96 protein-coding genes and 1 tRNA gene (2 of these 97 running past the window's edge) are annotated in these 113,289 nt (G+C 64.3%); 51 read left to right on the top strand and 46 right to left on the bottom strand.

Going from position 1 to position 113,289, the window contains the following annotated elements; all coding sequences use genetic code 11:
• Positions 1-196 carry the beginning of a methylated-DNA--[protein]-cysteine S-methyltransferase gene (locus tag C8C98_RS20230; RefSeq protein WP_121456420.1) on the bottom strand. It extends 260 nt beyond the left edge of the window, so the window shows 196 of its 456 coding nt (coding positions 1-196); the start codon lies at positions 194-196; its stop codon lies beyond the left edge, outside the window.
• A 269-nt stretch (positions 197-465) separates the two neighbouring features.
• Positions 466-2,079, bottom strand: coding sequence for a DNA-3-methyladenine glycosylase 2 family protein (locus C8C98_RS20220; RefSeq protein WP_121455732.1), 1,614 nt, complete (start codon positions 2,077-2,079; stop codon positions 466-468).
• 268 nt (positions 2,080-2,347) lie between these two features.
• Between C8C98_RS20220 and C8C98_RS20215 the strand changes: the two genes are divergently transcribed.
• The 3 genes from C8C98_RS20215 to C8C98_RS20205 all read left to right on the top strand — a co-directional run bounded on the left by C8C98_RS20215 (position 2,348) and on the right by C8C98_RS20205 (position 6,041).
• Positions 2,348-3,736 (top strand): phosphomannomutase/phosphoglucomutase, encoded by a 1,389-nt coding sequence (locus tag C8C98_RS20215; protein ID WP_121455731.1) that lies wholly within the window; start codon positions 2,348-2,350, stop codon positions 3,734-3,736.
• A 71-nt stretch (positions 3,737-3,807) separates the two neighbouring features.
• On the top strand, positions 3,808-4,620 hold the full coding sequence (locus C8C98_RS20210) for a carbon-nitrogen hydrolase family protein (protein ID WP_121455730.1): 813 nt from the start codon (positions 3,808-3,810) through the stop codon (positions 4,618-4,620).
• Entirely contained in the window at positions 4,617-6,041 is a 1,425-nt protein-coding gene (locus C8C98_RS20205) for a 3-deoxy-D-manno-octulosonic acid transferase (protein WP_121455729.1), read from the top strand. Before C8C98_RS20210 ends, C8C98_RS20205 begins: the two co-directional genes overlap by 4 nt.
• A 64-nt stretch (positions 6,042-6,105) precedes the next feature.
• Here the strand turns inward: C8C98_RS20205 and C8C98_RS20200 are convergent, their stop codons facing one another.
• The 7 genes from C8C98_RS20200 to C8C98_RS20170 all read right to left on the bottom strand — a co-directional run bounded on the left by C8C98_RS20200 (position 6,106) and on the right by C8C98_RS20170 (position 15,843).
• Positions 6,106-7,698 (bottom strand): BLUF domain-containing protein, encoded by a 1,593-nt coding sequence (locus tag C8C98_RS20200; protein WP_121455728.1) that lies wholly within the window; start codon positions 7,696-7,698, stop codon positions 6,106-6,108.
• Positions 7,699-8,123: 425 nt separating this feature from the next.
• Positions 8,124-9,503 (bottom strand): TolC family outer membrane protein, encoded by a 1,380-nt coding sequence (locus tag C8C98_RS20195; protein ID WP_121455727.1) that lies wholly within the window; start codon positions 9,501-9,503, stop codon positions 8,124-8,126.
• Between the two features lie 57 nt (positions 9,504-9,560).
• Positions 9,561-9,902: a rhodanese-like domain-containing protein gene (locus C8C98_RS20190; protein WP_099655707.1), complete on the bottom strand. Its 342-nt coding sequence runs from the start codon at positions 9,900-9,902 to the stop codon at positions 9,561-9,563.
• A 25-nt stretch (positions 9,903-9,927) separates the two neighbouring features.
• The gene (locus tag C8C98_RS20185; protein WP_121455726.1) at positions 9,928-10,641 is read right to left on the bottom strand and encodes a protein-L-isoaspartate O-methyltransferase; all 714 of its coding nucleotides are present in this window, start codon (positions 10,639-10,641) and stop codon (positions 9,928-9,930) included.
• A 25-nt stretch (positions 10,642-10,666) separates the two neighbouring features.
• Positions 10,667-13,906 (bottom strand): efflux RND transporter permease subunit, encoded by a 3,240-nt coding sequence (locus tag C8C98_RS20180; protein WP_121455725.1) that lies wholly within the window; start codon positions 13,904-13,906, stop codon positions 10,667-10,669.
• Between the two features lie 17 nt (positions 13,907-13,923).
• Entirely contained in the window at positions 13,924-15,144 is a 1,221-nt protein-coding gene (locus C8C98_RS20175) for an efflux RND transporter periplasmic adaptor subunit (protein WP_121455724.1), read from the bottom strand.
• 6 nt (positions 15,145-15,150) lie between these two features.
• The gene (locus C8C98_RS20170) at positions 15,151-15,843 is read right to left on the bottom strand and encodes a TetR/AcrR family transcriptional regulator (protein ID WP_121455723.1); all 693 of its coding nucleotides are present in this window, start codon (positions 15,841-15,843) and stop codon (positions 15,151-15,153) included.
• 134 nt (positions 15,844-15,977) lie between these two features.
• On the opposite strand from C8C98_RS20170, the gene msrA reads away from it, so the two are divergent.
• From msrA to C8C98_RS20130, 8 genes are all read left to right on the top strand, one after another.
• Complete coding sequence (gene msrA, locus C8C98_RS20165; RefSeq protein WP_121455722.1) at positions 15,978-16,514, top strand: peptide-methionine (S)-S-oxide reductase MsrA; 537 nt, start codon at positions 15,978-15,980, stop codon at positions 16,512-16,514.
• Positions 16,515-16,705: 191 nt separating this feature from the next.
• Positions 16,706-17,131, top strand: a complete 426-nt coding sequence (locus C8C98_RS20160; protein WP_121455721.1) for a Fur family transcriptional regulator — start codon at positions 16,706-16,708, stop codon at positions 17,129-17,131.
• Complete coding sequence (locus C8C98_RS20155) at positions 17,128-17,844, top strand: ABC transporter ATP-binding protein (protein WP_121455720.1); 717 nt, start codon at positions 17,128-17,130, stop codon at positions 17,842-17,844. Before C8C98_RS20160 ends, C8C98_RS20155 begins: the two co-directional genes overlap by 4 nt.
• Before the next feature lie 5 nt (positions 17,845-17,849).
• Positions 17,850-19,085, top strand: a complete 1,236-nt coding sequence (locus C8C98_RS20150) for an FtsX-like permease family protein (RefSeq protein WP_121455719.1) — start codon at positions 17,850-17,852, stop codon at positions 19,083-19,085.
• A 69-nt stretch (positions 19,086-19,154) separates the two neighbouring features.
• Complete coding sequence (locus C8C98_RS20145) at positions 19,155-19,406, top strand: hypothetical protein (RefSeq protein WP_121455718.1); 252 nt, start codon at positions 19,155-19,157, stop codon at positions 19,404-19,406.
• Between the two features lie 229 nt (positions 19,407-19,635).
• Positions 19,636-20,277: a DUF3299 domain-containing protein gene (locus C8C98_RS20140; RefSeq protein ID WP_233574622.1), complete on the top strand. Its 642-nt coding sequence runs from the start codon at positions 19,636-19,638 to the stop codon at positions 20,275-20,277.
• Between the two features lie 192 nt (positions 20,278-20,469).
• Positions 20,470-20,961 (top strand): hypothetical protein, encoded by a 492-nt coding sequence (locus C8C98_RS20135; protein ID WP_121455716.1) that lies wholly within the window; start codon positions 20,470-20,472, stop codon positions 20,959-20,961.
• A gap of 358 nt (positions 20,962-21,319) precedes the next feature.
• On the top strand, positions 21,320-23,425 hold the full coding sequence (locus C8C98_RS20130; RefSeq protein WP_233574621.1) for a TonB-dependent receptor: 2,106 nt from the start codon (positions 21,320-21,322) through the stop codon (positions 23,423-23,425).
• 171 nt (positions 23,426-23,596) lie between these two features.
• On the opposite strand, the gene C8C98_RS20125 is transcribed toward C8C98_RS20130, so the two are convergent.
• The 6 genes from C8C98_RS20125 to C8C98_RS20100 all read right to left on the bottom strand — a co-directional run bounded on the left by C8C98_RS20125 (position 23,597) and on the right by C8C98_RS20100 (position 30,500).
• Positions 23,597-24,298 (bottom strand): hypothetical protein, encoded by a 702-nt coding sequence (locus tag C8C98_RS20125; RefSeq protein WP_233574620.1) that lies wholly within the window; start codon positions 24,296-24,298, stop codon positions 23,597-23,599.
• Between the two features lie 196 nt (positions 24,299-24,494).
• A complete protein-coding gene (locus C8C98_RS20120) occupies positions 24,495-25,769 on the bottom strand; it encodes an acyl-CoA dehydrogenase family protein (RefSeq protein ID WP_121455715.1) in 1,275 nt (424 codons plus the stop codon).
• A gap of 47 nt (positions 25,770-25,816) precedes the next feature.
• Complete coding sequence (locus tag C8C98_RS20115) at positions 25,817-26,902, bottom strand: phosphotransferase (RefSeq protein WP_121455714.1); 1,086 nt, start codon at positions 26,900-26,902, stop codon at positions 25,817-25,819.
• A 363-nt stretch (positions 26,903-27,265) separates the two neighbouring features.
• Complete coding sequence (locus C8C98_RS20110; protein WP_121455713.1) at positions 27,266-27,985, bottom strand: Crp/Fnr family transcriptional regulator; 720 nt, start codon at positions 27,983-27,985, stop codon at positions 27,266-27,268.
• 207 nt (positions 27,986-28,192) lie between these two features.
• Complete coding sequence (locus tag C8C98_RS20105) at positions 28,193-28,972, bottom strand: oxepin-CoA hydrolase, alternative type (RefSeq protein WP_121455712.1); 780 nt, start codon at positions 28,970-28,972, stop codon at positions 28,193-28,195.
• 4 nt (positions 28,973-28,976) lie between these two features.
• Entirely contained in the window at positions 28,977-30,500 is a 1,524-nt protein-coding gene (locus C8C98_RS20100; RefSeq protein ID WP_121455711.1) for a 3-hydroxyacyl-CoA dehydrogenase, read from the bottom strand.
• A gap of 166 nt (positions 30,501-30,666) precedes the next feature.
• On the opposite strand from C8C98_RS20100, the gene C8C98_RS20095 reads away from it, so the two are divergent.
• Positions 30,667-32,805, top strand: a complete 2,139-nt coding sequence (locus C8C98_RS20095) for a hypothetical protein (protein ID WP_233574619.1) — start codon at positions 30,667-30,669, stop codon at positions 32,803-32,805.
• Between the two features lie 62 nt (positions 32,806-32,867).
• On the opposite strand, the gene C8C98_RS20090 is transcribed toward C8C98_RS20095, so the two are convergent.
• Genes C8C98_RS20090 through thiO form a run of 4 tightly spaced genes read right to left on the bottom strand, consistent with a single transcriptional unit; the run spans position 32,868 to position 35,920 of the window.
• A complete protein-coding gene (locus C8C98_RS20090; protein ID WP_121455710.1) occupies positions 32,868-33,776 on the bottom strand; it encodes a thiamine phosphate synthase in 909 nt (302 codons plus the stop codon).
• Positions 33,769-34,581, bottom strand: coding sequence for a thiazole synthase (locus C8C98_RS20085; protein ID WP_121455709.1), 813 nt, complete (start codon positions 34,579-34,581; stop codon positions 33,769-33,771). The genes C8C98_RS20090 and C8C98_RS20085 overlap by 8 nt, the downstream gene beginning before the upstream one ends.
• A 14-nt stretch (positions 34,582-34,595) precedes the next feature.
• The gene (gene thiS / locus C8C98_RS20080) at positions 34,596-34,793 is read right to left on the bottom strand and encodes a sulfur carrier protein ThiS (RefSeq protein WP_121455708.1); all 198 of its coding nucleotides are present in this window, start codon (positions 34,791-34,793) and stop codon (positions 34,596-34,598) included.
• Positions 34,790-35,920: a glycine oxidase ThiO gene (gene thiO, locus C8C98_RS20075; RefSeq protein ID WP_121455707.1), complete on the bottom strand. Its 1,131-nt coding sequence runs from the start codon at positions 35,918-35,920 to the stop codon at positions 34,790-34,792. The genes thiS and thiO overlap by 4 nt, the downstream gene beginning before the upstream one ends.
• Before the next feature lie 261 nt (positions 35,921-36,181).
• Here thiO and thiD point away from each other — a divergent pair, with 261 nt between their 5' ends.
• The gene (gene thiD / locus C8C98_RS20070; protein WP_121455706.1) at positions 36,182-37,042 is read left to right on the top strand and encodes a bifunctional hydroxymethylpyrimidine kinase/phosphomethylpyrimidine kinase; all 861 of its coding nucleotides are present in this window, start codon (positions 36,182-36,184) and stop codon (positions 37,040-37,042) included.
• Positions 37,043-37,100: 58 nt separating this feature from the next.
• On the opposite strand, the gene C8C98_RS20065 is transcribed toward thiD, so the two are convergent.
• The gene (locus tag C8C98_RS20065; protein ID WP_121455705.1) at positions 37,101-38,405 is read right to left on the bottom strand and encodes a cytosine permease; all 1,305 of its coding nucleotides are present in this window, start codon (positions 38,403-38,405) and stop codon (positions 37,101-37,103) included.
• Between the two features lie 252 nt (positions 38,406-38,657).
• Positions 38,658-39,566 carry a pseudouridine synthase gene (locus C8C98_RS20060; RefSeq protein ID WP_121456416.1) on the bottom strand — a complete coding sequence of 303 codons (909 nt, stop codon included), beginning with the start codon at positions 39,564-39,566 and terminating at the stop codon, positions 38,658-38,660.
• Positions 39,567-39,877: 311 nt separating this feature from the next.
• On the opposite strand from C8C98_RS20060, the gene C8C98_RS20055 reads away from it, so the two are divergent.
• Complete coding sequence (locus tag C8C98_RS20055) at positions 39,878-41,857, top strand: Cache 3/Cache 2 fusion domain-containing protein (protein WP_121455704.1); 1,980 nt, start codon at positions 39,878-39,880, stop codon at positions 41,855-41,857.
• A gap of 74 nt (positions 41,858-41,931) precedes the next feature.
• Here the strand turns inward: C8C98_RS20055 and C8C98_RS20050 are convergent, their stop codons facing one another.
• Complete coding sequence (locus C8C98_RS20050) at positions 41,932-43,035, bottom strand: DUF72 domain-containing protein (protein ID WP_121455703.1); 1,104 nt, start codon at positions 43,033-43,035, stop codon at positions 41,932-41,934.
• 209 nt (positions 43,036-43,244) lie between these two features.
• On the opposite strand from C8C98_RS20050, the gene C8C98_RS20045 reads away from it, so the two are divergent.
• From C8C98_RS20045 to C8C98_RS20035, 3 genes are all read left to right on the top strand, one after another.
• Positions 43,245-45,614 carry a Tex family protein gene (locus C8C98_RS20045; RefSeq protein ID WP_121455702.1) on the top strand — a complete coding sequence of 790 codons (2,370 nt, stop codon included), beginning with the start codon at positions 43,245-43,247 and terminating at the stop codon, positions 45,612-45,614.
• An 84-nt stretch (positions 45,615-45,698) separates the two neighbouring features.
• On the top strand, positions 45,699-46,526 hold the full coding sequence (locus C8C98_RS20040) for an HDOD domain-containing protein (protein WP_099655680.1): 828 nt from the start codon (positions 45,699-45,701) through the stop codon (positions 46,524-46,526).
• 99 nt (positions 46,527-46,625) lie between these two features.
• Positions 46,626-47,831 carry a patatin-like phospholipase family protein gene (locus C8C98_RS20035; protein ID WP_121455701.1) on the top strand — a complete coding sequence of 402 codons (1,206 nt, stop codon included), beginning with the start codon at positions 46,626-46,628 and terminating at the stop codon, positions 47,829-47,831.
• 75 nt (positions 47,832-47,906) lie between these two features.
• Here the strand turns inward: C8C98_RS20035 and C8C98_RS20030 are convergent, their stop codons facing one another.
• Both C8C98_RS20030 and C8C98_RS20025 read right to left on the bottom strand, forming a co-directional pair.
• Positions 47,907-50,681 carry a bifunctional diguanylate cyclase/phosphodiesterase gene (locus C8C98_RS20030; protein ID WP_147436435.1) on the bottom strand — a complete coding sequence of 925 codons (2,775 nt, stop codon included), beginning with the start codon at positions 50,679-50,681 and terminating at the stop codon, positions 47,907-47,909.
• A gap of 133 nt (positions 50,682-50,814) precedes the next feature.
• Positions 50,815-51,951, bottom strand: coding sequence for an iron-containing alcohol dehydrogenase (locus tag C8C98_RS20025; RefSeq protein WP_121455699.1), 1,137 nt, complete (start codon positions 51,949-51,951; stop codon positions 50,815-50,817).
• A gap of 113 nt (positions 51,952-52,064) precedes the next feature.
• Here C8C98_RS20025 and C8C98_RS20020 point away from each other — a divergent pair, with 113 nt between their 5' ends.
• From C8C98_RS20020 to C8C98_RS20010, 3 genes are read left to right on the top strand one after another with little or no spacing between them, the layout of a single operon-like run.
• Positions 52,065-52,934 carry a 2-keto-4-pentenoate hydratase gene (locus C8C98_RS20020; RefSeq protein WP_121455698.1) on the top strand — a complete coding sequence of 290 codons (870 nt, stop codon included), beginning with the start codon at positions 52,065-52,067 and terminating at the stop codon, positions 52,932-52,934.
• Positions 52,935-52,989: 55 nt separating this feature from the next.
• Positions 52,990-53,958: an alpha/beta hydrolase gene (locus C8C98_RS20015; protein ID WP_370450428.1), complete on the top strand. Its 969-nt coding sequence runs from the start codon at positions 52,990-52,992 to the stop codon at positions 53,956-53,958.
• 5 nt (positions 53,959-53,963) lie between these two features.
• Complete coding sequence (locus C8C98_RS20010; protein ID WP_121455697.1) at positions 53,964-54,821, top strand: YbgC/FadM family acyl-CoA thioesterase; 858 nt, start codon at positions 53,964-53,966, stop codon at positions 54,819-54,821.
• 61 nt (positions 54,822-54,882) lie between these two features.
• Here C8C98_RS20010 and C8C98_RS20005 read toward each other — a convergent pair whose 3' ends face one another.
• Positions 54,883-55,821, bottom strand: coding sequence for a folate-binding protein YgfZ (locus C8C98_RS20005; RefSeq protein WP_121455696.1), 939 nt, complete (start codon positions 55,819-55,821; stop codon positions 54,883-54,885).
• Between the two features lie 45 nt (positions 55,822-55,866).
• On the opposite strand from C8C98_RS20005, the gene mltG reads away from it, so the two are divergent.
• The 6 genes from mltG (at position 55,867) to C8C98_RS19975 (ending at position 60,501) form a co-directional block, all read left to right on the top strand.
• Entirely contained in the window at positions 55,867-56,856 is a 990-nt protein-coding gene (gene mltG / locus C8C98_RS20000) for an endolytic transglycosylase MltG (RefSeq protein WP_233574618.1), read from the top strand.
• Between the two features lie 28 nt (positions 56,857-56,884).
• Positions 56,885-57,562: a dTMP kinase gene (gene tmk, locus C8C98_RS19995; RefSeq protein WP_121455694.1), complete on the top strand. Its 678-nt coding sequence runs from the start codon at positions 56,885-56,887 to the stop codon at positions 57,560-57,562.
• Positions 57,559-58,587: a DNA polymerase III subunit delta' gene (locus tag C8C98_RS19990; RefSeq protein WP_121455693.1), complete on the top strand. Its 1,029-nt coding sequence runs from the start codon at positions 57,559-57,561 to the stop codon at positions 58,585-58,587. The genes tmk and C8C98_RS19990 overlap by 4 nt, the downstream gene beginning before the upstream one ends.
• Before the next feature lie 5 nt (positions 58,588-58,592).
• On the top strand, positions 58,593-58,952 hold the full coding sequence (locus C8C98_RS19985; protein WP_099655670.1) for a PilZ domain-containing protein: 360 nt from the start codon (positions 58,593-58,595) through the stop codon (positions 58,950-58,952).
• A gap of 62 nt (positions 58,953-59,014) precedes the next feature.
• Positions 59,015-59,836, top strand: a complete 822-nt coding sequence (locus C8C98_RS19980) for a TatD family hydrolase (protein ID WP_121455692.1) — start codon at positions 59,015-59,017, stop codon at positions 59,834-59,836.
• The gene (locus C8C98_RS19975; RefSeq protein WP_121455691.1) at positions 59,830-60,501 is read left to right on the top strand and encodes an ankyrin repeat domain-containing protein; all 672 of its coding nucleotides are present in this window, start codon (positions 59,830-59,832) and stop codon (positions 60,499-60,501) included. Before C8C98_RS19980 ends, C8C98_RS19975 begins: the two co-directional genes overlap by 7 nt.
• A gap of 90 nt (positions 60,502-60,591) precedes the next feature.
• On the opposite strand, the gene msbA is transcribed toward C8C98_RS19975, so the two are convergent.
• Positions 60,592-62,379, bottom strand: coding sequence for a lipid A export permease/ATP-binding protein MsbA (gene msbA / locus C8C98_RS19970; RefSeq protein ID WP_121455690.1), 1,788 nt, complete (start codon positions 62,377-62,379; stop codon positions 60,592-60,594).
• 336 nt (positions 62,380-62,715) lie between these two features.
• On the opposite strand from msbA, the gene tolB reads away from it, so the two are divergent.
• The 5 genes from tolB to C8C98_RS19945 all read left to right on the top strand — a co-directional run bounded on the left by tolB (position 62,716) and on the right by C8C98_RS19945 (position 66,358).
• Entirely contained in the window at positions 62,716-64,041 is a 1,326-nt protein-coding gene (gene tolB / locus C8C98_RS19965; protein WP_121455689.1) for a Tol-Pal system beta propeller repeat protein TolB, read from the top strand.
• 45 nt (positions 64,042-64,086) lie between these two features.
• On the top strand, positions 64,087-64,623 hold the full coding sequence (pal, locus tag C8C98_RS19960) for a peptidoglycan-associated lipoprotein Pal (protein ID WP_099741308.1): 537 nt from the start codon (positions 64,087-64,089) through the stop codon (positions 64,621-64,623).
• A complete protein-coding gene (ybgF, locus tag C8C98_RS19955) occupies positions 64,623-65,405 on the top strand; it encodes a tol-pal system protein YbgF (RefSeq protein ID WP_121455688.1) in 783 nt (260 codons plus the stop codon). Before pal ends, ybgF begins: the two co-directional genes overlap by 1 nt.
• A 19-nt stretch (positions 65,406-65,424) precedes the next feature.
• Positions 65,425-66,234, top strand: a complete 810-nt coding sequence (locus C8C98_RS19950) for a ThiF family adenylyltransferase (RefSeq protein ID WP_233574716.1) — start codon at positions 65,425-65,427, stop codon at positions 66,232-66,234.
• A gap of 48 nt (positions 66,235-66,282) precedes the next feature.
• Positions 66,283-66,358, top strand: a tRNA-Lys gene (locus tag C8C98_RS19945).
• 144 nt (positions 66,359-66,502) lie between these two features.
• Here C8C98_RS19945 and C8C98_RS21695 read toward each other — a convergent pair.
• Positions 66,503-66,700: a hypothetical protein gene (locus C8C98_RS21695; RefSeq protein WP_143225950.1), complete on the bottom strand. Its 198-nt coding sequence runs from the start codon at positions 66,698-66,700 to the stop codon at positions 66,503-66,505.
• 324 nt (positions 66,701-67,024) lie between these two features.
• Here C8C98_RS21695 and C8C98_RS19935 point away from each other — a divergent pair, with 324 nt between their 5' ends.
• The 10 genes from C8C98_RS19935 (at position 67,025) to C8C98_RS19890 (ending at position 78,694) form a co-directional block, all read left to right on the top strand.
• The gene (locus tag C8C98_RS19935) at positions 67,025-67,738 is read left to right on the top strand and encodes a YebC/PmpR family DNA-binding transcriptional regulator (RefSeq protein WP_099655662.1); all 714 of its coding nucleotides are present in this window, start codon (positions 67,025-67,027) and stop codon (positions 67,736-67,738) included.
• A gap of 151 nt (positions 67,739-67,889) precedes the next feature.
• Positions 67,890-68,171 carry a DnaJ domain-containing protein gene (locus C8C98_RS19930; RefSeq protein ID WP_121455685.1) on the top strand — a complete coding sequence of 94 codons (282 nt, stop codon included), beginning with the start codon at positions 67,890-67,892 and terminating at the stop codon, positions 68,169-68,171.
• On the top strand, positions 68,168-68,743 hold the full coding sequence (locus C8C98_RS19925) for a hypothetical protein (protein ID WP_121455684.1): 576 nt from the start codon (positions 68,168-68,170) through the stop codon (positions 68,741-68,743). The genes C8C98_RS19930 and C8C98_RS19925 overlap by 4 nt, the downstream gene beginning before the upstream one ends.
• Positions 68,744-68,775: 32 nt before the next feature.
• Positions 68,776-69,528 (top strand): hypothetical protein, encoded by a 753-nt coding sequence (locus C8C98_RS19920; protein WP_121455683.1) that lies wholly within the window; start codon positions 68,776-68,778, stop codon positions 69,526-69,528.
• A 167-nt stretch (positions 69,529-69,695) separates the two neighbouring features.
• The gene (locus tag C8C98_RS19915; RefSeq protein WP_121456414.1) at positions 69,696-70,988 is read left to right on the top strand and encodes a hypothetical protein; all 1,293 of its coding nucleotides are present in this window, start codon (positions 69,696-69,698) and stop codon (positions 70,986-70,988) included.
• Positions 70,989-71,378: 390 nt separating this feature from the next.
• Positions 71,379-72,599: a GGDEF domain-containing protein gene (locus tag C8C98_RS19910; protein WP_121455682.1), complete on the top strand. Its 1,221-nt coding sequence runs from the start codon at positions 71,379-71,381 to the stop codon at positions 72,597-72,599.
• 165 nt (positions 72,600-72,764) lie between these two features.
• Complete coding sequence (locus tag C8C98_RS19905) at positions 72,765-73,373, top strand: DUF1569 domain-containing protein (protein ID WP_121455681.1); 609 nt, start codon at positions 72,765-72,767, stop codon at positions 73,371-73,373.
• A gap of 278 nt (positions 73,374-73,651) precedes the next feature.
• Positions 73,652-74,749, top strand: a complete 1,098-nt coding sequence (locus C8C98_RS19900; RefSeq protein WP_121455680.1) for an HlyD family secretion protein — start codon at positions 73,652-73,654, stop codon at positions 74,747-74,749.
• The gene (gene rbbA, locus C8C98_RS19895; protein ID WP_121455679.1) at positions 74,686-77,502 is read left to right on the top strand and encodes a ribosome-associated ATPase/putative transporter RbbA; all 2,817 of its coding nucleotides are present in this window, start codon (positions 74,686-74,688) and stop codon (positions 77,500-77,502) included. Before C8C98_RS19900 ends, rbbA begins: the two co-directional genes overlap by 64 nt.
• Before the next feature lies 1 nt (position 77,503).
• The gene (locus C8C98_RS19890) at positions 77,504-78,694 is read left to right on the top strand and encodes an ABC transporter permease (protein ID WP_121455678.1); all 1,191 of its coding nucleotides are present in this window, start codon (positions 77,504-77,506) and stop codon (positions 78,692-78,694) included.
• 183 nt (positions 78,695-78,877) lie between these two features.
• On the opposite strand, the gene C8C98_RS19885 is transcribed toward C8C98_RS19890, so the two are convergent.
• From C8C98_RS19885 to C8C98_RS19855, 7 genes are all read right to left on the bottom strand, one after another.
• Positions 78,878-80,146: an amidohydrolase family protein gene (locus C8C98_RS19885; RefSeq protein ID WP_121456413.1), complete on the bottom strand. Its 1,269-nt coding sequence runs from the start codon at positions 80,144-80,146 to the stop codon at positions 78,878-78,880.
• Between the two features lie 62 nt (positions 80,147-80,208).
• Entirely contained in the window at positions 80,209-80,754 is a 546-nt protein-coding gene (locus C8C98_RS19880) for a hypothetical protein (RefSeq protein ID WP_199726622.1), read from the bottom strand.
• Positions 80,751-81,674, bottom strand: coding sequence for an ABC transporter permease (locus tag C8C98_RS19875; protein WP_121455677.1), 924 nt, complete (start codon positions 81,672-81,674; stop codon positions 80,751-80,753). The genes C8C98_RS19880 and C8C98_RS19875 overlap by 4 nt, the downstream gene beginning before the upstream one ends.
• 255 nt (positions 81,675-81,929) lie before the next feature.
• Positions 81,930-82,991: an ABC transporter permease gene (locus C8C98_RS19870; protein WP_121455676.1), complete on the bottom strand. Its 1,062-nt coding sequence runs from the start codon at positions 82,989-82,991 to the stop codon at positions 81,930-81,932.
• 55 nt (positions 82,992-83,046) lie between these two features.
• A complete protein-coding gene (locus C8C98_RS19865; RefSeq protein WP_121455675.1) occupies positions 83,047-84,645 on the bottom strand; it encodes an ABC transporter ATP-binding protein in 1,599 nt (532 codons plus the stop codon).
• A gap of 201 nt (positions 84,646-84,846) precedes the next feature.
• On the bottom strand, positions 84,847-85,812 hold the full coding sequence (locus C8C98_RS19860) for a 5'-methylthioadenosine/S-adenosylhomocysteine nucleosidase (protein WP_121455674.1): 966 nt from the start codon (positions 85,810-85,812) through the stop codon (positions 84,847-84,849).
• 114 nt (positions 85,813-85,926) lie between these two features.
• Positions 85,927-86,937, bottom strand: a complete 1,011-nt coding sequence (locus C8C98_RS19855) for a BMP family protein (RefSeq protein ID WP_121455673.1) — start codon at positions 86,935-86,937, stop codon at positions 85,927-85,929.
• Between the two features lie 397 nt (positions 86,938-87,334).
• On the opposite strand from C8C98_RS19855, the gene C8C98_RS19850 reads away from it, so the two are divergent.
• On the top strand, positions 87,335-89,068 hold the full coding sequence (locus tag C8C98_RS19850; RefSeq protein WP_121455672.1) for a nitrite reductase: 1,734 nt from the start codon (positions 87,335-87,337) through the stop codon (positions 89,066-89,068).
• A 161-nt stretch (positions 89,069-89,229) separates the two neighbouring features.
• On the opposite strand, the gene upp is transcribed toward C8C98_RS19850, so the two are convergent.
• The gene (gene upp / locus C8C98_RS19845) at positions 89,230-89,859 is read right to left on the bottom strand and encodes a uracil phosphoribosyltransferase (protein WP_099741291.1); all 630 of its coding nucleotides are present in this window, start codon (positions 89,857-89,859) and stop codon (positions 89,230-89,232) included.
• Positions 89,860-89,950: 91 nt separating this feature from the next.
• Positions 89,951-90,925 (bottom strand): threo-3-hydroxy-L-aspartate ammonia-lyase, encoded by a 975-nt coding sequence (locus C8C98_RS19840; RefSeq protein WP_121455671.1) that lies wholly within the window; start codon positions 90,923-90,925, stop codon positions 89,951-89,953.
• Between the two features lie 204 nt (positions 90,926-91,129).
• Here C8C98_RS19840 and C8C98_RS19835 point away from each other — a divergent pair, with 204 nt between their 5' ends.
• Positions 91,130-91,906, top strand: coding sequence for a basic amino acid ABC transporter substrate-binding protein (locus tag C8C98_RS19835; protein WP_121455670.1), 777 nt, complete (start codon positions 91,130-91,132; stop codon positions 91,904-91,906).
• A gap of 114 nt (positions 91,907-92,020) precedes the next feature.
• The gene (locus tag C8C98_RS19830) at positions 92,021-92,788 is read left to right on the top strand and encodes an amino acid ABC transporter permease (RefSeq protein WP_162995947.1); all 768 of its coding nucleotides are present in this window, start codon (positions 92,021-92,023) and stop codon (positions 92,786-92,788) included.
• A 121-nt stretch (positions 92,789-92,909) separates the two neighbouring features.
• Here the strand turns inward: C8C98_RS19830 and C8C98_RS19825 are convergent, their stop codons facing one another.
• The 3 genes from C8C98_RS19825 to C8C98_RS19815 form a co-directional block, all read right to left on the bottom strand.
• Positions 92,910-93,770, bottom strand: a complete 861-nt coding sequence (locus C8C98_RS19825) for an enoyl-CoA hydratase-related protein (protein ID WP_121455669.1) — start codon at positions 93,768-93,770, stop codon at positions 92,910-92,912.
• A 170-nt stretch (positions 93,771-93,940) separates the two neighbouring features.
• Positions 93,941-94,768 (bottom strand): hypothetical protein, encoded by an 828-nt coding sequence (locus C8C98_RS19820; protein ID WP_121455668.1) that lies wholly within the window; start codon positions 94,766-94,768, stop codon positions 93,941-93,943.
• 201 nt (positions 94,769-94,969) lie between these two features.
• On the bottom strand, positions 94,970-96,502 hold the full coding sequence (locus C8C98_RS19815) for a helicase HerA-like domain-containing protein (RefSeq protein ID WP_121455667.1): 1,533 nt from the start codon (positions 96,500-96,502) through the stop codon (positions 94,970-94,972).
• Positions 96,503-96,576: 74 nt separating this feature from the next.
• On the opposite strand from C8C98_RS19815, the gene C8C98_RS19810 reads away from it, so the two are divergent.
• The 7 genes from C8C98_RS19810 (at position 96,577) to rng (ending at position 103,972) form a co-directional block, all read left to right on the top strand.
• Positions 96,577-97,296, top strand: a complete 720-nt coding sequence (locus tag C8C98_RS19810; RefSeq protein ID WP_099655640.1) for a YebC/PmpR family DNA-binding transcriptional regulator — start codon at positions 96,577-96,579, stop codon at positions 97,294-97,296.
• Between the two features lie 219 nt (positions 97,297-97,515).
• The gene (purD, locus tag C8C98_RS19800; protein WP_121455666.1) at positions 97,516-98,811 is read left to right on the top strand and encodes a phosphoribosylamine--glycine ligase; all 1,296 of its coding nucleotides are present in this window, start codon (positions 97,516-97,518) and stop codon (positions 98,809-98,811) included.
• A 133-nt stretch (positions 98,812-98,944) separates the two neighbouring features.
• Positions 98,945-99,889, top strand: a complete 945-nt coding sequence (gene hemF / locus C8C98_RS19795; protein WP_121455665.1) for an oxygen-dependent coproporphyrinogen oxidase — start codon at positions 98,945-98,947, stop codon at positions 99,887-99,889.
• Positions 99,890-100,116: 227 nt separating this feature from the next.
• Entirely contained in the window at positions 100,117-101,010 is an 894-nt protein-coding gene (gene rsfS, locus C8C98_RS19790) for a ribosome silencing factor (protein ID WP_121455664.1), read from the top strand.
• A gap of 80 nt (positions 101,011-101,090) precedes the next feature.
• On the top strand, positions 101,091-101,558 hold the full coding sequence (gene rlmH, locus C8C98_RS19785) for a 23S rRNA (pseudouridine(1915)-N(3))-methyltransferase RlmH (protein WP_066690244.1): 468 nt from the start codon (positions 101,091-101,093) through the stop codon (positions 101,556-101,558).
• A 266-nt stretch (positions 101,559-101,824) separates the two neighbouring features.
• Positions 101,825-102,451, top strand: coding sequence for a nucleoside triphosphate pyrophosphatase (locus C8C98_RS19780; protein WP_121455663.1), 627 nt, complete (start codon positions 101,825-101,827; stop codon positions 102,449-102,451).
• A 30-nt stretch (positions 102,452-102,481) separates the two neighbouring features.
• The gene (gene rng, locus C8C98_RS19775; protein ID WP_121456412.1) at positions 102,482-103,972 is read left to right on the top strand and encodes a ribonuclease G; all 1,491 of its coding nucleotides are present in this window, start codon (positions 102,482-102,484) and stop codon (positions 103,970-103,972) included.
• Positions 103,973-104,088: 116 nt separating this feature from the next.
• Here rng and C8C98_RS19770 read toward each other — a convergent pair whose 3' ends face one another.
• From C8C98_RS19770 to kdpB, 7 genes are all read right to left on the bottom strand, one after another.
• Positions 104,089-105,108, bottom strand: coding sequence for a fatty acid desaturase (locus tag C8C98_RS19770; RefSeq protein WP_121455662.1), 1,020 nt, complete (start codon positions 105,106-105,108; stop codon positions 104,089-104,091).
• A 112-nt stretch (positions 105,109-105,220) separates the two neighbouring features.
• Positions 105,221-106,804 carry an FAD-binding oxidoreductase gene (locus tag C8C98_RS19765; RefSeq protein WP_121455661.1) on the bottom strand — a complete coding sequence of 528 codons (1,584 nt, stop codon included), beginning with the start codon at positions 106,802-106,804 and terminating at the stop codon, positions 105,221-105,223.
• 43 nt (positions 106,805-106,847) lie between these two features.
• Positions 106,848-108,209 carry a hypothetical protein gene (locus C8C98_RS19760; protein WP_199726621.1) on the bottom strand — a complete coding sequence of 454 codons (1,362 nt, stop codon included), beginning with the start codon at positions 108,207-108,209 and terminating at the stop codon, positions 106,848-106,850.
• Between the two features lie 376 nt (positions 108,210-108,585).
• Positions 108,586-109,302, bottom strand: a complete 717-nt coding sequence (locus C8C98_RS19755) for a response regulator (RefSeq protein ID WP_121455660.1) — start codon at positions 109,300-109,302, stop codon at positions 108,586-108,588.
• Between the two features lie 120 nt (positions 109,303-109,422).
• A complete protein-coding gene (locus C8C98_RS19750) occupies positions 109,423-112,137 on the bottom strand; it encodes a DUF4118 domain-containing protein (RefSeq protein WP_121455659.1) in 2,715 nt (904 codons plus the stop codon).
• A gap of 70 nt (positions 112,138-112,207) precedes the next feature.
• Entirely contained in the window at positions 112,208-112,822 is a 615-nt protein-coding gene (kdpC, locus tag C8C98_RS19745) for a potassium-transporting ATPase subunit KdpC (protein ID WP_121455658.1), read from the bottom strand.
• A gap of 51 nt (positions 112,823-112,873) precedes the next feature.
• Positions 112,874-113,289, bottom strand: partial view of a potassium-transporting ATPase subunit KdpB gene (gene kdpB / locus C8C98_RS19740; RefSeq protein WP_121455657.1) — the 3' portion only. It continues 1,651 nt past the right edge of the window; 416 of the gene's 2,067 nt are visible here — the last part of the coding sequence; its start codon lies beyond the right edge, outside the window; its stop codon occupies positions 112,874-112,876.

The raw sequence follows: 113,289 nt of genomic DNA, 5'->3' as shown, positions 1-113,289 counted from the left end.
TCGACAAATCCAGCGGCAGATCAAACACCTTGCGCTGGCCTTGCAGGTATTGCTGCAACTGGACTGCGGCCTGCAGCAAAGTGGGGTGCTGCGGCGCGGGCGTCCAGGCGGTTGTGTCTAGGAGCCTGCCGGGCTTGGAAATCGTCGGCTGTAAATCGGCCGCAGCGGTCCATTTTTTACCGTCTTCTTGCCCCATAGCCTGGCTATGGGGCTGCAAATCCGGCAAAAACTGTCCTCGCTGGGGCCGATTTTCGCTTTCGACGCTCCAAGTCCGACAGGCTCCCCGCAGCGCGGGCGGAAAGTGCTTTTGCCCGTCAAACCACAGCCCGGCCAACCCTTGCGCAGTGGCGGCCAGCCACACGGTGCCCTGGTCGGTGGGTATGCGGGTGTACACGGTATCGGCGGGGTAGTGCATGGTATTTTGATGAAAATGGCCTCTAGCGCTTGATAAATAAGCGCTAGTAGCTATGGATTTGATAGTGATTTGGACGTGGATGCGGTGGGTGCGGTGGGTGCGATGGGCGGGGTGGGGGCTGCTGACCCGGCGCTCGCCTCCAGGCTGGCCCAGGCGCGCACCACGGCGTAGCTGCGCCAGGGCTGCCAGGCGGCAGAGGCCTCGGTGGCCGCCCGGGCGGGTTGCTTTTGGCCCTGCACGCCCAGCGCCTTGTGCAGCGCCACATCGCCCGCCACAAAGGCATCGGGCCAGCGCAGCACGCGCATGGCGATGTACTGCGCCGTCCAGTCGCCAATGCCGGGCAGGGCACACAGGGCGCGGGTGGTGGCGGGCACATCGGCGGTGCTGTCCAGCGTGATCTGCCCGGCATCCACCGCCCGCGCCAGGGCCACGATGGCTGCCTGCCGCTGGCGCACGATGCCCAAATGGCCCAGCGCGTCCCCCTCGGCATGCGCCAGCACGGCGGCGGTGGGGAACAGGCGGCAGAGCTGCGGCCAGGGGGTGGCGATGGGTTCGCCAAAACGCTCGACCAGCCGCTGCCCCAGCGTGCGCGCCGCCGCCACGGTGATCTGCTGGCCCAGCACGGCACGCACGGCCAGCTCTAGCCCATCCCACGCGCCCGGCACCCGCAGGCCGTCGCCTTGCGGAAAGTCGGCGTGCAGCAGCGCGTTGATGGGGGCGGGGTCGGCGTCCAGGTCCAGCAGGGCGCGCACGCGCCGCAGCACGGCGGGCAGCACGGGGTACAGGCTGTCGCTGGTTTGCAGCAGCACCTGGTGGCGGGCGGTATCAAACTGCGCTTGTATCCAACCGGTGATGGGTTGTGCCCCCGAGCTGGGCCGCAGGCGCACGGTGCGCCGCAGGCTGGGCGCCGCACCCTCGGGCTGGGCCCACTCCACGCCATGGAACTGGCGCTTGGCAAAAAATGCCAGCAGCGCTGGGGCGTCCAGCGGCGGGCGGTAGGCCAGGCGCAGCGTGCCCGTGGCCCCTTCGCCCGCCACGGTACCGCTGCGCCGCAGGGCGGTGGGGTTCAAGCCGTAGTGCTGGGCAAACGCGGCATTGAAGCGGCGCACGCTGCCAAAGCCACTGGCCAGCGCCACTTCGGTCACGGGCAGCGGGGTGTCGGTCAGCAACTGCTTGGCCGTCAGCAGCCGCCGGGTTTGCAGGTATTGCAGGGGCGACAGGCCCAGTTGCGCTTCAAACAGGCGGCGCAGGTGCCGGTCGCTCACGCCCAGGCGCTCTGCCAGTGCCTGGGCGCTGCGTGGGTCACTTTGCAAGGCATCGGGTGCATCCAGCAGGCGCAGCGCGTGGTGCACCAGCAGGTGGCTGGCGTCCTGGGTGGACCACACCAGCGATGCGGGCGACACCTCGGGGCGGCAACGCAGGCAGGGCCGAAAGCCTGCCCGCTCGGCCTGGGCTGCCAGGTCAAAAAAACGGCAGTTCTCGCGCTTGGGCGTGCGCACCGAGCACACTGGGCGGCAATAGATGCCGGTAGAGGTCACGCCCGTGAAAAACCGCCCGTCAAAGCGCGCATCCCGGGTGCGCAGCGCCAGGTAGCGGCCCTCGTCTGGGTCGTGCGATGGGGGCTCCTGTGGCTCGTTTGCGGGACGGATGGGCTGGGGGGGCATGGTTTTGCATGATAGGCCGGTGCCCGCGAAAGACTGGCCGTTTTCGGACCTGTGCCCATTGGGGCCTGATTGCCAGGGGCAGGCGCGGTAGGCACCTACAATGCGGCGGTTAGCGACCGTGTGCCCTGGCCCTTCACCTTTGTGGGCCATCGTGGCAGGGGTTACCCCCGGTCCGAGCTGCGTCCCCCTTGTGGGGCGGCGCCCCCAAAGCCCGCGAGCCCAGCCATGGTTTTCGCAGCCCCCACCCATTTTCAGAAAGGCCTCTTACGTGCAACTCTCGCCCGCCATCTTCAAAGCCTACGACATTCGTGGCATCGTGCCTTCGACCCTGAACGAATCCGTGGCCTTGGGCCTGGGCCGGGCGTTTGGCACGGCCGCCCGTGCCCAGGGGCAGACGGTGGTGGCCGTGGGGCGCGATGGGCGCCTATCGGGCCCCGCGCTGGCGGGCGCGCTGATCCAGGGTCTGGTCGAGGCGGGCATCGAGGTCATCGACGTGGGCATGGTCACCACGCCCATCCTGTACTTTGCGGCCCACACGCTGTGCGCCAGCGGCATCCAGGTCACCGGCAGCCACAACCCCAAGGACTACAACGGCTTCAAGATGGTGCTGGGTGGTCGCGCCATTTATGGCGAAGAGATTCAGGCCCTGCGCCGCACCATGGAGGCCGATGCCTGGCATCTGGTGCCCGGCGGCAGCGTGCGCCAGGCCGATGTGCTGAGCGCCTACCGCGAACGCATCGTGGGCGATGTGAAGCTGGCCCGCCCCATGAAGGTGGTGGTGGACAGTGGCAACGGCATTGCCGGTGCATCAGCGCCCGGCATCTTCCGTGCCCTGGGCTGTGAGGTGATTGAGCTGTTCTCTGAGGTGGACGGCAATTTCCCCAACCACCACCCCGACCCGAGCAAGCCCGAGAACCTGCGCGACCTGATCGCTGCGCTGCACAGCAGCGACGCCGAGCTGGGCCTGGCTTTTGACGGCGACGGCGACCGTCTGGGCATCGTCACCAAGGACGGCACCAACATCTTCCCCGACCGCCAGATGATGCTGTTTGCGCAAGACGTGCTCTCGCGCGTGCCCGGTGGTGAGATCGTTTTTGACGTGAAATGCACCCAGCGCCTGGCCCCGGCCATCGTGGCCGCCGGCGGTGTGCCGGTGATGTTCAAGACCGGGCATTCACTCATCAAGGCCCGCATGAAGGAAACCGATTCACCGCTGGGCGGCGAGATGAGCGGGCACATCTTCTTCAAAGAGCGCTGGTTTGGCTTTGACGATGGCACCTACGCAGGCTGCCGCCTGCTGGAAATTTTGAGCCGCAGCAGCGACCCCAGCGCCGTGCTCAATGCCTTGCCCACCAGTTATTCCACGCCCGAGTTGAACGTGGCTTGCGCCGAGGGCGAGCCGCACCGCCTCACGGCAGAGCTGCAGGCCCTGGCGGCCAGCGCCTTTGCCGCCCCCGCGCAGATCAACACCATCGATGGCCTGCGCGTGGACTGGCCCGATGGCTTTGGCCTGATCCGCGCCAGCAACACCACGCCCGTGCTGGTGCTCAGGTTCGAGGGGCACACCCCCGAAGCGCTGCATCGCATTGAGGCCGCCATGCTGGCCTTGCTGGAAAAGGTCAAGCCCGGCGCCACCGTGGGCAGTGCCGCCCACTGACGGGCTGAGCCTTTGCCGCCTTGCCCACCCACAGCCCAGCCCCCGCGTTTTCCTCTCAGGCGATCGATTCCATGACCTCTTTCTCGGTGCCCGGCAGGCTTACGGTGGCCGCAGCGCAAACCCTGGTGTGGCCCGGTGACGTGGCTGCCAACGTGCAGCAGCATGTGTTGTTTGTGCAAGCCGCTGCCAGCGCGGGCGTGCAGTTGCTGGTGTTTCCGGAGCTGTCGCTCATGGGCTATGAGCCCACGCTGATGGCCCGCAACGTGCTGGCGCCCGACGCCCCGCAGCTGGCCCCGCTGCGCGATGCGGCCGCCCGGCACGGCATGGCGCTGGTGGTGGGCACGGCGGTGGCGGCGGAGGCCGACCAGGCCAACCCGGGCATTGGCTCGGTGGTGCTGCACCCCGATGGCCGCACCGAGCTGTACCGCAAACACCATTTGCATGACGGTGAGCAGCAGTTCGCCAGCCCGGGCGCTGCACCCGCCCACGTGACCGAGCTGGGCGGCGAGCCCGTGGGCTTGGCCGTGTGCGCCGATATCACCCACCCGGAACATGCGCAGGCAGCCCGACAGGGCGGCGCTGCGCTGTACGCGTGCAGCATGGTGCTCTCACCCAATGGTTACCCCGCAGAAAGCGCCATGCTGCAAGGCTATGCCCGCAGCCACGGCATGGCTGTGCTGATGGCCAACTATGGCGCGCCCACCGGCGGCTACCTGTGCGTGGGGCGCAGTGCGTTGTGGGCGCCGGGGGGCGACCTGGTGGTGGCGGCCCCTGGTGTGGGCGCCTGCCTGGTGGTGGGGCGGCGCAGCGAAGGCGGCGGGGCAGGAGCTGTGGCAGGTGCATGGACGGGCGCTGTACTGCCCGTGCCGGGGCTGGCACCATGAGCCTGGCCCGCGCGCTCTACACCGCCGTCACCTGGTGCGCCCAGCCGCTGCTCAAGCGCAAGCTGCGTCGGCGCGCGCGTGCCGAGCCGGGCTATGCCGTGGCCGTGCCTGAGCGGTTTGGCCGCTACGCCCAGCCCATGGACAGCCTCGTGGCCCACAGCAGCGTGGACCTGATGGGGCGCTTTGTCTGGATCCATTCCGTCTCGCTGGGCGAGACCCGGGCCGCAGCCATCTTGCTGCGCGAGTTGCGCGCGCAACTGCCCGGTATGCGCCTGCTGCTCACCCACGGCACTGCCACGGGGCGTGCCGAGGGTGAAAAGCTGCTGCAGCCCGGCGATGTGCAGGTCTGGTTGCCGTGGGATACCCCGGGGGCCGTAGCCCGCTTTTTGCGCCAGTTTCGCCCAGCCGTTGGTGTACTGATGGAAACCGAGGTCTGGCCCAACCTGATTGCAGGCTGCCAGCAGCGCGGCGTGCCGTTGGTCCTGGCCAATGCGCGCCTGAACCTCAAGTCCTGGCGCGGCGCACGCCGTCTGGGGCCCCTTGCGCGCCCCGCCTACCGGGGGTTGACGGCCGTATGGGCCCAGTCCAAAGCCGATGCGCAGCGCCTGGAAGACCTGGGTGCGCCCGTGCGGGGTGTGTTGGGCAACCTCAAGTTTGATGTGGTGCCCGATGCCGCCCAGATGGAGCGTGGACGGGGCTGGCGTCTGCTCACTGGCCGCCCTGTGGTCATGCTGGCCAGCAGCCGCGAGGGGGAGGAAACCCAGTGGCTGGAATTTATTCGGTCAAAACAGCTTGCAGTCCAAGCAGATCAAGCGCAAGAAGCTCCTGAAAATATAGCAAAAGACACGTCCCACCACCCTGCGCAAAGCCCTGTGCCGCAGACAGTGCAGTGGCTGATCGTGCCGCGCCACCCGCACCGCTTTGAGGAAGTGCTGCAACTGCTGCAGGGGGCTGGGTTGAGCGTGTCGCGGCGCAGCGCCTGGGTGGGTGATGCACCGGCGCCTGCCGATGTGTGGCTGGGCGATTCGGTGGGCGAAATGGCGGCTTACTACGCCATGGCCGATGTGGTGCTGTTGGGGGGCAGTTTTGCCCCGTTCGGGGGACAGAACCTGATCGAAGCGGCGGCCTGTGGCTGCCCTGTGGTGGTGGGGCCGCACACCTTTAATTTTGCCGAAGCCACCGAGCTGGCGTGCGGGGTAGGGGCTGCCTGGCGCACGCCGGGAATGCAGGCTGCCGCGCAGATGGCCTGTGCCCTCGTGCAAGACCCTGACCGTCTGAGAGCCGCTCGCGCCGCAGCCCGCTCGTTTGCCCAGGCCCACCGCGGTGCGGCGCGCGCCACGGCCCGTCAGGTGGCCAGCTTGCTGGGTATCTCGCCGTCGTATCTGGCGGCGTATGCCGAAGGGGATGCCCGGCCAGCCTGATGATCGGGAACGGTCCTGGTTTGGGGCCGCCTGGACAGGTTCTCAGTCCTGGACCGACCTGTGCTCAGGTGGGCGGCTGGGTGGCGTCTTGCATTGGCTCACCCAGCGCGCTTTGTACCTTTTGCAATGCCATGCGCAGCAGCAGCCGGGTGCGGGCCAGGTTGGTACCCTCGCGGTGCATCCACAGCCACAGCACCTGCGTGGGCCAATGCGGCAGCACCAGGGTGAACTGGTAGTGCCAGCCATAGGTGGTGATCAGCTCTTCGGTGGTCCACTCACCATCCGCCTCTGCGGTGCGGTGCAGGCGCAGCAGCACCTCATCGCACGCGGCGGAATGGGCGGCTGCGGCAGCCGCTTCGGCCTCGGGCACCGCCCCCGAGGTGCTCAGCCACTGGCCTTGTGCCACGTCCAGCCAGCCACCCCAGGCCCCCTCGGGCAGGATGGCCACAGCGTCTTCCAACGCCTGTTGCAGCACCTGCTGGTCTTTGGAGCGAGGGGGCGTGCTGGTGGTCTCCGTGGCGGCCAAGTCCGCTGGGGCCACCGCAGGTGTGCTGGTCTGGAGCAACGGGGCCGGGGCCGTCACCGCAACGGCCGCGGGCTGGGGCAATGCGGCTTGGGGAGTCTGTTGCCAGGACACTGCAGGGGCCGCCGTGTCGGCCGGATCGTGGGCCTGCTCGGGCAGTGGCTCGGGCGGAAACTCCAGCATGCGCGCGATGGCGGTCCAGATGGGCTCACCCGACAGCACCGAGGCCACGAGATCGGTGGTGGGCAGATGGGCCTGCGTTGCCATTTCAGAAAACGACTGCGACAGATCGGTGTCACGCCCCGACGTGACGAACAGCACCTGGGGGCGGGAATGCAGCATGGCCGGGTGGCGCAGGGCCTGCTCCACCAATTGCACATCTTTGCCCGTGGCGTTGTTGCGGGTCAGGAAGACGGCGATCTCCACCTTGCTGAGCAGCGGCTGCGACAGGGTGGAGCCGAGCAGATCCAGGCTGATGCCCACCATGCGCACGGCACCCAGCGGGCCCGCCAGCACGTCCACGTAGTCGATGGGGAAGGTGTCTGCATCCAGCCCCGTGCTGGAGGCCTTGAGCGTGTGGGGGTAGCCGCGAAAGCGCGTGGCCACGTGGCTGAAGATGGGGTTGAACCACAGCAGCGAGCTGCTGAACACCGCCACTTGCCGCACCCTGCCACGCGGCTGGTCGGCAGGCGCCAGGGGGGGCGGCGCTGTGGGGGTGCTGGGCATGAGGAAATACCGAAACAGGTCCGGGATGGCCGCCATAGAGTCTTGCGCAATGAACTTGCGCATGTGCGCCAGGCGCAGGTCCATGTTGGTCACTTTGGCGGGGCGCTCGACCAGGTTGGCGCTCCACTGGGCAAAGCGCTGCTTGGTCACCGCCAGCGACAGCAGCACCGTGGGGGGCGTGTTGCCCCAAAAGCCATTGATGCGGTGCACCAGCCCCTGCACAGCCTCGCGTTCGCCTTCCACCAGGTGCAGGTAGTACCCATCAGCCACGGCCAGCAGCCCGGTGAGGTGGTTGCGCCGGGCAAATTCCGCCGAGGTTGCGATCAGGCTGCTCAGAGAGCTTGACCGGTCTGAGGGGCCCTGCGTCTGGCCGTAGTAGCACACCAGATACAGCGGGTTCTTCTTCATGGCGTCACAAGGGGGCGGGAGGTGGCGGTGGGGGCCATCAACCCAGGGCGTTGCTTGAACCCATGCAAGGCCCCCGCGTCCATGCCGCAGGGGCAGGCGACTGGGGGCGGGGAGGGGCGTTGCGCTTCGGTCGATGGGGTAAACACCGAATCATTGTCACCGTAAATTTGTGACTCTTGTACGAAGGAATGCGCCAGCCATCGTGCGCGCGAGCGGTGCCCAGGGTTGGGGTGGTGCGGCTTCGCAAGGGCGCCGCCGTGCCCCGCAGGATGGAGAGGCCGCAGGGCCTCTGTGTTTTGTTACAAATGCACGGCACCGGGTGCAGCTTTCACGCTACAGCCAGGGCAATGGGGCCACAAAGGTCCAGTGCAGGGGAGCTAGGCAGGCGCTGTCGCCCTGCCGATCATCCCTGCTTCACGGCTGCGTCAAGGCTGCTTAACGCCCGTGCCCGCGGACCCTGTGGCGGCTGGCTGGGCCAGCAGGCCGTTGATGCGGCCCACGTCTTCCTGTGTCAGGGTGCCAGCAGCCTGGCGCAGCTTCAGCGTGCCCAGCAGCACGTTGTAGCGGGCCTGGGCCAGGTCGCGCTTGGTTTGGTAGAGCTGGCTTTGGGCGTTGAGCACGTCGATGTTGATGCGCACGCCCACCTGGTAGCCCAGCTTGTTGGCGTCCAGAGCGCTTTGGCTGGAGGCCTCGGCCGCTTCCAGCGCCTGCACCTGCCCTTGGCCCGACTGCACGCCAAAGAAGGCCGCACGGGTGGCCTGCGCCACGTTGCGACGGTTGGTTTCCAGGTCGGCCTCGGCCTTGGTTTCCAGGGCCAAGGTTTCCTTGACGCGGTTTTGCACCGAGAAGCCTGCAAACAATGGCAGGTTGAAGGCCAAGCCCACGCTGGCCACGTTGGTGCGGCTGTTCACGCCGGGGCTGGTGAGGGTGCCTGTGGGGTTGCGGGTGATGTTGTAGCCCGCTTGCAAGTCCAGGGTGGGGCGGTGGCCGGTTTCGGCTTTCTTGGTTTCCAGCCGGGCAATGTCCAGCGCAATGGCCGCCTGGCGCACGCCGGGTTGCTGGTCGCGGGCCAGGTCCACCCAGTGGTTGACGTTGGTGGGCTCCACGTTGGGCAATTGCACGGGTTGGGCCAGCGGCACGGGCTGGGCGTTGGTCACGCCCACCAGTTGGTCGAGTGCCAGCTTCTTCACGCGCAGGTCGTTTTCAGCCGCAATTTCCTGGGCGATCACCAGGTCGTAGCGGGCCTGGGCTTCGCGCGAATCGGTGACGGTGGAGGTGCCGACTTCAAAGTTGCGCTTGGCAGATGCCAATTGCTCAGACACGGCTGTCTTTTGCGCCTGCACAAAGGCCAGCGTGTCTTGCGCTGCCAGCACGTCGAAATAGGCCTGGCTCACGCGCACCAGCAGGTCTTGCGTGGCTGCGTCCAGTTGGGCTTGGGCCACATCCACGCCGCGCTGGCCTTGCTCCAGAGTAATGCGGTTGGCGGGGCGGTACAGCGGCTGCGAGGCGTTCACGCCCAGCGTCTGGGTGTTGGCCGTGCGTTCAATGTCGGGGCGGCTCACATCGGTCTGTGCCCGGGTTACCCCCGACGTGAGAGCTGCGCTGGGCAGCAGGCCTGCCTGGGCCTGGTCGGCACGGCGTGCGGCGGCGTCAAGCTGTGCGCGGGCGGCTTGCCAGGTGGTGTCGTAGGTGCGGGCTGATTCCACCAGCTCCGTCAGGCTCTGGGCATGCACCGGGGCGCACAGGGCTGCACTCAAGGCGGCGCCAAGCGCCAGTGTCAGGGAGGTAGGCCGAAAAGCTGTCATGAAAGTCCTCAGAGTGTCTGCACAAAAGGGATGGAAACGGCTTACCGCAGGGCGGAATCAGTAGCGGGGCACAGCGGGGTCGACTTCATGCGACCAGGCGTCAATGCCCCCTGAAATATTGGCCAGGTGTTCAAACCCGTGCTGCTCCAAAAATGCAGCCACATTCATGCTGCGCATGCCGTGGTGGCACAGGCAGGCGATGGGCTGGTCTTTGGGCAGCTCGCTCAGGCGCCCGGGGATTTCGCCCATCGGGATGGCCCGCAGCTCGAACCCCTCGGCCCGCACGCTGGCGGTTTGCAGCTCCCAGGGCTCGCGCACGTCCAGTACCAAGGGCTGGGTGCCCGCTGGGTTGGCGGCAAACCATTGCGCCAGTTGGGCAGGGCGAACGCGAGTGATCATGCAGAACTCCGAAGACGAGGGGGGGTTAGAACGAGAAGCTGGAAGGCTCAGGGAAGTTGACCAGGCGGGGGGCCGTGGTGTCCCAGGGGGAGGTGGTCACAAACCGGTCACCTTCGCGGCGAACCAGGGTGAACCGCATCACGGGGTCGGTGCCCACTACGGCGCCCAGGCGGCCACCGTCGCGCAGCAGGGCCAACAGGTTTTGTGGGACCTGGGCCACCGAGCCGCTGAGCAAAATCACGTCAAAAGGGCCGTCTGGCACGGCGTCACGGGCACCGTCACCTTGGCGCACGTCGGCGTTGTGCACACCAGCGTTGCGCAGGTTGTCTTGCGCCATGTTGACCAGGGTGGGGTTGATTTCGAGTGACACGACGCGCTCTGCGCGGTGGGCTAGCAGGGCGGCCATGTAGCCCGAGCCCGCGCCAATCTCCAACACGCGGTCGGTAGGCTGAATGCGCAGGTCTTGCAGAATGCGTGCTTCCAGCCGGGGTTGCAGCATGCTGTGGCCCTGGCGCACGGCTTCTTCGGCGTCATCGCCCAGCAGGGGCACTTCAATGTCCATGAAAGCCAGGCTGCGGTGGGCTGCGGGCACAAAGTCTTCACGGCGCACGGCAGACAGCAGTTCCAGCACGTCGGCATCCAGCACGTTCCAGGGCCGGATCTGTTGCTCGATCATGTTGTAGCGGGCCTGGGCGACGGGGTCGCTGATGTTGGCGGACGTGTTCAGTGGCAAATTCATCGAAGGTCTCCAGTGGGAGTGCGGGTCAGGACAAACCCTGAATTTTAGATGGCCCGGAGGCCGTTTGGCCGCGTCCCATCTTGCCAAGGGCCCAACGGGCCAGATCGTCCATATAGCAATACACCACAGGCACCACCACCAGCGTCAAAAGCGATGAGGTGATCACCCCGCCAATCACCGCCTGGCCCATGGGTGCGCGCTGCTCAGCTCCTTCAGACAAGGCAAACGCCAGCGGCACCATGCCAAAAATCATGGCCAGGGTGGTCATCAGGATGGGGCGAAGGCGCACGCGGGCGGCCAGAAGCAGAGCTTCGGCGCGGGGCAGGCCGGGCACGGCCTCGCCTGCGTCGTTCACATGTTCTTCGCGGGCGCGGATGGCAAAGTCCACCAGCAAGATAGCGTTTTTGGTGACCAGGCCCATGAGCATCACCACCCCGATGATGGAAAACATGGACAGGGTGGAGCGGAACATCAAGAGCGCTAGCACCACGCCGATGAGCGTGAGCGGCAGTGACGTCATGAGCGCCAGCGGCTGCAAAAAGCTCTTGAACTGGCTCGCCAGAATCATGTAAATGAAGATGATGGCCATGGCCAGCGCCGAGATGGCGTATCCAAACGACTCGGCCATGTTCTTGGTGGAACCCCCGAATTGGTAGCGGTAGCCGGGCGGGAAGGCCAAGGTCTCCAGTGCCTTCTTGATGTCGTTCGACACCTCGCCCGCCGAGCGCTGGGCTACGTTGGCGTTGATGGCCACCTCGCGCGTCAGATCGCGCCGGTTGATCTGGTTGGCGCCGGTGGATTCGGTCACCCGGGCCACCTGGTTGAGCCGCACGATGCGGGTGCTGCCGTCGGCCGCTGTCAGCGCAAAGGGCAGGCGTTCCAAGTCTTGCGGGGTGGTGCGTGCCTCGGGGGCCAGACGAACGTTCACGTCGTAGGTCTGGTCGTCGGGGGCGCGCCAATTGCCCACCGTGGTGCCCGCCACCAGCGTACGCAGCGAGGCGGCCATGGGCGCCACAGACAGGCCCAGGTCGGAGGCCGCATCGCGCTTGATCTCCAGCGCCACCACGGGCTTGTCGGGCTTGGCGCTGCTGTCCAGGTCCACCAGGCCAGGAATGCCCTGGATTTTGGCCGTTACCACCTGGGTCAGCCGCTCCAGCTCCTTGAGGTCAGGGCCTTGCAGTGAAAACTCCACCTGCTTGTTGCCCCCCACAGCATCCAGCAAACCCACGTGCGTGACGGTGATGCCGGGCACCTTGGCCAGTTGCTCGCGCAGCACGTCGGACATCTGGTCCACGCTGCGGCTGCGGTCTTTGCGGTCCACCAGGCGCACATAGAGGCTGGCGTACATCTTGCCCTGTGCGTTGCCGGTGTTGATGGTGGCCAGGGTATAACGCACTTCGGGCATCTGGCGCAGGATGCCTTCGACCTGGCGCGCCTTGGCCTCGGTGGCCTCCAGCGACGAGCCCACGGGCGTGTAGAAGTTGACGGTGGTTTCCGAAAAATCGGCCTTGGGCACAAATTCAGTGCCCAGCAGCGGCACCATGAAGATGCTCAGCACGAAGATGCCCAGCGCAATGAACAGCGTGGCCAGCTTGTGCACCAGCGACCAGCGCAGCAGGTGCTGGTAGCCCTGGGCCAGCGCGTCGGTGGCTCGGTCAAACCAGCTTGTGACGCGGCCAATGGTCTTGTCGTAGAACGTGACGGGCGCATGCTGCTTGCCATGCGTATGGATGCTCGGGTCGTGCCAGATGCTCGACAGCATGGGGTCGAGCGTGAAGCTGACAAACATTGAAATCATCACTGCCGCGACGATGGTGATGCCGAACTCGTGGAAGAACTTGCCGATGATGCCGCCCATGAAGCCGATGGGCATGAACACCGCCACGATGGACAGCGTGGTGGCCAGCACGGCCAGGCCAATTTCCTGCGTGCCGTCCATGGCTGCGGCATACGCCCCTTTGCCCATCTGCACGTGGCGCACGATGTTTTCGCGCACCACGATGGCGTCGTCGATCAACAGGCCCACGCACAGGCTCAGAGCCATCAGCGTGATCATGTTGATGGTGAAACCAAACATGTTCATGAACAAAAACGTGCCGATCAGCGCAATCGGCAACGTCAGCCCCGTGATGACGGTAGAGCGCCACGAGTTCAGGAACAAAAATACGATGAGCACCGTGAGTGCAGCGCCTTCGATCAGCGTCTGGCGCACGTTGTTCACCGCCACGCGGATGGGGCGCGCGCTGTCGCCAATCACCTCCAGGCGCACGCCAGGGGGCAACTGCTTGCGGATGTCCAGCACTGCGGCGTTCAGCCCCTCGACCACCTCAATGGTGTTGTCGCCCTGCGCCTTTTGCACCGACAGCAGCAGGGTGCGCTGGCCGTTATACAGCGCCAGGCTCTCCACTTCTTGCGCACCATCGTTCACACGGGCGACCTGCTCGAGCCGGATGGGGGCGCCTGCGCTGGCCTGGCCCGTGGCTGCCGCGCCTTTGCGGGCGACGATGATGCGGCCGAAGTCTTCGGGGCGCTGCATGCGCGCGTCGATTTGCACCACGCGCTCTTGGGCAAGCGAGCGGATGGAGCCCACGGGCAAGTCCTGGTTTTCGTTGCGCACGGCGGCCACGACCTGGTCGGGCGTTACGCCAAACGTTTCCAGCGCTTGCGGGTTCAGGTAGATGTTGATTTCGCGCTTGGTGGCGCCCACCAGGTTCACTGCGCCCACGCCGCGCACGTTTTCCAGGCGCTTTTTCAGCACTTGCTCGGCCCAGGTGGTCAGCTCGACGGCAGACGGCGCCGCAGCACCGGCCGTGGCCCCGGCTGTGTCGTCGGGCAGCACGGCCAGCGACCACACGGCGCGGCTGGCCGGGTCAAAGCGCAGCACGCGGGGCTCTTTGACCTCGGTGCGCAGGTTGGGGCGCACGGTGGCTACTTTCTCGCGCACGTCTTCGGCGGCCTTGCGCCCGTCAATGTGCAGCTGGAACTCGATGATCACCACCGCCGTGCCCTCATAGCTGCGGGAGGTGAGGGCGTTGATGCCCGCAATCGAATTGACGCCTTCCTCAATCTTCTTGGTGACCTCGCTCTCCACAATCTCGGGGGATGCGCCGGGGTAGTCCACCGTCACCACCACCACCGGGAAGTCGATGTTGGGAAACTGGTCCACCTTCAGGCGCTGGTAAGAGAACAGGCCCAGCACCACGATGGCAAGCATCACCATGGTGGCGAACACGGGGTTTTTGAGGCTGACTTGGGTGAACCACATGGCGATGGACCTGCGGGTTACCGAGCCGTGGTGGACGCCGTGCTGGCTGGCGCCGCCGCCGGGGCTGCGCTGGCGGCAGTGCCTGGGGCGGTGGTCACCGCAGTGCCTTCGCGCAGCTGTCCAATGCGCCCGGCAACCACAGGGGTGCCCGCAGGCACGCCTTCAATCGCCACCAGGGTTTGGCCCTGTACCACGGCACGCAGGCCGGGCGTGACGGGGCGGTGCACCACGCGCCCGTTTTCCAGCGCCTGGACATAGGGGCGGGGTTTGTCGGTGCGCACGGCGTCCAGCTCTACCGCCAGCACCTGGGCCTGGCCGGTGGCCAGCAGGCCTTGCACAAACAGGCCCTGGCGCAGGGCCGTGGCTGCGTTGCCGGGGGCGCCGGACGTGGGCGTGTTGCCGGTGTCCACCCGCAGGTACACCGGCACCGTGCGGTTGCCCGCTTGCGCGCTGGGGTTGATACGCACCACGGTAGCCGTGACGCCTTGCTTGGAGCCTTCCAGCTCCAGTTGGGCTTTTTGGCCCACGCGCACGGCCAGTGAATCGGCGGGGCTCAACAGAGCTTCAAGCTCCAAGCGGCTGGAATCGACCACCTCCAGCACCCGCCCATCCAGCGCCATGCGCTCGCCCGGCTGGGCCAGGCGCTGGGCCACCTGCCCGGCAATGGGGCTGCGCAGCACCGTGTCATCCAGCGCCTTGCGGGCCACATCGGCCGCTGCACGGGCGGCTTCGTAGGTGGCTTGGGCCGACTGTAGGCTGGCCTGCGAGTTGACCAGCGCAGTCGAGGAGATGAAGCCCTGGTCCACCAGGGCCTTGTTGTTGTCGAGCTGGCGCTGGTTGATGTCCACCTGGGCCTTGGCGGCGTCGGCCTGTTGCTGGGCCTGGCGCAGGCGGGCTTGCGATTCGGTCGGATCAATGCGCGCCACCACTTGGCCTGCGCGCACGCTGTCGCCTTCGCGCAGGGTCAGCCCTTGCAACTCGCCCGCAACCCTGGCCTTGATCATGGCCGAGTCCACCGCCCGCAGTGCGCCCGACACGGGCACCCCCAGCGCCAGGCTGTGGGCTTGCACGGTGATCACTTCGCCTGCTGCCAGTTGCAGCGGTGCCGCTTCACGCTGGGTGCTGGCTTCGGCCAGTGCTTTTTGCTGAGCTTGCCGCGCCGCCATGGTGCGCCATACGCCCAGGCCCAGCAGCACAACAACCAGGCCAGCGGCCGTCCAGGTGATCCAGCGTTTCATGGGGCGTCAGGTGTGGGTGGGGGAAGGGCCTGCGGCAGGGCGCACGCACAGGCCATGCAGGATGTTGTCGATCTGCGTGCGGATGTACTGCTCGGGGGTGAAGATTTCGTCGGGCAAAGAGCAAGGGCCCATGGAGTTGTTCCACAGCATCAGGAACATCATGGGCGCCAGCACGATGTAGGTGCCGTAGTCCAGGTCCATCTCGCGGAACTCGCCGCGCTCCATGCCGCGCTGCAAAATGCGCCGAATGAGCGCACGGCCGGGCAAGATCACTTCTTGTTGGTAGAACTGCGCAATCTCCGGGAAGTTTTGGGCCTCGCTGAACATCAGCTTGGTGATGCCCGATGCCTTGGTGGCGCCAATGCGCTCCCACCACACTTGGTAGCAGTAGGTCAGCACCTCGCTGGTGGTGCCGACAAAGGTCTCCAGCTCGGTGTTCCACTCGGTAAAGCGGCCTGCAATGTTTTCACGCACCACGGCTTTGAACAGTTCTTCCTTGCTGGGGAAGTACAAAAACAGCGTGCCCTTGGACACCCCGGCGCGGGCCGCCACTTCGTCCACGCGGGTGGCTGCAAAGCCTTTTTCGACGAACAAATCCAGCGCCGCCTCCAGCAATTCGCCAGGGCGCGCTTCTTTACGTCGGCTGCGTTTGGGGGCAGCGTCGCTGGCGGTGGGGTCGTTCAAAGGGTTGCGGGGCATTTTTTACTGACTGACTGGTTAGTAATGTAGCGATGCTCCCTGGTGCCGTCAATCGGGTTGCGCAGAGATCGTTGCAGGCCCCAGGGGTTATCGAGAGCGATAAATAATGGGCCTGACTACCGAGGAAACAAGCCATGACTTTGCAAACCATTACCCTGGGCGGGGGCTGCTTTTGGTGCACCGAAGCGGTGTTTGACCGTGTGCGCGGCATCACCGATGTGGAAAGCGGCTACACCAACGGCCACACCGTGAGCCCCAGCTACGAGCAAATTTGCGAAGGCGACACTGGCCACGCCGAGGTGGTGCGCCTGACCTTCGATGCTGACGAGATCAGCCTTGAAGAGATTCTGGAAATCTTCTTCCACACCCACGACCCGACCACCCTCAATCGCCAGGGCAACGATGTGGGCACGCAGTACCGCAGCGGCATCTATTACGAGAGCCCGGCGCACGCAGAGATTGCCAACGCCATGCTCCGCCAGATGACCCAGGACAAGGTGTTTGCAGCCCCCATCACCACCGAGGTGATGCCACTGGACAACTACAGCATGGCCGAGGCGTACCACCAGGACTACTTTGCCAACCACCCCAACGCGGGCTACTGCGCCTTTGTGGTGGGGCCCAAGGTGGAGAAATTTCGCAAGACGTTTGTGCGCTACCTGAAGGGGTGATCGCCAAGAGGCGATGGCCACGGGAGTGATTTCTCCCGTTCAGGCCGTGGCTTTTGGTGGCAGCTGTGTCGGTGCATAATGCAATCCAATTGCGTTAATGGGGCGCTGCATTGCCCCCAGCCTTGTCCCCCATGCCCGCCTCATCGTCCCCATCGCTGACTCAGCCCACGGCCTGGGCCCTTCCTCCTGGCATGCGCGCCACCCGCGCGACGCGGGCCTTGGCGCAGCTGTATGCGGACCAGCCCCAAGCTGCCTGGTCTGAAGCCGAAGTGGAGGCCGCACTGGCCGCAGCGGGTGCCCCGGTGAACCGGGTCACCGTCTACCGCATGCTCGACCGCTTTGCCGCCGCTGGCCTGCTGCTCAAGCAAGTGGATGCCGCCCGCGTGACGCGTTATGCGCTGGCGCCGCAGGGGGAAGAGGGCGCCGCCCCCCGGTTTGAATGTGACGATTGCCACCGCCAGTTCCGCCTGTCGCAAGGCGCGGCCCCGGTGCAGTCGGCCTTGCAAGAGGTGCTGCAGGCGCTGGCGTCTGCCGGGCACGAGGGGCTGGCGGTGGACATTGCCGTGCGCGGGCGCTGCGCGGGCTGCGCGCACCCCGGTGCAGGGGCCGCCGCATGATCCGCACCCGGGGCTTGGCCTACCGCTATGGCGCGGGGCCGCAGTTGCAGTTTGCCGATGTGGACCTGCCGCAGGGCGGCACCTTGCTGCTGCAGGGGCGGTCGGGCACCGGCAAATCCACCTGGCTGGCCCTGGTGGCTGGGCTGCGGGGGGCCACGGGCGGTGATTTGTTTGTGGCCGGGATCCAGTTGGGCACGCAGCGCGGGGCCGAGCTGGACGCCTGGCGCGCGCGCAGCATTGGCTTTTTGCCACAAAAGCTGCACTTGAGCAGCGCCCTCACGGTGGCCGACAACCTGGCCCTGGCTTACTTTGCGGCGGGCCGCCCGCGCGATGATGCGGCCATAGCCCAGGCGCTGGCCCTGGTGGGTTTGGCCGATCTGGCGGGGCGCAAGCCGCACCAGCTCTCGGGCGGGCAGGCGCAGCGCGTGGCCCTGGCCCGCGCCGTGCTGCTGCAGCCCGAGTTGCTGCTGGCCGACGAGCCCACGGCCAGCCTGGACGACGAAGCCGCCGCCGATGCCCTGGCCCTGCTGCAAAGCAGCGCCGCCACCTGCGGCGCCAGCCTGGTGATTGCCACCCACGACCAGCGCGTGGTGCAGGCCCTGGCCGGTGTGCCGCGCTCGCAGCGGCTGGACCTGAATGCAGGCCCCGCCGCTGCCACACAGGGCCAGGGTTTGAATGAAATGGGCATCCAGCGCCCGCTGGATAAGCGGTAAAAGCTATGAAAAATATAGCAAAGACGGCCGCTTTGGCTTGGCGCTACCTGTGGTCGCGGCCGCTGGCTGCGGCGCTCAACCTGTTGCTGCTCACCCTGGGCCTGGCCGCCATCACGCTGGTGCTGCTGGTGTCCACCCAACTCGACCAGGCTTTTGAGCGCGACCTGAACGGTATTGACCTCGTGGTGGGCGCCAAGGGCAGCCCGCTGCAGCTCATCCTGGCAGGGGTGTTTCACATCGACGTGCCCACGGGCAACATCCCGCTGCAAGAGGTGCAGGACCTGGCGCAGAACCCGCTGGTGTCCCAGGTGATACCGCTGAGCCTGGGCGACAGCTACCAGGGCTTTCGCATCGTGGGCACCACGCCCGACTACACCGCCCACTACCGCGCCGAGCTGGCCCAGGGCGGGCTGTGGCAGCAGCCCATGGACGCCGTGCTGGGCGCCACCGTGGCACGCAGCATCGTCGCGCCCAGCCACACGGGTGCACCGCTGGTCGGGGCCACCTTCATCGGCACCCACGGCCTGGGCGCTGGTGGGCATGCCCATGGCGACCATCCCTACCGCGTCAGCGGCGTGCTGGCGCCCTGCGGCTGCGTGCTCGATCGGCTCATCCTCACTAGCACCGAATCGGTGTGGCTGGTGCACGAAACCGCCACCGCCGATGACCCCGACGACCTGGAAATCCTGAAGCAAGAGCGCGAAGTGACCGTGGCCTTGGTGCGCTACCGCACGCCGCTGGCCGCCGTGTCGCTGCCGCGCGCCATCAACGCCAACACCTCCATGCAGGCTGCGGCACCGGCCATTGAAGTGACGCGCCTGCTGCGCCTGCTGGGCGTGGGGGCCGATGTGCTGCGCGCCTTTGGTGGCGTGCTGCTGGCTGTGGCGGCGCTGAGCGTATTCATTGCGCTGTGGAACGCCGTGCGCGAGCGCCGCTTTGACCTGGCCATGCTGCGCATGCTGGGCGCCCCCCCGGGCCGCGTGGCCGGGCTGGTGCTGTGCGAAGCGCTGTGGCTGGCGGCTTTGGCCTGCGCCCTGGGCCTGCTGCTGGGCCATGGCCTGGCGCACGCGCTGGGCTGGACGCTGCAGGCGCAGGGGCTGTTGCCGGTCAGCGGTGCCCTGTGGCTGCCTGAAGAGGCTGGGGTGCCCCTGCTGGCGGGGCTGGTGGCCGCGCTGGCAGCACTGTTGCCGGCCATGCAGGCTTACCGTACCGATGTGGCCGACTTGCTGGTGCAGCCTTGAGCGGCTCGCTTCGCTGGGGAATTTTTGTGTGTTTTTGTTGTCCGTCGATCTCACCTGAAAGGAATCACCATGAAAAAACTGTGGACTGCTTTGTGCCTGGCCCCCTTGCTGCTGGCCAGCGCTGCAGCCTTGGCCCAGGGCCACTCTGACAAGGAAACCAAGGAAGACATCGAGCGCCACCGCGCCATGGCCGCAGCGCACGAGGCTGCTGCCAAATGCCTGGAGGCTGGTAAAGGCGAAGCCCCGTGCATGAAAGACCTGCAAGCGGCGTGTAAAAACCTGGCTATCGGAAAATACTGCGGTATGAAGCACGCGCACTGATGGTTTGGGATGTCCTGCATAACTCCCTGCGGTCCGTGATAGCGCGGCCTCGGGCAGTCCGCTGCGTTGCTTTTCTTGCCAATAGTCCGGCTATTGGCTGCGAAAAGACGCCTTGCGGCCTATCCCGATCCGCACTACCACCGACTCGCGAGGGTTATGCAAGACATCCCTAGCAGCCCGATGTGCATCGCACCGTTTCGGTTTTGCGTTGATTGAAAGAACCCTGCCCATGGTCCGCCGAACTTCCCGCACTTCCCGCACTGTTGTCCCCACGGGCGCCCTCAACCGCATGGATGCGCATAGCCCTGGTTGTGCGCTGGCCTGGCTGGTGGCGGCGGGTGTGCTGCTGGGCGGGGTGTTGCCGGGGGCGGCGCAGGCGCAAGCCCCCGGTGCAGTGGGCGCGTCCGTGCTCAGCTCGCCTTTGCCAGCAGGCGCCAACGGGCAGCCAGCGGTGGCGGGCTCGGGGCCGGGCTACCACAGCCCCAATAGCCCGATTGCACCGCTGCCCGTGCGGGGCGATGTAGTGCCCTGGTCCGTGTTGAGTGACCTGAAGAAAAACACCACCAAGACCGCCGTGCTGCCTGTCTTCAACGCCCAGCAGCAGGCCATGCACCAGACGGTGCAGCGCATCCAGGGCTTCATGGTGCCCATGGACGCCAAGCCCACGCAAAAGCACTTTTTGCTCACCTCTGTGCCGTTGACTTGCTCGTTCTGCATCCCGGGCGGGCCCGAGAGCATGGTTGAAGTCAAGGCCAAGACACCTGTGCGATATTCGCTGGAGCCCGTGGTAGTGGAAGGTAAATTCAACGTGCTGTCCAACGACCCCTATGGGCTGTTCTACCGCATGGTCGAGGCGGAGCCCGTGAAGTGAGGGCGGGGGGCCTGTGCACGCACTGCCCCTACCCACACTGTTTTGATGCTGTCTGTTTTTTGAGTTTGCCGACTCAGCAGGCAGTCCGACTGGGAGCGTCTACAGCGAAAATAGACCGCTGCGGTCCATTTGTAGCCGACGATTTCCAAGTCCGATAGTCTCCTCAATCCGCTGCCGATTTCGCCCTTGCCCATGTCCAAGTCCCTGTTGCACCACCGCCCACCTGCGCGCACCCCACCGCGCACGCGGGCCGGGGTGCGCGCCTGGAACGCAGCTTGGCTGGCCGGGTTGTTGTTGGCCCTGGTGCTGGTACCTGCCCTGGGCCGGGTGCACCAGGCCTTGCACTCCACCGTCCACCTCACCGCCCATCTCACTGTGCCGGTGGGCAAGGTGGCACCTGCGGTTGGTACAACCTCCCAGGCGCACGCCCATGCCAGTGCGCAGGGCCTACCCGCGCCCGTGGCATCCAAGGCCTTGGCGGCTCTGGTGCCCACCCACGCCAGCGGGGCAGACTGCCTGCTGCTGGACCAACTGGCCCTGGCCGACGTGCTGCTCGCCCTCGCATGGGGCGTGCCAGCCAGCCATGGCACCCACTCCGCCCCGGTGGGCTGGACGCAGCATGCGTTCGCGCGGCACCGGGCGCTGTTCCAGGCCCGCGCACCGCCTGCAGCCCTGCGGGCTTGACATACGCAGGCCCCGGTGGCGCGCTTGAGCCGCCGACTGTTGCGATCTGACCCGGTGGCCTAGGGCTGCCAGTGCGCGGGTGGCTTCTGTTGTGCGCGTTCGCTCCGCACATTCCCTCTGGCCTGTTGCTTCCCATCCCGTGCTGCGCCCTGCGTGGCGGCTTCGCTTTGGGTTAAATGCTCTTTTTTTGATAGCTGCTTGCGCTTGATTGGTAGGCGCTGGCGTGCATTTTGTTCTATATCCCGCAGAGCGGACTGGCCTGTGCCTGTCTGCCATGGCGCGCTGTGTGTTACGTGTGCTGCGCTGTGCGTGCTGCGGGGTGGCTGCGTCCGATTTTTCTGATTCCCAAGGTTTCCTCATGATTCACTCCACACTTGCCCCCCATCGCCTGGCCCTGCGCCCTGTGGCCCTGGCCGTTGCCATGTTGGCCCTGGCTGGCACCGGGCTGGCCCAGGCCCAGGCCCAGGCCCAGGCCCAGGCCCAGGCCCAGGCCCAGGCCGTGGCGCCCGCTGCTGCGGCCGAAGCCAGCCTGCCGTCCGTTACCGTATCTGCCAGCGGCCTGCAACTGGGCGCCAACGAAATGACCACGCCGGTGACGGTGCTCGAAGGTGACGAGCTGGTGCGCCGCCGCGAGGCCACGCTGGGCGAGACGCTCAACAGCGAGCCCGGCATTACCAGCAGTCACTTTGGCGCGGGTGCCAGCCGCCCCATCATTCGCGGCATGGACGGCCCGCGTGTGCGCGTGCTCAGCGACGGTGCCGAGCTGCACGACGCCTCCACCATCAGCCCTGACCACGCCGTGGTGTCCGAGCCCATGCTGGCCACGCAGATCGAAGTGCTGCGCGGCCCATCGGCCCTGGTGTATGGCGCGGGTGCAGTCGGCGGCGTGGTCAACGTGCTGGACGGCAAGATCCCCACCGCCATTCCACAAAAGGGCTACGAAGGCAGCGCCGAGCTGCGCGCCAACACCGGCGCGCGCGAAGGGGCGGGGGCTGTGTCGCTGACGGGCGGCGCTGGCAACCTGGCCGTGCATGTGGAGGGCGTGGCCCGCGATGCCGATGACTACCGCGTAGGCAAGGGCTGGGCGGGGGGCAACAAGGTGCAGGGCAGCTTCAACCGCACCGACACGGGCAGCGTGGGCCTGTCGTGGGTGGGCGAGCAGGGCTACCTGGGCGCGGCCTACACCCGCCAGACCGCCAAGTACGGCCTGCCGGGGCACAACCACAGCTTTGAAGATTGCGGAGCCGATGGCAACCGGCTGGCGTGCGAGGCCCCCACCGGCCCGGCCGAGGTGCACGACCCCGCCGACGTGCCAGTGGTGGACCTGCGCAGCGAGCGCTTTGATGTGCGCGGCGAACTGCGCAACCCGTTCGCGGGCGTGTCGGCCCTGCGCCTGCGCGCTGGCGTGACCGACTATGTGCACGACGAGGTCGAAGACGGTGCCATCAGCACCACCTTCAAAAATAAGGCCTACGACACGCGCATTGAGCTGCAGCACGAGCCCATCGCCGGCTTCAAGGGCCTGGTGGGTGTGCAGACCTCGCAGCGCAAGTTCAGCGCCGAAGGCGAAGAGGCTTACGTCGAGCCCACCGTGACGCGCAAGACCGGCCTGTTCATGCTGGAGGAATACCGCCTGGGCGACTGGCGCTTTGAAGGTGCACTGCGCCACGACCGCCAGACAGCCGAGGCGCAGACCACGGGCATCGAGCGCAGCCACAACGGCACCTCGGCATCGGTGGGTGCGGTGTGGAAGTTCATGCCCGGCTACCAGGTGGGCAGCTCGTTCACACGCGCCAGCCGCGCGCCGTCTGCCGAAGAGCTGTATGCGCGGGGCCTGCACATGGCCACCAGCACCTACGAGCGCGGTGATTCCAGCCTGCGCTCCGAAACCTCGCAAAACATCGATGTGAGCCTGAAGAAGACCAGTGGCGACACCACCTTTGGCGTGAGCGTGTTCCACAACAAGATCGACAACTACATCTATGGCCGCACGCTCGATGCGCTCGATGGCCTGCAGTTGCTGCAATACAGCCAGGCCGACGCCACCTTCACCGGCATTGAAGGCCAGGTGCGCCAGCTCCTGACGCGCAACCTGGGCATCACCTTCTTTGGTGACACCGTGCGCGCCAAGCTCGACGACGGCGGCAACCTGCCACGCATTCCGGCCACCCGTGCCGGTTTGCGGCTCGACGCCAACTGGGCGGCCTGGGAAGGCCAGGTGGAATGGGTGCAGGTGGCCCGCCAAAGCCGCGTGACCGCGTTTGAAACCGCCACCCCCGGCTATGGCATGCTGAACCTGGGCGCCGCCTACAACGGCAAGCTGGCCAATGGCTCGCCCTGGCAGCTGTACGTCAAGGGCACTAACCTGACCGACCGCCTGGCCTATGCCCACACCTCGTTCATCAAGACCGCTGCGCCGCTGATGGGGCGCAATATCACGGTCGGGTTGAAGGTGGCGTTCTGAGGCGGTGCGGAGGCTTTTTTGCCAAATAGTCTGACACCTGCCCCAGCCGTTCGGGCTGAGCTTGTCGAAGCCATGGCGCTCCTTTGAAAGGCCCTTCGACAGGCTCAGGGCGAACGGGGCGGGACCTCAGGCATGTACAAAATCTATGAAAAATAGCCTGCTAGCGCTTATTTAATAAGCGCTAGCAGCTATAAAAAACGTAGCAAATGCTTCGGTGTCGGGCAGCACATAGGCCACGCCCGGCACCTGCCCCAAGTAGGGGGCGATGTGCTGGCTGTAGAACGCATCGGGCGCGTTGATGCAGCCGTAGCTGATGCGCCGGTCCCGCGCACGCGGGCTGGCCAGGCGCTGCAGGCGCCGCTCGATGGCCGTGGCACTGCGCACGCGGTGCAGCGATACAGCCGCGTCGTAGTCAATCCACACAATGTCTTCGCCCTGCAGGTTTTGGCCGGGCTCGGTCACAAACCGGCCTGCGGGCGTGGTGCGCTCGTGCGGGCGCACCTGGGCCACGGGGCGCTGCCCAATGCCGGGCACGCTGCGGTCGCCTGCCGCCAGCCCCAGCAGCACGGGCGCGCTGCCCAGCCACTGCGCCCGGCCTGAAAACACATGCGCGCAGGCCTCAGGCTTGTCGATCACTACAAAGGGCATGCCCTGGTTGTCTGCTGTGGCGGCCACCCAGCGCAGCAGCTGCCGTGCGGTGGCTGAGGCCTGCCATTCGCCACTGCCATCCTCTCCTGCTGCGCCCACCGCTGCATTGGCCCAGGCGCCAGGAGCCGCCCATGCCATGGCACCCGCGGCCCAGCAGGCCCATTGGCGGCGGGTGAGTTGGGCAGGGTGGGCAGGGCTGGGGGTGGTGCGGTCAGCGGTGGTCACGGTGTCTGGTGGTGGCTGGCAGGTTCAGGCAGGGCTGTCAGGGTCAGGCGGGGGCGGGCGAAGAGGCTCAGTGCCGTGATTTTGCCGCGCCTGACGAAAGTGCCGACCATAAAAAAGCCCACGGCCTTTGCGGGCCATGGGCTTGTTGTGGGCTATCCGTTGTGCGCCGGAGAGTGCTCGGCGCCAGCGTGCTGCATCAGGAGCCGCGTGTGATGGGCACGCCCGCATCGCGGCCATAGCTGCCGTACTTGCCCAGCTCCCACTTGGCAATGGCGTTGCGATGCACTTCGTCCGGGCCGTCGGCAAAGCGCAGGGTGCGCGCACCGGCGTAGGCATAGGCCAGGGGGAAGTCGTCGCTCATGCCGCCGCCGCCGTGGGCCTGCATGGCCCAGTCGATCACCTGGCAGGCCATGCTGGGGGCGACGACCTTGATCATGGCGATCTCGGTCTTGGCCACCTTGTTGCCGGCCACGTCCATCAGCCAGGCAGCTTTGAGGGTCAGCAGGCGGGCCATGTCGATCTTGCAGCGGGCTTCGGCAATGCGCTCTTGCGTCACGGTTTGCTGCGCCACGGTCTTGCCAAAGGCCACGCGGCTGCTTGCGCGCTTGCACATCAGCTCCAGCGCCCGTTCGGCCAGGCCAATGAGGCGCATGCAGTGGTGAATGCGCCCAGGGCCCAGGCGGCCTTGGGCAATTTCAAAGCCCCTGCCTTCGCCCAGCAGGATGTTGGAGACAGGCACGCGCACGTTTTCAAACGTCATCTCCACGTGGCCGTGGGGTGCGTCGTCGTAGCCGAACACGTTGAGTGGGCGAATGACGGTGATGCCCTTGGCGTCAGCGGGCACCAGCACCATGCTTTGCTGTGAGTGCCGGGGCGCCTCGGGGTCGGTCTTGCCCATGGTGATGTAGACGGCGCAGCGCGGATCGGCTGCGCCCGAAATCCACCATTTGCGGCCGTTGATGACGTATTCATCGCCCTGGCGCTCGATGCGCGTTTCGATGTTGGTGGCATCGCTCGATGCCACGTCGGGCTCGGTCATCGCAAAGGCCGAGCGGATCTTGCCTTCGAGCAGCGGCTTGAGCCAGCGCGCCTTGTTGGTTTCGTCGCCATACCGGGCAATGGTTTCCATGTTGCCGGTATCGGGCGCAGAGCAGTTGAACACCTCGCTTGACCACTGCACCCGCCCCATGATTTCTGCCAGCGGTGCGTATTCCTGGTTGGTGAGGCCCGCGCCGTCGTAGCCTGAGGCTGCAGCGCTGTCCACCGGCAAAAACAGGTTCCACAGGCCTGCGGCCTGGGCCTTGGGCTTGAGGTTTTCGATGGTGCTCAGGGCCGACCAGCGTTTGCCTGCTGCGGTGTTGGCCAGCAATTCGGCTTTGTAGGCCTGCTCGTTGGGGTAGATGTGCTCGTCCATGAACTGGAGCAGCTTGGACTGCAGTTCCTTGGTCTTGGGGGAGTAGTCAAAGTCCATGGGGTTCTCCGTGAAAAATCGGGGGTGTTGTTCTGTGGGGTGTGGGGTCAGCCGCGCTGGGCAAACGACCAGGCCAGCTGCGCCATGGGGCGGGCCGTGTCGCCCGAGGCCTTGGCCTGCGCGCTGGAGGCGGTGCCCGCCTCGACCCGCTTGGCAATGCCCTGCAGGATGGCCGCGATGCGGAACATGTTGTAGGCCATGTAGAAGTTCCAGTCGGCTCGCAGCGCGTCGGGCGTGGCAATGCCGGTGCGCTCGCAGTAGCTGCGGATGTAGCTGTCTTCATCCGGTATGCCCAGCGCAGCCAGGTCTTGCCCCGCAATGCCGCGCCCCAGCGATGCAGGGATGTGCCAGCTCATGCAGTGGTAGCTGAAGTCGGCCAGCGGGTGGCCCAGGGTGGACAGTTCCCAGTCCAGCACGGCCACCACGCGGGGCTCGGTGGGGTGGAACATGAGGTTGTCTAGCCGGAAGTCGCCATGCACGATGGAGACTTGGCTCTCATCTCGTGCGCTGGCAGGCATGTGCGCGGGCAGCCATTCCATCAGCCGGTCCATCTCTTCAATGGGCTGGGTGATGGAGGCGATGTACTGCTTGCTCCAGCGGCCAATCTGGCGGTCGAAGTAGTTGCCTGGCTTGCCGTAGCTGGCCAGGCCCCGGTCAGCAAACTTCACGGTGTGCAGCGCGGCGATCACGCGGTTCATCTCGTTGTAGATGGCGCCGCGCTCAGAAGGTGTCATGCCGGGCAAGGACTGGTCCCACAACACGCGGCCCTGCATGCACTCCATCACGTAGAAGGCGCGGCCGATCACGGATTCGTCTTCGCACAGCACATGCATGCGGGGCACGGGCACATCGGTGCCCTGCAGGCCGCTCATCACCGCAAATTCGCGCTCCACGGCGTGGGCCGAAGGCAGCAGCTTGGCCACGGGCCCGGGTTTGGCGCGCATCACGTAGCTGGCGCTGGGGGTGATGAGCTTGTAGGTGGGGTTGGACTGCCCGCCCTTGAACATCTCCACCGTGAGCGGCCCCGCAAAGCCCGGCATGTGGCGGCCGAGCCAGTCGGTGAGCGCGGCTGTGTCAAAAGCGTGCTGGTCAGACACGGGGCGCGTGCCCACGAAATGGTCAAAGTTGCTCATGGGGGATGAGGGATGGAATGGGTTTGGGCATGGCTGCGCCTGCGCAGGGCTGTGCTTGCTGCGCGCTGGGGCGGCTGTTGCCGGGGTGTTTGTGGGTGGCTGTGCGCGCCAATGTGGCGCACGGCCCAGGAGCCTGTCGGACTTGGAGCGTCGATAGCGAAAACCAACGGTTTCGCCAAAATCGGCCCCAGCGAGGACAGTTTTTGCCGAATTTGCAGCCCCATAGCCGAGCTATGGGGCAAAAAGGCGGTGAAAAATGGACCGCTGCGGTCGATTTGCAGCCGACGATTTCCAAGCCCGACAGGCTCCTAGCTGCTGCAGCCCAGGCATTGCGGGGGCTGCGTGCAAGAGGAGTGGTGGGGCTCAGGTGTCGGTTTCCGCAATGCGCATGAGTGCTTCGCGGTCGCGCACCACCAAGCCACCGGGCTCGATGCGAATGGCATCCTCGCGCTCCATGGACTTGAGCTCCTGGTTCACGCGCTGGCGCGATGCGCCCAGCAGCTGTGCCAATTCTTCCTGTGCCAGTTGCAGTCCAATGCGCATCTCGCTGCCATCCGACAGGCTGGGAATGCCATAGCTGCGCACCAGATGCAACAGCTGTTTGGCCAGTCGCGCACGCAGAGGCAGGGTATTGAGGTCTTCCACCAGGCCGTACAGCTGGCGAATGCGGCGCGCATGCAGGCGCAGCATGGCCTCGTAGAACTCGGTGTGCGCTGCCAGGATTTTCTTGAAGTCGGCCTTGGCCACGCACAGCACGGTGGTGTCGCCGTGTGCATAGGCATCGTGCGTGCGCCGGTCCCCATCGAAAATCGCCACATCGCCAAACCAGATGCCGGGCTCCACATAGGTCAGCGTGATCTGCTTGCCCGAGATGGACGTGGAACTGACCCGCACCGCCCCGCGCGCGCAGGCAATCCACTCCTCGGGCGGATCGCCCCGGGCGGCTATGAGGCCGCCGTCCTTGAAGCGTTTGACATAGGCGCATCGGAGGATGTCGTGTCGCAGTGAGGGGGAAAGGGATGAGAACCAGCGACCTGAATTGATCGCTTCACGTTCTTCGATAGTAAGAATCGGGTCGTCCATGGTCTGTCTTTTGGGTGACTGGAAACAGCTTCATTGTCGCGTGAGGGACCCGGGCATTTGCCTGGGGTTGTCACCTGTGCGTCTGTGCCTGCAGGCACGGGTGTCGGTGTGGCGCGCGGGCGTTGGGCTTGGGCCCTGATGGAAACAAAAATGCCCTGGTCCGCAAGGACGCAGGGCATGAATGGTGTCACGGTGGGGATAGGGCGCTCACTCGTAGCGCGGGCTGCGTTTTTCAAGAAAGGCCGCAATGCCTTCACCCGCGTTGGCGTGGTGCAGGTTTTTGACAAAGTGATCACGCTCGCTGTTGAGGTGCGTGCTCAGCGGCTGGAGGGGGGCATCGCTGACCAGCTCCTTGATGCTGGCAAGCACATTGGGCGCCCGTTGGTTCAGCCGCTCGGCCAGCTGCAAGGCGGCGCCCAGGGCGTCGCCGGGGTTGCTCAGGCGGTTGACCAGGCCCAGCGCGTGCAGCCGCTCTGCAGCGATCTTGTCGCCGCACATCAGCAGTTCTGTCGCCAGGGCGCGGGGCAGTGCGTGGGCCAGGCTCCAGCTGGCTCCGCCGTCGGGCGACAGGGCCACGTTGCTGTAGGCCATCAAAAACACCGCATCGCGTGCGGCCACCACCATGTCGCAGGCCAGGGCCAGCGAAAAGCCCGCGCCGGCCGCCGCGCCTTCCACTGCCGCAATGATGGGCTTGGGGTAGGTGCGGATGGTCTCAATCCACTGGTGCAGGCCTTCAATGCTCTGGGCTTGTACCTCGGGGGGCTGTTGGCGGTTGGCTTGCAGGCGCTGCAGGTTGCCGCCCGAGCAGAACATGCCGCCCGCGCCGGTGATGACCACGCTGCGCACATCGGGGCTGCGCTCGGCCACATTCAGGGCCTCGATGCCCGCGGCATACATGGCGGGCTCAATGGCGTTGCGCAGCTCGGGGTTGCTCAGGGTCAGGACCAGCGTCTGGCCTTCGCTAGTGCTCAGCAGTTGGGCGGGCATGGGCTCAGCTTTCTTCGACGTGGGTCAGGCTCAGGCCAATGGCGCCCCGGCGGCGCAGCCAGGGGCTGGGGCGGTAGCGGGTGTCGCCGTACACGGTCTGCATATTGAACAGCACCTCCAGAATATTGGTGGGGCCCCAGCGGTCGCCCATGGCCAATGGGCCCAGCGGGTAGCCCAGGCCTAGGGTCACGGCGGTTTCCAGATCTTTGGGCGAGCAAATGCCCTGCTGGCAGATGTCAGCCGCAATGTTGACGATGGTGGCCACGACGCGCTGGGTGACAAAACCGCCGCTGTCGCGGATCACGCTCACGGGCTTGCCGTCACGGGCAAACAGGGCGTGCGCGGCGTTGCGGATGTCCACGCGCGTGGCTGGGTTGGTGGCCAGCACGCGCCGCTTGGTGGCGGCTTCCTCCACCAGCATGTCGATGCCAATGGTGCGGGCCGGATCCAGTCGTTCGACCACGGCCACCGTGGTCACATCAAACCCCAGCGGGGCGACCAAGGTGATGGCATGGGGCGAGGGCGATGCACCGGTCTCGATGGTGGCGCCCAGGTCCTTGAGCAACTGGTACAGCTCCATGCGCCGCGAGGCCCGTGGCGATACCCACACCGGCGGAATGTCTTGCACCACCGGCACAGGGGGCTCTGCGGGCACCTGGGCCGCGCCATCTACATAGCGGTAAAAACCATCGCCCACCTTCTTGCCCAGCACGCCGCCCGCCAGCCGCTGCGCGGTGATGACGCTGGGGCGAAAACGTGGCTCCTCGTAGTACTGGTGGTAGATGGACTCCATGACGGGGTGCGACACGTCCAGCGCCGTCAGGTCCATCAGCTCAAAAGGCCCGAGCTTGAAGCCCACCTGGTCGCGCAGGATGCGGTCGATGGTGGCGAAGTCGGCCACGCCCTCGCTGACGATGCGCAGTGCTTCGGTGCCAAAGCCGCGCCCGGCGTGGTTGACGATGAAGCCGGGCGTATCTTGGGCCTGCACAGGGGTGTGCCCCATTTCGCGGGCGTAGGCCGTGAGGGCCTGGCACAGGGCCGGGTCGGTCTTGAGCCCGGCCACGACCTCCACCACTTTCATCAGTGGCACGGGGTTAAAGAAGTGGAAACCGGCCAGCCGCTCAGGCTGCTGCAGGCCAGCGGCAATGGCCGTGACCGACAGAGAAGAGGTATTGGTGGCCCACACGGCGTGCGCGGGCAGTGTGCGTTCCAGCTCTGCGAACAGGGCTTGCTTGACGTCAAGGCGTTCCACCACGGCTTCGATGACCAGCCCGCAGGCGGTCAGATCGGCCACGGTGTTGGCTATTTGCAACTGGTTGCCCCAGGCCTGGGCTTGGTCTGGTGTGATGCGGTCTTTGGCCACCAGCTTGCCCCATTGTTCTTGCAGGGCTTGCTTGGCTTTTTCGGCGGCGCCGGGTTGCGTGTCGAGCAACCAGACTTGGCTGCCGGCTTGGGCAGCGATTTGTGCGATGCCCCGGCCCATGGCCCCCGTACCCACAATGGCGATGGTGGAAAATTGAATTTTCATAGCGCCATTATGGCTGTGGCCCTAGGCGCGCACTTATGTGCAAGAATGGTCTGCACCAAAAACAGAAATTATTGTGAAAATCCGTAACACCATTTTGGGGGCCGGTCTGTGGGTGGTTGCCGCCGGCGCCTCCGCGCTCTCGCTGGGCGCGAGCAGGGGCACTGTGGTGCTTGGTAACACATTGGATTTGGCCTTTGATGTCAAGCCGGATGAGGGCTCAGACATCTCCACTTCGTGCGTGGTGGTCAGTGTCAAATCCGGTGACTCGCTGGTCAGCGAGTCCAAAGTGCTGGTGAGTCCCCTGGCCTCCGGTGTGCGGGTGCAGGCGTTCACCGCCATTGATGAACCTGTGGTTCAGGTCACACTGACGGCTGGCTGCGCAGGCCGCACCACGCGCACCTATACTTTTTTGGCCGATCCGCCCAAGGCCGCGCAGCGCATCATGGCTGCGCCGGGGGCTGCGGCTGGCGCTACGGCCCCATTGCGGGATCGCACCCTATCCCCGCAAGACGCAGCCGTGTTGGCTGCGCGCGCCCCGGAAGTGGGTGGCTTGGAGCAAGGTGTTGCAGGCCGCCCGGCCGCTGCTCCCACTGCGGTGCCGCGTTCTTCGCAACGCAACGCGCAGGCAGCGCGAAAAGAGCCTCGCACAACCCCTGCGGCAACCGCTACTGCCAAGCCTGCTGCAGCTGCCGCTAAAGAAACCGCTCGTTCCCGTCTGGTCATGGAGCCGCTCGACACCTGGCTTGATTTGCCTGTGGCCTTGCGTTCTACGCCTGAGTTGCCTCAGGCCCCGGCGTCCGAGACTACGCCGCAAAGAGAGCAGGCCGCAGCGTTGTGGCGCAGCTTAAACCCAGACCCGCAAAGCCAGGAGCAAGGCCAGGCCTCACAGCGCCAACTGGAGTCGGAGCTGACCCAGCTGCGCGCTAAGGCCACGCGCGACCAGGCCGCTTCGGCTGAATTGCAGCGCCAGTTACAAGAGTTGGAGACGGATCGTTTTCCCGCGTGGGTGGTGTATGCCCTTGGGGCTGCCTTGGCGGCCGCGCTGGGCTTGGGGGGCTGGTTGTGGCGCCGCCACGAGCGCACGGCAACCAAGGCAGCGCGTTCGTGGCGCGAGTCGGTGGCCGTGAGCAACCGCAAATCGGACACCCATGAAGTGGTGGACCTGGACCCGTTGGAGCGGGTACAGGAGCACCCTGCAGACCGCTGGGGGCGGCCTATTCCTGGTGCGGAAGGCATGGCAGCCGCAGCCCCGGCTGCAGTCGATATTTTGCTGGAGCCTGAAGAAATTTCAGCGGAAGCGGCAGGGTTTGCCCCCAAGCCTGTCGTTGCTGTCCAGGCTTCCTCAGAGCCCGTCCTGCAGCACATCATCAACCCGGAACAGCTGTTCGACATTCAGCAACAGGCCGAGTTCTTTGTGTCCGTGGGCGAGCACGACCAGGCGGTGGAGGTGCTGCGCCAGCACATTGCCGAGCATGAACAAACCTCTCCGGTGGCCTACTTGGAGTTGCTGCGCCTGTACCGCACGCTGAGCCGGGCGGCAGACTTCAATGTGCTGCGCCAGAAGTTCATGCAGCACTTCAATGCCCAGGTGCCAGAGTTCGCCGCGTTTGACCGGGCCGGAAAATCGCTGGAGCAGTACCACGAGGCGTTGGCCGAGGTGGAGGCTGAGTGGAGTTCTGCGGCGGTACTGAGTGTGCTGGAAAAGCACATGTTCTATAAGTCTGGCGACAAGCGCAAAGCGCCGTTTGATTTGGCGGCGTTTGACGATTTGCTTTTGCTGCTGGCCATTGCGCAGACCACGCCCCCTAGCGTGCGGGGTGCTCCGCCGCCGCGCAAGCGCACTACGCCCAAGGCACAGTCTTTTGAGGCGGCCGCAGCCCATGCATTGAGCGCCCTGACGCCACTGAGCCCGCTGGACACAACACCCGATTTCCCCCTGGACTCGTTGGCTGCGGCACTGGAGTTTGGTTTTGAGCCGCCGACACAGCCTGCGGCAGCGGGCGCTGAGGCGCCCGATGGTCCGGCCACGATGCCTACGCAAACGCAGGGCTTGGCCGATGAGTTTTTGGACAGTGTGCCTGTGCCAGCGCCTGCCGCTACCCGGGCAGCTGCCACCCCATTGGCATCGACCTTCACGTTGGACATTGACCTGTCCGAGCCGGTGCCCATCACCATCAGTGATCTGCCCCCGGTGCCTGTGACGCCACCGCCCCCTCCGGGTCAGCCGGTGGGTTTCGGCTCTTCCAACGACCTGATGGAGTTGAGCCTGGAACTGGAACCGCTGAATCCGCCCGGTAAAAAATAAGCAAACCCCGGCGCGCCGCGGGCCGCCGGGTTGCAGTGAGCAAAGGCTTTACAGCCTCGCCTTCATCGCACGCGCAGTGCCGCCATCAGCGCAGTGGCCGCTTCTTCAGGCTGCGCCGCATTCACCAGCGCACGCACCACCGCGATGGAGCCCACGCCCGTGGCGCGCACGGCCCCAAACTGCTCCTGGCCAATGCCCCCAATGGCAACCTGCGGGTAATGCCGCAGCAGCCGGGCATAAGCCTGCAACCGCCCCAGGCCCTGCGGGGCGGTGGCCATTTTCTTCAGCGTGGTGGGGAACACAGCGCCCATGGCGATGTAGCTGGGGCCTACGGCATCGGCGCGCACCATCTCGGCATAGCCGTGTGTGCTGACGCCCAGGCGCACGCCTGAATCGCGCAGGGTGCGCAGCTCTTGCGGGGTCAGTGCGTCCAGGTCTTCCTGGCCCAGGTGCACGCCATAAGCACCTGCGGCAATCGCCTCTTGCCAATGGTCGTTGATGAACAGCAGCGCCTGGGTGCCCGCCGCTGCAGCGACGGCGTTGCGCACCTCGCGGGCAATGGCGTGGGCATCTTCAGATTTGTAGCGCAGTTGCACGGTGGGCACGCCTGCGCGGGCCATGCGGCCCACCCAATCGGCATCGGGCAGCACGGCGTATAAACCCAGCGCTTGCGGGCAGGCGGCAAAGGCCTGGGCGCGCGGCAGGGGCTGCAAGCCAAAGTCCTGCGGCTCGCAGGGCCAGCTGGGGGCGTCAAACTGGCCTGTGCGCTCGGTTTGTGCCTGCCAGGCGCGGGCCAGGCATTCGGCATCGTGGGCGATAAAGCCCAATTGGCTGCAGGCCTGCAGCGCCGCCAGGTAGGCCGGTGCGGTGCTGGTGGGTGCAGGGGGCTGCAAGGGCTCGAAGCCCGCAAAGGTAGCTGCGTGGTGGCTGGCGATGGCCTGCGCCATGCCCATGGTGTGGGGCTCAAGCATGGGTTGCGTGGTGCCAGAAGGGCGTGCCCAGCACAGGGGTGCTGGGCTGGGCAGAGTCTTGCGCCGTCATCGCGCCTGCGCGGTGGGCTGTGCGGCCTGCCTGCACGGCATCGGCAAAAGCACCGGCCATGGCCACAGGGTCCTGCGCCAGGGCCACGGCCGTGTTCAGCAGCACGCCGTCGTAACCCCATTCCATGACCTGGCACGCGTGCGAGGGCAGGCCCAGGCCTGCGTCCACCAGCAGCGGCACGCTCAGCCGCTCGCGCAGGGTTTGCAGCGCATATGGATTGACGGGCCCCCGCCCCGTGCCGATGGGGGCTGCCCATGGCATCACTGCCTGGCAGCCGACATCGACCAGGCGCTGGCACAGCACCAGGTCTTCGGTGCAGTACGGCAGCACCTGAAAGCCTTCCTTTATGAGGTGCTCTGCCGTGCCCACCAAGTTCAGCGTGTCGGGCTGCAGGGTGTAGTCGTCGCCAATCAGCTCCAGTTTGATCCAGGGGGTGTTGAACACCTCGCGGGCCATCTGGGCGGTGGTGATGGCCTCCTGGGCGCTGTGGCAGCCAGCGGTGTTGGGCAGCACGGGCACGCCCAGTTTGCGCAGCAGCTCCCAGAAGCTGGCACCGCTTTCGGCCGGGTTGCTGCCTTGGCGGCGCAGCGAGGCCGTGACCATAGCGGGCTGGGCGCGCTCGACGGCAGCCTCCAGCACCGCAGGTGAGGGGTAGCGCGATGTGCCCAGCAGCAAGCGGCTGGTGAAGGTGTGGCCGTACAGAACCAGAGGGTCTTGGGAGGTGAGAGCTGTCATGGCTTGGTGGGGCGTCAGCCGCCCGTCACTGGGGAGATGATTTCCACGCGGTCGCCCGGTTGCAGTGGGTGGGCGGCGTAGCGTGTGTTGGGGACAAAGGTGGTGTTGACGGCGACCGCAAACGGCGGGCGGGCCGCGATGGTGGCCACCGCGTCGGCCACGGTGGCTCCGTCGGGCAGTTCATGCGGGTGGTTGTTGATGGAAATCTTCATGCCAATGCGCTGGCAGCCTGACCGGCCGGGGCAGATGGCCCTAGCAGTTCAAGCCGCAAATCAAAACGTTTTGAAAGCGCTGATTGTCCTGTGTTCAGGATCTCCATGGTCACATCCAGCATGGCTGGCGAAATCATGAAGCCGTGGCGGTACAAGCCGTTGACTTCCAGCACCCGTGGCTGGGGCTGGCGGATGGCGGGCAGGTTGTCCGGCAGGGTGGGGCGGCACTGGGTGCACATCTCCAGCACGCGGGCCTCGGCAAAGCCGGGGTGCACGGCATAGGCGGCGCTCAGCAGCTCCAGGGTGGAGCGCACGCTGGCGGGCGAGAGGTCGTCTGATTCGATCTCGGTGGCACCGATCACGAACACATGGTCTTGCTTGGGGGCGATGTAGATGGGGTAGCGCGGGTGCACCAGCCGGGTGGGGCGTTGCAACGTCACGCCAGGGGCGTGCAGACGCACTACCTCGCCACGCACGCCGCGCAGGGCCTTCCAGTCCTGCCGCGCACCCAGGCCTCGGCAGTCCAGCAGCCAGTCGGGCTGGCCTGGGGTGCCGGGGGCAAAGGCCTCAGGCTCGCGGGGGGCGTTCCAGTGCATTTGTACGCCAAGGCGTGTCATCTCCGTCAGCACCGCGGTCAGCAGTTGTCGGTTGTCGAGCTGCCCTTCGCCCGGCAGGTACAGGCCTTGGGCAAATCGATCGGCCAAGCTGGGCTCGGATTGGGCCAGCGCAGCGCTGTCGAGCTTTTGCATGACAGGCAGTTCTGTCATGGTCTGTTGGTTGCGCTCCAGCATGCGTGTAAAGCGCTGGGCTTCGGCCGCATCTTGCCGGTGCCACACGATCAACGTGCCTGCCTGTTGAAAGAAAACGGGCTCGGGCAGCGATGCAATCAGCTGCTGCCAGCGCGGCAACGCATAGTGGCCCATGCGCACCACACCGGGCTCAGTGATGGCCGATTCGGCCAGCGGGGCCAGCATGGCGGCGGCCACCTTGGCGGCCGACTGTTCTGCCTGCGGGCTGCCTGCGTCGTAGATTTCAACCCGGTGACCCTGGCGCGCCAGCTCTACGGCGAGCAAGCGGCCCATGAGGCCAGCGCCCAAAATTGCGAAGGATGAAGGGGAAAGTGACATAGAGGTCCGTCTGGCGTCCGTCTGTAGAAAGGCAACAGTGGACAAAACGGAGGGCGCAGCGCCGTTGGTGGAAACTCCCCACGCCAGCATGACCTGGATCGGGTAGCGGGGCGCGGTGCAGCGTGGCTGCGGGCCCCAGGGTATTTCTCAGTCACACACCGCGCATGGCGGCAGGACACCCCTGTTTCGTCCGGAAAAAACAATTACAGCACATCCGCTTTTGCAGCGGCTTGACCTGGCGCATAGGCCATAATTTTTGCTATGACTTCCTCTTCTTCAGGGCTCCACGCGGGCCGTCGTTATGCGCGCGTGTTGTCCATTGCCGGCTCAGACAGCGGCGGCGGCGCAGGCATCCAGGCCGATCTCAAAACCTTCAGCGCCCTGGGCTGCTACGGCATGACGGCCATCACCGCCATCACCGCACAAAACACCTGCGGCGTCACGGGCATCCATGGTGTGCCGCCCGACATGCTCAAGGCCCAGATCGATGCCGTGGTGCAGGACATTGGCGTGAATGCGGTCAAGATCGGCATGCTGCATTCGCCCGACGTGGTGCGCGTGGTGGCCGATGCCATTCGCACCTATAAGCTGCCCCATGTGGTGCTGGACCCCGTGATGGTGGCCACCAGTGGCGACCGCCTGATTGCGCAGGAGACCGTGGGCGTGCTGGTGAGTGAGCTGTTCCCGCTGGCCGATGTGATCACGCCCAACCTGGACGAAGCAGGCTGGCTGCTGGGCCGCAGCCTGCAAGACGCCGACGCACTGGAAGCCGCAGCGCAAGACCTGCGTGCGCTGGGCGCCCAGGCGGTGCTGCTCAAAGGCGGGCACTTGCCGGGCGATTGGGTGGTGGATGTGCTGTCGATGCCCGGTGCGCCGCAGGTGCACAAGCTGCAGTCGCAGCGCATCGCCACGCACAACGGGCATGGCACGGGGTGCACGCTGTCGTCGGCCATTGCGGCCCACCTGGCGCTGGGGCTGCCACTTCAGCAAGCGGTGGAGCAAGCCCGGGCCTACATCCTGGGTGCGATCGCCGCAGGGGCCGATGTGACCACGGGGCGTGGCCATGGGCCGCTGAACCATGGCTATGCACCGGTGGCGCAGCGGGTGTTTGAGGATTCTTAATAATTTTGGCCGCTAGAGCTTATCTATAAAGCGCTGGCAGCTCATATTTTGATAGCAATCAGCGCGCCTTGGGTCGGGTGGCCCAGGCCAACGCAAAGCTGAATGCCAGTGCTGGCAAGGCCGACCCTGCACCCGGCAACACCTTGGGCGCCAGGTGGTACACCGCAATGCCCGTCAGCCACAGGGCCACGGGCAAGGCGTTGACCACCCGGGCCTGCGCCAGCAGGGTGGGGGTGTGGGTGCCGAATGTCAGGCGCCCCAGGATGACGCCGAACAGTGGCACGAACACCGAGCTGAGCAGCAGCAAGAACGGCTCCAGGCTGTGCATGGGCAGCACCAGGGCCAAGCCTGTGCACACGGCCGCCACGGCCAGGCCCCAGCGGCGCACGCTCCAGCGTGGCAGCAGGCTGTGGGCAGACACGGCGCCCGAGTAGGTATCGCCATAGGCGTTGTCCACCTCGTCGATCAGGATCAGCGACAGCGCAATGAGTCCGCCCTGGGCCAGCAGCAGCGCCTGCACCAGGTCAGTGGAGGGCAACGTCAACGCCACCAGCACGCCCAGGCTGTAGCACCACATGTTGGCCAGTGCATAGCCCAGCCAGGTGCCGCGCAGGGCCGCGCCTCCGCTCTTGCCGTGGCGGGCATAGTCGGCCACCAGCGGCAGCCACGAGATGGGCATGGCGATGACCAGATCGATTGCAGGCAGCACACCCATGCCGCCTGCGCCTTGGCGGTTCCACAGCGCGCTCAAGCCCTGGGCTTGCGCCAGCGACACAAACTGCCAGCTCAGCCACAGCAGCGACAGCACCACCAGAGGCAGTGCGACCCGGGCAATCACCTTGCGCACCAGCTGCACCATCGATCCGCTGATGAGCAACATCACCACGCCGCCCCACAGCAGCGTGGCCAGCACGGGCCACAGGGTGCCTGTCGTGGCACCCGCCAGGCCGCCGGCCTGCTGCCCAATGGCCACGGTGGCGTCGCGCATCACCACCAGTTCAAACGTACCCCAGCCCACCAGTTGCACAATGTTCAGCACGATGGGCAGGCTGGCAAAGCCCCGGCCATACACAGCGTGCATCAGCCCCGCGCTGGCCAGGCCGCTGTCGCAGCCTAGCTTGGCCACCCAGCCCAGCAGGCCCGCGCCCAGCAAAGAGCCCGCCACAATCGCCCACAAGGCCTCCTGGGTGCCTAGCGCAGGCATCAGGTAGGCGCCGACCTGCATCACCAGCAGGCCCACGCCCAGACTGAACCACAGCGAGGCATGGTCGTGCCACTGGAAGACGCGGCGCTCTGCAGGCACGGGCACCAGGGCCTCGTTGACTGCCGATGAGGTGGGGGCAGGGTGGTGGGATGACGTCATGCAAAAGCTCCGCAGCGGTCTGTTCAGTCGGGTAACAACAGCGCAAGGGGGCAACGCCCGCCCTGGCGTTGCCCGGTGCGGGGCATGGCTGCGGCGTAACGGCTTCCCTGCGCGAGGATGATCTCGGGCCCACCTCTGGCAGGTGAGCACAATCAGGTTCAAAGGGACTCTCTCAGCCTGCAGCTTGCGTTGCAGACACCCCCAGCAGACATTGGCGGCCGGGTGGCATCCAATGCGGGTTGGATTGTAGGTCTATGCCGCCACTGGTGTGGTTGCGGCGTCGGTCACCGGCCACTGCAGGCGCAGCCGGGTTTCAAAGCTGCGCTCCTGCCTGTTCAGGGGGTCGGTAAAACGCAGCGACCGGGCCAGCAACTGCAAGGGGCGCGAATAGTCGCCCTCGGGCGGGTCGTTGACTTCGGGGTAGAACGGGTCGTTGCGCAGCGGCAGGCCCAGCGCGGCCATGTGCACCCGCAGTTGGTGGCGTTTGCCGCTGATGGGCTCCAGCCGGTACAGGGCCCAGGGGCCTTGCACGGCTTGCACGGCCATGTGCGTGTGGCTGTTGGGCTCGCCGGGCACTTCCTGCATGCGGAAGAACTGCGGAGATTCCTCCATGCGGCTGCGGTGTTCACGCGGAAACGGGATGCGGGCATCCCAGGGGGCCACGGCGTCGTAAGCCTTGGCCATGTTGCGCTCTCTGAACAAGGCCTGGTAAGCGCCCCGCGTGCGTGGCTGCGCCGAGAACAGCACCAACCCCGCCGTGTCGCGGTCGATGCGGTGCAGGGGAGACAGATCGGGCAGGCAAAGTTGCCGCTTCAGGCGCACCAGCAGCGATTGCTGCACATAGCGCCCCGTGGGCGTGACGGGCATGAAATGCGGCTTGTCTGCCACCAGCAGGTGCTCGTCCTGATATAGCACCTGGTGTTCAAAAGGCAGTTCGGGCTCGCCCGGCAGGTGGCGGTAATAGAACAGGCGGACGCAGCCTTTCACCGCTTGCTCAGGGTGCACAGGCTGGCCCTTGGCATCCACCACATCCCCGGCAAGCATGCGCGCACGCCATTCATCGTAGCCCACCCCAGGCAAGTGGGCGGCCAGCCTGTCGAGCAGGCTGCCCTGGCCTTGCTGGGGCAGCACCACGCAGCTGGGGCTCACGCCATCGCGCATGGGCAGGAGGCTTTCAGAGATGTGGGGGCGGTTCACGGCTTCAGAGGGCAGGGGCTTGCCGGGCTGGATGGGGGCTCGAAAAGCATAGCACCGTGGCTTGCGTGCTGTGGTGCGTTGCCCGTCGGTGTTGCTGCCGCTTTTCATTTCTAAATCAAGGGTTAACACCAATGGTGTCTGTTGTAAAAAAGCACATTCATGTAGAAAATTGACATGGATCAACGCTAGTTTTGTAACTAATATGTAAGCAATTCTTGCAAAATGATGAATTAAATAATAAATTTGATAAAGCAGTAAATTTATCAAGGACCGCCATGCCGCAATCATCCCAGCGCTCCGTCGCATTCAAGCTCTCACTGACAGCTCTGGTGAGCTTGTTGTTGGTCTTGCTCAGTACCATGACCTTGGTGAGCCTGTTCATCTGGCAAGACTTTGGGGGGGTGTCGCGCAACGATGCTCGCCAATATGCGGCCCAGGTACGCACGTTGGTCCAGAGCTTTGACGAAACCGCCCAAGACCAGGCCAAGCGCGACTTTGTATTGTTCAAGTCCCGCTTCACGGGCGACTTCAGCGTGGAAGAGCAGCCCGGTGCGGATGGCAAGAAGGAAGCCGTGTTGAGCTTCCAGGGGGCGCCGCTGAACGGTAACTTTGAGGGGGTGGACCGCTTCACCAAAGACAGCGCAGGCGCCATCGCCACGATTTTTGTTCGCTCCGGTGACGACTTCATGCGCGTGACCACGTCCCTCAAAAAGCAGGATGGCGAGCGCGCCTACAAAACCCTGTTGGACCGCAACCACCCCGCCTACCCCCTCATGCAAGAGGGCAAAACCTACATTGGCCGCGCCAGTCTGTTTGGCAAGGAATACATGACGGTGTACGAGCCCATCCGCCAGGGCAACCGCACGATTGGTATTCTGTTCATCGGCTCCGACATGGGGGGCATCCTGGGCAAGCTGGCCCAGGTCATGGGCTCGCAAAAACTGTTTGAGAGCGGCGCGGTGTACGCGGTGAATGTGTCCTCGGGCCCGGCGCGCGGCCGTACAGCGGGCTTGGCCGATGCCCTGGTGGTGGACGAAAAGACCGAAGACGGCAAAGCCTGGCTGGCCCGGCTGACCGAAAAAGACCAGGCCAGTGAATTTGAGACGCTGTGGTCGCCCCGTCTGGGGGCTGGCAAACAGCAGGCCCAGTTTGTGGCCACTGAGCGCTACAAGCCCTGGAATTGGGCCATCGTTGCCGAAGCTCCCATGTCCGAGATGATGGAAGACGCCCGCGGGGTGCTGATCTGGCTGTGGGTGGGCGTGTTGGCGGCACTTGCCATCCTGACGGTGGTGCTGGTCTATGCCACGCGCCGGCTGGTGGGCAAGCCCGTGCAACAACTCAGCACAGCGCTGGGGCATTTGTCGCAAGGCGATTTGACGCACGCGGTGGACATCCGATCGAACGACGAGATTGGCGCGCTGGGCCAGGCCATGGAAGGCTTTCGCCAGCGCTTGGTGCAAAGCCTGGGCACGGTGCGCCGCAGTGCCGAAAGCGTGTCGTCTGCCAGCAGTGAAATCGCCCAGGGCAACCACGATTTGTCGGCCCGCACCGAGACGCAGGCCAGCTCGCTCGAAGAAACGGCGGCCAGCATGGAAGAGCTGGGCTCCACCATCCGCCACAACGCAGACAACGCCTCGCAAGCCAGCCGTCTGGCGGCCAGCGCCAGCGAGGTGGCCGCGCAGGGCGGGCAGGTGGTGGCGCAGGTGGTCAGCACCATGCACAACATCAATGGCAGCAGCCAGAAGATTGCCGACATCATTGGTGTGATTGACGGCATTGCCTTCCAAACCAACATCCTGGCCCTGAACGCGGCCGTGGAAGCCGCCCGTGCGGGCGAACAAGGGCGGGGTTTTGCAGTGGTGGCCAGTGAGGTGCGCAACCTGGCACAGCGCACCGCGGCCGAGGCCAAGGCCATCAAGGAGCTGATCGGCGCCAGCAGCGCCATGGTGCAAGAAGGCTCGGTGCTAGCCGACAAGGCGGGCACCACCATGGGCGAGGTGGTCAGCTCCATCCAGCGGGTGGCAGACATCGTCTCTGAAATCAGCGCGGCCACGGGCGAGCAAAGCGCCGGGGTGGGGCAGGTGGGCCAGGCGGTGACGCAGCTCGATCAGGCCACCCAGCAAAACGCGGCCCTGGTCGAAGAAATGGCCGCCGCCGCCAGCAGCTTGCGCAGCCAGGCGGAGCAGATGGTGGAGGCCGTGGCCCAGTTCCAACTGGGGCAGGAGCCTGGGCAGCACCGGCAACTGGGGCGCTGAGTTACCCCCAATTTTGCTATTGAATTGATAGCTTATAGCGCTTATTCATAAAGCGCTAGAAGCCAAAAAGGCTCTCAGTCAGCAGCAGGCGGTGCGCTCTTGGCCGCAAGTGGGGGCAATGTCCGCACTTGCTCGGCCAGCCGCTGCACGGTCAAGGGCGCACAGCCCTCGGCATGGTTGCTGATGGTGACGTAGGCGTTCTGCCCTGCGGCCGTGATGCCTGCGATCACCTGGGCCAGCGCCGCGTGGGTGTCCGGGTCCAGGTCGTGCAACCGGTCGTAAGGTGCGTATCGCCGCTGGGCGTCTTCATAGCCATAGGGGCCGTGCAATGCATTCAGGTTCCAGCGGCACACCAGTGGCGTGGGCCACAGGGCACGCAGCACCGGCAATTGCTGTGCCAGCGGTGGCAGCTTGGGGTGCAGGCCCAGGCAGTAGGTGGCACCGGCATCGCGCAGCACGGCGGCAAATTCAGGGGTCAGCCACTCTGGGTCTCGCACCTCCACGGCGATCACGCCGTCGCTGGCCTGGGGCTTGAGCGCTGGCAGCGCGTGCAGCAAATCCCGCAGCTTGCCTAGCAGCAGGGGCATGCGGTCCAGCCACGCCATGGGCAGGGGGCTGAGCTGGAACACCAGCGCGCCCAGCTTGTCGCCCAGCCCGGCCAGGGCAGGCTCTACAAACTCGGAGCAGGCCAGGGCGGGGTCCAGAAACGCCGGGTTGGGCTCGCGGCCCCGGCCATCTTCGGTGCGCACCAGTGCGTCGGTGACCAGGCTGGGCGCCTTGACGACAAAGCGAAAGTCCGCCGGTACCTGCTCGGCATAGCGCTGGTACTGGCTGACGGTGAGCGGGCGGTAGAAGTTGCGGTCCAGGCTTACGGTGCGCAGCAGCGGGTGGGCGGCATAGGCGGCCAGCCCTTGTTTGGACAGCTGCGTTTCAGCGTACTCCGCATCCCACACCAGCCCGGCCCAGGCGGGGTAGGTCCACGACGAGGTGCCCAAGCGCAGCCGCTGGGGCAGGGCGCCCGCCAGCGTGCGCAAGGTCTCGTCTACTGCCACCGGACGCACGCCCAGTCCCTTGGCCCTTGGTGTGGGGCGGGTGGTGGCTGCGCCGGGCTGCTCATCGCTGGCCTGGCGGTTGGTGGGCGTGGGCACGGCTGGTGTGCCAAACAGGTCTTCTTGCATCCGCAGGGGGCTTTGATAGTTGTAACAACCGTGGTCGGGTGGCGATGTTAGCCCGCTGTGCGCTGTGGCAAACTCGCGCGCTTCGCGTTTCGTTTGTTTGACGTGGCTTACGCAAACCGGTTTTCATGCAAGCGTTCGCCCCTGGGCGAGGCTGGTATGGCAAGCCGATGGCGTAAGTCCCCTTTGAGTCTCAGAGAGTTTTCCCACACATGCAGCAGATCATTCGGCAACTGGCCGCAGAAATCAAAGTAGGGGAGCAGCAGGTACGCGCCGCCGTCGAGCTGCTGGACGGTGGGGCCACGGTGCCCTTCATCGCGCGTTACCGCAAGGAAGTCACCGGTGGGCTGGACGATATCCAGCTGCGTGAGCTGGAGGCCCGTCTGTCTTACCTGCGCGAGTTGGACGACCGCCGCGCTGCGGTGCTCAAGAGCATTGATGAGCAAGGCAAGCTGACCGACGCTTTGCGCGTTGCCATTGCCGCAGCTCCAACGAAGCAGGAACTCGAAGACATCTATCTGCCCTTCAAACAAAAGCGCCGCACCAAGGGCCAGATGGCCCGCGAATTTGGCATCGAACCTCTGGCCGACAAGCTGTTTGCCGACCCCACCCTTGACCCCGCCGTTGAGGCCGCTGCCTTCACCAAGCCGCCCGAGGTGCTGGACGATGGCAAGACGGGCGCTGACTTTTCGACCGTGCCCGCCGTGCTCGATGGCGTGCGCGACATCTTGAGCGAGCGCTGGGCCGAGGACGCCGTGCTGGTGCAAGGCCTGCGCGAGTGGCTGTGGGCTGAGGGCCTGCTGCGCAGCAAAAAGGTCGAAGGCAAGAACGAGAACGACCCCGAGGTTTCCAAGTTCCGCGATTATTTTGAATACGACGAGCCCATTGGCCGCGTGCCCTCGCATCGCGCGCTGGCCGTGTTCCGTGGCCGTGCGTTGGAGATTCTGGAAGCCAAGCTGGTGTTGCCGGTGGAGCCTGAGCCTGGCAAGCCCAGCCTGGCCGAAGGCAAGATTGCCCTGCACCTGGGCTGGAGCCATGCGGGGCGCAAGGCCGACGACCTGATCCGCAAGAGCGTGGCCTGGACCTGGCGCGTCAAGCTGAGCCTCTCGACCGAGCGCGACCTGTTCGCCCGCCTGCGCGACGATGCCGAGAAGGTGGCCATCAAGGTGTTTGCCGACAACCTGCGCGACCTGCTGCTGGCCGCCCCCGCTGGCCCGCGCGTGGTGATGGGGCTGGACCCCGGCATCCGCACCGGCGTGAAGGTGGCTGTGGTGGACGACACCGGCAAGCTGGTGGAGACAGCCACCGTGTTCCCTCACGAGCCGCGCCGCGACTGGGAAGGCTCGCTGCACACCCTGGCCAAACTGGCGGAGAAGCATGGCGTGAACCTGATTGCGATTGGCAACGGCACAGCCAGCCGCGAAACCGACAAGCTGGCGGCCGACCTCATCAAGCTGGCCGCCAAGGCGGACCGCGCGATTGAAAAGGTGGTGGTGAGCGAGGCCGGCGCGTCGGTCTACTCCGCCAGCGAATACGCCAGTCAAGAGATGCCCGATGTGGACGTGAGCCTGCGTGGTGCCGCATCGATTGCCCGCCGCTTGCAAGACCCATTGGCCGAGCTGGTCAAGATCGACCCCAAGAGCATTGGCGTGGGCCAGTACCAGCACGACGTGAACCAAAGCGAGCTGGCCCGCACCCTGGGCACCGTGGTGGAAGACTGCGTGAACTCGGTCGGCGTGGACCTGAACACGGCCAGCGTGCCGCTGCTCTCCCGCGTGTCCGGGCTGTCGGGCAGCGTGGCCAAGGCCGTGGTGCGCTGGCGCGAGGCCAATGGCGCCTTCAAGAGCCGCAAGCAGCTGATGGACGTGGCGGGCTTGGGCGCCAAGACGTTTGAGCAAAGCGCGGGCTTCTTGCGCATTCGCGGTGGCGACAACCCGCTGGACATGACTGGCGTGCACCCCGAGACCTACCCCGTGGTCGAGCAGATCATGGAAAAGACGGGTAAGCCCGTGGCCGAGATCATGGGCCGCTCCGACATGCTCAAAACGCTCAAGCCCGAGCTGTTTGCCAACGAGAAGTTCGGTGTCATCACCGTCAAGGACATCTTGGCCGAGCTGGAAAAGCCCGGCCGCGACCCGCGCCCGGACTTCAAGGTGGCGCGCTTCAACGATGGCGTGGAAGACATCAAGGATTTGAAGGAAGGCATGATTTTGGAGGGCACCGTGAGCAACGTGGCCCAGTTCGGCGCCTTCATCGATCTCGGTGTGCACCAGGACGGTTTGGTGCACGTCAGCCAGTTGGCGCACAAGTTTGTGAACGACGCGCGCGAAGTGGTCAAGACCGGCGACATCGTCAAGGTCAAGGTCATGGAGGTGGATGTGGAGCGCAAGCGCATCGGCCTGTCGATGAAGCTGGACGCAGCGCCGCCACGCCAGGGCGGTGAGCGGGGCGCACCCCGTGACAACCGCTTTGAAGGCGCTGGCCGGGGCTACGCGCAGCCCCAGCGTCGGGCGCCTGAGCCCGCGCAGCAGTCGGCCATGGCCTCGGCGTTTGCCAAATTGCAACAGGCCAAGGGGCGTTAAAAGCACAGTGGGGTGTTTCGGCGGTGGAATGCGGGTGGCAAGGCCATAATCGCCGCAACCACCACCGAGGCGCCCCCCCACCCCATGGAGCTCAATGCCCTGCTAGCCCAACCCGTGGCGTTGCCGAGCCTGCCGCGCACGGTGGCACTGCTGATGAACGAGTTGGCGCACCCCCAACCCAGCCTGCGCCGGATCAATCTGCTGTTTGGCTCTGACCCGGCCCTGGCTGCGCGCTTGCTGGAGCTGGCCAATTCGCCTGCGCTGCAAATGCCCCGCCAAGTGGCGGGCATCTCTGAAGCCCTGGCGCTGCTGGGCAACGCCCAGGTGCGTGCACTGGTGGCTGCGTCTACCCTGGGCACGGCGGCCCGCTCGGTGCCGGGCATCAATTTGCAGCAGTTTTGGCGCTACAGCCTGCACACTGCCAAGCTGGCCCGGTCGCTGGCGGGGGTGGTGTTTCAGCACCCCACGGCTGCCTACACCGCTGGCTTGCTGCATGGGCTGGGCGAGCTGGTGATCCATCTGGCCAGCCCCGACCGGGCGCAGTCCATCAACACCCTGGTGTCGCCGCTGGACATGCGCCGCGGCAAGGTGGAGCAGCGGATCTTCGGGTTTTGCTACAGCCAGGTATCGGCCGCACTGGCCCGCCGATGGCTGCTGCCGCAAGTCGTGGTCGATGCCCTGCAGTACCAGTCCGCCCCCTTTGAGAACACGGCCTATGAGCCGCTGGCAGGCGTGATCCACCTGGCCGCTTGGCGCGTGCGTGCCCGCGAGGCCCAGTACTCCGAGCGCGAGCTGGCGGTGTCCTTCCCGGGCGAGGTGGGGCTGGTGCTGGGGCTGGACATCGACATGGTGCTGCAGCAAGACCCCATCGACTGGACTGTGCGCCCGGACGCTGCGGATTACATGGTTTAGAGCGGCTGGCTAAACGCATCTCGCCAGAACCGCTTCACTGAGTTTTTCGGTTGCTTCTGGCCCGCCGTCAGCGCGGCGTGCGCTGCGACAATCAGCGCCATGAAAGCATTGAGCATCCATGCCGGGCCGCGCGCCCTGGAGCACCTGGCCCAGCAGGGCCTGCAGCCACGCGACGTGGGGGTGGTGCCTGCCGCAGCGGGTGGCCCCAAGGGGCTGATTCTGGGACCGCTGGACCGTTTTATCTTTGGGCATTGGCTGACGCAGTCGCAGCAGCCGGTGCATCTGGTGGGTGCCTCGATTGGCGCGTGGCGCATGGCCACGGCCTGCCTGAACGACCCCGTGGCCGCCTTGCTGCAATTGGAAGACGCCTACGTGCACCAGCACTACGAAGTGCCCCCTGGCAAAAAGCGCCCACCGGCCGCGCATGTCAGCGAGCGTTTTGGGCAGAGCCTGCAAGCTTTTTACGCCGGGCGCGTGGACGAGGTGCTGCAGCACCCCCGCTACCGCCTGCACCTGATCGCCGCGCGCGGGCGCCACCTGCTGCGGCGCGAGCACCCAGTGGCCACGCCGCTGGGCTACCTGGGTGCCTTCATGAGCAATGCCGTGCACCGCAAGGCCCTGGGCGCCTGGCTGGAGCGGGTGGTTTTTTCGTCCTCGCAAGATGGGGCGCCTGGCGGGGCGGCCATGCCAACGCTTCCTTTTGGCACGGCAGACTTTCGCACCCGGCAGGTGCGGCTGACGCACGCCAACTTCATGGATGCCTTGCAGGCCAGCTGCTCCATTCCGTTTGTGCTGCAGGCGGTGCACCACATCGCGGGCGCCCCGCCCGGGGCTTACTGGGATGGCGGCTTGACCGACTACCACATGCACCTGGCCTACAAAACGCACCAAGGCAGTGGTTCGGATGCTATTGAAAAGATAGCTGCTAGCGCTGATTCAGAAAGCGCTAGCGGCCCATTTCATTCAAAGAAGGTTGTGGCGGCATCAGACCAAGGGGCGGGCCTGGTGCTGTACCCGCACTTTCAGCACCAGGTGGTGCCGGGCTGGCTGGACAAGGGTCTGCGCTGGCGCCACCGCAGCACCGCCGCGCTAGACACCATGGTGGTGCTGTCGCCCCGCCCAGAATGGGTGAAGACCTTGCCCAACGCCAAGCTGCCGGACCGCCAGGACTTTATGCACTACGGCCACGACACGGCGGCCCGCGCCAAAGCCTGGCTGACCGCCACCGCAGCCGCGCAACAACTGGCCGATGAGCTGGCCCAATGGCTGGAACGGCCTGACCTGGGGGCGGTGCAGCCGTTGTGACGTTGTGAGGGCGTTGGTGGCCGCGCTGGTGAAAGTGCCGGTGCGCAGTGGGCCCAGAAACCGTTCAAGGTCTTTTCAGGGCAGCACCAGCGTTGAGGCCACACTGCGCCGATAGCTGCGTGCCCAGTCGGCCACCTCGCCACCGGGCATGGGGTGGGCGATGGCGTAGCCTTGCACCACCTGGCAGCCCAGCTCGCGCAGCCGGGTGCAATGCTCGGGGGATTCGGCCCCTTCGGCCACCAGGGTGTGGCCCAGGGCCTGGGCCATGGCCACCGCGGTGCTCACCACGGCGGCGTCCTCGGTGCTGTGCAGCACCGCGCCGGCAATCGACCGGTCAATCTTCAGGGTGTCTGCGGGCACCTGGGCCACCCAGGCCAGGGTGGCTTTGCCAATGCCAAAGTCGTCAATCGCCCAGCGCACCCCCAGCGTCTGGTGGCAGTGCTGCATCAGGGCTTGCAGTGCCTGTGGCTCGTGCAGCCCTGCGCTTTCTTGCACCTCCAGCTGCAGCAGGTGGGCGGGCAGTGGTGCAAACAGGGCCAGCAGGTCTTGCAGCCGTGCGGCAAAGTTGCTGCGCAGCAGGTGCTGCGTGGCCACGTTCACCCCCACGGTCCAGTCCAGCCCTTGCGCGTGCCACAGCCGCAGCTGGGCCAAGGCCTCGGTCAGCACCCATTCGCCCAGTTCGGCCGCCAGGTCGGCGTCGTCGATCAGCGGAAGAATCTGCTCGGGCCCTTGCAGGCCGCGCTCAGGGTGTTGCCAGCGCAGCAGGGCTTCCACGGCCACGATCTGGCCATTGGCCAGGTTGACCTGGGGCTGGTAGTGCAGGCGCATTTCTCCGGTGCGCAACGCTTGGGCGATGCGGGTCTGCTGCGTGTGTGGGGTTTGCAGCGCGGCATCGCTTTGCGCGTCAAAAAAGCGCACTTGCTGGCGGCCTGCCTGCTTGGCCTGGCACATGGCCTGGTCGGCCTGGCGCAGCAGTGTGCTGGGGCAGGCCTGCAGCTGCGGGTACACGGCCACGCCCATGCTGGCCGTGATGCGCAATTGAAGCGCATCGATGGCGCAGGGCTGGCCCAGTTGCTCCAGCAGTTGGGCGGTGCGCGCCTCGATGGCTTGCAGGTGGGGCTGCTGGCCCAGCAGCAGCACAAATTCGTCACCCGCCATGCGGGCCACTGCGTCGTGCGGGCCGGCAAAGGCGCGCAGGCGCAGGGCCACTTCGCGCAGGGCGCGGTCGCCGGTGGCGCTGCCGTGCTGTTGGTTCAGGCGCTGGAAGTGGTCCAGGTCGATCATGCACACGGCCAGCAGGGTGCCTTGCTGTTGCGCTGTGAAGAGGGCATGCGTGAGGCTTTCAGCCAATGCCGCCCGGTTGTGCAGGCCTGTCAGTGCATCGTGGTGCGATTGCCACGAAACCTGGTGGCGAAAGTGCCGGCTCTCGGACACGTCGTGGAACACCAGCACGCAGCCGACGGCCACGCCGTTGCTTTTGCGGATGGTGGAGGCGGTGTATTCAATGGCGTAACGCTCGCCCGAGCGGTGGATCAGGATCGGGTGCGTGCGCGGTGGGCTGTCTGCAAGGGTGGCCGCTTCTGCCGCGTCTGTGGCATCTGTATTGCGCTGCGGGTGCAGTGCATCGGCCAGCCTAAAGACCTCTTCCAGGGGCCGCCCCATGGCCTGGTGGACTTTGTAGCCCGTGAGGAATTGGGCTGTTTCGTTGATGGTCTCGATGGTGCCATGCAGGTCGGTGGTGATGATGGCATCTCCCCCTGGCAAATGCGGTGCAGCGGCGTGGGCCTGCTGCGCCTGGCTCAGCGCCTGCTGGGTCCGCTGCCGGTCGCTGGCCGTGACCAGGGTGGCTATGGTTCCGGGGATCGGGGCTGCGGGTGGCTTGGGCGGTGTGGGCAGTGCGTCCAGTGTCGGTAGGGGCTGCGCTGGCAGCGCGAGAGGGGGTTGCGGAAGGGCCGCGGGCTGCGCTTCAGCTGCTGCCATGGGCAGGGGGCTTTGAAACAGGCGCTGCCATTCTTCGCGCACGTCCAGGCACACGCCGTCGCTGCGGCGCACGGTCACGGGCAGGGGGGCAGCTTCAATCAGCAGCTGTGCCAGCTCCAGTTGCTGTGCTTGCCGTTGCAGCCGGTCTTTCTGGCCCTGCACCTGGGTCTGCAATTGCAGTGCCGCGGCGTTGACGCTGTGCGCCACGGCGCGCTCTGAGGGCGATCCCCGCTCCTGCATCCTGGCTGTGAGGTGGCCGCGTTGCAATTGGCGGTGTGCGTGCAGCAGCCGCCGCACCAGGCCCACATGTTGGTGCACCAGCCAGGCCAGCAGGGTCAGCACAAACACCACATTGAACAACGAGATGCCGCTCTGCACCTGCAGGTTGTCCCAGATCTGGTCCACCAGCACATGGCTTTGCAGCGCGATTTTCAGGTGGGCCACCGTGCCGTCGGTCAGAGTTTCGCTCAGCTCCAGGGTGGGGGGCTGTACGTTGGCCCATTTGGTAAACCAGGCGGGCGCGTCAGGTGTGCCTGGGGGCTTTTGGGCCGAGACACCCGTGCGGCCCTGCACTTGCCATTGCACGGTGAACAGCGAGGAGGCAAAGTACACCGTGCTGTCCTCTAGCACGCGCTGAGCTTGTTCGGGCTGGTCTGGCGGTAGGCGCTTGAGGGCCGTGAGCAACGCGCTGCCGATGCGCGTGGCCTCTGCCTGGGCGCGTTCGTGGGCAGCGGTCACCTCAGACTCAACCATGTAGTGGTAGCGCACTGCGCTGACCGCCAGGATCACCAAAAGCAGCGGGACAAAAACGCGCAGGTAGACGCTGCGGGCTTGCCACGGCGTCTTGGGCGTTTCTTCGGAGAGGGGCATGGGGTCGGTCACGGGCGACGTTCTGCGGGCTGGGCCCAGCGGTCAAAACGGTGCGTGAGTGTAAAGGCGCACGGTGCCGCCCGGCGATGGCCTGCGCCCAAGAGAAGGCGCCGGCGACGCCTATCGCAGGCGCCTAAAGGCTCTGGGCCAGCATCTCGCGGTATTCCTCGGGCGTGGCAATGCGCGGATTGGTCTTGTGGCAATGGTCGGCCAGGGCACCTTGGATCACATCGTCAAACACTTCGGGCGTGACCCCCATGGCCGCCAGGCCCGTGGGTAGGCCCAGGCGGGCGTTCATGTCTTGAATGGCGGGGGCCACGTCGCCCGCAGAGGTCAGGCCCATGGCGTGTGCCATGCGTTCGAGCCGACGCTCTGCCTGCACCGATGCACAGGTGGCGTTGAAGCGAATCACGGCGGGCAAGAACATGGCATTGAGCGTGCCGTGGTGCAGGCGCGGGTTTACGCCGCCCAGGCTGTGGCTCAGGCTGTGCACGCAGCCCAGGCCTTTTTGAAAGGCCATGGCGCCTTGCATGCTGGCGCTCATCATGTTCAGGCGCGCTTGCCGGTCTGCGCCGTTGCGGGTGGCCTGCTCAATGTGGGCCCAGCCGCGCTGCAGCCCATCGAGCGCAATGCCGTCGGCAGGCGGATTAAATGCCGCTGACATGAAGGTCTCCATGCAGTGCGCAATCGCATCCATGCCCGTGGCGGCCGTGAGCATGGGGGGCAGGCCCAGGGTCAGCTCCGGGTCGCAAATGGCGGCCTTGGGCACCAGGCTCCACGAGTGAAAGCCGAGTTTGCGGTGGTCGTCCACGATGATGATGGCGCCGCGCGCCACCTCGCTGCCGGTGCCGCTGGTGGTGGGCACGGCAATGACGGGCGCCGTGCGCTCGCTGATGCGGGGCGAGCCACCCTCGATCGTGGCGTAGTAGGTGAGGGGGCCTTCGTGGGTGGCGGCAATGGCAATGCCCTTGGCGCAGTCGATGGCCGAGCCACCGCCCACGGCAATCAGGCCATCGCAACCCTGGGCCTGGTAGACCTGCACGGCCGCGCGCACGGCGGCCTCGGTGGGGTTGGCGGGGGTTTGGTCAAACACGGCAACCGGCAAGTCGGGCAGGGCGTCCAGCGTCTTTTGCAGCACGCCAGCGGCTTTCACGCCGGGGTCGGTCACGATCAAGGGGCGGGTGATGCCCACGCGCAGGCACTCCTGGTGCAGCAGCTTCACTGCGCCAAACTCGAACTGGATCTGGGTCACGTAGTTGATGAAAGCCATGGTGTGTGAGCGTGTGTGAATAAGGACGCCAGCGATTACGATAGCCCGCCGACTCTTTGAACCGGTCATCTGAACCGATTCTTGGAGCACCACTTTAGAAGCAGGAGACGCAGATGAACACGAAGCAAACCCTGATGGCGGCCCTGGTGGCCGTCGCCTGCGCGACAAGCGCCCAAGCCCAATGCCTGAGCGACGCGCAAGCCGCCGAGCTGGTCGCCAGCTATGTGGCGAAAACTCCGGCCGCCAATGTGGAGGGCATGTCAGATGCGGACGGCGCCTGCACCCGCGCCAAGGTCAATGCCCTGCTGGCCCAGCGCTTGGGCAAGGTGGTGGGCTACAAGGCGGGGCTGACCAACCCTGCGGTGCAAAAGCGCTTCAACACCGACAAGCCGGTGTGGGGCAAGCTGTACGAGGGCATGGTGCTGGCCAATGGCGCTGCCGTGGATGCCACTTTTGGCGCCCGCCCGCTGTTTGAGGCCGACATGCTGGTGCGCGTAAAAAGCGCTGACATCAACTTGGCCAAAACCCCCATGCAAGTGCTGGAGGCCATCGACCAGGTGATTCCGTTCATCGAGCTGCCCGACCTGCTGGTGCAGGCTCCGCCCAAGCTCAATGGCGCGGGCGTCAGCGCCATCAATGTGGGAGCGCGCCTGGGCGTGGCGGGTGCGCCGCTGCCGGTGCCGGTGTACCGGGCCGAGCGCTATGCGCTGCTGCAAGCCTTGGCCGACATGCAGGTCAGCCTGACCGATGCCGCAGGCGCCCGGCTGGGAGGTGGCAAAGGCAGCGATATTCTGGAGCACCCCCTCAACGCCGTCGTCTGGCTGGCGGGCGCCCTGGCGCAAGAGGGGTTGGCGATGCAGCCGGGTGACCTGATCAGCCTGGGCTCGTTTTCGCCGCTGTTGCCGCCCAAGGCGGGCTTGTCCGTCACGGCCACCTTTGATGGCCTGCCAGGTGCTGCACCTGTGCGCGTGACTTTCAAATAAGCCCGAGGCCTTCCCCAGCCCCCATCCCAGGTATTGCCGACAGGAGCTTTGCGTTTTGACCGATTTGCACATTCACCACACCCGCCTGACCCCGCAGATGCGCGGTGTGCTGCAGGGCATGGCCCGTGCGGGCCACCCGCCGCTGCACACCCGCACGCCCGAGGAGGCGCGCAAAGCCTATGAGTCAGGTGCAGGCGTGTTGGAGGTGGCCAAGGCGGCGCTGCCCCGTGTGGAGGACTTTCACATTCCGGCGCGTGACGGTTACCGCTTGCCTGCGCGCCTGTATGCGCCGGTAGCGGCTGGGGGCAGTGCGCTGCCCTTGCTGCTGTACACCCACGGCGGTGGCTTCACCATTGGCAGCATTGCCACGCACGATGTGCTGTGCCGCGAGCTGGCCCGCCTCTCTGGGGCCATGGTGGTGTCGCTGGATTACCGGCTGGCGCCAGAGCACCGGTTTCCCACTGCGTCCAACGATGCCTGGGACGCCCTGGCCTGGCTGGCCCAGCATGCGGCCACGCTGGGCGCTGACCCGGCGCGGTTGGCGGTGGGCGGCGACAGCGCAGGCGGCACGCTGGCCGCCGTCAATGCCATTTATGCCCGCGATGCAGGGTTGCCGCTGGCACTGCAACTGCTGTTTTACCCCGGCTGTGCTGCGCACCAAGACACGCCTTCTCACGCCACGTTTGCCCGTGGTCTGGTGCTGGAGGAGCCCGCTATCAGCTGGTTTTTTGGCCACTATGTGCAAACCCGCGCCGAGCGCGAGGACTGGCGCTTTGCCCCCTTGCATGCACCCGATGTGGAAGGCGTGGCCCCGGCCTGGATCGGGCTGGCCGAGTGCGACCCGCTGGTGGACGAGGGCGTGGACTACGCCGACAAGCTGCGCGCCAGCGGTGTGGCTGTGGACCTGGAAATCTACCGGGGTGTGACGCACGAATTCATCAAGATGGGGCGGGCCGTGCCAGAGGCACTGAAAGCCCACGCCGATGCAGCCCTGGCGCTGCGACAAGCCTTTGCCATGGAGTGAGCCTGATGCAACGCCAGAACTTCCGTTGTGTGCACCGCCTGAGGGTGCGCTGGGCCGAGGTGGACATGCAGAAAATCGTGTTCAACGCCCACTACCTCATGTACATCGACACCGCCATGTCGGACTATTGGCGTGCCTTGGCGCTGCCTTACGAGGCCAGCATGCAGACGCTGGGCGGCGAGATGTACGTGAAAAAAGCCACGCTGGAGTACCACGCCTCGGCGCGGCTGGACGACACCCTGGAGGTGGGCCTGCGCTGCGCCCGCATTGGTAACTCCTCCAGCCTGTTTGAAGCGGGCATCTTCAGTGGCGACAAGCTGCTGGTGAGTGGCGAGCTGGTGTATGTGTTTGCCGACCCCTCCACGCAGACGTCCACCCCGGTGCCACCTGCGCTGCGGGCCATGCTCGAAGGTTTTGAAGCAGGCGCGGACATGGTGGAGGCCCGCACCGGCGACTGGAATGCCCTGGGCCGCGATGCGGGCCGCCTGCGCACAGCGGTGTTTGTGAAAGAGCAAGGCATTGCCGCCGATGTGGAGGCCGATGCGCTGGACGCCAGCGCACGCCATGCCGTGCTGTACAACCGCCTGGGCCAGCCCGTGGCCACCGGGCGCCTGTTGCAGCAGGCCCCGGGCGTGGGGCGCATTGGCCGCATGGCGGTCGATCGATCTGTGCGTGGCGCCCAATGGGGCCGCGTGCTGCTCAACACCTTGATCGATGCCGCCCGTGCGCGTGGCGACCAACAGGTGCAGTTGCATGCGCAGTGCAGTGCCCAGGGTTTTTACCAGCGTGCGGGTTTTGCCGTGGCGGGCGAGCCCTGCCAGGAGGCAGGCATTGCCCATGTGCTGATGGCGCGGGTTTTTTAGGCTGGAGGGAGTGCTGCGGGGCGGCATATGTGCCAGCCGCCTGACTGCTCCACTTTAGCGCTCAAATATCGTCGAGCAACGGGTAGGGCAGGGGCAGCAGTTGTAGCGCAATGCCATCGGCCGCACCCGTTGGATCCACTGGCACAACGTGCAAGGCGTGTTCGGTGGCCGCAATCTGCAGCGACACCAGCGCATCCACCCCGCCGTCGCCCTCGGGGCTGGGCGCCACTTGCACCACAGTGCCGCAGGGCTGCTCCGGGTCGTTGGCAGCAAACACTTCGCAGCCCACTGCGAAGCCGCTTGCGGCGTGGGCCAGGTAGGTGCGGCGCTTGAGCGTGCCACGGAACTGGCTGCGGGCCACCACCTCTTGTCCGGGGTAGCAGCCCTTTTTGAAGTTCACCCCGCCAATGGACTCGTAGTTGAGCATCTGCGGCACAAAGGCATCGACCAGCGGCGCGGTCAGCGTGGCCACGCCACTTTGCACTTCGCTCCACAGCCAGACGGAGGCATCCAGCAAGGGGCCTTGCGGGGCGGCGCTGCCCTGGGGCGCGATCCACAACGCGCGTGGCTGGCCCGCTGCGGGGTAGAGGTGAACGAGGGTGTTTTGATCGAAATCGGCCTTGGACCAAGCGGGATAAGCGCTGCCAGCTATCGAATTAATAGTATCTCCAGCCAGGCCATACAGCGCAAAGTCGGCAGAGGCGTCGCTGAGCTTGGCCTTGGCGCGCAGCACAAACATCGACAAGCGCTTGAGCGTGGGGGCCAGCAGGTCTTGGCTGCAAATCAGCAGCACTTCGGTGTCGCTGCGCTTGAATCCAATGAAGCTGGCCTGCATGCGGCCCTTGGCCGAGAGGAATGCGGCCAGCCGGGCGTGCTGCATGTCCAGCAGCGCAAAGTCTTGTGTGAGCTGGCCTTGGAGAAATTTGGTGGCGTCTTCGCCTGCTACGCGAATCACGCCAAGGTGGGACAGGGGGGCAATACCGTTCAAAAGCTGCGTCATGGCTGAATTATGATGCCCCCTCCTTTTCACACAGGTAGCAGGGTTGTGCGACGTTTACTGGCATGGGTGTTTGTTTTATTGATCGCCAGCGGCGCCGCTGCCGCATGGTGGTTGCACGAGCCCTTGATCACCGGCGCAGAGCCGCTGGAGCTGGCCATTGAGCCCGGAACCACTCCGCGCGGCGTGGCCCGTGATGTGGTGGCGGCAGGCGCCCAAGCCAATGCGCAGCTGCTGTACGCGTGGTTTCGCCTGTCGGGGCAAGACCGCCTGATCAAGGCGGGCAACTATGAAATTCCGGCGGGCACCACGCCGCGCAGCTTGCTGCGCATGCTGGTGCGGGGTGAAGAGGCCTTGCGCACGCTGACCCTGGTGGAGGGCTGGTCCTTCAAACAAGTGCGCCAGGCGCTGGCCAAGGAGGAGTTGATCAAGCAAGACACTGCGCAGCTGAGCGCCGAGCAGATCATGGAGCAACTTGGCCGCCCAGGGGTGCCTGCGGAGGGGCGGTTCTTCCCCGATACCTATTCCTACGCCAAGGGCTCCAGCGACCTGGCCCTGCTGCGGCGCGCCTTGCATGCGATGGACCGCAAGCTCGAAGCTGCCTGGGCCTTGCGCTCGCCCGACCTGCCGCTCAAGACCCCCGCTGAAGCCTTGGTGCTGGCCAGCATCGTGGAAAAAGAAACGGGCCGCGCCAGTGACCGGCCGCAGATCGCCGGGGTGTTTGCCAACCGCCTGCGCACCGGTATGCTGCTGCAGACGGACCCCACGGTCATCTACGGCATGGGCGACAAGTTTGATGGCAACCTGCGCCGCCGTGACCTGCAGACCGACACGCCCTGGAACACTTACACCCGCCCCGGCCTGCCGCCCACGCCCATTGCCATGCCGGGCAAGGCGGCGCTGCTGGCGGCGGTGCAGCCTGCGTCCACCCGCGCGCTTTACTTTGTGGCCAAGGGCGATGGCAGCAGCCATTTCAGCGCCAGCCTGGACGAACACAATCGGGCCGTGAACCGCTACCAGCGCGGGCAATCCCAATAAAGACGGCCGTCCACCATTGAAGGTTTTCATGTCACGTACAGGCTTGTTCATCTCGTTTGAAGGCATCGACGGTGCGGGCAAGTCCTCGCACATCGACGGCCTGGCCCAGGCCTTTCGCGCCCAGGGGCGCACCGTCACGCTCAGCCGCGAGCCCGGTGGCACGCCGCTGGCTGAGAAGCTGCGGGACCTGGTCCTCAACGACCCCATGGACGCGTTGACCGAGGCCCTGCTGATTTTTGCGGCCCGGCGCGACCATTTGCGCCAGGTGATTGAGCCCGCCCTGGCGCGGGGCGATGTGGTGCTCTGCGACCGCTTCACCGATGCCACCTTTGCCTACCAAGGTGCTGGGCGCGGTTTCGACCTTGAGTTGCTATCTGTTTTAGAGCGCATGGCGCAGACTGGGCTTGCGCCAGAGCCTGGTTTGATGCGAGAGCCTGATTTGACTGTGTGGTTTGACCTAGCCCCTGAGATTGCCGCGCAGCGGCTGGTGGGCGCGCGCGTGCCCGACCGTTTTGAGTCGCAGCCCGTGGCCTTTTTTGAGCGTGTAGCCCAGGGGTACGCCGACCGCGCTGCGGGTGCCCCGCAACGCTTTGCACGCATCGACGCCGCCCAAGACCGCCACCGCGTGTGGCAGCAGCTCACCAGCGTTTTTGTGTGCAAGGGCTGGCTGTCCATCATGGTGCCCACACCTGGGCTGGCCCCATGAGCGAACGTTCCACCGCCGATACCCTGCCTCTGGCGCCCTGGATTGCGGTGCAGCGGGCCACGTTGCTGGCCCAGCGCGGCCATGCCTGGCTGCTGCAAGGCCCCTCGGGCATGGGGCAATATGCCTTGGCGCTGGAGCTGGTGCGCGCCTGGATGTGCGATGCCCCCACCTCCCATGGCGCCTGCGGCCAGTGCGCCAGTTGCCACGCCATTGACGTGCGCACCCATGCCGATGTGTGCGTGCTGATGCCCGAAGTGCAGATGCTGGCGCTGGGCTGGCCTTTGTCCGAAAAGGCCCAGGCTGAAATTGACGACAAGAAGCGCAAACCCAGCCGCGAGATCCGCGTGGAGGCCATGCGCGATGCGGTGGAGTTCTCGCAGCGCACCTCGGCGCGGGGGCGTGGCAAGGCGGTGCTGGTGTACCCGGCCGAGCAAATGAACCACGTCACGGCCAATGCGTTGCTCAAAACTCTGGAGGAGCCGCCTGGTGATGTGCGGTTTGTGTTGGCCAGTGAGGCCGCTCACCAGCTGCTGCCCACCATTCGCAGCCGTTGCCTGGGCCACACCATGGTGTGGCCGAGCCAGGCGGAAATGTTGCCCTGGCTGCAATCGCAAGGCATTGCCGCCGATGCGGCCACGGCATTTTTACGTGCCGCAGGCGGGCGGCCAGACGATGCCCTGGCTGTGGCCCGCTCGGGGCGCAGTCCGCAGGCCTGGTCATCTTTGCCGCAGGCCATGGCGCGGGGCGATGTGACGGCTTTGGGCGACTGGGCACCGGCCCAGGCCATCGATGCGTTGCAAAAGCTGTGTCACGATTTGCTGTCGGTGGGGGTGGGCGCGGCTCCGCGCTACTTTGCGGTGGCTGACCTGCCTAAGCCACCACCCCTGGCTGCCTTGACCCGCTGGTCCAAGGCCCTGGCCAAAGAGGCGCGCACGGCAGACCACCCGTTTAACGCTGGCCTGATGCTGGAGGCGCTTGTCGCCCAGGCGCGAAACACCCTACACTCAAGGCAACCAACGCATTGATCACCATGAGCAGTCCATCCACCGCACCCCGTCCCAGCGTCATGCAGCTGGCCATCAAGGAAAAGGGCGCCTTGTATGCCGCGTACATCCCGTTTTTTGTAGAGGGTGGCATCTTTGTGCCCACCCAGCGTGATTACAAGCTGGGCGACGATGTGTATGTGCTGCTCACGCTGCCCGACGACACGCAGCGATACCCCGTGGCAGGTCGCGTGGCCTGGGTGACTCCCGCACGGGCCGCAGGCAATCGCACCCAGGGTGTGGGCATCCAGTTCCCGAAAGACGACAAGTCGCGTCTGCTCAAGCTCAAGATCGAAGAAATTTTGGGAACTGCGTTGGGCTCAGAACGTCCTACCCAAACCATTTGATGGCGCTGCCGCGCCCTGCGCCGACCCGCGCTGGCGGGTCGGCTTTTTCATTTTGAGTCCGCATGTTTACCGATTCGCACTGCCACCTTTCGTTTCCTGACCTTGTGAGCCAGCTCCCAGCCATTCGCCAGGCCATGGCCGATGCGCAGGTGGAGCGGGCTTTGTGCATTTGCACCACCATGGAGGAGTTTGGCGACGTGCACGCGCTGGCCCTGGGGTACGACAACTTTTGGAGCACCGTGGGGGTGCACCCCGACAACGAGGGCGTGCAGGAGCCCAGCTTGCAGGATTTGCTCGACAAGGCAGCGCTGCCACGTGTGGTGGCCATCGGTGAAACAGGGTTGGACTACTACGGCATGGAAGACCGCAAGGGCGGTCGCAGCATTGCCGACCTGGAGTGGCAGCGCAGCCGTTTTCGCACCCACATCCGCGCAGCGCGCGCCTGCGCCAAACCGTTGATCATTCACACCCGCAGCGCTTCGGACGACACCCTGGCCATCTTGCGGGAAGAGGGCGAGGACGGGGCGGGCAATGTGGCTGGGGGCGTGTTCCACTGCTTTACCGAATCCATGCAGGTGGCCCGTGCCGCACTGGATCTAGGCTATTACCTGTCGTTCTCCGGCATCATCACCTTCAAGAATGCGCAGGACCTGCGCGACGTAGTGGCCTTTGCCCCGCTGGACCGGATCCTCATCGAAACCGACAGCCCTTATCTGGCGCCGGTGCCTTACCGGGGCAAGACGAACAACCCTTCGTATGTGCCGTATGTGGCGCAGCAGGTGGCCCAGTGCAAGGGCCTGTCGGTGCAAGAGGTGGCGCAGGCCACCAGCCGCAATTTTGAGACCTTGTTTACGGGGGTTGTGGCAGGAGGTGTGACATGCTGACGCGCCGTGCCGCCTTGCTGGGTGCAGCCCTGGCCGGATCCGCACCATGGGCTGTGGCTGGCTCGTACGACGATTTCTTCACGGCCATTTTGCGGGACGACCCGGACACCATCACAGCCCTGTTGCGCAGAGGTTTTGACCCCAACACACGGGATGCCAAGGGGCAGGTGGGCTTAGTCATCGCACTCAAGGAAGAGTCGCACAAAGCCTTTGCGGCGTTGATGGCGGCGCGCAATACCCAGGTAGAGGTGCGCAATGCGCAGGACGAAAGCCCCCTGATGATGGCGGCCATCAAGGGCAACGAAGACGCCGTCAAACAGCTGATTGCGCGCGATGCCGACGTCAACAAGACCGGCTGGACGCCCTTGCACTATGCGGCATCGGGTGGCACGGAGCAGCACCTGCGCATTGCAGCGCTGCTGCTGGAAAATCACGCGTACATCGATGCCGCCTCGCCCAATGGAACCACGCCGTTGATGATGGCCGCGCAATATGGCTCGTCCGATATCGTCAAGCTATTGCTGGCAGAGGGGGCTGACCCCACGCTGAAAAACCGATTGGGGCTGACGGCCGTGAACTTTGCCCAGCGTGTCAGCCGCGCTGAAGCGGCCGCGCAAATTGCTGCGGCCATTCGCAAGCGTCAGCCCAACGCAGGGGCTTGGTGAGCTGACAGCTGCTGATTGATGCTGATTGATGCTGACTGCGGCGTCCGTGCTCCAGTGGCACGGGGGGCGTGGTTGCTCTGTCAGCGTTCGTCAGTGGGCGTCTGTTGCTCCTGGCCGGCTTTGCAGTCGCGCATACAGGCCGCCAGCGGCCATCAACTGCGTGTGGCTGCCTTGCTCCACGATTTTCCCGCGCTCCATGACCACCACACGGTCTGCGTGCTCGATGGTGGAAAGCCTGTGGGCAATCACCAGCGTCGTGCGGCCCTGCATCAGGCGCTGCAGAGCGTCTTGGACCAGCCGTTCCGATTCGGTGTCGAGGGCCGAGGTGGCCTCGTCCAGGATGAGGATGGGCGCATTTTTGTACAGCGCGCGGGCAATCGCCAGGCGCTGCCGTTGGCCGCCTGAGAGCTGGGTCGCGTTGTGTCCTGCCACGGTGTGAATGCCTTGGGGGAGGGCGGCAATGTGCTCTGACAGGTTGGCGGCAGCCAGGCATTCATGCACGCGCTGCTCATCCATGGCACTGCCCAGTGCCACGTTGGCGGCAATGGTGTCGTTGAACATCACAACGTCCTGGCTCACCATCGCAAACTGGCCGCGCAGCGATGCAAGGTTCCAGGTGGTCAGCTCTTGTCCGTCCAGCGTGATTTGCCCCTGGCTGCTGTTGATGAAGCGTGGCAAAAGATTGACCAGCGTGGTCTTGCCTGCACCCGATGGGCCCACCAGTGCCACCACTTCGCCTGGGGCAACCCGCAGGCTGATGTCATCAAGCGCCGGGGCCTGGTCGTTGCCAAATTGCACGCTCACATGGCTCAGCACAATTTCGCCGCGCACCCTGTCCGTGGTGTGGGTGCCCTGGGCTTCAGCGCCTGTGTCTCCAAGCAGGGACAAGCCGCGCTCCAGCGCCGCAGCGCCGCGGGTGATGGGGTTGGCCACATCGGCCAGTCTGCGGATGGGGGCAATCAGCATCAGCATGGCGGTGATGAAGGAGACAAAGCCGCCCACTGTCACGTCCTTGGTGTCTACAGCGCCACGGCTTTGCCACAGCGCAATGCAAATCACCACAGAGAGTGCCGCTGCCGCCAGCAACTGGGTCAGCGGGGTCATCGCAGCCGATGCGATGGTGGACTTGATGGCCAGCCTGCGCAGGCTTTGGCTGAGTGCGGCAAAACGCCCGGCCTGACCCTGTTGCGCGCCGTGCAAGCGCACCATGCGGTGGGCCAGCACGTTTTCTTCCACCACATAGGCCAGTTCGTCCGTGGCTTGCTGGCTCACCTTGGTAAGGTGGTACAGCCTGCGCGACAGCGTCTTCATGATCCAGGCGACCCCGGGTACGACCACCGCCACAATCAGCGTGAGCTGCCAGTTCAAATAAAGCAGGTACCCCAGCAGTGCCACCAGGGTGAACCCGTCACGCGACAGCCCCAGCAGGGCCTGCACCAGCAGGTTGGAGCCGTTTTGCACCTCATACACCACGGTGTTGGACAGCGCACTGGCCGACTGGCGGCCAAACAAACCCATTTCTGCGGAAAGCACGCGGTCAAACAGCGCCTTGCGCAGCAGCAGCATGCCTTCGTTGGCAATTTTTGCCAGAGCGTACTGCCCCACAAACTGTGCGAAGCCGCGCACCAAAAACACCCCCATGATGGCCAGGGGGACGGTCCACAGTTGCAGGGTTCCTTGGGTGAATCCTCTGTCCAGCAGGGGTTGCAACAGTGCTGGAATCATGGGCTCTGTCACTGCACCCACCAGCGTGGCGGCAATGGCAAGGCCCCAGGCAAGGCGCTGGTGTCCAAAATAAACGGCCAGCCTGGCCAATCGGGTCATCAATGGGAGGCTGGGAGTTTGGGCCTGCGCGGCTCTGGTTTCTTGTGCTTGCATGTGCTGGCGATTCTACGTTTTGCTACGAGCTGTAGCTTTGGGCCTGCAGCCTGATGCTCACAGAGGGCTCGTCCTGCACAAGTTCGTGGAACTTCAGGCTGAAAGTGTCAACAAACCTGCGCGGCTGCAAACGGGGCGCGCCCGCAGTGCCAAAATTGCAGCCTTTGGAAAACGCGCTTGTGTTGAAGAACCATGTTCAGTCACAGGTTTGTCGCCCGTAAAAATGTCTTCACCCCACAAGGGTTGCACAGTTTGTCACAGGGGGGCGTCGCCTGTGTGTAACATTCGGGCCTGTCTTACGCCATGCGGCGATTGTTCGGCTACTGCTGGATGCCAATGACCATCGAACAAAATTCACTCCAAACTTTCCTTGCGGCTGTGCCGCATCCCAACCGTCGCCACCTGCTGGCGGCAGCGGCTTCAGCGTCTGCGATACCTGCTTTGGCTCAGGCGCAATTTCGCGTTGAAGTCACCGGCGTGGGGTTGACCCAATTGCCTATCGCCATCGTACCGTTTCGCGGTGATGCGCAGTCTCCCCAAAAGATCGCGGCCATCGTTCAAGCGGACTTGGAACGCAGCGGGCAGTTCCGGTCCGTCGATGCCTCGGGTGCCGCATTGGACGAGTCTTCTCGCCCGGATGTCGCCCTATGGCGGCAAAAGAGTGCGGATTCTTTGGCGACGGGCAGTGTCACTCGCATGGCCGATGGGCGCTACGATGTCCGTTTTCGCCTGTGGGACGTGGTGCGTGGGCAGGACTTGGGCGGCCAAAGCTATGTCGTCACGCAGGGCGATCTGCGTCTGGTGGCACACCGCATTGCAGATTTCATATACGAAAAGCTCACAGGCGAGCGCGGGGTGTTTTCCACCCGCATTACCTACGTGACGAAAACGGGCCCCCGCTACAGCCTGTGGGTGGCCGACGCGGACGGTGAAAACGCGCAGTCTGCTTTGTCCAGCCCCGAACCCATTATTTCGCCCGCGTGGTCCCCTAGTGGTGGTCAGATTGCGTATGTGTCGTTCGAGTCGCGCAAGCCTGTGGTCTACGTTCACGATGTGGCATCGGGCCGACGCCGTTTGATTGCGAATTTCCGTGGCTCCAACAGCGCGCCCGCCTGGGCGCCAGACGGCCGTACGCTGGCTGTGACGCTCAGCCGTGACGGTGGCTCGCAGCTCTACACCATTGATGCCAATGGTGGTGAGCCACGGCGCCTGATGCAAAGCGCTGGTATCGATACCGAGCCGGTTTTCTCGGGTGACGGGCGCAGCATTTACTTTGTCAGCGACCGTGGCGGTGCCCCGCAGATTTACCGTGTGCCTGTGGGCGGCGGCAATGCCGAGCGGGTCACGTTCTCTGGTACCTACAACATTTCGCCCAGCATCAGCCCCGATGGGAAATGGCTGGCCTACATCTCGCGGGTGGGCGGTGCGTTCAAACTGCACGTCATGGATTTGGCGACGGGTACGGCCAATGCCATCACCGACACCACGGCGGATGAAAACCCCAGCTTTGCCCCCAACAGTCGCTTGCTGGTCTATGCAACCCAACATCAGGGCCGCGAGGCGCTGATGACCACCACGTTGGATGGGAAAATCAAGGCTCGCTTGGCCGGACAAGCCGGAGACATCCGTGAACCCGATTGGGGCGCGTTTCAAAAACAATGAAATTTTGAGTTTTCTTTGCAATTTGTATTTTTTGGAGATTTTTGGATGATCAAACAAGCAACCCTGGCCCTTTCCCTCGTCGCCTTGATGGCCGCTGGCTGCAGCTCTGGCGTCAAGCTCGACGACGTGCCAGTGGAAGACAAAACAGCCTCGTCTACGACTGGCAATGGTGCCAACTCGGGCGGCACCAGCCAAAGCGGCGTGGCCGGTGTGGATCTGAACCAATCGGCCCGTGACGGCGCAGGCCCAGTGGGCGTGAGCCGCATCGTGTACTTTGACTACGACAGCTACGTGATCAAGCCAGAGTTCCAGGCTGTGATCGAAGCGCATGCCCGTTTCATCAAGGCTGGCGGTAACCGCAAGCTGATGGTGGAGGGCCACACCGATGAGCGCGGTGGCCGCGAATACAACTTGGCCCTGGGCCAAAAGCGTGCGGAGGCTGTGCGCCGCGCACTGGCCCTGCTGGGCGTGCAAGACGCTCAAGTCGAAGCGGTGAGCTTTGGTAAGGAAAAGCCTGCAGCCCAAGGCGGTACTGAAGAAGTCCACGCCAAGAACCGCCGCGCTGAACTGTCGTACCGCTGATGCAATCGCCACTGATCGTTAAGCCGTTCAAAACCCTGCTGGCAGCCTTGCTGGCAGGGCTTTTTGCCACGGCCAGCCAAGCCGCCATCTTCGAAGATGGTGAAGCACGCAGGGCTATTTTGGAGCTGCGCCAGCGCGTGGACTCCATGCAAGCGACCCAGCAACGATCGGCCGAGGAGTTGCGCCAGGACAGCGAACAGCTTCGCCGCAACCTCCTCGATCTGCAGAACCAGATCGAGTTGCTGCGCTCTGAGCAGGCCAAATTGCGTGGTCAAAATGAGCAGCTTTTGCGCGACGTGGCAGATTTGCAGCGGCGCCAGAAAGACATTGCCCAGGGGGTCGATGAACGCCTGAGCAAATTTGAACCGGTGAAGGTGACTCTGGATGGCCAGGAGTTCCAGGCCGATCCCAGTGAGAAGCGGGATTTTGAAGCCGCGCTGGCGATCTTCCGCTCTGGCAAGTTCGCAGAAGCCAGCACTGCCTTTGCGTCGTTCGTGCGCCAGAACCCGCGCAGTGGCTATGTGCCTTCGTCGCGTTTTTGGCTGGGCAACGCCCAGTATGCACAGCGTGACTACAAGGAAGCCATTGGCAACTTCAAGCAGTTGTTGACTGATGCCCCGACCCATGCGCGTGCCCCTGAAGCTGCGCTGTCGATTGCCAACTGCCAGTTGGAGTTGAAGGACAACCGGGCTTCTCGCAAGACGCTGGAAGACTTGGTTCGCGCGTACCCCCAGTCTGAGGCGGCCGCAGCGGCGAAAGAGCGACTTGCCCGGCTCAAGTGATCCTGTGGTGCCCGTTGACCTGAGTGGTTCTGGTGCCGTGCCTGGCTCCGTGGCCCCTGACGAGGTCACGCAGCGCCGGTTTGGGGGACTAGAGCGGCTCTATGGCGTAGCGGGTGCGCAGCGCATTCGCGGCGCGCACGTGGTCGTGGTCGGTGTGGGGGGGGTGGGCTCCTGGGCTGCTGAGGCCTTGGCTCGCAGCGGTGTTGGGCGCCTGACACTCATCGACATGGATCATGTCGCAGAGTCCAATATCAATCGCCAAATCCATGCGCTCTCGGGCACCGTGGGCCAAGCCAAGGTGCTGGCCATGCGCGACCGTATTGCTCAGATCAACCCTTTTTGCAGGGTCGACTGCGTTGACGACTTTGTCGATGCCGACAACTGGCCAGGTTTGCTGGCGGGCGTTGCGGTGGATGCCGTGATCGACGCGTGCGACCAGGTGAAGGCCAAGACCGCCATGGCGGCCTGGGCTCTTTCAGGCAAACATCGCCTGATCTCGGTGGGTGCGGCAGGGGGAAAACGCCTGGCCCACAAAGTAGACATCGACGATCTGGCTGCTACGACCCACGACCCATTGCTGGCGCAGCTGCGCTACCGCTTGCGCAAGCACCATCGTGCTGCACGCGATGGGAAAAAAATGGGCGTGGTGTGCGTTTTCAGCCGCGAAGCTGTCGCCCCGCCCGATGCGTCTTGCATGCTGGCTGGCGAAGGGGATGGCTCGCTCAATTGCCATGGCTATGGCTCGGTGGTTGCGGTGACGGCCACCTTTGGTCAGTGTGCAGCCGGATGGGTGATCGACAAAATAGCAGAGACTTCTTTGAAGTCCTAAAATTCAAGCTATAATTTGAGTCTTTACAGAAATGTAAAAGCTCCGGTTGGGACGTTAGCTCAGTTGGTAGAGCAGCGGACTTTTAATCCGTTGGTCACTGGTTCGAATCCAGTACGTCCTACCACCCAATTCGGCATTTGCCGCAAAACCCGCTCTTGAAAAAGTAGCGGGTTTTTGTTTTTGGTCGATGAGTTGCTGGGCGTTGTTATGCCCCCTGAAAAATGGGGCTAGTGCGAACCTGCCGCTAAAGCAGGTTCGCCCTGTGCATTTATCGTTGTGTGCCAGCCTTGTTGGTGTGTGGCTTTGCAGTCCTGCGGTGGCTGCTGGGCTTGGCCTTGTTGCGGTGGGTGGGCTTGGCGTGGGCGCTTTTCTGCACAGAATGTCCTTTCGTGCTGTGGTTGACGCTCTTGGCCATGATGACCGGTGACATTGCGAGCGCGAGCGCGAGGACAAGGATTTTTTTCATGTTGTGATTACTCCTGGTTGCCGAAATTGGCGCAGCGATGTTGCGTGAAGTCGGGCCGCTTTGCAACTGATAGCAGAGTAATTCATCGGTTTGTCGTTTGTATGTTCCATGCCTGTGTGACGGCACTTAGGGCTGATGTGGAACAAGCGAGGTCGTAAACAGGCTCTAAGACCTGCTTGATGGGGCTGCGCGCGATGGTGGTGCGCTCGCATCAAGGAAAATACAGCAATGCGTGTAGGCTGGGCTTGTAAGAGCGGCCCTGCGCACCGATCTATCAACCAACCAGCGCCGTCGCGCGCTACAACACCTAGAAAGAGAACCGCCATGGGCGCACAGTGGAAAGCAAAAGGCAAGGCCCTTGTGGCCGACGCCAAAGGGAAGCTGTTTGGCAAGCTGGTCAAGGAAATCACCGTGGCTGCCCGTGGTGGTGCCGATCCCGCCAGCAATTCCCGTCTGCGCTTGGTGGTTGAGCAGGCTCGCAAGGCGTCCATGCCCAAAGACACTTTGGAGCGCGCCATTAAGAAGGGCTCTGGCACAGGTGCTGACGCGGTTAACTACGAGCGCGTCATTTATGAAGGTTTTGCCCCCCACCAGGTCGCCGTGATGGTTGAATGCCTGACGGACAATGTGAATCGGACGGCCCCTGAAATGCGGGTTTTGTTCCGCAAGGGGCAATTGGGCACGTCTGGCTCGGTGGCGTGGGACTTCAACCATGTGGGCATGATCGAAGCGGAACCCGCCAAGCCTGACGCAGACCCTGAGTTGGCCGCCATTGAGGCGGGCGCCCAGGACTTTGAAGCCGGGGACGAAGAGGGCACCACCACGTTCTGGACAGACCCAACGGACTTGGACTTGGTCAGCCGTGCACTGCCCGCACAAGGCTTTACCGTGTTGTCTGCCAAGCTGGGCTACAAGCCCAAGAACCCTGTCAATCCTGCCAACCTGACGGCTGAGCAGCTGGAAGAAGTGGAGAATTTCTTGGCGGCGATTGATGGCAACGACGATGTGCAAAATGTTTTTGTGAGCTTGGCAGGCTGAGCGTTTGCGCTGGCATGGGCTGCTTTCGTCTTGTCTGGCAGCCGCCAGCGCTGGCGCATTGCCGCCGCTGGGCTCTGGCTGATGCCTGTGCCCATGCATGCACCGATGCAGTGCCATCAGTGCCCGTGCTGTTCAACTGGATAGACACCCAATGACCGACCATTACGCAGCCTTGGGGCTAGCGGCCAACGCCTCGCTGGCCGATATCAAAAAGGCTTTTCGGCAAAAGGCTTCGTTCTATCACCCCGACAAGAACGATGCCCCCGATGCAGCCCAGTGCTTTGCCGCCGTGCAAAAAGCCTATGAGGTGCTGTCCGACGACGAGGCGCGCCAGGCCTATGACGACAACCGTCGCCGCAACCTGCTGGACGACCCGCTGCAGACCGCCCAGGAAATCTGGCAAACCTACACCCACAACATCCTTGCCCCGTGAAAATCTCTCCTTATTTCCATGACCTGCGATCTGCTTACCAAGCAGAGATCGATGACCTGACCGAAGACTCCGAAGGCAAAGACGTTCTGCGCAAGCGGCTGGCCCAAAAGCGGTCTGAAATCGGCTTTTTGGTGAAGATGATGGAACTCGCTCCTGAGATGGTGGCGGTGGTGTTTCACCAGGGCTTTCGGTTTGGTCGGGCCAATGCGTTGGAGCAAGTTCTGGCCTGTGGTCAGGACGATCTGCCGCAGTGGTCCGCGTTGGATAGCGTTGTCACGCTGGAGCCCTGGGCGGCCTCCCTGGCCAAAACCGTGCTGAGTGAGCCGGGTGGAGAGCGCTTCATGGTGGTGGCTGCGGGGCTGGAGTATTTGCTGCAGCACGCGCGATTTGCCGCCGCAGCCCAGGGCGACGATGAGGGCCAGGCCGATGAGGACGATGCCGATGCAGCGGAGCACGACGATGGCTACGACGCGCTGAGCGCGGACGATGCGGCTGACCCGCACAACAGCCGCAGCCGCGAAGAAGCCAGCTCCAACTGGCTGGCCGATGTGGGCTTTGAGCGCAAAGATTGAACTGCACACCAACCATCCACGTACCGATTTTTATGAGCAACCACCTGGCCCTTATCACCAAGACCACCAGCCTTATTGCAGCCGGCGATATCGTGGGTGCCGAGTCAGCACTGGCTGAGTTGGCAGACACCGATGGCGACAACGCCCTGATGGTCGTGCTGGACCAACTGGCGCCCAAAGATATTCTGGCTGTGATGCGCGAGTACGACGACTCTAAGGCGTCTGTGGTCAATATGTTGGTCACGCCCGAGCAATTTGCCCGTGCCATGGTGCTGGAGAAACAGTACAAGGACCTGACCCACACGCACCTGCGCAGCATGGTCAACGCGGTGGTGTTCCGTGACGATGCCGACCCTATCGAATTCTTGACGGCCATTGGCGACCTGGACGGTGGCGCCGAAGCCCTGGCCAACTACTTTGCGGAAAAGTGGAGTCGCGTGGAGTCCTTTGCGCGCACTGGCACCTTCGATGCCACCGAAGACTATGGACTGACGCTGAGCGACGATGAGCTGCTGGCCTCAGGCTATGTGCAACCGCGCGTGGACTTGGACGAAGTGGCCGACCGCGACTGGATGCAGATGGCTTGGCTGCTGCGCTATGAGTGCCGCGACCTGTTCATTGAAACCTTGCTGGTGCTGCGGGCCAAGGCCAGGGCTTTTGATTTGGGCCTGGACGAGACCGATGAGCCTGCGGAGGAAGACGACGGCAAGTTTGAAACCAGCGAAACAGACCGGGGCAAGGCCACGCCTGCAGCCCGGGTGTCAGACGAAGAGTCTGCCATTTAAAGACTGCAAGCCCCTGAGGCCCTTTGCGCCTTTCCCCTTTCATGGAGCCGCCGAGCCACCAAGGGGGACTCGCCAGTGCGGCGGGGCTGTCCCTGCGCGAAGGGGCCTGGTGGGGGCTGCGCGAGCTGCATGGCCCGTGAACAATACATAGCGCGATGGATACCAACATGACCCTGCCCGATACGCCTTCCTCCGATGTCCATCCGGTGGGAGCCGCCCGCGCCCTGCAGCTGCACGATGCCCGTCCGTTCTTTGACAAGGTACTGGCCCATGGCGTGCAGCACGGCATCATTGATGTGCAGCGGCTGGCTGCTATCCATACCGACGCACCCAAAGGCATCGTTCAGATTGCCCGCTACTTTGGCAGCGAATTCTTGCGGCCAGAGCTGGAGAAGGCCCGTGACCGCATGGTCAACCTCATCAGCTTGTACCTGCTGGATACGACGGGGGGCGACCTGACCAAAGCAGCCGTCTCGCTGCGCGACAACTCCTTGCTGTCGCGCTCCAAAGGCGGCTCGGACATGCTCAAGCGCCTGATTGCCATGCCCGAGAGCAGCAACTTCGGCATGGCGGGCTACGACGATGCGCAAACGCCGCTGTTGGCCGTGTGGTCGCTGCGCAGCCATGCCGAATACCAAGCAGAACTGGCCCGGCGCAGCCACATCGGCCAAGCCATCGCTGCGGCCCAATGGCTGGCCGAGCAGTACGACCTAGACGCGGACGAGCTGGAGGCGGCGGGGGCAGATGCCGAGGCGGTGATTCGCACCGGGTTGCTGATGCAAGCACTGGCCCCGCAGGCCATGGCGATGGGCGAATGGCCCCACACGGTGGCATTTGAAAAACTGGTGAATACGCTGCGCAAAAAGAAGCAACCCGTGCCTGCTGCATTGCGGCTGCCCACGGGCCTGCCTGCGGCCTTGCGCGATGCTGTGCAGGCGCAGTGCCAAGTCGTGCTGGCCGATATGCCCAAGCTGCTGGATGCTGCGGTGCCATTGCGGACCCTGTTGCGGCCCACTGGCGTGTTCCGGGCCCGGTACTTTTTGCTGGACGACCCCTTGGCCGAGGTGGACGGCTACCACCGCAGCTTGGATGCCCTGGAAGACGGCAATGAGCCCCCTTTGCCCGCCAGCAAGCTGTGGCTCAAAACCACCCAGGGCAACGAAGACGAGCATTCCCTGCTCACCCTGTTTGTTTGTCTGGCTGCCGGGGCACCCAAAAAGACGCTGCTCACCGAGAAAACCGCTGCGAGCTTGGTGCGGAAAATCCGCAAAAGCGGGTGGACGCCTGAACTCGCAGCCCAGTTCATCCGCGATAACGCCCCGGGCATTTACCAGAGTGACTACCTGACACTGTGGACGGGTTTTGTGCAAGACGCCACCAAGACCCTGACCAGTGACATGGACTACCAGATGCATGACGCGCTGGCGCTGCTGCGGCGCGAGTGCAGTGTGGTTGGTTAGCGCAGCAGAGCCTCCTGTGGGTCTATGGCTGCACCAGCTACCAGGGCTATTCGGCGATTTGTATGGCCGTCCCGCGCCGATGGAACAGTTTGAAGCGGAAATGGCGCAGTGGTCTACATGAGCTGGCATGAGCCGGCCTGTGTGTGCTTTGGCCTCTGTGGGCCTGGCCATAGCGTGCGATGGCGTGGTGCACATCGGAGCGGTATGCGGACATCATTGAAAACACAGGCGCCTTCTGCCAGAACCTTTGGCCGCAGATTTGGGGCCGAATCAAGGCGTTGATGCAGCCTTTGGTTTTCTAAATGCGAGAGTAACTGTCACCACCTTCGGTTAACATTTGATACAAATCCCCATCTGCATGGCCGGGCGCGCACAACGCAGCCCCATGGCATGCCGCCAAAGAGCCTACCCGCCTTCAGCCTTCGCCCTCGTTTTTCTGTGCACAGCCCCACGCTCATTGTTCTTGCAGCCATCCTTGCGGCGCTGGTCACCACAGTGCTGTATGCCGTGTGGTTCTTCAACAAAAACATCCCAGGCCTGCGCTTGTGGACCTTTTCGTTCCTGAGCGCGTCGGTCTTTTGCACCAATTTGCTGGTGCGCGACCTATTTCCCGAACTGGTGTCCGTGGCGCTCACGCAAAGCAGCATTGCCCTGGCCGCGTACTTTTGCTTCCTGGGCAGTCGCGCATACATGGGCCGCACCTTGCCCTCGCATGCCTATGCAGTCGCGGCCATCGCAGCGTTGGTGGGCGTGTCTATCTACTTCACCGTCGAGTTACCCCACTTGGGGGCGCGGTTTGCGTTGTCGGGGCTGGTGAGCGGTGTCTACTTTGTGCTCACCGCGGTCACTCTGGCTCGGGGTGGGTTTCGCAATGTGCCTGCCCGTTACCTCTTCTCTGGCTTGGTGGGCTTCCATGGCATCTTTGTCTTGCTGCGGCCTCTGTTGTTTCGCCTGACAACGGTGGACTCCGTGGGCGTGCCTGATGCCAGGTTGATTGATCTGTTGTCGCAGTACGTGGTGTTGGAGTCCACGATTGCCCTGGTGATGATGGCATTTGGTACCGTGATGCTGACCAACGAGTACATCACCACAGAGCTGCGCCACCTGGCCGAGGTGGACCCGCTGACCAGTGTGTTCAACCGCCGTGCTTTCCTCACCCTGCTGGAAAAAGCCATCAGCCAGGCCGAGCGCATGCGCCAGAGCCTGCCCGTGCTGGTGCTGGACCTGGACCATTTCAAAAAAATCAACGACACCTGGGGCCACAGCGGCGGAGACGACGTGCTGCGCCAGTTTGTGGCGCTGGCCAACCGCTGCCTGCGCAAGGAAGACGTGATGGGGCGGCTGGGGGGCGAGGAGTTCGCCATTTTTCTGCCCAATGCCGATGGCCCTGGCGCCCAAGCGGTGGCAGAGCGCCTGCGCACTCTGGTGCAGGCGCAACCCGTGCAATCCGGCCCGCAGTCCATCGCGCTGACGGTGAGCATTGGCGTGGCGCTGTGCGTGCGCGGCGACTCTGCCGACGCTGTGCTCAAGCGGGCCGACACCGCCATGTACCTGGCCAAGCAAAAGGGCCGCAACCGGGTGGAAGTGGCCGAGACGCCGCTGTTCGTTTAGTCACCTGTTTGGGGGCCACCCCTGGCTTGTTGCAGGCCACTGCAGTGCCCTGCAGCGGCCATGCCGTGCTTGTGTCGGCTGCCTGACGCACAGCATCTCCATCCCGCAGCACTCAGCCTTACAGGCCCCGCAAAATGCACTTTTTGCTTCTGCAGACGCCCACGCATGCCCAAGACAACGCTCTCAGCCCGCCAAGGGCAATCCTCCTCGCGGCGGCGCTGGCTCAAGCTGAGTGCGTGGGCTGCGGGGGCCACAGCAGCGGCAGGTGTGGCGGGCACAGGCCTGTGGATGTACCAGCCGGGCAACGACCGACAGCTGGTGTTTGCCACCCTTCAGCAAGCCATGCAAGAGGTTGATCGTTTGAGTGCAGCAGGCACGCAGGCGCTGGAGCCTGCCACGGCCTGGAGCTGGTCGCAAACCTTGGAGCACTGCGCGCAGAGCATCGAGTTTTCTCTGCGCGGCTTTCCCGTGCCCAAGGCGGCGCTGTTTCAGCGCACGGCAGGTGCTGCGGCCTTTGCGGCGTTTGCCGCGCTGGGCCGCATGCGCCACAGCCTGGCCGAGCCCATCCCGGGGGCGCCTGCGCTGGCCGCTGCGGCGCCCGATGCGTCGGCCGCCCTGGCCCGGCTGCGCCAGGCGGTGCAAGACTTTGCGGCGCACCCCGGCCCGCTGCAGCCCCACTTTGCCTACGGCCCCCTGGGCCGCACCCAGTACGAGCAGGCCCACGCCATGCACCTGGCCAACCACCTCTCGGCTTTTGATGTGCGCCCTGGGTGAAGAGTTTGCTATCAAAAATATAGCTGCTAGCGCTTGTTAATCAAGCGCAAGAGGCAGTTTTTGCATTAATGCACTGAGGGCCTGCCCAAAGAGCGCTCCATGGTGTTCCATGGCATGCTGCATGGCCCCCGCCGCAAGCGCATGGGGGTGTCCTCCGTGCGCCCGCATCGTTGATGCAGGTCAAGTGATGCTTGCGCTGCGTCCCTGCGCACCATGGCTTGGTCTAGCATGTCGGCGAGGCCACAAAGGTGCTTGGGTGGCACCCACAAGGAAGAACCATGAGCAAGAAGCTGAAGACCTTTGCCGCCATTGCGGTGCTGTTGGCAGGGGTGGGGGGAGGGCTGCTGTACTGGCAGCCATGGAAGACCCAAGGCCTCGGTGAAGGCTTCGTCAGCGGCAACGGCCGCATCGAGGCGACCGAAGTGTCGGTGGCCACCAAACTGGCGGGCCGGGTGCTGGAGATATCGGCCAGCGAGGGCGATTTTGTGACCGCTGGGCAAACCGTGGCCCGCATGCAGATCGACAGCCTGCAGGCCCAACGCGACGAGGCCGTGGCCCGGCAGCAGCAAGCCCGGCTGGCCGTGAGCAGCGCCCAGGTGCAAGTGGCGCAGCGTGAGAGCGACTACCAATCTGCACTGGCCGTGGTGGCCCAGCGCGACAGCGATTTGGACACCGCCAAGCGGCGCCTGCCGCGCTCTGAGCAACTGGCGCGCGACGGGTTCTTTTCGACCCAACTGTTGGACGATGACCGCGCCAAGGTTCGCAGCCTGCAGGCGGCCCTCACGGCGGCCCAGGCCCAGGCCAAGGCAGCGCAGGCGGGCATTGGCGCGGCTCGCACGCAGGTCACCAGTGCCGAGGCCAACACCCGAGCACTGGACGCCACGCTGGCCCGCATTGACGTGGAGCTGGCCGACAGTGACCTGAAGGCCCCGCGCGATGGGCGGGTGCAGTTCCGTGTGGTGCAGCCTGGCGAGGTGATTGGCGCAGGCGCCCGCGTGCTGCAGCTGGCCGATCTGAGCGATGTGTACATGACCTTCTTCTTGCCCGAGGCTGTGGCGGGCCGCGTCGCTATGGGCAGCGAGGTGCGCATCGTGCTCGACGCAGCCCCCGGCTTTGTGATCCCTGCCAGCGTGTCGTTTGTGGCCAGCACCGCACAGTTCACCCCCAAGACGGTGGAGACAGCCAGCGAGCGGCAAAAACTCATGTTCCGCGTGCGGGCGCAGATTCCCAAAGAGCTGCTGGTGCGCCACCGGGAGCAGGTCAAGACGGGCCTGCCCGGCGTGGCTTGGCTGCGCATTGACGCCAACGCCGCATGGCCCCAACAACTGGCGGTCAAAGAAAGCATGCAGACGGCAGCCCCCAAGGCCGCACAGTGACCGCACCCGTCGTCACCCTTGCAGGCGTCAGCCAGCGCTACGGCGCTACGGTGGCGCTGGCGGGCATTGACCTGCAGGTGCCCTCGGCCCGCATGGTGGGTTTGATTGGACCGGATGGGGTGGGCAAATCCAGCCTGCTGGCGCTGGTGGCTGGGGCGCGTGCCGTGCAGCAAGGGCGGGTGATGGTGCTGGGTGGCGATATGGCCGATGGCCGCCACCGCGACGCCGTGTGCCCGCGCATTGCCTACATGCCGCAGGGCCTGGGCAAGAACCTGTACCCCACGCTGTCGGTGGAAGAAAACCTGCAGTTCTTTGGCCGCCTGTTTGGCCACGACACGGCCGAGCGCCGCCGTCGCATCGACGACCTGACGCGCAGTACCGGGCTGCACCCGTTTCTGGCGCGGCCAGCGGGCAAGCTCTCAGGCGGCATGAAGCAAAAGCTGGCCCTGTGCTGCGCCCTCATCCACGACCCTGACCTGCTCATCCTGGACGAGCCCACCACGGGCGTGGACCCGCTGGCCCGCGCCCAGTTCTGGGATTTGATCGCCCGCATCCGCGCGGGCCGCCCTGGCATGAGCGTGCTCGTGGCCACGGCCTACATGGAAGAAGCCCAGCGCTTTGACTGGCTGGTGGCCATGGACGAAGGCCGCATCCTGGCCACAGGCACGCCTGCCGAACTGATGCAGCGCACTGGCCACGCCAGCCTGGAGGCCGCCTTTGTGGCCCTGCTGCCGGAGGCCAAGCGGCGTGGGCACCAGCCGGTGGTCATCACCCCTTTGCTGGCCGATGCGGCGGCAGAAATCGCCATCGAGGCCCAGGGCCTGACCATGCAGTTTGGCGACTTTGTGGCGGTGGACCATGTGAGCTTTCGCATCCAGCGCGGCGAGATTTTTGGTTTTCTGGGCAGCAACGGCTGTGGCAAGTCCACCACCATGAAGATGCTCACGGGCCTGCTGCCCGCCACCGAAGGGCAGGCGTGGCTGTTTGGCCAGACGGTGGACCCAAAAGACATGGCCACGCGCCGCCGCGTGGGCTACATGTCGCAAGCGTTCTCGCTGTACAGCGAGCTGTCGGTCGAGCAAAACCTGGTGCTGCACGCCCGGCTGTTCCATGTGCCCGAGGCAGATGTGCCCCAGCGGGTGCAGACCATGCTGGAGCGCTTTGACCTGCAAGCCGCGCGCAGCACGCTGCCCATGCAGTTGCCGCTGGGCATGCGCCAGCGCCTGTCGCTGGCCGTGGCCATGGTGCACCAGCCCGAGCTGCTGATCCTGGACGAGCCCACCTCGGGCGTGGACCCGATTGCGCGCGACAACTTCTGGCGCCTGATGGTGGAGCTGGCCCGGCGCGACAAGGTCACTATCTTCATCTCCACCCACTTCATGAACGAGGCCGAGCGCTGCGACCGTATCTCGCTCATGCACGCAGGCCGGGTGCTCACCAGTGCCGCACCGGCCGACATCGTGGCCCAGCGTGGTGCGGCCACGCTGGAGGAGGCTTTTATCGGTTACCTGCAAGAGGCCGCAGGCACCCCGGCAGAGCAGGGGGACGATGCACTGGCTTCTGCAGCCGCCCCGGCTGTGCCGGTGTCGCACTCAGCACCTGCACGCCCCGGCTGGGCCGTGCGGCTGCGCCAAAGCCTGGCGCGCATCTACAGCACGCAGTGGCGCGAGTCGCTGGAGCTGCGGCGCGACCCGGTGCGCAGCGCCCTGGCGCTGCTGGGCTCGCTGCTGCTGATGTTTGTGATGGGCTACGGCATCAGCATGGATGTGGAGAGCCTGCGCTTTGCGGTGCTGGACCGTGATCAGTCGGCCACCAGCCGTGCCTATGTGCTCAACCTCTCGGGGTCGCGCTACTTTTTGGAGCGGCCACCGATCAGCGAATACACCGAGCTGGACAAGCGCATGCGCTCGGGCGAGCTGTCACTGGCCATTGAGATACCGCCCGGCTTTGGCCGCGATGTGGAGCGGGGCAAGGCTGTGCAGATTGCGGCCTGGGTAGACGGCGCCATGCCCCAGCGCGCGCAGACCGTGCTGGGCTATGTGCAGGGCATGCACCAGCAGTGGCTGGTCGATGCCGTGCGCAGCCGCACTGGCGTGGCCCCCGTTGGCCTGCTGGAGGTGGAAACCCGCTACCGCTACAACCCCGATGTGCGCAGCCTGCCCGCCATGGTGCCGGCCGTCATCCCGCTGCTGCTGCTCATGCTGCCCGCCATGCTGACTGCGCTGGCGGTGGTGCGCGAAAAAGAGATGGGCTCCATCATCAATCTCTACGTCACCCCCACCACGCGCACCGAATTCATGCTGGGCAAGCAGCTGCCCTACGTGGCGCTGGCCATGCTCAACTTTGGGCTCATGGTGCTTGCTGCTGTCACGGTGTTTGGCGTGCCCATCACCGGCAGCCTGGCCACGCTCACAGGGGCGGCGCTGCTGTTCAGCCTGTGCTCCACGGGCATGGGGCTGCTCGCGTCCACTGTCACGCGCAGCCAGATTGCCGCCATGTTCTTTGCCATGGTGGGCACGTTGATCCCGGCGGTGCAGTTTTCGGGGCTTATCAACCCGGTATCGTCGCTGGTGGGTGTGGCCCGCTGGATTGGCGAGATCTACCCTGCCAGCCACATGTTCACCATCAGCCGGGGGGTGTTCAGCAAGGCGCTGTCGCTGCACGACCTGCAACCCGAGTTCTGGGCCCTGGGCGTCTCGGCCCCGGTCATCATCGGCGTGGCGATTGCGCTGCTGCGCAAACAAGAGAGCTGACATGCCTGCAGCCCCTTCTCCTTCACCCAGTTCACCTGCTCACACCACCAGCCGCTGGGCCGCCCTGCGCGCGCATTGCGCCAATATCTTTCGCCTGGGTATCAAAGAGCTGTGGAGCCTGTGGCGCGACCCGATGATGCTGGTGCTCATCGTCTACACCACCACGCTGGCGGTGTACAGCGCGGGCAAGGCCCAGCCAGAGACGCTCTCGCACGTGCCCATCGCCATCGTCGATGAAGACGTGTCCGCGCTCTCGCAGCGCATTGCCACCGCGTTTTTTGCGCCGCAGTTTGTGGGGCCTGACCTGATCACCCCGCAAGACGTGGACCCTGGCCTGGACGCGGGCCGCTACACGCTGGTGCTGCACATACCACCCAACTTCCAGCGCGATGTGCTGGCAGGCAAGGTGCCGCGCGTGCAGCTCAACATGGACGCCACGCGCATGATGCAGGCCTTCAGCTCCAACGGCGCGGTGCAGCAAATCGTGCAGTCGGAGGTGGCCGAGTTTGTGCAGCGCTACCGGGCCGTGTCCGCTCCTGCCATTGATCTGGTCGTGCGCGCCCGGTTCAACCCGGCGCTCACGCCCTCGTGGTTTGGCTCGGTCATGGAGTTGATCAACATCGTCACCATGCTCTCCATCATCCTTACCGGCGCCGCGCTGATCCGCGAGCGAGAGCACGGCACGGTGGAGCACTTGCTGGTCATGCCCGTGACCCCGGCAGAGATCATGCTGGCCAAGGTGTGGGCCATGGCGCTGGTGGTGCTGGTGGCCACCTGGGTGTCGCTCACGGTGGTGATTCGCTGGGCGATTGGCGTGCCCATTGAGGGCTCGGTGCCGCTGTTTTTGCTGGGCACCGTGCTGCACCTGTTTGCCACCACCTCCATGGGCATCTACATGGCCACGCTGGCGCGCAGCATGCCGCAGTTTGGCTTGCTGATGGTGTTGACCATGATGCCGCTGGAGATGCTCTCAGGCGGCGTCACGCCGCGCGAGAGCATGCCGCAATGGGTGCAGTACGTGATGGCGCTGGCCCCCACCACGCACTTCACCGAGCTGTCCCAGGCCATCCTGTACCGGGGTGCGGGGCTGTCCGTGGTGTGGTCGTCGTTGGTGTGGCTGCTGGCGATTGGGGTGGCGCTGTTTGCGCTGGCGCTGGCACGGTTTCGCAAGACCATCGCACGAATGGCTTGACTTCCAATGCTCTCTTTTGTGTAGCTGCTAACGTTTGCTAGATGAGCGCTAGAGGCCTATTTTCTCAATAGCCGTAGGTCGTAGGTCGGGTTAGCGCAGCGTAACCCGACAGGTTTGCCCCAGTTCGGCCCAGCGGAAGGTGTCGGGTTACGCCCTTGCGGGCTAACCCGACCTACGGGCTTTTTACATAAAGCCCACATTGCCGGGTCGCCCGGGCAGGTTCAAGGTTGCCGTGGGTGCGGGCTGGCTGGCCACGCGCTTGCCACGCCGCCACACCCCCAGGCGTGCCGCACGCAGGCGGATGGCGTCCACCGGGTTGCGCGCATGCAAAAGCACCAAGTCGGCATGGCAGCCTGGGGCAATGCCGTAGCCCTCCAGCCCCAGCAGGCGCGCGGGGTTCACCGTCACCGCGTCAAAGCACTGGCGCATGCCCGCCTGGCTGGTCATCTGGCCCACATGCAGGCCCATGTGCGCGGCCTCCAGCATGTCGGCGCTGCCGCCGCTGTACCACGGGTCCAGCACGCAGTCGTGGCCAAACGCCACCGTCAGGCCTGCGGCCATCAGCTCGGGCACACGGGTCATGCCCCGGCGCTTGGGGTAGGTGTCGTGGCGGCCCTGCAGCGTGATGTTGATGAGCGGGTTGGCCACCACGCCCAGGTCGGCCTCGGCCATCAAAGGGATCAGCTTGCTCACGTAGTAGTTGTCCATGCTGTGCATGGACGTCAGGTGCGAGCCTGTGACGCGGCCGTGCAAGCCCAGGCGCTGGGTTTCATGCGCCAGGGTTTCGACATGGCGCGAGTGCGGGTCGTCGCTCTCGTCGCAGTGCATGTCCACGCGCTTGCCACGTTCGGCAGCCAGCTCGCACAGCAGCCGCACGCTCTCGGCCCCCTGGGCCATGGTGCGCTCGAAGTGGGGGATGCCGCCCACCACGTCTACGCCCATATCGAGCGCGCGCCTCAGGTTGTCGAGCCCGCCGGGCGCGCGCAGCACGCCGTCTTGGGGGAAAGCCACCAGCTGCAGGTCCAGGTACGGCGCCACGCGCTGCTTTACATCCAGCAGGGCCTGCACCGGCAGCAGGCTGGGGTGGCTGGTGTCCACGTGCGACCGGATTGCCAGCAGCCCGCGCGCCACGGCCATGTCGCAATACTGGAGCGCGCGTTGCACGATGGCGTCGTGGGTCAGTGTGGGCTTGAGCTCGCCCCACAGCGCAATGCCTTCGAGCAGCGTGCCGCTTTCGTTCACACGGGGCTGGCCGTAGCTCAGGGTCGAATCCATGTGGAAATGTGCGTCCACAAACGGCGGGCTCACCAGCAGGCTGCTCGCGTCCACCGTCTCGTGCGCGGGGGCTTGCAGGCCTTCGGTCACTTCAGTGATGCGGCCATCCTGCACGGCGATGGACATGTTCTGGCGGCCATCGGGCAGGGTGGCGTGGGTGAGGAGCAAATCTAGCATGGGCATGGTGTGAGGCTGTGAGCGATCGGGTGGTGGGCGTGCAGGGGCGTGGCGACGCAGCGTTATGGCGTCTTGGGTGCGGTGAGACGTTGGCTGCCGCCGGGTCTGCTGGGCGGTGGCGACACGGTGGTGCGCCGTGCAGGCGTGCGTCGGTAACGCAGGTCACCAGGGCGGTGGCCTGCCTCCAGGGTCACGTCAAAGGTGCCGTCTTCGTGGCCAGACTCGGCCTTGGCGGTGATCCGAATGCCCTGGGCCGTGGCTTGGCAGCGCAAGCGGCTCAGCTGCCATTCGGCGTGGTCGTTGTTGATCTCTGGCACGCCCGCCGTGGCAACTTCGATCGCGCTGTCGCTGCGGTCACGCTGCAGCCACTGCACATAGATGAAAGATTGCGCGTACTGGCTGGCGTGCACGACGCGGTAGGTGCCGCCACCGGGGCTCTCATCGCCTGGCGCGGGCCATTCGCCGCACACCTGGACCCAGTCCACATTGGGCGCCGTGGCGTGCACGGAGTAGGGCGCCTCAACGCCCAGGGCCCATGCGGGTTGGCACATGGCGGTCAGGGCCGCACAGGCCCAGGCCAGCGAAACAATGGTGGTGCGATGGATCAACGTTCCCCCTTGCGGTAGGGCTTCATCAGCGCCTGAGGATAAGCGGCCTTGCGCGCCACCAGCACCAGCGCCAGGATGGACAGCAGGTACGGCAGCATCAAATAGACCTGGTACGGCAGCCACGCATCGCCCGCCTGTTGCAGCCGCAACTGCAGCGCGTCGAAGAAGGCAAACAGCAGCGCACCCAGCAGCGCCTTGCCGGGCCGCCACGAGGCAAACACCACCAACGCCACGCAGATCCAGCCACGCCCGTTGACCATGTTGAAGAAAAACGCGTTGAACGCTGAGAGCGTGAGGAAGCTGCCCGCTACGCCCATCAGCGCGGACCCTGCAACGATGGCGCCCGTGCGCATCGCCGCCACCGAGATGCCCTGGCCCTCAGCCGCCTGCGGGTTCTCGCCCACCATGCGCACCGCCAAGCCCAGCGGCGTGCGCATCAGCACCCAGGCCAGCAGCGGCACCAGCAGCAGCGCCAGCAGCGTGAGCGGTGTTTGAGCCGAAAGGATGGGAATGCCCAGCCAGTCCATCGCCGCAAACGGTTCGATGGTGGGCGGCGTGTTCACCTTGGGGAAGCTCACGCGGTAGCCGTAGTAGCTGAGCGCCGTGGCCAGCAGCGTGATGCCCAGGCCGGAGACATGCTGCGACAGCGCCAGCCCCACGGTGAGCCACGCATGCAGCAGCCCGAACACCGCGCCCGTGAGTGCCGCCACCAGCACCCCCGTCCACAGCCCGTAGCCCGCATACACCGCCAGCCAGCCGGTGAAGGCGCCAGCCACCATGATCCCTTCAATGCCCAGGTTGAGCACACCCGCGCGTTCGCACATGAGCACCCCCAGCGTGCCCAGGATGAGCGGCGTGGCCACACGCAGCGTGGCGATCCAGAACGCGGGGTTGGCGAGGATGTCGAGCAGTTCGGTCATGCGCTCGCTCCGGCGTGGCTTGCGCTCAGGACTCGGTGCGTAGGAACATGCACTGGCCGTTCGGGCTGAGCCTGTCGAAGCCTGGCGCTGCGCTTCGACCCTTCGACAAGGCTCAGAACAGGCAGGCTCAGCGTGAACGGTTCTGAGGAGTTTGATGTAAATGCTGCTATTTTTATAGCTGCTTGCGCTTTCTGGATACGCGCTAGAGGCCAATTTGGCTTGAATCTATGATGCATTGGCTTGTTCATCGCTTGCTCACTTCCAGCGCACTCTGTATTGCGCGAGCAGGCCCGCCACCAGCACCGCAATCAGCGAAGTCGCCACGATCACATCCGCAATGTAGGTCGGTACGCCCACCGCGCGGCTCATGCTGTCCGCCCCCACCAGCACGCCCGCCACAAAGGTGCCCGCCGCAATCACGCCCAGCGGGTGAAGCCCGGCCAGCATGGCGATCACGATGCCGCTGTAGCCGTAGCCGGGCGACATGTCGAGCGTCACATAGCTGGTGCGGCCCGCCACCTCGATAGCGCCCGCCAGCCCCGCCAACCCGCCCGAGAGCAGGGCCACCAGCACCACCGTGCGGGTGATGGGCACGCCCGCAAACGCCGCCGCCCGCGCATTGGCCCCCGCGGCGCGGATGTCAAAGCCCGGCACCGTGCGCGCCAGCAGCGCCCACAGCATCACCGCCAGCGACACCGCCCACAGCAGGCCAGTGTGCAGGCGCGTTTGCGGCACCAGTTTGGAAAGCTCCAAGTCACCCTGCAGCGCCACGCTCTGCGGCCAGCCCATGGAGAGCGGGTCTTTCATCGGCCCATCGAGCAGAGCCGACACCAGCAGCAGCATGATGAAGTTGAGCAGCAGCGTGGTGACGACTTCGTCCACCCCCAGCCGCGCCTTCATCAGCGCCGGGCCCAGCAGCAGCGCCGCGCCTGCCAGCGCGGCCGCCAGCATCATCAGTGGGAACAGCACATAGGGCGGCCACTCCAGCCCCGTGCCGCCATGCATGCCGCCCACGGCCACGGCGGCCAGAGCCCCGGCGTAGAGCTGCCCCTCGGCGCCAATGTTGAACAGCCGCGCCCGGAAGGCCACGGCGGCGGCAAGCCCCGTCAGGATCAGCGGCGTTGCGCGGGTGAGGGTCTCGGTCAGTGCAAACACCGATCCGAAGGCGCCTTGCAGCAGCAATGCATACGTACGGCCGACTGGCGCTCCGGCCCACAGCACCAGCAGGCCGCTGATGAGCAGCGTGAACACCACGGCGCCCACCGGCGCCAGCACGTAGGCGGCGGGGGATGTGTGGTTGCGTTTTTCGAGTCTCATGGGGTTGTTGCTTTTGGCGTGTTTTACTGATCCGGCATCCGTCCACACGAACCGTTCACGCTGAGCCTGTCGAAGCGCCGCGCAAGGCTTCGACAGGCTCAGCCCGAACGGCGGGGGTAGCACCCGCCATGGCCAGGCCGATGGCTTCGCGTGTCCAGTCTTCGGTGCGTCGTGCCTCGCTCAGGTGGCCGTCGTGCATCACCGCCACACGGTCGCCCAACGCCAGCACTTCGTCCAGGTCGTCAGAAATGAGCAGTACGGCGGCCCCTGCATCGCGCGCGGCAATGAGCTGCTGCTGCACAAACACCACCGCGCCAATGTCCAGCCCCCAGGTGGGTTGGTGGGCCACGATGAGTTGAGGCGCGGGGGCTGAGTTACCTGCCGCGTCCTGTGGCGGCATCAGTGCCCGGCCCAGGATGAGCTTTTGCATGTTGCCGCCCGAGAGTGACCGCGCAGGTGCATCAGCCCCGCCGCCACGCACATCAAACGTTTCGGCCACGCGCTGTGCATGCTGGCGCGCAGCGCGGCGTTTGACCCAGAAGGCGCGGAACCACGGGTGTGCAAACCAGGGGCCGCGCAGGCGCTCGGACACGGCGTTCTCCCACTCGGGCAGGTCGCCCACCACGCCCACGGCGTGCCGGTCTTCGGGAATGCGGGCCACGCCTTGGGTGACCAGCCAGGCGGGCCGGGCTTGCAGAGGGGCGCCGCGGAGGGTGACGTGGCCGGAGGAGGCTACACGCACGCCACACAGCACATCGGCCAGTGCCACCTGGCCGTTGCCGCTCACGCCTGCAATCGCCACGATCTCACCTGCTCGCAGGATGAGGGACACATCGTTCAGCCGGTCGCGTCCCGTGGGGGCGGTGCTGACGTGGGTCAGGGTGCAGATGGGCTCGCCCACGTTCTTGGCGGGGCGGCGCTCGGCCGCCTCGATCGCGTGGCCCACCATCCATTGCGCGAGCTGCCCCTGCGTGGCGCCCTGTGCTGGCGCTTCAGCCACCAGTTGGCCCTGGCGTAGCACGGCCACGCGGTGCGATACGCGCAGCACTTCGCCCAGTTTGTGGCTGATGAAGATGATGGACAGGCCCTGCGCCACCATCTGCGCCAGGGTGTCGAACAGCGCCTCGCTCTCCTGCGGGGTGAGCACGGCGGTGGGTTCGTCGAGGATGAGGATGCGAGCGCCCCGGTAAAGCGCTTTCAGGATTTCGACCCGCTGCCGCTCGCCCACCGAGAGGCTTCCGACGCGCGCATCGGGGCTGACAGGCAGACCAAACTGCTGCGATACGGCCAGCAGCTTGGCGCGTGCCTCGCTACGGCGTGAGAAGGGGTGCCACAGCGGCTCGGTGCCCAGCAGCACGTTGTCCAGCACCGTGAGGTTGTCGGCCAGCGTGAAGTGCTGGTGCACCATGCCAATGCCCGCTGCCAGGGCCGCGCGCGGCTGGCCCGGGGGCAGGGGTTGGCCGAAGACTTCGATGCTGCCTTCGTCGGCCACGTAGTGCCCGAACAGGATGGACATCAGCGTGGACTTGCCTGCGCCGTTCTCGCCCAGCAAGGCCAGCACCTCGCCGCGCGCGAGGGTCAGGCTGATGCCGTCGTTGGCGACGAGCTTGCCGAAGCGTTTGGTGATGCCGGTGAGGCGCAGGACGGGCGGCATGTCAGATCTCCATTGCGCAGTGCGCTAACCGCAGCTGGCTGTGACTCCCTCTCCCCTCGCGGGAGAGGGCGGGGGAGAGGGGGCTGGGCGCTGGGGGCAGGCACTGCGCCCGTTTCCACGCTCCCCCTCTCCCCAACCCCTCCCCCGCGAGGGGGGAGGGGATACCAGCGCATCGCGAAGGCCACGGTAGGTTCATCGCGCTCACTTCCAGGCCGCCAGAAAGGCCCGCAGCACCTTGGCTGAGTTGGCTGCTGCCATGCCCATGAAGGTGTCCATTTCGTTTTCGCCATCACCACCACCGGCGAGATCGCTCAGCGACCGGAATGCGATGTAAGGCACTCCATTGCTGTGCGCCACCATGGCTGTGGCGGCGGTTTCCATGTCGAGCACGTTGGCCTCGAAGGTCTTGAAGGCGTATTCGCGGAAGGCCTTGTTGTCCACAAACGCCTGGCCCGACACGCCGTTGCCGCCCACCACCAGCAGGGGGCGCTGCTTGAGGCAGGTGGCGGCCAGGCAATGCTCCAGGCCAACGTTCTGCACGCTGCGGGCGGTGGCCAGCATCTTTGGGTCGGCTTCGAACCAGAACTTCTTGCTGAGCTGGGGGTTGGCGGCAGAGCGCACCTCCACCGGGCGCGGGTGCATCATGCCGAAGGCGGGCAGGGTCAGCTCGCTTTGCATCCAGGCGGGGGCGCTGTACTGGCCGGGTTGGTCTTCGCGCGCCATCAGCCATTCCATGTACTGGCCCCACTGCGCGGGCACCGTTACGTCGCCGATGTGCAGGCTGGGGTTGACGCCGCCTGCAATGCCGCTGAAGACCACATGGCTCACATTGAAGCGGTCCAGCACCAGTTGGGTGTTCATGGCCGCGTTGGTCATGCTGATGCCCGACAGGAACACCACCACGGGTTTGCCTTCGAGCGTGCCGGTGGTGAACTCTACGCCGTTGATGCTGTGTTTGGCGGGCTGCTGCACCTCGGGCAGCAGCACGGTCAGCTCGGGGGCGAAGGCGGAGATGACGGCGATGCGGGGCGTATCGTCCAGCCGGACCGCCGTCTTGCCGGGCGCTGTGGCAGCGCAGCCTGCGACCATGGCGGCCAATGCCGCAGCGCCCAAAAGACGTGAACAGCGGGTGACCTGCGAGGCCTTTGCGACGGGGAGTGAGGTCATGGGGTGCCTTGTCAGCGGTTCATTGCGGTGGGCGTTCAAAAAACAGGCCACCGCGTTGTGAGGGTGGCCTGTTCACGCCATCGAAATGGCAAGCGGGCAGGGCGCCCGCCGTGCTTACTTGGCCGTGGATTTGGGCTGGCTGTCGTCTACCTTCACTGTGAACTTGCCCGCCAGGATGTCGGCTTCTTTGGCCTTGACCTTGGCGACGATATCGGCGGGCACCTTCTTCTCGAAAGTGCCCAGGGGCGCGAGCTCCGAGCCCTTGTGCTTCATCATCGAATACGGGCCGTAGTCCTCGGCGGTGAATTTGCCGTCCTTGACCAGCTTCAGCGCGCGGTCGATGCTGGGCTCCATGTGCCACAGGGCAGAGGCCACCACGGTGTCGGGGTACTGCGGCTGGGTGTCGATCACGTTGCCGATGGCGAGCTTGCCTTTTTCCTTGGCCGCGTCGCTCACGCCAAAGCGCTCGGCATACAGCACGTCGGCGCCCTTGTCGATCATGGCGAAGGTGGCTTCCTTGGCCTTGGGTGGGTCAAACCAGCTGTTGATGAAGGTGATGGTGAACTCGACCTTGGGGTTGGTCTCTTTGGCGCCGGCCATGAAGGCGTGCATCAGGCGGTTGACCTCGGGGATGGGGAAGCCGCCCACCATGCCGATCTTGTTGGACTTGGTCATGCCGCCCGCGATCATGCCGCTGAGGTAGGCAGGCTCCTGGATGTAGTTGTCGAACACGCTGAAATTGGGCGCCTGCGGCTTGCCCGACGAGCCGAGCAGGAATGAGGTTTTGGGGAAGTCCTTGGCCACCTTGCGGGCGGCGGCTTCTACCGCAAAAGCCTCGCCCACGATGAGCTGGTTGCCGCCGGTGGCGTATTCGCGCATCACGCGCTCGTAGTCGGCGTTGCTGACGTTTTCACTGGCCTTGTATTCGATCTCTCCGCGCGCTTCGGCCGCCTTGAGGGCCTTGTGGATGCGGCTGACCCATTGCTGCTCAAAGGGCACCGTGTAGATCGCTGCGACCTTGAGCTTGGACTGCGCTGCAGCCAGTGAGGGCGCCATCGCCATGGCGGCTGAGAGGGCCATGGAGGTGCAGAGCAGGCGTCCGGTGAAGATGCGGCGAGTGGTCATGGTGCGGTTCCTTGGGTGGGACTGGCGAAGGAGAGGCCGTGCAGGGCCTCCAGAACACGATGAAACTAGCAATTTGCACGCCAGCGATGGCCCTCGCGCAGGCAGCTGTGCGGCGGGCGTTCCATGGCGGGATTGCGCTGCACAGTCTGCCAGAAGTGCATGGCGGGCTGCCTTCCATGCCGGTCGTGACGTGATCAAGGATTTCCCTCTATGCAGCCGTTGGATGTTGGTTTAATAGTGCATGTTGAATGAATCATTTGATAGGTATCAAAGCGGCGGTGGGGAGGCTGGCGAAGAATGGCCGCGAGCCTGCTGAAACCCAGTCGTCGCAGCCCGCAGCAGGCCAGTTGGAGGGATGGAATGAGCCATCTTGGGCCGCGACATACAAGGAGTCCCCATGACAACCCGAAAGCTGGCGCGCCTTGCGGCACTGGCAATGTCCACTCTGGCCCTTACGGCGTATGCCGATGACAAGAAGAGCGTGACACCCGCCGAGATGAACTACCAGGCAGGCTCGTCCCCTTTGGCCAATCAGCCGATGTACCAAAGCACAAACCCTGCCGCGCCCAAAATGACGCAGGCCGAGTTTGACCGTGCTCGCCAAACTTACTTTGAGCGTTGCGCTGGCTGCCACGGCGTGCTGCGCAAGGGCGCCACCGGTAAGCCCCTGACGCCTGATGTGACGCTGCCCAAGGGCACGGATTACCTCAAGGTGTTCATCGCCTACGGCTCGCCCGCTGGCATGCCTAACTGGCAGACTTCGGGTGAGATGAGCGAGTCCGACGTGGACATGATGGCCCGCTACATCCAGCAAGACCCCCCTATGCCTCCCGAGTGGAGCATGGCGGACATGAAGAAGACCTGGAAGGTGCTGGTGCCGCCGAAGGACCGCCCAACCAAGAAGATGAACGATTACAACATCGCCAACATCTTCTCGACCACGCTGCGTGATGCGGGCGAAGTGGCGCTGATCGATGGCGACACCAAGCAGATCATCAACATCATCAAGACCGGCTACGCGGTGCACATCTCGCGCACCTCGGCATCGGGCCGCTACCTGTTCGTGATCGGCCGCGATGGCCGCGTGAACATGATCGATCTGTGGATGGCCAAGCCCGACAACGTCGCTGAAATCCGCATTGGCCTGGAAGCCCGTTCGGTGGACACCTCCAAGTACAAGGGCAAGGAAGGCGACTTCACCGACAAGCTGGCCATTGCTGGCGCTTACTGGCCCCCTCAGTTCGTCATCATGAATGGCGACACGCTGGAGCCCATGAAGATCGTCTCGACCCGTGGCATGACGGTGGACACGCAGGAGTACCACCCCGAGCCCCGCGTGGCCTCGATCGTGGCTTCGCACTTCAAGCCTGAGTTCATCGTGAACGTGAAGGAAACCGGCAAGACGCTGATGGTGGACTACAAGGATGTGGACGCCCTCAAGATCACCGAGCTGGGTTCGGCCCGCTTCCTGCACGACGGTGGCTGGGATTCGACCAAGCGCTACTTCATGGTGGCCGCTAACAACAGCAACAAGATTGGTGTGGTGGATGCCAAGGAAGGCAAGCTGCAAGCCGTGGTGGACGTGGGCAAGATCCCTCACCCAGGCCGTGGCGCCAACTTTGTGCACCCCAAGTTCGGTCCTGTGTGGTCCACGGGTCACTTGGGTGACGAGACCATCTCGCTGATCGGCACCGACCCCAAGAAGCATGCCCAGTATGCGTTCAAGGAAGTGGCCAAGCTCAAGGGCCCAGGCGGCGGTGCGCTGTTCATCAAGAGCCACCCCAAGTCGCAGCACTTGTACTCGGACGCTCCACTGAATCCTGATCCAAAGGTCTCGCAGTCGGTGGTGGTGTACGACATCAAGAACCTGGACAAGGGCTACACCGTGCTGCCGATTGCCGAGTGGGCTGGCCTGCCTGATGATGGCGGTGCCAAGCGCGTGGTGCAGCCAGAGTTCAACAAGGCGGGCGACGAGGTGTGGTTTGCCGTCTGGTCTGCCAAGGACAAGCAATCTGCCCTGGTGGTGGTGGACGACAAGACCCTCAAGCTCAAGGCTGTGATCAAGGACCCACGCCTGGTCACGCCTACGGGTCACTTCAACATCAACAACACGCAGCACGACGTGTATTGATGGCCCATGCCACTGTGCGGGTTGCCCGCACAGTGTGCAGAGGCATCAGCGCCCTAGCTGGACAATAGGGCGCAAAAAAAACGCCGCAGGGTATCAAGCCCTGCGGCGTTTTTTGTGGGTCAGAACCACGCCTTCCACGCCTGCATGGCAGGCGCAGGGCTTTACTTGGTGCCGAAGATGCGGTCGCCTGCGTCGCCCAGACCCGGCAGGATGTAGCCGTGGTCGTTGAGTTCGCGGTCGATGGCGGCGGTGAAGATCGGTACATCAGGGTGGGCCTTTTGCAGCGTGGCCACGCCCTCGGGGGCGGCCAGCAGGCACACGAACTTGATGGAGCGGGGCTTGAGTTGCTTGAGCCGGTCCACGCAGGCTGCGGCCGAGTTGCCGGTGGCCAGCATGGGGTCGACCACGATGATGTCGCGCTCTTCCATCTCGGAGGGCATCTTGAAGTAGTACTCGACCGGCTGCAGCGTCTTGGGGTCGCGGTACAGGCCGATATGGCCCACGCGGGCACCGGGCACCACGTTCAGCATGCCGTCCAAAAAGCCGTTGCCTGCGCGCAGGATGGAGACGAGCACCAGCTTCTTGCCGTCGATCATCTTGCCCGTCATGGTCTCCAGCGGCGTTTCGATCTGCACATCTTGCAGCGGCATGTCGCGGGTCACCTCGTAGGCCATCAGCGTGGACAGCTCGCCCAGCAGGCGCCGAAAGCTGTTGGTGCTGGCGTCTTTCTTGCGCATGAGCGTGAGCTTGTGCTGGACGAGGGGGTGGGTGATGACGGTGACGTTGCTCATGAGGAAACTTGAATTAGCGTAAAAATGACACAAAGGTGCAGGCCGTATTTTCTACCATCCGGTAAAACCCGCAGCAGCAACCCCAGTGCGGTCAATCTGCCAAAAAGCGGGCGTAGCGGGCCAGGTCCACATTGCCGCCACTGATGAGCACGCCCACGCGCTTGCCGCGCACGTCCACACTGCCGGTGCGCACCCCGGCAAAGGCCAGCGCGCCGGTGGGCTCCACCACCATCTTCATGCGCTCTGCAAAAAAGCGCAGGGCCTGCACCAGTTGCTCGTCGGTGGCGGTGACCATGTCTTCCACACCCTGGGCAATGATGGGGAAGGTGAGCTGCCCCAGGGCCTGCGTTTGCGCGCCATCGGCAATCGTGTGGGGCGTGGAAATCTGCACGATGTGCCCGGCCTTGAACGATTGCTGGCCGTCGTTGCCCGCCTCGGGCTCCACGCCCACCAGGCGGCATTGCGGTGCCACGGCCTGCGCGGCCAGGGTGCTGCCCGCCAGCAGGCCACCGCCGCCCACGCAGACGAAGAGGTAGTCCAGGTCGGGCACCTCTTGCAGCAGCTCCAGTGCGGCGGTGCCTTGCCCGGCAATGACGTGGGGGTGGTCAAAGGGCGGCACCAAGGTCATGCCGCGCTCTTGCGCCAGGCGGTGGCTGATGGCTTCGCGGTCTTCGGTGTAGCGGTTGTAGGTCACCACCTGTGCGCCGTATTCGCGGGTGGCGGCCATTTTGGCGGCGGGCGCGTCTTCGGGCATGACGATGACGGCAGGCATGTCCAGCAGCCGGGCCGACAGGGCGATGGCCTGGGCGTGGTTGCCTGCAGAAAACGCCAGCACGCCGCGCTCGCGCTGCTCGGGCGTGAACTGCTGCAGCGTGTTGTACGCCCCGCGAAACTTGAAGGCGCCGGTGCGCTGCAGGTTCTCGCACTTGAAGAAAATGTGTGCCCCGGTGCTCTCGTCTGCACTGGTAGAGCGCAGCACTGGCGTGCGGTGGGCAATGCCCTGCAGCCGCTGTGCGGCTGCGGTGATGTCATCAAAGGTGGGCACGGGCAAGCGGGTCATGGTCATGAAAGGGAGCCTCCGCGCGAGCGGCTGGCCCGCGCACGACAAAACGCTGCAAACACTGTGCATCATAGGCATTGCACCAACTGCGTGCAAAAAATGGGTTCTGGCGCCCGCAAACAGGGCGCAAGCAGCTATGAAATTTGAAGTCCTTCAAAGGACTGCTGGTTATACTGCAGGCCTCCTTTTCCCCCCATGGGTCCTATTCTTATGCAACAGTCTCGACGCATTTTTGCCCTGGGCTTTGGCCTGGTCGCCTCGCTTGGTTTTACCGTGGGGGCTTTGGCACAAGGCACCCCAGCGCGGGAACTCACTGTCGCTTCCAGCGCCACTTACGCGCCCTTTGCGTTCGAAAACAAAGACAAGCAGATCGTCGGTTTCGACATCGACATCATCAACGCCATTGCCAAGCAGCAAGGGCTCAAGATCAAGGTCATCAACACCCCCTGGAGCGGCATTTTTGCGGCCCTGAACAATGGCGATGTGGACCTGGTGATCTCCGGCGTCACCATCAACGACAAGCGCCGCCAAAGCTACGACTTTTCCAACCCGTACTTCGCGGCGCACCAGCTGATTGCCGTGCCCAAGGGCAGCACGGTGGCCACCCTCAAAGACCTGAACGGCAAGAAAATTGCCGTGGTGAATGCCTCGACGGCCGACGATGTGGCCTCGCGCGAGTTCGGCAAGACCAGCCCCAACATCCGCCGCTTTGAAAGCACGCCGCTCATCATCTCCGAGCTGGCAGGTGGCGGGGTGGATGCCGCCATTGGCGACAACGGCGTGATCGCCTACCGCGTGAGCCAGAACCCCGCGCTCAAGACCGTGGAAGACCCCAGCTTTCCCGAAGAGGGCTTTGGCATTGTGGTGAAGAAGGGCGACAAGCCCCTGCAAGACAAGCTCAATGCCGGCCTGGCCGCCATCCGTGCCGATGGCAGCTATGGCGAGATCTACAAAAAGTGGTTTGCCAAGGAATACAAGGCACGCTGATCGCTGCCTGTGGGTTTGCCATGCACTGCGGCCGCCTTTGCGGCCGTTTTTGCTGGGGCCTGAAGGGGCTCCTGGTGGGGAGCACAACGCTATTGCTATTGATTGGGAGGGGTGATGGAACCTGAACTGTGGTTTGGCTGGTTTCGGCCGGACATTCTGGTGGAGTACCGTGAGCTGTTTTGGCGCGGCGCGCTGATGACGCTGGGCATGACGGTGGTGTGTGTGCTGCTGGGCGGTACCTGGGGCCTGTTGCTGGCGCTGGCCCGGCTGGCCCAGGCACGCCACGCGCCGTGGAACTGGGTGTGCCGCTTCTTGCTGCGTTGGCCCTCGACGGTGTATGTGAGCTTTTTCCGGGGCACGCCGCTGTTTGTGCAGATCTTGCTGATGCACTTTGCGGTGATGCCGCTGTTCATCCACCCTGTGTCCGGGCTGCTGATTGATGGCGAGCTGGCGCGCACGCTCAAGCAAGAGCATGGGGCGCTGATCTCGGGCATTGCCGCGCTCACGCTCAACTCGGCCGCTTACATCTCAGAGGTGTTCCGCGCGGGCATTCAGTCCATCTCCAAAGGGCAGTTTGACGCGGGGCGCTCGCTGGGCTTCACGCCCATGCAGGTGATGCGCTATGTGGTGCTGCCGCAGGCCTTTAGGCGCATGCTGCCACCACTGGGCAACAACATGATTGCGCTGCTCAAGGACACGTCGCTGGTGTCTGCGATCGGCCTGGCCGAAATGGCCTACGCCGCACGCACCGTGGCGGGTGCCTATGCCCGGTATTGGGAGCCGTACCTCGCCATTTCATTGGCCTATTGGCTGATGACGCTGGCGTTGACCACCGCCTTGCGGCGGCTGGAATACCACCTGGCGCGCAGCGACCGCAGCTAGTTTGACTTGTGATTGAGCAGGCCTCTCTGAACTTGAAATATCCGTTCGGGTTGAGCTTGTCGAAACCTTGCGCGGCGCTTCGACTGCGCTCAGTGAACGGTTCAAGTAGGTTCGTGCCGGATCAATAACCCGCTGAATCGCTGAACCGCTGCAGCGGAGTGAGCGCAGGGAAGTTGCCCGCGCGCTTTTGCTTCATGGCGGTGACGGATTCGCGCACATGCTGGTTGCTCCAGATGGCCCCCTGCAGCCAGCCCATCTGACGCAGGCTGTCCTCCACCGAATGATCACGGGCGTAGTGGATGGCCTGCTTGGTGCCCCAGATGGCCACGGGTGGCTTGCTGGCAATCTCTTGCGCGCATTGCAGGGCTGCGGCAACCATGGCCTCTTGCGTGTCAAACACTTCATTGACCAGGCCATAGCCCTGGGCCTTGGCCGCGCCCAGGCGGCGGCCGGTGTAGGCCAGTTCTTTGACGACGCCCAGCGGAATGAGTTTGGGCAGGCGCTGCAGCGTGCCCACGTCGGCCACCATGCCGATGTTGATCTCCTGGATGCAGAAGAACGCATCCTGCGTGGCGTAGCGGATGCAGGCGGCCGTCACCATGTCGACCGCGCCGCCAATGCAGCCGCCGTGGATGGCCGCAATGACGGGAATGCGCAGATTCTCCAGCCGCGTGAAGGTGGCCTGCATGTCGGTGAGCAGGTCAAAAATGGCGGCCCGGCCCTCAGGGCTTTGGTCGTCCATGGTGATGGCGCCACCAAAGGTCTCCAGCGCCATGCCCGCACTGAAGTGTTTGCCGGTGCTGCTGATGACCAGCGCCCGTGCCTCGCCCGCCTGGTGCAGGTGGGCCAGCACCGCATCCAGCTCGCGCCAGAAGGTGGGGTGCATGGTGTTCAGGGCCTCTGGCTGGTTCAAAACCAGGTGGGCCACCTGCACGGTGGTGCTGAGGGTGAAGCAGGTGAGGGCGGTGATGTCGGTGTTCATGGCCTGACACTCTAGGGCGCCCGCCCGTTGCTGTTCGTCGCCTGGGCGACTTTGAATGAAATGGGCCGCTAGCGCTTTAAATGAAAGCGCTAGAAGCTATTGTTTTGATAGCGATTGATGGTTGGTGCTGGGCTGCCTTGGGGGCCCGCCATGGTTTGCCCAGCGTGAACTCAGTCGCCACCTCCGCCGCAGCCGCCGCCGCAGCCACCCCCTTCGCCTCCTCCACCCCCCGAGCCGTCCGAGCTGTCTGATCCGCCAAAGTCGCCTGAGCTACCGCTGTAGCCGCCGTCCGAAAAATCGGTGCCGCAGTAGGGTGAGCCACCGCAGCCGCCGCTGTTAGAGCTTGCCGCCGCGCTGCTTTGTGCGCCCGTCAATCGGCAGTCTGGCACGTAGTGAAACCCGTTGGGGATGGCGAACTTGGCATCTAGGGCAAACAACAGGGGCAGTCGGCTGGGGGCCTTGGGGTCGATGGACTCTTCCTTGCAGGCCCAGAACCAGGCGCGCCGCAGGCCGTCGTTGTGCATGCCCCTGCGGCCCAGGGCTTCGGCCGGGGTGTGGTGCAAAAAGTGGCCCAGCGCATGGGTGCACCACCGCTTGTAGGCCTGCGTGTGCAGGATGAACTCGTGCCACAGCACATCGACTGCCTGCGAGGGCATGGCCACAAACTGGCGGCTGCGCAGGCAGGCGAGGAAGAACTGCCGCAGGCCCCGTTCGACCAGCTCGCCATCCTTGGCGCTCAACTGCGGGTAGGCCTCGCGCAGTTTGCGCTGTAAGAAGCGGGGCAAGGGGGCTTCGCGGATGTAGCGCTCACGCGCTGCGTGGGTCCGCTGGATGCAAAGTGCGGTCATCGCCACCGTGGCGATGAAATACAAGACCCAGTACCAGTGCGGGCGCCACAGGCCTGCTGCCACCCCGACAAAGCCCAGTATCCAGCCCACGATGGCGGCGAACATGGGCAACTGGCCCCAGCGCAGCAGTGCGATTTCGGTTTTTGTCATCGATCCTCCTTTGTTGTTGTTTTTGTTGGGATCGATTCAACGCCTGTTTTGTGACGAATTGGTGACTGTCATATGGAAGTCACAGGGCTCCTGGTGGTGCGCTACCCAAAGGTTGGGGTGGGCTGTAGCGCTGGGGATACACCGGGCAGCGCCTGCGCTGGCAACCACCCGGGTTTTGCTGTGCACCGGCTTGGAGCGAAATCAGCGCCGCTTGCCGCTGCCGCCAAAAATGCTGCCCAGCACGCCGCGCAAAATCTCCTTGCCCAGCGTGGTGCCCATGGTGCGCACGGCAGACTTGGCCATGGTCTGGGCCAGACCATCGCGTTTGCCGCCGCGTGGGCCTGTGGTGCCAAACAGCACGTCGTTGAGCCCGCCCAGCAGCCCGCCGCCGTCATCGGCAGGCGCAGAGGCTGCACCTTTGCCGTTGGTGCCTGTGGTGGGCGCCTGCGTCGTGGCTCCGTCGGTGCGGCCTTTGAGCTTTTCGTAGGCCGATTCGCGGTCAATGGCCTTTTCATACACCCCTGCCACCAGCGACTGCGCCAAGAGCGCCTGGCGCTGCAGGGCAGTGATGGGGCCCAGCTGGCTGGCCGGGGGCAGCACAAACACACGCTCGGTCACGCTGGGACGGCCTTTGGCGTCCAGGAAACTCACCAGCGCCTCGCCCACGGCCAGCTCGGTGATGGCGGTTTCAATGTCCAGCCCGGGCTTTTGCCGCATGGTGGTGGCCGTGGCCTTCACGGCCTTTTGGTCGCGGGGCGTGAAGGCGCGCAGTGCGTGCTGCACGCGGTTGCCCAGTTGGGCCAGCACGCTGTCGGGGATGTCGAGCGGGTTCTGCGTGACGAAATACACGCCCACGCCTTTGGAGCGCACCAGGCGCACCACCAGCTCGATGCGTTCAACGAGCACCTTGGGCGCCTCGTTGAACAGCAGGTGGGCCTCGTCGAAGAAAAAGACGAGCTTGGGCTGCTCTGGGTCGCCAATTTCAGGCAATTGCTCGAACAGCTCAGACAGCATCCACAGCAAAAAGGTGGCGTACAAGCGCGGGGAGTTCATGAGCTTGTCGGCCGCCAGGATGTTGATAACGCCCTGGCCATCCACCGTCTGCATGAAGTCCTGGATGTTGAGCATGGGTTCGCCAAAGAACTGCGTGCCACCTTGCTGCTCGATCTGCAGCAGCCCGCGCTGGATGGCCCCCACGCTGGCGGAGCTGACGTTGCCATACTCGGTGGTGAAGTCCTTGGCGTTGTCGCCCACATACTGCAGCATGGCCCGCAGGTCCTTGAGGTCCAGCAGCAGCAGGCCGTTGTCGTCGGCAATCTTGAAGACCAGATTTAGCACGCCCAACTGGGTTTCGTTCAGGTTGAGCATGCGGCCCAGCAGCAGCGGACCCATGTCGGAGATGGTGGCGCGCACCGGGTGGCCTTGTTCGCCAAACACATCCCACAGCGTGGTGGGGCAGGCCTGGGGCGCTGGTAAGTCCAGCCCGCGCTCTTTGAGCACCCCTGCCAGCTTGTCGCCGATCTTGCCGGGCTGGCTGGCACCGGTGAGGTCACCTTTCACGTCGGCCATGAAGACCGGCACGCCGATGCGCGAAAAATTCTCGGCCAGGGTTTGCAGGGTCACCGTCTTGCCGGTGCCGGTGGCGCCAGTGATGAGCCCGTGGCGGTTGGCCAGGCTTGGCAGCAGGTGGCATTCGGTGGCAGCGTGCTTGGCGATCAACATGGGGTCGGCCATTTGGGGATTCCTTGGGGTGTCTGGCAAAAAGTAAAATCAGCAGGCTAGATTAAATCAATACAAAAGGACTTCTCGTGGCAGGACACAGTAAATGGGCGAATATCCAGCACCGCAAGGGGCGTCAGGATGAAAAACGCGGCAAGATCTGGACCCGCATCATTCGTGAAATCACTGTGGCAGCCCGCGCCGGTGGCGGCGATCTGTCTGCCAACCCCCGCCTGCGACTGGCGGTGGACAAGGCCAAAGCGGCCAACATGCCCGCCGACCGTATCAAATACAACATCGACAAGGCCACAGGCAACGCCGAAGGCCTGACCTACGAAGAAATCCGCTACGAAGGCTATGGCATTGGTGGCGCGGCCATCATGATCGACACCATGACCGACAACCGCGTGCGTACCGTGGCCGAAGTGCGCCACGCGTTCAGCAAGCACGGGGGCAACATGGGCACGGAAGGTTCGGTGGTGTTCCAGTTTAAGCACTGTGGCCAGCTGATTTTTGCCCCCGGCACCAGCGAAGACAAGGTGATGGAAGTGGCTTTGGAAGCGGGTGCTGAAGATGTGGTGACCGACGACGATGGCGCGGTAGAGGTGCTGACGGCCCCGGCCGACTTCGAAGCGGTGAAGAATGCCCTGGAGGCCGCAGGCCTGACGCCCGAGGTGGCCAGCGTGACCATGCGGCCCGAGAACACGATTGAGTTGACGGGCGACGATGCCGCCAAGATGCAGAAGCTGCTGGACGTGCTGGAAGACCTGGACGACACGCAAGAGGTGTATCACAACGCTGCTTTGTGAAGCTCCCCCTGAGGCGCGTCGCGCCTTCCCCCTCTCTCGCTGCGCGGGAGGGGGACGCCACCGGCGCGGCGGGGCGGCCCTTGCGCGGTGGCACTGGCCAGGGGCGCGCCAGTTTCGCCGGTTTTGTGCATAGCGCGAGGCGCGATTGGCCGAAGCATTAATTTTTTACGAGCCTCTCAGCTGTCGCGCAGTGCCAGCAGGGGTTCACCAAAGGTTCCTATGAAAGTACTTGTGATTGGTGGCGGCGGCCGTGAACACGCAATGGCTTGGAAACTGAGCCAGTCGCCCAAGGTGACGAAGGTGTACGTGGCCCCAGGCAATGGCGGCACGGCTTTGAACCCCAAGCTCGAAAACGTGGCCCTGACCGATGTGCGCGAGCTGCGCCAGTGGGCCCAGGCCGAAAAGATTGCCCTGACGGTGGTGGGACCCGAGGCACCGCTGGCAGCGGGTGTGGTGGACGAGTTCCGCGCCAACGGCATGCGTATTTTTGGCCCCACCAAGGCGGCTGCGCAGCTGGAAAGCTCCAAGGCTTTTTCCAAGGCGTTCATGCGCCGCCATGGCATTCCTACGGCCGATTACGACACCTTCACCGATCCGGCCGAAGCCCACGCCTTTGTGGACCGCCTGGGCGCCCCCATCGTCATCAAGGCCGATGGCCTGGCCGCTGGCAAGGGCGTGGTGGTGGCCATGACGCTGCAAGAAGCCCACGACGCCGTGGACTTCATGCTGGTGGACAACAAGTACGGCGTGGCTCACAACGAGGGCGGAGCCCGCGTGGTGATCGAGGCGTTTTTGGAGGGCGAAGAAGCTTCCTTCATCGTCCTGTGCGACGGCAAGAACGTGGTGGCTCTGGCCACCAGCCAGGACCACAAGCGCCTCAAGGACGGCGACGAAGGCCCCAACACGGGCGGCATGGGCGCGTATTCGCCCGCGCCTGTGGTCACGGCCGATGTGCATGCCCGCGCCATGCGCGAAATCATCCTGCCCACCATCCGTGGCATGGAAAAAGACGGCATTCCCTATACCGGCTTCTTGTACGCCGGTTTGATGATTGACGCCAAGGGCCAGCCCAAGACGCTCGAGTTCAACTGCCGCATGGGTGACCCAGAGACCCAGCCCATCTTGATGCGCCTGAAAAGCGACTTCAGCGATGTGATGGCCGCCGCCGCCGATGGCAAGCTCGACCAGCTTGAGCTGCAGTGGGACCGCCGCACCGCCTTGGGCGTGGTGATGGCTGCACACGGCTACCCAGACAGCCCACGCAAGGGCGATGTGATCACCGGCGTGCCGCTGTTCAACGAGTCGGACACGGCTTTGGACCATGCCGTGGTGTTCCACGCGGGCTCCACATTGGAAGATGGCCAGTTGAAGGTGTCTGGCGGCCGCGTACTGTGCGTGACGGCGTTGGCCGATACGGTGAAGCAAGCGCAGCAAAAGGTGTACGAAGTGGCCAAGAACATCCAGTTCGACGGCGCGCAGTACCGCACCGACATTGGCTACCGCGCTGTGAAGTGATGCCTCTTTTGCCGCTACGGCGTCCCCCGCTCAAGGGGGGCCGTGGCGGCAGAGCTGTTTTTGCGCTGCGTCGCTGGCCTGTGCCGCGCCAGTTTGCGGGGGTGCCTAGCCCCCCGCGCAATGGACCACCAAAATGCAACAACCCGGATTGAACCCTGCCACCACCGTGGCGACCGTGCGCAGTTACTTGCTGGGCCTGCAAGCGCGCATCACCGATGCGCTGGAGGCTGTGGAGGGCGAGGGCTGTGCCCGCTTTTTGGCCGATGCTTGGAGCAAACCGCCGGGCGAGCCGCTGCAGGGCGATGGCGTCACCAAGATCATGGAAGGTGGCCGGGTGTTCGAGCGTGCGGGCTGTGGCTTCAGCCATGTGCGTGGCCCGCAACTGCCGCCCTCGGCCACACAGCACCGGCCCGAGCTGGCGGGTGCGCCGTTCGAGGCCATGGGCGTGTCACTGGTCTTTCACCCTCGCAACCCCTATGTGCCCACGGTGCACATGAACGTGCGCATGATTGCGGCCGGTCACCCCGGCCAGGCGCCGACCTGCTGGTTTGGCGGTGGTATGGACCTCACGCCCTACTACGGTTTTGAGGAAGACGCCGTGCACTTTCACCGCACCTGCCGCAATGCCTTGGCACCGTTTGGTGACGACAAGTACCCGCGCTTCAAACAGTGGTGTGACGAATACTTCTTCCTCAAGCACCGCAGCGAGCAGCGCGGTGTGGGCGGCGTGTTCTATGACGACTTTTCCGAGCTGGGCTTCGAGCAAAGCCTGGCCATGACGCAGTCGGTGGGCGATGCCTTTCTCAAGGCCTACCTGCCCATCGTTGAGAAGCGCCAGGGCATGCCCTATGGCGAGCGCGAGCGCGACTTCCAGCTCTACCGCCGGGGCCGTTACGTCGAGTTCAACCTGGTGTGGGACCGGGGCACGCACTTTGGCCTGCAGTCGGGTGGCCGCACCGAATCCATCCTGCTGTCCATGCCGCCGCTGGTGGCCTGGTCGTACCAGCGCCAGGCCGAGCCGGGCTCGCCCGAAGCGGCCTTGATGCAACAGTTTTTGGTGCGGCGCGACTGGCTTTGATCGACAGGTTGCACGGTGCTGTGCCCTGGGTATCACAGGCCTCGCACCTCTGTGCGGCCCAAAAGCTATAATTTCAATAGCTGGCAGCGCTTGATCTATAAGCGCAAGAGGCCAAAAACACCGATAAACGCCTCTGCGCCCGTGCGCAACACCCAAGGCGTAGCCCCTCTGGCTGTGCGCTGCGTTGCGCGCTATATTGATTCCATTCCTTTCTACTTCTCTGCCTGATGACCACCTCCACCAAATCGGAAACCGCTGCCAAAAAAGACGTGACCAAACTTCAGCGTGCCATCGTTGATGGCCTGGAAGACGTCAAGGCGCAAGACATCCAGGTGTTCAACACCGAGCACCTGTCGCCGCTGTTTGAGCGGGTGATCGTGGCATCGGGCACCTCCAACCGGCAGACCAAAGCGCTGGCCGCCAGCGTGCGCGACGCCGTGAAAGACGCCGGTTTTTCCAAGCCACGCATCGAGGGTGAAGACAACGGTGAATGGATCATCGTGGACTGCGGCTCGGCCGTGGCGCACATCATGCAGCCCGCCATCCGCCAGTACTACCGACTGGAAGAACTGTGGGGCGAAGTGCCCGTGCGCCTGAAGTTGGGAGCGGCCAAGCCGTCTTCCACGGCAGCCGCCGATTTGGCCGACAAGAAGTCGGCCCAAAAGGCAGCCAAGTCGGATGCGAAGACTGCAGCCAAGAAGGCCCCGGCCAAAAAGGCGGCGGCTGCGCCTGCGGCGCCCGCCCGCTCTGGCAAGGCCACCGTGAAGGCTGTGGCGAAGACGGCCGCTAAAACCGCGGCAAAAGTCACACCGGCCAAAACCGCTGCCGCCAAGCCCACAGCCAAGACTACGGCCAAGACCACAGCCGCCAAACCTGCCAGCAAGGCAGCAGGCACCGTGGCCGCCAAAAAGCCCGCAGCCACCAAGGCACCGGTCAAGACCGTGGTGGTCAAACCTGGTGGCGCCAAGAAGCCAGCGGCCAAGAAGTCGCCAGCCGCCAAGGCCCCTGCACGCGCAGCGGCCAAGCCTGCAGCAAAAACCGCAGCCAAGGCCGCTCCGAAAGCTGCAGCCAAGCCCGCTGCAAAGCCTGCCGCCAAAAAGGCCCCGGCCCGCAAGGGCTGACCGGTCTGCACGCTGCGCGCCCGGCGGGTCTGGGCGCGGGCGTGCCAGTAGCCATCTTTCTCACGCACCCAGGTTGATCCATGAAGCTGCTGATTGTTGCAGTGGGGCAGCGGGTGCCCGATTGGGCACAAACCGCTTACGACGACTACGCCAAACGCTTCCCGCCTGAGCTCAAGGTCGAACTCAAGGCCGTCAAAACCGAGCCGCGCGGCTCCAAGACGCTGGAGACGCTGTACGCCGCCGAGCGTGAGCGCATCGAAGCCGCCATTCCACGGGGCACCCGCGTGGTGGCGCTGGACGAGCGTGGCACCAACCTCACCACCAAGGCCCTGGCCGATCGCCTCAAGGGCTGGCAGTTGGGGGGGGATGATGTGGCCCTGGTCATTGGCGGGCCTGACGGGCTGGACCCCGCCTTTCGCCAGGCGGCGCACGAACGCATCCGCCTGTCAGACCTGACGCTGCCCCACGCCATGGTGCGCGTGCTGCTGATCGAGCAGCTGTACCGGGCCTGGTCGGTGAACGCTGGGCATCCCTACCACCGCGAGTGAGTTCGCTGTGCGCTGGATTGGCTTGAGATTTGCTTCTTTTTTGATAGCTGCCAGCGCTTGATGAATAAGCGTTAGGGAGTCTCTGCACGTATCACCGCGTCGTGTGCATCTGCGGTCTCGGGCGGTCTGCGTTGTTGCAAGTACTCGCAATAGCTACAGCTATTGCGAGTACTTGCGCCTAGCAGCCCATCCCGATCCGCAGCGCACACTGATCGCTCGATTCGAGCAGAGACTCCCTCAGCTGATTTTTGCTTGGAAATCTGTTCATGCCTGACTTCATCTACCTTGCCTCCCAAAGCCCCCGCCGCCGCCAGTTGCTGGAGCAGCTGGGCGTGCGCCATGAGCTGCTGTTGCCCAACGTTCAGGGCGACGTGGCCGAAGACGCCGAGGGCATCGAAGCCGTGTTGCCTGGCGAAAGCCCGGACGACTACGTGATCCGCGTCACCGGCCTCAAGCTCGATGCTGCGGTGGCCCGGTGCGCTCGTCGCGGGCTGCCCCCGGCCCCCATTTTGTGCTCTGACACCACCGTGGCGCTGGGCGCCACCATTTACGGCAAACCCGACGACGCACCCCATGCGCAGCGCATGCTGGCGGAATTGGGGGGGCAAACGCACCGAGTGCTTACTGCAGTGGCAGTGCAGTCGGGGGCGGGCGCAGCGGCGCATCGGTTGCAGGCTTTGTCGGTGTCTGAGGTGACCTTTGCACCGCTGACCTCGGCGCAAATCGCCGCCTATGTGGCCACGGGCGAGCCTCTGGGCAAAGCTGGTGCCTATGGCATCCAAGGCGCTGCTGCGGCATTCATCCCCGTGCTGCGCGGCAGCTATTCAGGCATCATGGGATTGCCTATGTTTGAGACCGCACAGCTGTTGCGCACCCTCGGTTTTGTTGTCTAAGTCCCTCTGGTCCACACCATGCCTGCCGCCATCCAACAAGACATTCTGATCAACTGGTCGCCCCAGGAAACCCGCGTAGCCGTGGTGGAGCACGGCGCCGTGCAAGAGCTGCACATCGAGCGCACGCTTGAGCGCGGCCTGGTGGGCAACGTCTACCTCGGCAAGGTCTCGCGCGTGTTGCCGGGTATGCAGTCCGCCTTCATCGACATTGGGCTGGAACGCGCAGCCTTTTTGCACGTGGCCGATGTGTGGCACCGCCAGCCCGATGGCGAGCCGCCCTCCGTCGCCCGCAAGACGGAGCCGCAGGTACCGATCGAAAAGCAGGTGTTCGAGGGCCAGTCGCTCATGGTGCAGGTCATCAAGGACCCCATTGGCACCAAGGGCGCGCGGCTGTCCACACAGATCAGCATCGCAGGCCGCCTGCTGGTGTTCTTGCCGCAGGATGACCATGTGGGCGTCTCGCAAAAGATCCCGCCTGCCGAGCGCGATGCGCTGCGCACGCGGCTGCAGGCGCTGGTGGGCGATAAGTCCTCAGGCGGTGGCGGCGGCTTCATTCTGCGCACCAATGGCGAAGACTCGTCCGACGCCGAACTGGCCGAAGACATTGCTTACCTGCGCAAGACCTGGGCGCGCACCAAGGACGCCTCGCTCAAGCTTCCTGCGGGCTCGCTGCTGCACCAGGATCTGGATTTACTCCAGCGCGTGTTGCGCGACTTGGTGGGAGACCACACGCAGGCCATCCGGCTCGATTCGATGGAGCAATTCCACCGCTTGCGCGCCTTTGGCCAGGAATTCATGCCTGCCGCCGCTGGCAAGCTGCAGCACTACCGTGGCGAGCGGCCGATTTTTGACCTGTACTCCATCGACGAAGAAGTGGCCAAGGCGCTGGGCCGCCGGGTGGAGCTGAAATCCGGCGGCTACCTCATCGTGGACCAGACCGAGGCGCTGACCACGGTGGATGTGAACACCGGCGGCTATGTGGGTGCGCGTAACTTTGACGACACCATCTTCAAGACCAACCTGGAAGCCGCCCAGGCCATTGCCCGCCAACTGCGCCTGCGCAACCTGGGCGGCATCATCATCGTGGACTTCATCGACATGGCCCGCGAGGACCACCAGCAGGCGGTGCTGTTGGAGTTTAAGAAGCAACTGGCGCGCGACCGGGTCAAGACCATGTCTTCGAGTGGCTTCTCGCAACTGGGCCTGGTAGAGATGACGCGCAAGCGCACGCGCGAATCGCTGGCCCACATGCTGTGCGAGTCCTGCGAGGTGTGCCAGGGCAAGGGCAGTGTGAAGACCGCGCGCAGCGTGTGCTACGACATCCTGCGCGAGATCCTGCGCGAGGCCCGCCAGTTCAACCCGCGCGAATTCCGCGTGGTGGCATCAGCCCGGGTGGTGGAGCTGTTTCTGGACGAGGAGAGCCAGCATCTGGCGGGCCTGTCGGACTTCATCGGCAAGCCTATCTCACTGCAGGCGGAGAGTGCGATGGGGCAGGAGCAGTACGACATCGTGCTGCTGTAAACCGTGGTTGCCCGTTCGGCTGCCATGGCCTGACATCGTTGGTGGGGCTGGACCCGCACAGACGGTTGCTCGTCAACCAATCTGTACCGCAGGGTCACATGCACGGCCAGGGTGAGCTAGCTTCGTTCTGACGTAGCGCGCCACAGCCGTTGCAGGCCTTGGCTGAATGACGGTACGGTCAATTGATGGTACTCGGAGCCTTGTGGTAGCGCCTGCATCAAACGGTGGTGCGCTTCAGGCAGCGCATGGTAGGGCAGGTAAGGCGCGATATGGTGCAACGCATGAAAGCGCAGCCCCACGGGACACAGCAGCAAAGCGAGGGGACTGCGAGAGTCTAGGTTGGTCGAGTCCAGCATCTGTTCGCGTGCATTCCGTCCTTCCGCTCCCTCAACGTAGAGATGGGTCGCTCCCAATGTGCGGATGGTGTTCAGCGTCGCAATCAGTATGACCAGGGCCGCCCAAAGCAATACCACCTCGCCGTAACCCAGAACACACAGACAAACCAAGCCCCAGCTGAAAACGGCACACATCCATTCGATAGCAAACGCCTCGGCCCGCGAACTTTCCTTGATGTCGGCGGCGCGGAAGGGCAGGCGCAAGGCCAAGTGAACGAACTCGGGGATCATCTGCGTACGAATGGGCGAGTGCAACACGGCCAAAGGCGTCAGTAAAGCAAAGCGGACCCACAGTGCCAAAGGCAGTGCCAAATTCAGCGCAAACAGCTTGGCAATTGCAAGCCGTGCCCGCCCTTTGAAGTGCTCATACTCGCCGTCCTCTTTGGTTCCATATGCTTTGCTGCTGTGGTGATTCTGGTGAATGGGCAAATACAGCAAAAAAGGGATCAGCAGGGGAACACCGGCAAGGACATGCCACACGAACCTAAATTTCGCCATGGACTGCTGATGGAACAATTCGTGGATGAAGGCCAAGGCTCGGTAGAGCAGGAATGCCGCAACGACAAAGCTCATGCCTCGAAAGAACCCATTCCATGGGCCCAGCGCATTGGCGAAAAGTAGCCACCCCAGCCCAGCGCTGGCGATCAGATCCCCGAAAAAAATGCTGGCTTTCGGCGTGCGCAGATCGTCCACCAGCCGCTGCACGAATCGCTGATTTATGGGTTGATCGGTTGCATCCATGTGAATATTCTTTTTCTATTCTGTGGGTGGTGAAAATATATTTTTATTGGATTTGTAATTTGATTTTACAAATTGCGATAAAAATTATTTTACATATTTTTGGAATTTATTGTTATTTCAGATATCTTCCGGGCGCAAGTATTTTGTTAGGGTCAAAAGTTTTTCTTAATTGTTGTGTGGTGCTGTTTTCTGAGTTGTTGGATGGCGTATGAAGTAAATCCATGTAATCTATGCCCAACCGGTAAGGAGGGTAGCCCCGCTGCAGACCGGCTTCCACCAAGGAGCGATAGCACGCCTTAGCGCGATTAGCGGCCTCAGCATCTTGCTTATTAAATAGTATAGGAATAGTGGATGTGAAAATATTAGCGTTGCGGAGTGAAACTGCCAGGAGGGAATCAAAGCCATAGCTATAAAGTATTTCCGTGACGTCCTTCTGCAAAAAATGGGTGATAGATTCCGATTTTGCTGGAATTATTGGTGCATACCACAGTACTCCGCAGTCGTCTTTGGCAGGGTGACTTTTATCAGTCATCTCGGTGATGCTGTCTGCAGAGCTTAAAGCGTATGCTAGCGCCAAAAATTTTGGATTAGGTCTGCCTTGTAGTAAGTCTACGGCATCGCGTAATGATGCCAATTTGCGGATTAGTGATTTTTTTAGCGGGACGATTCTGGCTAACCGTTCCAGAAAGGTGACTTGTTGTGGAGAAAAAGAGCGAATCTTGACGCCGGATAAGTGTTGCCGTACATCTTTTAATGCCCCTGATACGGCGTGGGTGGTTCCATAGAGAAATCCCAGCGCCAACCAAGGAGGCAAGCCTTCTATCTTACCTGCTTCCTCCATTTTCTCCGCTCGCTCCTTGGGGGGTAATGCTACAAAAGGGTGTAATCGACCAGGGGCCTGTGTCGCGATAGCTCGGATACGGGAGTTGCAGATGAGTGAGCGCAGGCCAGGCATATTTCGGCTTAAATTCCGAATTTTGGGAATGGCGGCCTTGAATTGCTCGTCTGAGTTGAACTCGAAAACAATAATTCGTGACGCTTCAGCAAGCGGGAGGAGTTGGATGGTGGCCTTTGTTACGATGCCAAAACTTGCTTGGTGCAGTAAGCCCAGCCAATTGGGACCTATTCCCTGCTTCCAGCCACGTGCAACTTCAGTGCAATCCAGTTCAGCCAATGGATGCTGAAATGGTGTCCCATTCGCCCAATGTCCGGAAACCTGGGTGATTCCATCAAAGTGGTCGCAAATTGGGTTCATGCCATAACCGCCGTCCAGCGCGTTTCCCAAAATACTTCCGTTGGGCCCCGCACCAGTGGTCGGAACCATCCAAGAAACTGCGGCTTCCTTGAAGGCTTTGTACAGATCGCCCTGTGTCACTCCGGGTTCAATTTCCGCCGTACAAGTGTCTATATCCAGCTTGATTCCCTTTAATTGAGTGAGGTCAACAATAAAGGAATCTTGCTGCACAGGGAGTGAGGTGCCGTAGCCAAAATTACGTCCCCCTGAAATAGGCCAGAGGGCGGTGTTTGTTGTATTCGCTATCTCTAATATTTTTGCGATGGCAGCACTGTTTTTCACAATGAGCGCGCCCGCAAGGCGCCGATCTGCTGCACCCGTATCTGTACCGTAGAGTCTTTGGGCTTCGTCTGCAGATAGGATTTCGATATACGGACCGGCATTAATGAAAATAGAGCTCATGGTGTCAATATTATTGTGAACGAAATATTATTTTTTGTGAAATTCACCATTCCACACTTCGAGTGTCAAAACGACTCCCTGTAGTTTCAAGAAACTGTGTTGCATTGTCGAGGTCGATCTTGATGCTTCCTTTTGAAAGCCCAGCAGAAAATTTGCGCCAAATGGTATCCGGTGTTTCTAGGCGAAATGCGTACAGACCATGCTCTAAATCGCTTGTAGCGCATGAGGACGATCTGGAGATTTCATTGGGCCCCAGCTGGATCTCGACTCTCCCTTTTTGATTAAGGCGAAAGTCCGATGAGGGGGGGATGCTGGCTACGAAACCTCTTTTTGTTATATTTATCACCTCAAGGACTACTTGCGTGATTTTTCCATCATCGGTGGAGAATATGAAAATTCCAGGGCACTTATAAGAGAATCGTGAATGATGTTGTCTGCGCAATTCAATGGGGTCTCCCGAAAATTTGGGAAGCACTTGGTGATATTTTGGCAGATCATAAATCATGTGCAGCCGTGCCCGCTCATGATCCTCCAGTGAGGAAAAACATTCTGTTTTTTTGTTAAAGAAGTGATCCAGTAGTTCTGGTGTCATCACTGGATCGTTGGTTGTGAAAAACCGTCGTGCTGGTATTTTAATGTTTTGCAGCTTTAGCTTTTTAAAATAGTGATAAAGGTTTTTATCGGGAGAACGGTGGCCATACATGCGCTTGTAGATTTTCGGCGCTTCCACTAAGTCGAGCGTGGCGCCTACAGCCGGCGCACCGTTGACGAAATCGTAGCTTTCGACGGGGCGCATCTGCAAACGCTTGAAAAGCAACAACGCTTCGTACATCTCGATGTGGCGTGGATTGACCGCTATGACCAAGTGACGGACATCAAAAAACGTCACCGCATATTCATACATAAACTTCATTAGCGGAAAGAGGATGTAGCCGCCTTGCCTGCGATAGCTGCTTTCCACCGCCAGAGCAGAAACTTCAGCAATGGCACCACCCTTCTCACGCAAACTCTGCAAGTTGAATATTTTTTGTAGCGGGAAACCAAACGGACCTTCGCGAATGAGAGAGACGGTGCCTACTACGCGGTCTCCCACCTTTGCGCACAACGTTGTCGTGGTTGGTAGGGCATGAAAAACGGTGACGCGCATACCAGACGGGTCTGGCTTCATAAAGCCACTGCTCACATATGCGTCGTGCAACAGGGTGAGACACGCCTCGAGTTCTTCCTGGGTGTCTGCTATCTTGAATGTCAAATTATCTGGGAGAGATTGGTCGCATTTGAAAAGACTGCGGTAGAGCGTTAGTCGGGTGCTTCGTGGCACATACTTGAAGAAAGTTCGCTTGACGAGGTTGGAAAATCTTCTGCGGAAACCGGTTGCCCCTCTTGCCCAATTGAATACTGACATGGTATCAACGTAGATGATATTTTTAGAAATTAAACGATCACCCGTAAAAATATGAAAAAGCGCTTTTCAAAAGCCTTATTTCATACTCGAAAGGCAGTAGGTGTTGAATATTTGCCCTGAAGCTCAGTGCGTGCTGTGCTGACTCCGTGAGCGCTGTACCGCTGCAGTTTCCGTGCCATTTGCGGTGGTGATGGCTCTGCTGTCGGGAGTCCACGTCCACACCGCTGTCCGCGCTGGTATTCGATGCTTCCCGTGCGTGCCTTCGACGTCGACATCTGCCTTAGCCCCAGGGGCCACATGGCAAAACTGGGTGACAGATTTGTAAAGTTGTGCGGATTTGGCGGATTTCGGTGGCTGTCGAAATTTTCCGCGGGCTTCAGGGTACGAAGCGGTACCCGATGCCCGCCTCGGTCCGCAAATGTCGGGGCATCGAGGCGTTGTTCTCCACCTTCTTGCGCAGGTTGGCCATGTGCACGCGCACGTAGTGCGTGTCTTCTGCGTGGCCTGGGCCCCACACGGCTTTGAGCAGCTGGGCGTGGGTAATGACGCGGTCGGGCTGGGATGCGAGGTGCGTGAGCAGCTTGTATTCGATGGGCGTGAGGTGCAGGGCCTCGCTGCTTTTGCCATCGCCCCCCGTGCGGCGCTCCACCGTGCGGCGGGCCAGGTCCACGGTGATGGGGCCGAACTGGATGACGGGTGTGGTCTCGGCGCCGGATGCGCGCTGGCTGCGCCGCAACTGGGCGCGCACGCGGGCCATCAGCTCGCCGGAGCCAAAGGGCTTGACCAGGTAGTCGTCGGCCCCGGCATCCAGCGCGGCGATCTTGCTGGCCTCGGCGCTGCGGGCCGAGAGCACGATGATGGGCATGGCCGACCAGGTGCGCAGGTCGCGGATCAGGTCCGCGCCGTCGCCATCGGGCAGGCCCAGGTCCAGCACCACCAAGTCGGGGCGGCGCGTGCCCGCCTCGATCAGGCCGCGCTGCAGGGTGGCGGCTTCGTGCACGGTGTGACCTTCACTCTCCAGCGTCAGGCGCACAAAGCGGCGGATATCGGCTTCGTCTTCGACGATGAGGATGTGGGTGGGCAGATCGGTCATGGCATGAATGCTAGGTTGTCATTCCGTTTCCACATCATCCGTGTCGTTGTTGCTTCGCCTTGCCGTGCTACAGCACTGTCTGCAGCTTCACGCCTAGACACGAATGATTTGGAAACGGAATCAGGCGTCGGCATCATCGCCCAGGTCGGTGGGCGGTGTGCCGCGTGGCAGCAGCAGCGTAAAGCGCGCTCCGGCTGGCTGACCCTGGGCGTTGAGGATGGTATCGCCCCGGATGCTGCCGCCATGCGCCTGCACGATGGCGCGGCAGATGGCAAGCCCCAGGCCCACACCGGGCATGGCGCTTTCGCGGGCGCCGCGCTCAAACTTTTCAAACAGCAGCTCTTCGCGTCCTTTGGGCAGGCCCGGGCCTTCGTCGGTGATGGTCAATGCCACCGCATCGCTTTGGGCCTGCGCCCTGATGTGGATGGTGGTGTCTGCGGGGGTGTACTTGGCGGCGTTTTCCAGCAGGTTGACCAGCACGCGCTCCATCAGCACGGCGTCGATCTGCAGCAGGGGCAGGTCGCCCGGCAGGTTCACTTCGATGCGGTGCGCTGCGATGGCGGGGGCGCTGGCAGCCAGGGCGCTGCCCACCACTTCTTCCAGCGGCTGCCAGGCTTGGTTGAGCTGCACGGCCCCGGCCTCCAGCCGGGCCATGTCCAGCAGGTTGTTGACCAGCGCGCTCATGCGCTGGGCGGATTGCTGGATGGCGCCGGTCAGCTCTTGTTGATGGGCGGGCAGGGGCGGCTGCACCATGGCCAGCGATTCGGCCAGGCCCACCAGTGAGGCCAGCGGCGTGCGCAGGTCGTGCGAGATGGCCGAGAGCAGCGAATTGCGCAGCCGCTCGGACTCGATCTGCACGGTGCTCTTTTGTGCCACATCGATGTAGTGGATGCGCTCCAGCGAAATGGCGAGCAGCGAAGCGCAGGTTTGCAGCAGGCGCCGTGGCTCGACGCCCGGCACTTGGTCGTGTGGCATGGCCACCACCAGCACACCACGGATGCGCATGGGCGCCTTCAGGGGCAGCACCAGCGTGGGGCTGGAGTGCAAGGTGTCCGTGCCCCGGCCTGCGGGCTCGCCGCGCTCAAATGCCCATTGCGCCACGGCCATGTCCACGGGGGCGGTGCCTCCGGGCAGCACCTGCAGGCGGTTATCGTCGTCGGCAACCACCAGCGTGCTGCCCGCACTGAATTCGCCCGTGATGAAACGGGCCCCGATCTCGGCCACCTGTTCGGGCAGCAGCGCGGCAGACAGGTCCCGTGCCATGTCGTACAGGCTGCGCACGCGGTGTTCGCGCTCGGTGGCGGCCTCGGCCTGCACCTTGAGCCCGGCGGTGAGCTGGCCCACCACCAGGGCCACCACCAACATGACGGCGAAGGTGACGACGTATTGCGCATCGCTCACCGCAAAGTTGAAGCGGGGCGGCACAAAGAAAAAGTCAAAGAACCCCACCCCCAGGAACGCCGCCATGATGGCTGGGCCGCGCCCAAAGCGCAGCGCCACGCCCACCACCACCAGCAAAAACAGCATGACGATGTTGGTCAGCTCCAGCACATTGGCCAGCGGCGTGGCCAAGACGGCGGCCAGGCAGCAGGCCAGCGCCGCAGCAATGTAGCCGGGCCAGAACGGTGTGCGTGGGGCTGCGGTGCGGGCGCGGGTGGCTTTGCGGTCTGTGTTGTCGGATCGACTGGGCAGTGTGCCCACCTGCAGCAGGTCCAGGTCGCTGGCGCGTTGGCCGATCTGTTCGGCCAACGTGGCTTGCCACGGCCAGCGGCGGGCGCTGCGGCCCATCACCACGCGCACCAGGTTGTGTTCGCGCGCATAGCGCACCAGGGCCTGTGCAGGCTGGGCGGCGGGCAGCACGGCGCAGGCGGCGGCGCCCAGTTGCTGCGCGATTTTCAGCGTGCGCTCCACCTGCGGGTGCAGGGTGGCCGACTGGCCTTGCTGTTCGGGTGTTTCCACATGCACGGCGTGCCAGGGCAGGTCGAGCTGGGCGGCCAGGCGGGCGCAGCTGCGCACCACTTTTTCGGCGTTGTCGCCGGTGCCCACGCAGGCCAGCAGGGCCTCGCGGTTGGGCCACACGGCGGCAGGCGTGGTGGTGCTGGCGCGGCGGTAGGCGCGCATTTCGTCGTCCACCCGGTCGGCGGTGCGGCGAAGGGCCAGCTCGCGCAGGGCCAGCAGGTTGCCTTTGCGAAAGAAGTTGGCGGCGGCGCGCTCGGCCTGCTGGGGCAGGTAGACCTTGCCAGCCTTCAGGCGCGCTAGCAGCTCGTCGGGCGGCAGGTCCACCACCACCACTTCGTCGGCGGCGTCAAAAAACTGGTCGGGCACCGTCTCCCACACGCGGATGCCGGTGATGCCGCTCACGATGTCGTTCAGGCTCTCCAGGTGCTGCACGTTCATGGTGGACCACACGTCGATGCCTGCGGCCAGCAGTTCTTCGGCGTCTTGCCAGCGCTTGGGGTGGCGCGAGCCCGGTGCGTTGCTGTGGGCCAGCTCATCGAGCAGCACCAGGCCCTCGGGGTTCGCGGCCCCCCAGGCCAGGGCGGCGTCCAGGTCAAATTCGGGCAGGGTGCGGTCTTTGTAGGTCAGGGCGCGCAGTGGCAGGCGGGGCAGGTGGGCCGTCTGTGCGTCGGTGTCGGCGCGGCCATGCGTCTCGACCACGCCAATGGTGACGGGCAGGCCCTGTGCCTGTGCTGCCCGCGCGGCAGACAGCATGGCAAAGGTCTTGCCCACCCCCGCGCAGGCGCCAAAGAACACCTTGAGCCGCCCACGCTGCTGCTGGGCCTGCTCTTGCTGGATGCGCTGCAGCAGCGCGTCGGGGTCGGGGCGATCCTGCATGGCTACAGTGTATCCATCAATTTTGAGTCAAATGGGCCTCTAGCGCTTATTCATCAAGCGCAAGCAGCTATTATTTTGGTAGCGCATCGAGCGCCAGGTTCAAGGCCAGCACGTTCACACGCGGCTCGCCCAACAGGCCCAGCCAGGGGCCTTCGGTGTGCTGCTGCACCAGGGTTTGCACCTGCGCCAGTGGCAGGCCACGGGCCTTTGCCACGCGGGCTGCCTGGTAGTTGGCAGCGGCGGGGCTGATCTGCGGGTCCAGCCCGCTGGCCGATGCGGTGACCAAGTCCACGGGCACGGGTTGGGTGTTGCCGGGGTCGGCAGCGCGCAGGGCCTCGATGCGGGCCTTGACGGCATCTGCCAGCGCCGGGTTGGTGGGGCCCAGGTTGGAGCCACCCGATGCCGCTGCGTTGTAGGGCATGGGTGCTGTGGCCGACGGGCGGCCCCAGAAGTGGCCGGGCTCGGTGAACGACTGGCCGATCAGCTCGGAGCCCACCGTCTTGCCACCCTGGGTGATCAAGCTGCCATTGGCTTGGTGTGGGAAGGCCGTTTGTGCCACGCCCGTCACGGCCAGCGGGTACAGCAGGCCGGTGACGATGGACAGCACAACAAACAGCGTGAGGGCGGGGCGCAGCAGGCCGCCAGGGCTGGCGGGCACGTCGTCGCGGGGGATACGGATAGGCATACGATTTTCCTTGTCAGTGATTCGGGGGCTGTGTTTAGGAATGGGTAGAGCTCAGGTCAGACCTGCGGCAGCCAGCACCATGTCAATCAACTTGATGCCAATGAACGGCACCACCATGCCCCCCAGCCCGTAGATGGCCAGGTTGCGGCGCAGCAGCGCGGCGGCCCCCACGGCGCGGTAGGCCACGCCCTTCAGGGCCAGCGGGATCAAAAAGATGATGATCAGCGCGTTGAACACCACGGTGGACAGAATGGCCGATGAGGGGCTGGCCAGGTGCATGAAGTTCAGCGCCGACAGCTGCGGGTAGGTGGTGACAAACGCCGCCGGGATGATGGCGAAGTATTTGGCGATGTCGTTGGCAATGCTGAAGGTGGTGAGCGAGCCGCGCGTCATCAGCATCTGCTTTCCGGTCTCCACGATCTCGATGAGCTTGGTGGGGTTGCTGTCCAGGTCCACCATGTTGCCCG

Source organism: Acidovorax sp. 106 (genome assembly GCF_003663825.1).
GTDB lineage: Bacteria > Pseudomonadota > Gammaproteobacteria > Burkholderiales > Burkholderiaceae_C > Acidovorax.
The sequence above is the reverse complement of the archived record's forward strand: the minus strand, read 5'-3'. Positions and strand labels throughout refer to the sequence as shown.

What these genes read in the sequence shown, in the direction of transcription:
- C8C98_RS20220 (WP_121455732.1), bottom strand. Translation starts at nt 2,079, where the DNA reads ATGCCCCCCCAGCCCATCCGTCCCGCAAACGAGCCACAGGAGCCCCCA.
- C8C98_RS20210 (WP_121455730.1), top strand. Translation starts at nt 3,808, where the DNA reads ATGACCTCTTTCTCGGTGCCCGGCAGGCTTACGGTGGCCGCAGCGCAA.
- C8C98_RS20205 (WP_121455729.1), top strand. Translation starts at nt 4,617, where the DNA reads ATGAGCCTGGCCCGCGCGCTCTACACCGCCGTCACCTGGTGCGCCCAG.
- C8C98_RS20200 (WP_121455728.1), bottom strand. Translation starts at nt 7,698, where the DNA reads ATGAAGAAGAACCCGCTGTATCTGGTGTGCTACTACGGCCAGACGCAG.
- C8C98_RS20195 (WP_121455727.1), bottom strand. Translation starts at nt 9,503, where the DNA reads ATGACAGCTTTTCGGCCTACCTCCCTGACACTGGCGCTTGGCGCCGCC.
- C8C98_RS20190 (WP_099655707.1), bottom strand. Translation starts at nt 9,902, where the DNA reads ATGATCACTCGCGTTCGCCCTGCCCAACTGGCGCAATGGTTTGCCGCC.
- C8C98_RS20185 (WP_121455726.1), bottom strand. Translation starts at nt 10,641, where the DNA reads ATGAATTTGCCACTGAACACGTCCGCCAACATCAGCGACCCCGTCGCC.
- C8C98_RS20180 (WP_121455725.1), bottom strand. Translation starts at nt 13,906, where the DNA reads ATGTGGTTCACCCAAGTCAGCCTCAAAAACCCCGTGTTCGCCACCATG.
- C8C98_RS20175 (WP_121455724.1), bottom strand. Translation starts at nt 15,144, where the DNA reads ATGAAACGCTGGATCACCTGGACGGCCGCTGGCCTGGTTGTTGTGCTG.
- C8C98_RS20170 (WP_121455723.1), bottom strand. Translation starts at nt 15,843, where the DNA reads ATGCCCCGCAACCCTTTGAACGACCCCACCGCCAGCGACGCTGCCCCC.
- msrA (WP_121455722.1), top strand. Translation starts at nt 15,978, where the DNA reads ATGACTTTGCAAACCATTACCCTGGGCGGGGGCTGCTTTTGGTGCACC.
- C8C98_RS20160 (WP_121455721.1), top strand. Translation starts at nt 16,706, where the DNA reads ATGCGCGCCACCCGCGCGACGCGGGCCTTGGCGCAGCTGTATGCGGAC.
- C8C98_RS20155 (WP_121455720.1), top strand. Translation starts at nt 17,128, where the DNA reads ATGATCCGCACCCGGGGCTTGGCCTACCGCTATGGCGCGGGGCCGCAG.
- C8C98_RS20150 (WP_121455719.1), top strand. Translation starts at nt 17,850, where the DNA reads ATGAAAAATATAGCAAAGACGGCCGCTTTGGCTTGGCGCTACCTGTGG.
- C8C98_RS20145 (WP_121455718.1), top strand. Translation starts at nt 19,155, where the DNA reads ATGAAAAAACTGTGGACTGCTTTGTGCCTGGCCCCCTTGCTGCTGGCC.
- C8C98_RS20140 (WP_233574622.1), top strand. Translation starts at nt 19,636, where the DNA reads ATGGTCCGCCGAACTTCCCGCACTTCCCGCACTGTTGTCCCCACGGGC.
- C8C98_RS20135 (WP_121455716.1), top strand. Translation starts at nt 20,470, where the DNA reads ATGTCCAAGTCCCTGTTGCACCACCGCCCACCTGCGCGCACCCCACCG.
- C8C98_RS20130 (WP_233574621.1), top strand. Translation starts at nt 21,320, where the DNA reads ATGATTCACTCCACACTTGCCCCCCATCGCCTGGCCCTGCGCCCTGTG.
- C8C98_RS20120 (WP_121455715.1), bottom strand. Translation starts at nt 25,769, where the DNA reads ATGGACTTTGACTACTCCCCCAAGACCAAGGAACTGCAGTCCAAGCTG.
- C8C98_RS20115 (WP_121455714.1), bottom strand. Translation starts at nt 26,902, where the DNA reads ATGAGCAACTTTGACCATTTCGTGGGCACGCGCCCCGTGTCTGACCAG.
- C8C98_RS20110 (WP_121455713.1), bottom strand. Translation starts at nt 27,985, where the DNA reads ATGGACGACCCGATTCTTACTATCGAAGAACGTGAAGCGATCAATTCA.
- C8C98_RS20105 (WP_121455712.1), bottom strand. Translation starts at nt 28,972, where the DNA reads ATGCCCGCCCAACTGCTGAGCACTAGCGAAGGCCAGACGCTGGTCCTG.
- C8C98_RS20100 (WP_121455711.1), bottom strand. Translation starts at nt 30,500, where the DNA reads ATGAAAATTCAATTTTCCACCATCGCCATTGTGGGTACGGGGGCCATG.
- C8C98_RS20090 (WP_121455710.1), bottom strand. Translation starts at nt 33,776, where the DNA reads ATGCTTGAGCCCCACACCATGGGCATGGCGCAGGCCATCGCCAGCCAC.
- C8C98_RS20085 (WP_121455709.1), bottom strand. Translation starts at nt 34,581, where the DNA reads ATGACAGCTCTCACCTCCCAAGACCCTCTGGTTCTGTACGGCCACACC.
- thiS (WP_121455708.1), bottom strand. Translation starts at nt 34,793, where the DNA reads ATGAAGATTTCCATCAACAACCACCCGCATGAACTGCCCGACGGAGCC.
- thiO (WP_121455707.1), bottom strand. Translation starts at nt 35,920, where the DNA reads ATGTCACTTTCCCCTTCATCCTTCGCAATTTTGGGCGCTGGCCTCATG.
- thiD (WP_121455706.1), top strand. Translation starts at nt 36,182, where the DNA reads ATGACTTCCTCTTCTTCAGGGCTCCACGCGGGCCGTCGTTATGCGCGC.
- C8C98_RS20065 (WP_121455705.1), bottom strand. Translation starts at nt 38,405, where the DNA reads ATGACGTCATCCCACCACCCTGCCCCCACCTCATCGGCAGTCAACGAG.
- C8C98_RS20060 (WP_121456416.1), bottom strand. Translation starts at nt 39,566, where the DNA reads ATGCGCGATGGCGTGAGCCCCAGCTGCGTGGTGCTGCCCCAGCAAGGC.
- C8C98_RS20055 (WP_121455704.1), top strand. Translation starts at nt 39,878, where the DNA reads ATGCCGCAATCATCCCAGCGCTCCGTCGCATTCAAGCTCTCACTGACA.
- C8C98_RS20050 (WP_121455703.1), bottom strand. Translation starts at nt 43,035, where the DNA reads ATGCAAGAAGACCTGTTTGGCACACCAGCCGTGCCCACGCCCACCAAC.
- C8C98_RS20045 (WP_121455702.1), top strand. Translation starts at nt 43,245, where the DNA reads ATGCAGCAGATCATTCGGCAACTGGCCGCAGAAATCAAAGTAGGGGAG.
- C8C98_RS20040 (WP_099655680.1), top strand. Translation starts at nt 45,699, where the DNA reads ATGGAGCTCAATGCCCTGCTAGCCCAACCCGTGGCGTTGCCGAGCCTG.
- C8C98_RS20035 (WP_121455701.1), top strand. Translation starts at nt 46,626, where the DNA reads ATGAAAGCATTGAGCATCCATGCCGGGCCGCGCGCCCTGGAGCACCTG.
- C8C98_RS20030 (WP_147436435.1), bottom strand. Translation starts at nt 50,681, where the DNA reads ATGCCCCTCTCCGAAGAAACGCCCAAGACGCCGTGGCAAGCCCGCAGC.
- C8C98_RS20025 (WP_121455699.1), bottom strand. Translation starts at nt 51,951, where the DNA reads ATGGCTTTCATCAACTACGTGACCCAGATCCAGTTCGAGTTTGGCGCA.
- C8C98_RS20020 (WP_121455698.1), top strand. Translation starts at nt 52,065, where the DNA reads ATGAACACGAAGCAAACCCTGATGGCGGCCCTGGTGGCCGTCGCCTGC.
- C8C98_RS20010 (WP_121455697.1), top strand. Translation starts at nt 53,964, where the DNA reads ATGCAACGCCAGAACTTCCGTTGTGTGCACCGCCTGAGGGTGCGCTGG.
- C8C98_RS20005 (WP_121455696.1), bottom strand. Translation starts at nt 55,821, where the DNA reads ATGACGCAGCTTTTGAACGGTATTGCCCCCCTGTCCCACCTTGGCGTG.
- tmk (WP_121455694.1), top strand. Translation starts at nt 56,885, where the DNA reads ATGTCACGTACAGGCTTGTTCATCTCGTTTGAAGGCATCGACGGTGCG.
- C8C98_RS19990 (WP_121455693.1), top strand. Translation starts at nt 57,559, where the DNA reads ATGAGCGAACGTTCCACCGCCGATACCCTGCCTCTGGCGCCCTGGATT.
- C8C98_RS19985 (WP_099655670.1), top strand. Translation starts at nt 58,593, where the DNA reads ATGAGCAGTCCATCCACCGCACCCCGTCCCAGCGTCATGCAGCTGGCC.
- C8C98_RS19980 (WP_121455692.1), top strand. Translation starts at nt 59,015, where the DNA reads ATGTTTACCGATTCGCACTGCCACCTTTCGTTTCCTGACCTTGTGAGC.
- C8C98_RS19975 (WP_121455691.1), top strand. Translation starts at nt 59,830, where the DNA reads ATGCTGACGCGCCGTGCCGCCTTGCTGGGTGCAGCCCTGGCCGGATCC.
- msbA (WP_121455690.1), bottom strand. Translation starts at nt 62,379, where the DNA reads ATGCAAGCACAAGAAACCAGAGCCGCGCAGGCCCAAACTCCCAGCCTC.
- tolB (WP_121455689.1), top strand. Translation starts at nt 62,716, where the DNA reads ATGACCATCGAACAAAATTCACTCCAAACTTTCCTTGCGGCTGTGCCG.
- pal (WP_099741308.1), top strand. Translation starts at nt 64,087, where the DNA reads ATGATCAAACAAGCAACCCTGGCCCTTTCCCTCGTCGCCTTGATGGCC.
- ybgF (WP_121455688.1), top strand. Translation starts at nt 64,623, where the DNA reads ATGCAATCGCCACTGATCGTTAAGCCGTTCAAAACCCTGCTGGCAGCC.
- C8C98_RS21695 (WP_143225950.1), bottom strand. Translation starts at nt 66,700, where the DNA reads ATGAAAAAAATCCTTGTCCTCGCGCTCGCGCTCGCAATGTCACCGGTC.
- C8C98_RS19935 (WP_099655662.1), top strand. Translation starts at nt 67,025, where the DNA reads ATGGGCGCACAGTGGAAAGCAAAAGGCAAGGCCCTTGTGGCCGACGCC.
- C8C98_RS19930 (WP_121455685.1), top strand. Translation starts at nt 67,890, where the DNA reads ATGACCGACCATTACGCAGCCTTGGGGCTAGCGGCCAACGCCTCGCTG.
- C8C98_RS19920 (WP_121455683.1), top strand. Translation starts at nt 68,776, where the DNA reads ATGAGCAACCACCTGGCCCTTATCACCAAGACCACCAGCCTTATTGCA.
- C8C98_RS19915 (WP_121456414.1), top strand. Translation starts at nt 69,696, where the DNA reads ATGACCCTGCCCGATACGCCTTCCTCCGATGTCCATCCGGTGGGAGCC.
- C8C98_RS19910 (WP_121455682.1), top strand. Translation starts at nt 71,379, where the DNA reads ATGCCGCCAAAGAGCCTACCCGCCTTCAGCCTTCGCCCTCGTTTTTCT.
- C8C98_RS19905 (WP_121455681.1), top strand. Translation starts at nt 72,765, where the DNA reads ATGCCCAAGACAACGCTCTCAGCCCGCCAAGGGCAATCCTCCTCGCGG.
- C8C98_RS19900 (WP_121455680.1), top strand. Translation starts at nt 73,652, where the DNA reads ATGAGCAAGAAGCTGAAGACCTTTGCCGCCATTGCGGTGCTGTTGGCA.
- rbbA (WP_121455679.1), top strand. Translation starts at nt 74,686, where the DNA reads ATGGCCCCAACAACTGGCGGTCAAAGAAAGCATGCAGACGGCAGCCCC.
- C8C98_RS19890 (WP_121455678.1), top strand. Translation starts at nt 77,504, where the DNA reads ATGCCTGCAGCCCCTTCTCCTTCACCCAGTTCACCTGCTCACACCACC.
- C8C98_RS19885 (WP_121456413.1), bottom strand. Translation starts at nt 80,146, where the DNA reads ATGCTAGATTTGCTCCTCACCCACGCCACCCTGCCCGATGGCCGCCAG.
- C8C98_RS19875 (WP_121455677.1), bottom strand. Translation starts at nt 81,674, where the DNA reads ATGACCGAACTGCTCGACATCCTCGCCAACCCCGCGTTCTGGATCGCC.
- C8C98_RS19870 (WP_121455676.1), bottom strand. Translation starts at nt 82,991, where the DNA reads ATGAGACTCGAAAAACGCAACCACACATCCCCCGCCGCCTACGTGCTG.
- C8C98_RS19865 (WP_121455675.1), bottom strand. Translation starts at nt 84,645, where the DNA reads ATGCCGCCCGTCCTGCGCCTCACCGGCATCACCAAACGCTTCGGCAAG.
- C8C98_RS19860 (WP_121455674.1), bottom strand. Translation starts at nt 85,812, where the DNA reads ATGACCTCACTCCCCGTCGCAAAGGCCTCGCAGGTCACCCGCTGTTCA.
- C8C98_RS19855 (WP_121455673.1), bottom strand. Translation starts at nt 86,937, where the DNA reads ATGACCACTCGCCGCATCTTCACCGGACGCCTGCTCTGCACCTCCATG.
- C8C98_RS19850 (WP_121455672.1), top strand. Translation starts at nt 87,335, where the DNA reads ATGACAACCCGAAAGCTGGCGCGCCTTGCGGCACTGGCAATGTCCACT.
- upp (WP_099741291.1), bottom strand. Translation starts at nt 89,859, where the DNA reads ATGAGCAACGTCACCGTCATCACCCACCCCCTCGTCCAGCACAAGCTC.
- C8C98_RS19840 (WP_121455671.1), bottom strand. Translation starts at nt 90,925, where the DNA reads ATGACCATGACCCGCTTGCCCGTGCCCACCTTTGATGACATCACCGCA.
- C8C98_RS19835 (WP_121455670.1), top strand. Translation starts at nt 91,130, where the DNA reads ATGCAACAGTCTCGACGCATTTTTGCCCTGGGCTTTGGCCTGGTCGCC.
- C8C98_RS19830 (WP_162995947.1), top strand. Translation starts at nt 92,021, where the DNA reads ATGGAACCTGAACTGTGGTTTGGCTGGTTTCGGCCGGACATTCTGGTG.
- C8C98_RS19825 (WP_121455669.1), bottom strand. Translation starts at nt 93,770, where the DNA reads ATGAACACCGACATCACCGCCCTCACCTGCTTCACCCTCAGCACCACC.
- C8C98_RS19820 (WP_121455668.1), bottom strand. Translation starts at nt 94,768, where the DNA reads ATGACAAAAACCGAAATCGCACTGCTGCGCTGGGGCCAGTTGCCCATG.
- C8C98_RS19815 (WP_121455667.1), bottom strand. Translation starts at nt 96,502, where the DNA reads ATGGCCGACCCCATGTTGATCGCCAAGCACGCTGCCACCGAATGCCAC.
- purD (WP_121455666.1), top strand. Translation starts at nt 97,516, where the DNA reads ATGAAAGTACTTGTGATTGGTGGCGGCGGCCGTGAACACGCAATGGCT.
- hemF (WP_121455665.1), top strand. Translation starts at nt 98,945, where the DNA reads ATGCAACAACCCGGATTGAACCCTGCCACCACCGTGGCGACCGTGCGC.
- rsfS (WP_121455664.1), top strand. Translation starts at nt 100,117, where the DNA reads ATGACCACCTCCACCAAATCGGAAACCGCTGCCAAAAAAGACGTGACC.
- rlmH (WP_066690244.1), top strand. Translation starts at nt 101,091, where the DNA reads ATGAAGCTGCTGATTGTTGCAGTGGGGCAGCGGGTGCCCGATTGGGCA.
- C8C98_RS19780 (WP_121455663.1), top strand. Translation starts at nt 101,825, where the DNA reads ATGCCTGACTTCATCTACCTTGCCTCCCAAAGCCCCCGCCGCCGCCAG.
- C8C98_RS19770 (WP_121455662.1), bottom strand. Translation starts at nt 105,108, where the DNA reads ATGGATGCAACCGATCAACCCATAAATCAGCGATTCGTGCAGCGGCTG.
- C8C98_RS19765 (WP_121455661.1), bottom strand. Translation starts at nt 106,804, where the DNA reads ATGAGCTCTATTTTCATTAATGCCGGTCCGTATATCGAAATCCTATCT.
- C8C98_RS19760 (WP_199726621.1), bottom strand. Translation starts at nt 108,209, where the DNA reads ATGTCAGTATTCAATTGGGCAAGAGGGGCAACCGGTTTCCGCAGAAGA.
- C8C98_RS19755 (WP_121455660.1), bottom strand. Translation starts at nt 109,302, where the DNA reads ATGACCGATCTGCCCACCCACATCCTCATCGTCGAAGACGAAGCCGAT.
- C8C98_RS19750 (WP_121455659.1), bottom strand. Translation starts at nt 112,137, where the DNA reads ATGCAGGATCGCCCCGACCCCGACGCGCTGCTGCAGCGCATCCAGCAA.
- kdpC (WP_121455658.1), bottom strand. Translation starts at nt 112,822, where the DNA reads ATGCCTATCCGTATCCCCCGCGACGACGTGCCCGCCAGCCCTGGCGGC.